This is a genomic window from Ruegeria sp. HKCCD4884 (assembly GCF_013110855.1).
Classification (GTDB): Bacteria; Pseudomonadota; Alphaproteobacteria; order Rhodobacterales; family Rhodobacteraceae; genus Ruegeria.
This window is the reverse complement of the sequence record NZ_WVRJ01000009.1, coordinates 113,218-209,522: the sequence shown is the minus strand read 5'-3', so window position 1 is coordinate 209,522 and position 96,305 is coordinate 113,218. Positions and strand designations below refer to the sequence as shown.

Sequence of the window (96,305 nt, the reverse complement as noted above, 5' to 3'; positions counted from 1 at the left end):
GATCACTTAAGCACCATACATCAAAGGTGAGCTTTAGACTCGGAGAAGCCGTAGCTGCGGAGCAGAAAGTAAGGGTTGGTCAAAGGGCTGCTTTGGGCTCGAAGCCGTCTTCCAAGCATTTTTGATTAACGTCAGCTTTCGGGTCGTTTGCAGCCGCTGACTCCCTGCGATTTGAGTGGCAAGGTTACGCATTTTGCGGATGGGTCACACCTTTCTGATTCAAGTCACATAATATCAATGATTTAGCCCTGGCATGTGTCACGCCTTTATTGGCGGCGGCCACAGATTTTAGAGATCCGATCCCTCACTTTGTTCAACAGAAGCGGACCGAACTTCCTCGTGCCGCAGTGAGCAATTGAGGTTGATATGCCCAAGTTGACACAAGATCAGCTGGCGGAGCGGTGGCACATGTCGCCGCGGACGCTGGAGCAGTGGCGCTGGCTCGGAAAGGGGCCCAGGTTTTTGAAGATCGGCGCGCGCGTTTTATACGATGAAGGCGTGATCGAAGCCTTTGAGGAGGCGCAGGTCTGCCAGAATACATGCGGACCGATTTCCGGGGAGGGTGTGTAATGGCAAAGTCCTTCCCCTCACACAAAGTCAAATCGCACCTTGTCTATACGGCCTGGGAGGTGGCGGACGTTTTGGGCTGTCATCGCCAAACCGTCATTCGCTGGATTGGGAACAACGGACTTGCGGCTGATACCAGCAGCAAGCCTTGGTTGATCGAAGGACATGTGCTCAAGGACTTCCTCGGACAAAGACAGCGCAAAGCGCGGTGCAAGCTGGCATTGCATCACTGCTACTGCCTCAGTTGCAGAGGTCCGCGTGAACCTGACGGCAAGATCGCTGATTATGTTCAGGAAACAGCTTCCAGCGGCCGCCTAACAGCCCTCTGTCCGACGTGCGGTGCGGTCATGAACAAGATCATTCGCCGTTCAGATCTGGAAGCCATTCAGGCCAAACTGGAGGTCACACTTCAACAAGCCTCCCCAAGATTAGTGTCCTGTACTGAACCCCATTCAAAAGTCACCTTGAAAGAGGAGCCCGAGACCCATGTCAAAACACACCTCGGATAACCTGCGTATCAAGCGCAAACACCTTGTCTGGCTAAAGGACGCAAAAGGGCTGTCGCAATCTTCGACCGACAAAGCTGCAGCGTCGATTGCCATCTATGACAGATGGCTCAAAGGCAAGGACTACAGGGCGTTTCATTCAGAAAGGGCGCGCGCGTTCAAACGCCATCTGCAAAGTTTGCGCAACGAACGCACGGGCGCCCCATTGTCGGCTGCCACGATAAACGGTGTGTTGCGCGATGTAATGAAGCTCTTTGACTGGATGGCGGACCAACCGGGGTACAAGTCAAAGATCTCACGCTCAGACATCGCCTATCTCACGCCGGACCGCAAATCGGAACAGGCCCGTCGTAGCACTCTTTGGAAGCCGCATCCGTCTCCCGAACAGGTGGACCACCTTTTGTCTTCGATGCCGGTGGAAACCGTAATCCAGCGCCGTGATCGCGCCCTGATTGCCTTCTTGTTCCTGACCGGATCGCGCGAAGGTGCGGCCATCACAGTGCAACTGCGACACGTCGACCTTGCGAACAGATGCGTGCAGTTTGACGGACGTTCCGTGGATACGAAGTTTGGAAAGTCCTTCACGGCCAGCTTTTTTCCCTTCGGTGATAACGTCGAACAAATTATGCGAGAATGGATCGGAGAGCTTCGTAAGGACCATCTCTTCTCAGACACAGATGCTTTATTTCCAAAAACGCGCGTTGCTGTTGGCCCGTCTCGGCGCTTTGAGACCATGGGGATCGCGCGTGAGCCGTGGGCAGGCCCGTCATCAGCGGCCGGAATCTTCAAGAAAGCCTTCATCAACGCTGGGCTGCCACCGTTTTCGCCGCACCGCGTGCGAGATACGATCGCAGAGCTGGCAAAACTTCACTGCAGGACACCAGAGGACTATAAAGCCTGGTCGCAGAACATGGGACACGACGACGTGATGACGACGTTCAGCTCCTATGGTTCTGTTTCACCTGGCCGTCAGGTCGAACTGATGGGGCGGTTTCGCCGCCGTGGACCGTTGCCAGACGAGGACGCGGTTATTGATGAATGATCAGCTCCGGTGACGCACCCGAACGACCACGCGCTCGGGAGCAAGCCGGTATCCATGCCAAGGGAGATTTTCAATCAGCTCTTGGGGCTTATCAACTGACAGGCCAGCGGACTCCAATCTCCCTGCAAGCGTTCTGCGAGCAGTCTGAATTCTCCGTCTAACGGCTTCGTCGGATTCAACGCCTAATTTTTCAACGAGTTCGCCAGATTTCACGCAGTGATGGTCCATGGGTTCGAGACCTTCACCAGCAGAACGGAGCCACTCTTCAGCCAAGACCACTAACAGGTCAGCTGTGGCATTTTTCTTAAGCTCAACATGTTCGCCGATCACAACCAAACGGGAGGCTTTGTCGATTTCTATGGACAGCGGAAGTTGCTGTTTCTCGTTTTTATCAACTGAGGCCGCAGGTACGAACGGCAAGGTCAAGGCGCTCTGCATCGCACCATATAGTCTTGGCAAACTCTGTTCAGGGAACTCACCGGGTGACTTGCTTTCAAGAGTTTGACGCATCACCGATGTGACCGCCTTTCCATGGCGGTTCAGCAAATCTGCGATCATCACCATGGCTGTGTCTGGCGGATTGTCGAGGTAATTGACCGCATCCAACACAACGGGGAAATTTCGGATCAGTGCATCTGGCGTGGCGTTTTCAAACAACACTGCATTGCGCACATAGGACAACGCCATCTCCCGGTCGATGCCGTTCGGTCGAGCGTCCGACATCAAGTCCACGCGATACGCATCTTCAGGGTCAAAACGTTCAAGCCCTATTGAGAGCATCGCAAAACGCCGATCGATACACTGCGAACAGCGACCGCAATGGAAGTATTGATTGGTTTGATTATGCACATCCGCGCAACTGCGCGTCTCGACAATTTGATCTGCCATCCCAAGTTGGGAGATGCGCTCCACGACTTCAGCTTTAGTGCGCGCGAAGTAGGGATTGTCGACGCGCATATCGTTCTCGAAAACAAGCCGCAGAAAACCGGTCAACAGGTTGAGTGCCTTAGGATGGGTCGTTCTCGTCGCTCGCGTTCCAATGACACTGCCAACCGGCGGCAGGTTGAGGCTCACAACGCCGTTTTCATGGAACGACAAGCGGTCCAGTCCGAAGGCCTTTGCAGTGATCGACCCAAGTACCGCGAACAAGAATGAGCGCGTGCGATGCGTTCTTTCCGCAGTCGATCGACCCTTCAACTGGGCGCTCATGGGAATGTGACGGCACTTTTCCGGTCCGTACCGTTTGCTCAACGCTGAGATCAGCCGTTTCTGGACCGGCGCTATTTTCGTGGACGAGGCATGACTGACCAAAGCAACCCGATGCTTCTGTTCCACGATTTCTTCCACAGCGCCCGCAAAGGAATCGAGCCCGCCGGAAAACATCAAGACACGGTGGGGCTTCCATGAACTATTTCGACCGAATTTGAAGAAGCGCGATCGCTCTGCATCCGGTTCGTCTTTGATCGAAAAAGAAAATTCAAAGCTATCGCCGGATAGAAACATCAACGTTTCTTCCAGAGCCTGTATTACGCTCTCACGTTGCCAGAAATCCAGATCGCGTACCGGCATGGTGGCTACGAACCGTCTGTGCCACTTCTCACCCATCTTCTGATCTGCCAAACCACCACGGCTGACTGCCGCGTCCGCGCAATAGACAAGCGCGGCAATCTCCAGCAAATCGAGCGCACGATCCTGCAATCCCTCGACCAATTGACGGTTCAATTGTCCAATCCGTAGCGTCATTGCGACTTCGCGGCCAGCAATGTCGAGACGCAGGACTTCATCACCGCCGCTTTTTGTCAGGGGCGGCAACCATCTGACTTCAACTTCAGGCAACGGCGCGACGGCGCCCAAATTCCGAGCGCATCTTTTTGAACGCGTAAGCTGTGAACTTGTCTATTGCATCGCGATCAAGCGCCTGCTTCTGCCAGACGGTTTTGCCATACCAGCCGCCCGCATATTCTTCGACGATTCTAGACACTTCAAATGTGTGCTGGGCCAGGGCTTGTTGAAATGCCACTCGCTGTGCATCGGTTGAAAAGCGTCGATCCTCGCCAGTGTGATTGGCGAGTTCCCGGCTCAGATAGTAGTCTAGAGAGCGGTATGTCAGCCGGGCAAAGAAATCCCGCGCGAGTCTCGCAAATGCATCACCCACGGCGAAACTCGCGAGTGCTTGGCGAATTTCTTGCGGTGTCGGTTCAAACAGCGATGGCAACCGGTCGTGCAGCTGAACGGAAAGGCTTTCCAAGAGCGCGGCCTTCGCCAATTCGCCTGCATCTGAGGAACCTCGGAGATCAAAACTGTTGCGATCAACAACGCGTTCCAATCCTGCAAGCAGTCCTGTCACAGAGTTAAGCTCTGATCTGTCGATTCCGAGATCGACCAAAGCGTCTTCGAAGCCAGGGGCCCTCGCAAGCAAAGGCAACCGCACCAGAAGATCACTTACAAATTGAAACCGAGGGTCACGACTCGCCCGTTTAAGATCTTTGTCGGATGCATCCGCTGCGGCCTCGGCGATCTGTTCGACCGGCGCATTGGTTGCGATCAGATCAACGACCTCGCGCCACTTCCTGGACCGAGGCAAAGTGCCAAGCCTGATGTGTCCCATCCGCTCCTCCCTTGCCTGAAGAGTCATTCAACCATCAGGCGAATGTAAAGGGAAAAATGGCGGCCTTCGCTTACCCTGCGCTTACCCGAAGCGAGTGTTAGGCATGAGATCGCCTCGTAAGTCTTTGAAAACAGTGGTGAGCCGTGCAGGATTCGAACCTGCGACCCACTGATTAAAAGTCAGTTGCTCTACCAACTGAGCTAACGGCCCACTCTTTTTGCTGGATCTCTTCGATCCGTGGCGCTCTTTAAGGCAATTCCCTGATCAGGTTCAAGCCCTTAATTTGCGCCTCGTTTCACCATCACATCTTGTGTTTCCGGCGACCCGATAGGCGGCCTAATTAGGCAGGTGTCGCTGGGGGGTCAACCCCTTTTTTCACGATTCTGCGCAACAGGGTGGATTCATGTTCGGACCAGGGTTATATCGCCGCTATGCAACAGAGACTCGATACCGGTTTGCCCTTCATGAAGATGCACGGGCTGGGAAATGACTTTGTCATCGTGGATGCGCGCGCCCGCGATTCCCGGATCAACCCGGCGCTTGCAAAGGGAATCGGCCACCGACAGTTCGGCGTGGGTTTCGACCAACTGGCCGTGATTGAAAACGGACAGGCAGACGCGCATCTGATCTTCTACAATTCCGATGGATCAACCTCGGCCGCATGTGGCAATGCCACACGCTGCATCGCGCGGTTTCTGATGGATGAGACCGGAAAGTCCGAATTATCCCTGACAACTGAACGCGGTGCCCTCTTTGCGAAAGATGTCGGCGATGGTCTGACCTCGGTAAACATGGGGCAGCCTCAACTGGACTGGCAGGACATACCGCTGGCAGAAGAGATGGACACGCTGGAGTTGCCAATCGAAGGCGCGCCTACGGCAACCGGTATGGGCAATCCGCATTGCACCTTCTTTGTCGACGACGCCGAGGCAATTCCACTGACCGAGTTTGGCGCGCGTTACGAACACCACCCACTCTACCCTGAGCGCACCAATGTCCAGGTCGCACAGGTGATCGGCCCGGACAATATACGTATGCGCGTCTGGGAGCGTGGTGTGGGGATCACATTGGCGTCTGGCTCATCCTCTTGTGCGACGGCGGTTGCAGCCGCACGGCGCGGTCTAACGGGGCGCAAAGTTCAGATCGAGCTGGATGGCGGCGCGATCTGGATCGACTGGCGCGAGGATGGAGTCTGGATGACCGGCCCCACAGCCCATGTCTTCTCGGGCACCCTCACCCCTGAGTTCTTGGGGTCTTTGGGATGAACCCGCCCAAATTCACCACTTTGGGCTGCCGCCTGAACGCCTATGAAACCGAGGCGATGAAAGAGCTGTCACAGCAGGCAGGTCTGACCGATGCTGTGGTGGTAAACACATGCGCGGTAACGGCTGAGGCGGTCCGCAAAGCCCGGCAAGAGATCCGCAAGCTGCGGCGCGAAAACCCCAACGCCCGTCTGATCGTCACGGGCTGCGCGGCGCAAACGGAACCCGAGACCTTTGCCCAAATGGAAGAGGTCGACGCAGTCATCGGCAACACCGAGAAGATGCAGCCAGACACCTGGAACGGCTTGGCCGCCGATTTCATCGGTGAGACCGAAGCCGTTCAGGTCGACGACATCATGTCCGTGACCGAGACGGCGGGCCACTTGATCGACGGCTTTGGCACACGCTCACGCGCCTATGTGCAGGTTCAAAACGGCTGTGATCACCGATGCACCTTTTGCATCATTCCCTATGGCCGTGGCAACTCGCGCAGCGTGCCCGCAGGTGTGGTCGTAGACCAGATCAAGCGGCTTGTGGACAAGGGCTATAACGAAGTGGTTCTGACAGGGGTCGATCTGACTTCGTGGGGGGCCGACCTGCCCGCACAGCCTCGGCTGGGCGATCTGGTGATGCGCATCCTCAAACTGGTGCCCGACCTGCCGCGCCTTCGGATCAGTTCGATCGATTCGATCGAAGTGGATGAGAACCTGATGCAGGCCATCGCGACCGAGCCGCGCCTGATGCCCCACCTGCACCTCTCGCTTCAACACGGGGACGACCTGATTCTGAAACGGATGAAACGCCGCCACTTGCGCGACGATGCGGTCCGATTTACCGAAGACGCCCGTAAGCTGCGTCCTGACATGACGTTTGGTGCCGATATTATCGCTGGGTTTCCGACGGAATCCGAAGAGCATTTCGAAAACTCGCTTAGGCTGGTCAAAGACTGCAATCTCACCTGGTTGCACGTCTTCCCATACTCCAAGCGTGACGGCACGCCCGCTGCGCGGATCCCACAGCAAGTCAATGGAACGGTGATCAAAAAACGCGCGGCGCGACTGCGCGCGGCCGGGGATGCTCAGGTCTCAAAGCACCTATCGGAACAGATCGGCAAAACCCATCACATCCTGATGGAGAACCCCCATATGGGCCGGACCGAGCAATTCACCGAAGTGTCCTTCGCCGCGCCTCAGCCCGAAGGTCAGATCGTGACGGCTGCGATCACCGGACAGACTGCAGACCAACTCACCGTCTGATCTGCCCTTCATCTGGCCAAAAATACCTCGGGGATGAATTGGCCAATGGCCAAGAAGGGGCTGGCCCCTTGCAAGCAACCTCGCAAATAAAAACCCCCGCAACCGGGTGGGCGCGGGGGTTTCGATTTCCAATTACGAAAAAGCATCAATCCTCAGGACGGAGCTTGCCTTTGTGCGGCGCCCACAGGCGCTTGTTCACCAGATACAGCAGGACTGACAGAACAGACAAGAAGATGACGCCAACGAAGCCTGCATTCTTGCGGTCCATCATCTTGGGCTCAGCCGCCCACATCAGGAACGCAGAAACATCTTCGGACATCGCTTCGACACTGGCGGGGTGACCATCGGCAAACTCGACCTGATCTTCTGCCAGCGGCGGGGCCATCGAAATCCAGCCACCCGGGAAGGCGGTGTTTTCGTACAGGATGGTGCCTGCCTCTTCCTTTTCCTTGCCGGTGTAGCCGTCCAGCAGCGAGGCGATGTATTCCGCGCCACCCATGCCTTTGACCAGCTGATTGATGCCCAACCCGTAAGGACCGTGGAAACCCGCGCGGGCTTTGGCCATCAGGCTCAGGTCAGGTGCGCCAACGGCTGTATTGGCCGGGAAGTGGTCGGTCGGGATCGCCGGGCGGAAGTCGTCCAATTCAGGGTCAAAAACCTCAAAATTGTCCGCCGCATAGGTGATGACCTGCTCTTCGTTGTAACCCAGCGCTTCCAGATCGCGCAGAGGAACATATTGCAGGCCGTGGCAGGCTGCGCAAACCTCGGTATAGATTTGCAGACCGCGTTGCAGCTGGTTTTGATCCCAGGTGCCAAACGGACCTTCGAACGAAAAGGCGAAATCTTCGATATGCTGATCGCCACCACCTGCCGCAAAAGATGCAGCAGGGGTCAGGGCCAGAGCAAACGCAGCGCCGATTGCAAGTTTCTTGAACATGGTATCCGGTCCCTCTTCTTACTCGGCCGGCGTGGCTTCGGCGTCAGCCTTGCCATAATGCGCGTTGAAGTCTTCTTCGATGGTCTCCGGTGGGGTCAGCGGTTTTTCGATGACACCCAGGATCGGCAGGATCACGAAGAAATAGGCGAACCAGTAGGCAGACGCGATCAGCGAGAAGGTTGCATAGGGCTCTTCCGCGGGCATCGCACCCAGCCACATCAGGGCAAAGAAGTCGATGATCAGCAGGTAGAACCACCATTTGAACATCGGACGGTATTTACCCGAACGCACACTCGATGTGTCCAGCCAGGGCGCCAGCGCCATGGCCAGGATCGCACCAAACATTGCAATCACACCGAAGAACTTGGCATCGATGATGCCGCCGGTGATGAAGCTTGCGAATTGTACAACCCAAACCTCGCCAGTGAAGGCCCGCAGGATCGCGTAGAAGGGCAGGAAGTACCATTCCGGAACGATGTGTGCAGGTGTGACCAGCGGGTTGGCTTCGATGTAGTTGTCCGGGTGGCCTAGGTAGTTCGGCATAAAGCCGACGATTGCCCAGAACACGACCAGGATCACGGCCAGCGCAAACAGGTCCTTGATCACGAAGTACGGCCAGAACGGCAGTGTATCTTTCTCGGCCTCGGCTTTTGAACCACGGCGTACTTCAACACCCGTGGGGTTGTTGTTGCCGGTGGTGTGGAAAGCCCAGATATGCACGATGACCAGCGCCGCGATGATGAACGGCAGCAGGTAGTGCAGCGAGAAGAAGCGGTTCAGCGTTGCGTTGTCCACAGCGGGTCCGCCCAACAGCCAGGTCTGGATCGCTTCACCCACAAACGGGATCGCACCAAACAGGCCGGTGATCACGGTCGCGCCCCAGAAGGACATCTGGCCCCAAGGCAGAACGTAGCCCATGAACGCGGTACCCATCATCATCAGGTAGATAAGCATACCGATGATCCACGTGATTTCACGCGGGGCTTTGTATGAGCCGTAATACAGGCCGCGGAACATGTGAATGTAGACCGCAACAAAGAACAGAGAAGCACCGTTCATGTGCAGATAACGGATGAAGTAACCGCCATTCACGTTACGCATGATGTGCTCGACGCTGGCAAAGGCCAGATCGACATGCGGCGTATAGTGCATCACCAGAATGATGCCGGTAACGATTTGCAGCGCCAAGCAGAACGCCAGGACGATGCCCCAGATCCACCACCAGTTCAGGTTCTTGGGGGTTGGGATCATCAGGGTGTCATACAGCAGGCCGACGATGGGAAGGCGGCTGTTCAGCCACTTTTCGCCGTCAGACTTCGGCTCGTAATGATCGTGGGGAATTCCGGACATAAACTGGGTCTCCCTTAGCCGAGTTTGATGGTTGTTGCGTCGACCCACTCTGCGGGCGGAACGGGCAGGTTTTCAGGCGCGGGACCTTTACGGATCCGGCCTGCCAGATCGTAGTGCGAGCCGTGGCATGGGCAGAACCAACCGCCAAAGTCGCCAGCATCACCCAACGGCACACATCCAAGGTGCGTACAAACGCCCATCTGAACGATCCAGGCACCCTCGGCTTCGCCTTCGGGCGACGGCATGACGCGGTTGGCGTCTGTTGCAGGTGCATCTGCGTTCAGGTTGAAGTTACGCGCTAGCGGATCAGGCAAGTTGCCAACGGCTTCTTCGTCCTGTTGCTGGGCTTCGGCAATCTCGGCACCGGTGCGGTGACGGATAAACACGGGTTTACCCAGCCATTTAACTGTCAGCTGTGTGCCCGGCTCAACCCCGCTCACATCCGTGCGGATCGACGAAAGCGCCTGCACGTCTGCGGACGGGTTCATTTGGTTGATCAGGGGCCATACGGCTGCACCCGTTGCAACGACACCTGCGCCGCCAGCGACGTAATACAGGAAATCTCTGCGGGTGCCTTCGTGGTCTTCTGCGTGGGACACGAGGTTATCTCCGATTGTCTGGCGCCCGCGGACGGGCAAAAAGCTCGCGCACCGCGTGAAAGCGGCGTCTTAAACGCGCTTACTATCGGGGAGAATAGTGTTCGTCCAGCGTTCATAAACGCGCAATACGCCGCATGTGCCGCTTCATTTGGGGAACGAGGCCGTTTTTTTGGTGAATCTCGCGCTCAACTTTGTTGGTCGGGTCGAATCAGGCCGTTTTGATTCGATAGCCAGCCGACACCACCGATGCCCCCGGGCAGGCGCGAAGCGTTCCAGCCATTTACCGCAGAATTGCGCCTTGAATGCTCACAATCCAACTGGCGGGAACGGGATTGTTTTCTACAAAATCATATTCCCCAAATAGATGATTTAAATTGCAAATTGTGCAGGTTTACCCCGTTGCACTTTTTGCGCGAATACAGGACAGCGGGCAAAACGCGCGAACTCCTGTCAGGAGACCCCCTATGTCAAAAACCCTGTTGACCACAGCTTTACTTACATTGGTGCTGTCCACTCAGACCCTTGCCGCAGGTGACCCCGAAAAGGGAAAGGCGATGTATAACCGCTGCTCGTCATGCCACGCGATCATCAAAGACGGAAAAGTTCTGGTCAAAGGCGGAATCACCGGGCCGAATCTCTATGGCGTCATCGGACGGGTTGCCGGATCCGAGAATGACTACCGTTATGGCAGCGAACGCCTGCCCATCGGTATGTTCACCGACGACATGATCCGCGCCGGTGAAGAAGGTCTGGTCTGGACCGAAGAAAACATCGCCGCCTATTCCAAAGACCCCATCGGGTTCATCAAGGATTATCTCGACGATGACACCGCCCGCCCGAACATGAGCGTCAAGCTCAAGAAAGGTGCGGAAGATATCGCTGCGTATCTGGCGACGTTCAGCCAGTAACGCAGACGCGGCTGCGGATGCTTTAGCCCTGAGGGCGGGTGGCCACCATGCTGGGCCGCTCGCCAAACTCCGCAAACCACTTGGCAAGCGCGTCATTGCCCTTGCGCCACCCCCGCGCATCGTGGCGCAGATCCAGATAGCCCAGCGCACAGCCGACGGCGACCTGCCCCATATCCAACGGGCCGGACAAATGCGCCATCCACCGTTGGTTCAGTACAGCACAAGCCCGTTCAATCTTGACCCACTGCGATTCAATCCAGGCATCCCACTTTTTGTCGTCGGGACGCAGGCGGTCTTCGTAAGTCATCAAAAGGGCTGCATCCAGAATGCCGTCAGCAAGCGCTTCGAGTGTCAGAACATCCCAGCGACCTGCGCCCTCGGGATATAACTTTCCACCAGCACGGGCATCCAGAAACGCACAGATTACCCGGCTGTCGAACAAGGTAGGCCCGTCCGGGCGCTCCAGCGCTGGAACTTTTGTCAACGGTGCTTTGCTAACCAGTGACTCAGCCGGTGAGATCGGCGTTCCGGCCACGGTCTCCAGCTCAACATCTTCAAGCTGATCTGTTTCATGCAGCAATACCATGACTTTGCGCACATAGGGCGAGGTCAGACTGTGGTAGAGTTTCATCGGCAGGCTCCCTGTTTGCGCCGACCTTACAGGAGGTCCACAAAAACGAAAGCCCACACTTCGCCGACGGCTAGGCGTTGCGCATCAACTCTTGCAGAACACTCAATTCGGACCCGATCCCCGACGACGCAATCTGTTCAGATGCCCGCAAGCGCACATCATCAGGCTTGTTTTGGCTCAACTTCCAAGTGCCCTGAACATCCTCGACCTGTATTCGGCACGGCACGATCATCCGCATCATTTTGGTCAGAGCCTCATCTGACATCTTTCCTGTGGCCCATGGAGGTTTAGGTTTCAGGCGCTCTTCATAGAAGGCCGATTGCCGGTTCAACAGATCCAACAGCTCATCCTGCGGGCGCAGCTCTAGCTGCCCGGTCAAATGCACGGCCACATAATTCCAGGTTGGAACCTGATCCTCCACCTCGTACCAGTCCGGCGAGATATACCCATCCGGCCCCTGCACCGCGATCTTCACCGCTTTCGGCGCATCCAAGGCGCGCACGATGGGATTTGAGCGGACAAGATGAAGTTCAGCCACCAGACCATCTTCGGACAGAAGAAACGGCACATGGCTCAACAGTGGGGCACCATCTGTCGACAAGGCCAAAACACCGAATCCTCGTTCACGGGCGAACTCAATATGGCGCGCGCGGTCTTCGGCGCGAAAGGCGGGGTTGGGGTGCATGGTGATCCTCCTGCCAAATCTCTTGCAGACCAGACCCAAGATATGCAAGGTCCGTCTTGTTCTCAGGGCGGGGCGGAATTCCCCACCGGCGGTATGCGGGCGACGACCCGTAAGCCCGCGAGCGGCCCAGACGTGTCCACGATCCGAAGAGCGGCAACCGGTTTTCGGACAAAGTGTGGAAGCGCCAAAGGGTGTCAAGCAGATCTGGTGAGAGGCCAGAGCCGACGGTTACAGTCCGGATGAAAGAGAACGTGCAACACGCCGGCAATCGGCGTGCTTGCTCGTGATCGCCTTGGGTGACGTGTCTGTTGCGAAAGGAGATCATAATGACACACACCCGCTATGCTTTTGTCAAAGCCAAATGGCACTCCGATATCGTCGACCGCGCGCTTGACGGCTTCCTCGAACTCATCCCCGCCGATCAGGTCGATGTCTTCGACGTTCCCGGCGCGTTCGAAATGCCTCTGTTGGCCCGCGACTTGGCCCAAACCGGCAAATACGCCGCCGTAGCGTGCGCCGCCTTTGTTGTGGATGGCGGCATCTACCGCCACGATTTCGTCGCGCAGGCCGTGGTTGATGGCCTGATGCGCGCCGGACTGGACACGGGCGTTCCTGTCCTGTCGGTCTCGCTGACACCACACCAGTATCAGGAAACCGACCACCACAACGCTATCTACCGCGACCATTTCGTTCAGAAAGGGCGCGAAGCGGCTCAGGCCGCACTGATGATCACGGATACCCGCGAGAAAGTCGCGCAGACCGCCTAAGCTTCATCTTTTCAAAAATACTCAAATGCGCCGCCCACCGGGCGGCGTTCACGGCATCTAAGACCAAATCCGCTTGAGGCCGGGGGCCTTGCCCGCTAATCACAACCCGCAAAGGAGCACGCCCCATGTCGATGAACAGCTTTGGACACCTCTTCCGCGTCACCACCTGGGGCGAAAGCCATGGTCCCGCATTAGGCGCGACGGTCGACGGCTGCCCTCCGGGCGTTCAAATCGACGAAGCCATGATCCAGCACTGGCTGGACAAGCGCAAACCGGGTCAGAACAAGTTCACCACCCAACGGCGCGAACCCGATCAGGTGAAAATCCTGTCCGGCGTGTTCGAAGGCCAGACTACCGGCACACCGGTGCAGTTGATGATCGAGAATACCGATCAGCGGTCAAAAGACTACGGCGATATCATGGACAAGTTCCGTCCCGGCCACGCCGATATCACCTATTGGCAGAAATACGGCATCCGCGACTATCGCGGTGGCGGGCGCAGCTCGGCGCGGGAAACCGCATCGCGTGTTGCTGCCGGAGGACTGGCGCGAGAGGCGATCAAACAGATCGCGCCGAATGTGCAGATCACAGGCTACATGACGCAAATTGGACCGCACAAAATCGACCGTGCGAATTTCGACTGGTCTCAGATTGAACAGAACCCGTTCTGGACACCCGATGCTCAAGCGGCCGAGGACTGGGCCGCGTATTTGGACGATCTGCGCAAGTCCGGTAACTCGGTCGGCGCTGTGGTCGAGGTCGTGGCACGCGGTGTTCCAGCAGGAATCGGAGCGCCCGTATACGGCAAGTTAGACACTGATCTGGCCGCTTCGATGATGTCCATCAACGCCGTCAAAGGAGTTGAGATCGGCGAAGGCATGGCGGCCGCTGAACTGACCGGCGAAGCCAACGCGGATGAGATCTTCATGGGACAGAACGGCCCGCAATACAGCTCGAATAACGCCGGTGGCATTCTGGGTGGTATCTCGACCGGGCAGGACATCGTGGTACGCTTTGCCGTGAAGCCTACGTCGTCGATCCTAACCACACGCAAGACGATCACCAAGTCAGGCGAAGAAACCGAGATCATCACCAAAGGCCGCCATGACCCCTGCGTCGGCATCCGCGCGGTTCCGGTGGGAGAGGCGATGATGGCCTGCGTGATCCTCGACCACCTGCTGCTGCATCGCGGTCAGATCGGAGAGAACCGTGGACGGATCGGCTGATCTGCGCACGCGCTTGCGTGCGGTGGTCGCGCATCGCATGGAAACGGATCCGGCTCACGATCTGGCCCATCTGGATCGGGTCTGGACCAATGCTCAGGCCATCGCAGATGATCAAACCGATATGTCCGTGCTGCTGGCCGCAAGTTATCTGCATGATTTGGTAAATCTGGCCAAGGATGATCCAGACCGGCATCTGGCATCTCGCAAATCCGCAGTGGAATCAGAGCCTATTCTGATGGATTTGGGGTATAACTCGAACCAGGTTCGAGCCATCCAGCACGCAATTGAAGCCCATAGTTTCTCGGCCAATATTGCTCCAAAAACGGCCGAGGCACGCATCCTGCGCGATGCGGATCGGCTTGATGCTTTGGGCGCCATAGGCATCGCACGCAACTTTTCCGTTTCAGGTGCTTTGGGGCGCACTTTGTATGACGCGGCAGATCCCTTTGCCCAAAACCGGCCTTTGGACGACCTGCATTTCTCGCTCGACCATTGGAAAGTCAAACTGCTGGGGCTGCCGGGCGACATGCTGACACAGACCGGCAGACAGATTGCGGAACAACGCACCGCGCGTATGATCCGTTTTCTTGAAGAATTCGCCGAGGAAATCGGCGATTCTCTTCCTCAATCCTGGGTGAACGACTAAACCCACCCGTTGATCTTTGTCCGCCAAAGGCGCAGGTTCGCGCCGATGACAAAACCCTTAACATCGCATCGACCTCTGCTGGCTGTGACGCTGAAACTGGGCGCGCTGTTCCTGTTCACGTCGATGTCCGCCTTGGTCAAAGCTTTATCGGATGAATTCCCACCGGGCCAATTGGTGTTCTTCCGGTCCCTGTTCGCGATTCCCGTCATCATCCTCTGGCTCATCGCGCGCGGTGAGTTGTCCAAGGGCTTTGTGGTCAAGAAACCCATGGGCCATTTCTGGCGCGGTGTTCTGGGCACCAGCGCCATGGGGCTTACCTTTACCGGCCTAAGCCTGCTGCCCCTGCCCGAGGTGACGGCAATAGGCTATGCCACACCGATCTTCACCCTGATTCTAGCCGCCGTGATGCTGGGCGAACGCATTCGTCTGATCCGTATCGGCGCGGTGGCGCTTGGTCTGCTGGGGGTCCTGATCATGATTTGGCCGCGCCTGGGCACCACTGAAATGGAGGTTGCAGCCACCATTGGTGCGCTGTGCGTTTTGGGCGCGACCGTCGCGCGCGCCTTTGTTCAGATCCATATCCGGCAGCTTGTCAAAGTCGATCACCCGGCTGCGATCGTCTTCTATTTCTCGATGACTGCGACGCTGCTATCGGCGCTGACCGTTTTCTGGGGATGGTCGATGCCAACGCTAAATCAGGCTCTAATACTGATCATGATGGGCCTGATCGGAGGGGTTGCGCAGATTTTGGTGACGTCCTCTTATCGCTTTGGTCAGGCTTCGATGCTGGCACCTTATGATTACGCGACCATGCTGTTTGCGATTGTGATTGGCTATGTCTGGTTCGACGAACTGCCAACGCTTGCAATCCTGATTGGGGCCGCTTTGGTCATCGCAGGCAATGTCGTTGTGATCTGGCGCGAACACCAGTTGGGGCTCGAGCGGGGCAAGGCCCGGTCGGTCACAGACCCCAAAGCGTGACTTTACCTTTTGTAATCTTCCCCTAGGTTGGGCCGGACAATCAAAGAGGTTCCCCCATGAGCGACGCGCAGGATCACAAGGAAAAGATGCAGCAGGTGCAGGCCAAGCACCGCAAGAAAGTGTCCGAGGCAGTGGACCCTGGCCGCGGTCTGGTTCTGATCAACACCGGTAAGGGCAAAGGCAAGTCATCCGCCGCTTTTGGCGTGGTCATCCGCGCCCTGGGCTGGGGCCAGAAAGTCGCCGTGGTGCAGTTCATCAAGGGCAAGTGGAAAACAGGCGAGCGCCGCTTCTTCGAAGAACGCGATCTGGTGACATGGCACACGATGGGCGAAGGTTTCACCTGGGACACGCAAGATCGCGAACGCGACATCGCTGCCGCTAACGCCGCCTTCGACAAGGCGCGCGCCCTAATGTCCAGCGGCGAATACGATCTGGTCGTTCTGGACGAGATCAACATCGCACTGCGGTACGAGTACCTCTCTGCAGATCAGGTCATCGACGGCCTGAACGCTCGTTCGGACAAGACCAGCGTGTTCCTGACGGGCCGCGACGCGCCCCAAGCCCTGCGTGACTATGCCGATCTTGTTACGGAAATGACCGAGGAAAAGCACCCGTTCCAAGCGGGGATCAAGGCGCAGCGCGGCGTGGATTTTTGACCCTTTTCTGACGTGGGCCTGTTGGCCTGCGTCACTCAGCCAAAACGGCTCAGAGTCATTTCAACAATCTCTCGAAGCGAGGCGCGTGGGGTAAGATCGTTAGGTTTTGATCTTACAGGTGGCATCGCTTCGGTTTGTTTGCGGCGCGGCTTTCGACAGTCGACATAGGCGCAATAGTCACTGTCGCAACAGGTGCATCCACATGCAGCCAACGCATCATGGCGTGCCATAATTTCATCTAGCGACTCGCTCATTTCGGCCTCGTTCTGTTTAGGCAGATTCGTTTCCGGAGCGGCGGCATGCTATCACCAAAGTCATGCTAAACCTGCAAACCGCCCCGAAACCATAAGCTTGATGGTACACCATCTGGCGTTGAGCATAATCTGACTATTTAAGTCGGGATTTTCAAGCCCTAAAACACCCCGAGGATTTCTCGGGGTGCACACACGCCCTTATAAGAAATCAGAGCGCGCGATTCTGCGGGTCCAACGTAACCGACCAGAGCTCGGTATCTGCCCGGTCCATCAGCCGAACCGTCATCTGTTCGGTCGATCCATCAATGTCCACCAGACCAAAGAACTGCAGCCCTTCGCTGGGCGGCAGGTTCACTCCCTGCCCTTCGGCAGGTGCTTTGACGTATTTGACCTCGGGTCCGAACGTGCCGTCCAGGGCGTTTGGACCAAATGTCCCAGCGTGCAGCGGACCCGAAACAAACTCCCAAAACGGCTCAAAATCCTGAAATTGCGCCTTATTAGGGTCATAGTAGTGAGCAGCGGTGTAATGAACATCCGCTGTGAACCAAACCGTGTTGGTGATGCCAGCCGTTTTGATGAAACGTAGCAGATCAGCAATCTCCAACTCGCGCCCCTTAGCTGGTCCGCTGTCGCCGTTCGAAATTGCCTCTGCTCCGGCCTGTTCCTTCCAGTTGTCCCAGACGATCAATCCGATTGGCATGTCCGAGGCAATCACTTTCCAAGTCGCTTGAGATCCTGCCAACTCTTGCTTGAGCCATGCCAGTTGTTCCGCGCCCAGAATGCGGGATTGATCCGTGATTTCATCCTCCATCGACGGGCCGTTCGGTCCACGATAGCTACGCAGGTCCAGGAAGAAGACGTCCAGCATCGGACCATAGGAAATCTTGCGATACACACGCCCGGGCTCTGCCGGCGTAATGCGCAACGGTGTCATCTCATGGAAAGCACGTCCGGCGCGTGACTGAAGAATATGCACTGACTTCTCGGTATACCGGTCATCGGAAATCAGGTCTTTCGCGTCGGACCAGTTGTTCACAACCTCATGGTCATCCCACTGGAAAAAGGTCGGACAAACGGCGTTCATGGCCCGCACATGCTCGTCCATCATGTTGTATTTCCACTGGGCGCGGAACTCGTCCAGTGTTTCGGCCACCTTGCGTTTCTCATCGATCAGGGTTGTGTTCTTCCAGATCAGCTGGCCGTCTTTCTCGACCTCATCCTGCATAGGACCGTCGGCATAGACGGTGTCACCAGAATGGATGAAGAAGTCCGGCTTGTGCTGCGCCATAGTCGCGTAGGTGCGCATACCTTCGTCATCAATACCCCATCCCTGACCGGCGGTGTCACCCGACCAGGCAAAGCGAATGTTGCGGCGCGAGGTCGGTGCAGTGCGGAATTGACCAATAATAGGCTCTGATATTGTGTTGATGTCACTCAGATCGGCGGCAACAAACCGGTAGAAAATATCCTGATCCGATGGCAGCCCCTCGACCAGGCGTTTGACAGCAAAATCGCTGTTGGGGATGGCATCCATCGCCGGGAGTGTGCGGGTATCTGCGAAGCTTTCTGTGGTCGATACTTCCATAATCACGCGAGAGGGGCGATCCGTGCGGGTCCAGATCATGCCCGAAGTCGTATCGACGTCACCGGACTGAACGCCGTGTGTGAACACAGGGCGCGATCCGGCGCGGCTGATTGCTGGCATGGCCAGTGAAGCGGCAAAGGCAGTGCTGCCCGCCAGAAACGAACGACGGTTTGGGCGTAGGATCTTGGTCATAGTGAGGCTCTCCTGTCTGGTGATCGATTCTCCGACCACGCGATTGGTGCGCCGATATGAGCCGCCAGTTTGTAAAACCCGCGGCTCAGTTTCTTGACAGTATCATGATGATACCATGACAGATGTGGATAACGTCGTCAGGCAGCGACGTCCTGCTCGGGCGCGCTGAGCGAGATGACAAGCACCACAGCCGCACCGTTCAACCAGTAAAACGCCGCATCCATACCCGTGAAACCAAAGATGCTGGGTGCAAACAGAAAGGTGACGCCAACCAGTAAGTCCACCGCCAGATGAAACCTGTAGGGCAGAACCCGCCAGATCCCCAGGTGGTGATCGGTCAGAACCGTCAGAACAAAGGCGGCCACCCCGGTTGCAACAGACAACCACAGGGCCAGCGGATTGGACTGACCCAGCCCCAGAAGGAACGGCAAGGTCATCAGGGCAACGGCGACCGGGTAATCCAGATACGCGTGGACAGAACGTGTAACAAAACGAAGGGACATAAGATTTTCCTTTCCTCAATCAGTGGTGAAAGGAAGCTAATCTGGTGATCCCGGACGCTGAATTCCTGATCGTTTCTGAAATCATGCAGATCGTTCAAGTTTCACGGAGTATCAGTGCATCGCCCTGTACGCAGCCGGTGACAGACCAACCTGCTTTTTGAATACGCGCGAGAACGCGGCTTCCGAGGCGTATCCGACTTCTGCCGCGGCATCAGCCACGTTCCAGCGTGCCTCCGTCAGACCATGGCAGGCGATCTGCATCCGCCAGTCTGTGAGGTATTGCATCGGCGTCGTTCCCATTTTCTCGGCAAAAAGCTGAGCAAAGGCAGTGCGTGACATACCGGACTCTCGCGCCAAAGATGCGACGCTCCAATCCTCAGCCGGGGCTTGATGGAACGCGGTCAACGCCCGCGAGATGCGCAGATCGGCAAACCCGGCCAAAGCTGAATCCTGCGGACTCTGACGTTCCAGATAGACCCGAATTGCCTGCGCGAACAGCACCTCGGACAATTTCATCGCGATCAGGTCGCCGCCAATTTTCGCGCCCGAGACCTCGGAACCGATCATTCGCAGGGTCGATTCCATCCAGGCCCCGGACTCCTCTCCGTAGTTTTCGATCAGGATGTAGGGCGGCAGACGGTCGATCAGCATATGCCCAGTGCCCTGCCGTCCGGCTGGACCCGTGAAGGAAAAGTGACCGCAGATCAACTGCGTATCGCGTTCGTCGTCAGGACCGCCGTAAACCAGCACACCATCGCCTGTGTAGCCTGCCACCTCGAGCACCTGTTCCAAAGGCAACGCGTCCAATGGCTTGACCTCGGCACAGAGCAACGCGTGCGGCGCACCGTGGGGAATCAGGATCAAGTCACCCTGCCGCAGCCTAAGTGTCTCGCCAGTCGTCGAGACATGCACTTTAAGCTCACCGCGCTGCACGAAATGAAACCGCGCCACGTTTTCGTAGCCCGGCACCTGAATGCCGAAGGGCGGTGTGAACGATGTGCGGAAGTAAAACGTGCCACGCAGGGACAGACGCGTGAGAATATCGCTGAGAAGATCTAACATGCGCGAAAGATACGCAACATGTGCAGATCGTCCAGCCTACAGGACGATTTGCACGAAGTTGTGCACGTTCTGCACAGAAAACCCCCGCCGAAGCGGGGGTTTAAAAGCTTACGAGCGAACCAGCTTTTCGTAATCTTCCGCAATCTCGCGGGTCAGGTCGCCCACTTCGAATGTATATTCGCCGATCTGCCCCACAGGCGTCACCTCGGCTGCGGTACCGGTCAGCCAGCATTGTTCGAAATCAGCCATCTCTTCTGGCTTGATGCGGCGTTCATGCACGGTGATGCCCTTGTCTTTCAGCATCTGAATGACTGTCTGACGCGTGATACCGTTCAAAAAGCAATCGGCCAGGGGTGTGTGAACCTCTCCATCCTTGACGAAAAACACGTTCGCACCGGTTGCTTCGGCCACATACCCGCGCCAGTCCATGAACAAGGCATCCGAGCAACCTTTGGCTTCGGCTTTGTGCTTCGAGATGGTGCAGATCATGTAAAGACCTGCGGCCTTGGCGTGAACCGGGATGGTTTCAGGGCTGGGGCGTTTCCATTCGGCAATGTCCAGCTTTGCGCCCTGCATCTTTGCATCGCCGTAGTAAGCACCCCAAGGCCAAACCGCGACAGCCATGCGCACCGGGTTCTTGGCCGACGCAACTCCCATATCTTCGCCCGAGCCGCGCCAGACCAGGGCACGTACATAGGCGTCTTGCAGACCGCTGGCTTTCAGCGCTTCTTCCTTCGCAGCTTCGATTTCATCGACCGAATAGGGCATCGGCATATCCAGCGCTTCGGCTGAAGCGATCAGACGCTCGGAATGTTCGCGGCTTTTGAAGATCTTGCCGTTATAGGCGCGCTCGCCTTCGAATACGGACGACGCATAGTGCATAGCGTGGGTCAGAATATGGACATTGGCCTCACGCCAGGGCACCAGCTTGCCATCCAACCAAATGGTGCCATCACGATCATCATACCCCGCCATGCGAAACCTCCTGAACCGGGTTGAATTTGCGATTGTTGCGCCGCTTAGGTCCGATGCGGACATAATGTTGCGCAAAAACTGCGATTCGATACCGCTCTACCCTTGGAATGTCAATAAGGCTGACATAAACTCGGCCCAGAGTAACGAATGAGGCGTACCATGTCCGACATCCGCCCTGCCCCGCGTTACGGGGGCGAGAGCCTGTTGTTTTTGACCGATGAGCAATTGAGGCAGGGGATTGAGGCCATGTTCTTCGCCTATCGCGGATTTACCGCAGATCCTGACCGCATCCTAACCGAAATGGCCTATGGCCGCGCTCATCACAGGGCGATCCATTTCATCAACCGCGCGCCGGGCACGACGGTCAACAACTTGTTAGCGATCCTTGGAGTCACAAAGCAGTCTCTAAACAGGGTTTTGCGGACCTTAATCGATGATGGGCTGGTGGAAAGCCGCGTTGGCACAGTGGACAAACGTGAACGCCACCTATTTCTGACAGAGAAGGGACAGGCGCTGGAAACCACTCTGTCCGATGCGCAGCGTGCCAGGATGCGCGCTGCTTACAAGGATGCCGGTCCCGAAGCCGTGGCCGGATTTCGCAAAGTGCTTGAAGCAATGATGGATGCTGATATGCGTCATGCCTATACGAAACTTCGGGATACGACCTCATGAGCGATATGGACGCCCATCTGCTGATTGTTGACGACGACGAGCGCATTCGCGATCTGCTGAAGAAATTCCTGATGCGAAACGGGTTTTTGGTCACGGCGGCTCGGGATGCGGCCCATGCGCGGCGGGTCCTGTCCGGTCTGGATTTCGACATGATCATCTTGGACGTGATGATGCCCGGAGAAGATGGTGTCAGCCTGACAAAATCGCTGCGAGAGACACATAGCACCCCCATCCTGCTTCTGACTGCCAAAGGGGAAACCGAACACCGGATTGCGGGGCTTGAGGCCGGGGCGGATGACTATCTGGCGAAGCCGTTCGAGCCAAAGGAACTGCTGCTGCGGATCAACGCCATTCTGCGCCGGATGCCAGAAACACCTGCCGAGGAAACGGCGGCAAAGATCCTCAACCTTGGCCCGATCCGATATGACATCGAGCGGGGCGAGATGTGGCAGGGTGAAGAGCCGGTACGTCTGACTGCAACGGAAAGCCAGTTGATGAAGATCTTCTCGGCCCAGCCCGGCGAGCCGATCAGCCGTGCGAAGCTGGTCGAGGATTTGGGGCGCGACAAGGGTCAGGCGCAGGAACGCGCGGTGGACGTACAGATCACGCGCTTGCGGCGCAAGATCGAGCAGGATCCGAAACAGCCCAGGTATCTGCAAACCGTCCGCGGTGCGGGCTATATGCTGGCACCGGATTAAGCCTGCCGCTGCGCGGCGGTTTTGTGCCTTCGGCGAAGGTATTTTTAGCCAGATGAACAGGGGACCCCGATGACAACTGCCCTTTTGACCCATGCCGATTGTCTGGGCCATGTGACACCTGACGGTCACCCCGAACGGGTGGCGCGGCTGGAACACATCCTGCACGCCTTGGAAGGGTTGGACCTTAAGCGGGTAACAGCGCCATTGGCGGCAGATGACGATCTGCTGCGGGTGCATCCGGAAGGTTACATTCGCGATATTCGATCCACGCGCCCGTCTGAGGGGTTTGCGCAGATTGACGGGGATACGTTCATGTCGCCGGGCTCGGTGGACGCCGCCTATCGTGCTGCGGGTGCTGTTGTCCGGGCCGTTGATCTGGTGCTGAGCGGAGATGTGTCGAACGCGTTCTGCGCCATTCGCCCGCCGGGCCACCATGCTGAAACAGACACTGCAATGGGGTTTTGCCTCTTCGGCAATGCAGCGCTGGCCGCGAAACATGCGCTGGACCACCACGGGCTGAACCGTGTCGCCGTTGTCGATTTCGATGTCCATCACGGCAATGGAACACAGGACCTGCTGTGGGATGAAGCGCGCGCGTTGGTGATCACCAGCCAGCAGATGCCCCTTTGGCCCGGATCGGGTCGCCCGGATGAGACGGGGGTTCACGACACGGTTCTGAATATTCCACTGGCTCCGGGCAGCGGTGGGGCCGAGATGCGCGCCGCGTACGAGTCCCAGGCGTTTCCGCGCTTGCGAGCGTTCAACCCCGATCTGATTATCATTTCCGCAGGGTTTGACGCCCATCAGGACGACCCGCTGGCCAATCTGAACTGGTCCACCGGCGACTTCGCGTGGATCACAGCCGAGCTGTGCAAGATCGCTGACGAGGTTTGTGACGGTCGTATCGTCTCGACTCTGGAAGGCGGGTATGATCTGAACGCATTGGCCGCGGCCACACGCGCCCATGTGGAAGAATTGATGAAGGCAGCACGATGACCGATACCCCAGTTGAGCAGATGACATTCGAGCAGGCCATGAAAGAGCTTGAGGCCGTTGTGGGCCAGCTTGAACGCGGCGATGTGGCGTTGGATCAGTCGATCGCGCTGTATGAACGCGGTGCGGCCCTGAAGAAACGGTGCGAGGACGAGTTGAAGCGGGCTGAAGAGAAAGTGGCCGCCATCACTCTGGATGCCACGGGGCAGCCCACCGGGACCACGCCTGTCGACGGTCAGTAAATGTTTCGCGAAAGACTGGCGCAGGATGCAGCGCGCATTCAGGCTCACTTTGACCTGATTCTGGGCGCGCTGGACGATATCGACGTCACGCGGGCCATGGCCTATGCAACGCAAGGCGGAAAACGGTTGCGCGGTTTTTTGGTGCAGGAAAGCGCGCGCTTGCATGATGTGGATGTGGGCAGTTCGATCTGGCCCGCAACGGGGATCGAAGCGCTACACGCTTATTCTTTGGTCCATGATGACCTGCCCTGCATGGATGATGATGATCTGCGTCGGGGGAGGCCCACTGTTCACGTGAAATGGAACGAAGGAACCGGGGTGTTGGCCGGCGATGCGTTGCAGACCCTGGCGTTTGAGCTGTGCACTCGACCCGAAGTCGGCGATGCGCAAATTCGTGCAGAATTGGCTCTGACTCTGGCCCAAGCCAGCGGGGCGCAAGGCATGGTTCTGGGTCAGGCGCTGGATATCGCAGCCGAAACAGCGGCTACACCTTTGACACTGGAACAAATCACCCATCTGCAGGCAGGCAAGACAGGTGCGTTGATCGAATGGTCCGCCTGCGCAGGAGCGCGGTTGGCACAAGCCGATCCGACCCCTCTGCGTGATTATGCCCAAGCTCTTGGACTTGCCTTTCAGATTGCTGACGACATCTTGGATGTTGAAGGTGATGTCGAAAAGGCCGGAAAACGGCTGCAAAAGGACGCCGATGCAGGCAAAGCGACCTTTGTTTCGCTTTTGGGTCTTGAGGCGGCCAAATCCCGCGCGACAGAGCTGGTTGAAACGGCCTGTGCTGCGTTGGATGGGTACGGTGCGTCAGCAGAAACCTTGAAGGACGCCGCCCGCTTCGTTATTGCCCGGGACAGCTAAGCCAGGAACGCGCCATATGTCTGACCGACCCAATACGCCCTTGCTGGACCTTGTGAACCGCCCTGCGGATCTCAAGCAGTTTTCGGACGCGCAGTTGCATCAGCTGGCGCACGAATTGCGGGCCGAGACAATCTCGGCCGTGTCCGTGACGGGCGGGCACCTTGGGGCTGGTCTGGGCGTGGTCGAACTGACGACGGCGCTGCACGCAGTGTTCGATACGCCGCGCGACAAGATCATTTGGGACGTGGGCCATCAGTGCTATCCCCACAAAATCCTGACCGAGCGGCGCGATCGTATCCGCACTTTGCGGATGAAGGATGGGTTGAGTGGTTTTACGAAACGCAGCGAAAGCCCTTATGACCCGTTCGGCGCAGCACATTCCAGCACTTCGATCAGTGCAGCACTTGGTTTTGCCGTGGCGCGCGATCTGGGTGGCGTCACACCCGAAGGGCTGGGCGATGCGATTGCTGTGATCGGCGATGGCTCAATGTCTGCAGGCATGGCATTTGAAGCGATGAACAACGCAGGCCATCTGGGCAAGCGACTGATCGTCATTCTGAACGACAACGAGATGAGCATTGCGCCACCTGTGGGCGCCTTGTCCAATTATCTGTCCCGTATCTATGCGGAAGAGCCGTTCCATGACCTGAAAGCCGCTGCAAAAGGCGCGGTTTCGCTGCTGCCCGAGCCCTTCCGCGAAGGCGCCAAACGTGCCAAGGAAATGCTGAAAGGCATGGCCGTCGGCGGTACGCTGTTCGAAGAGCTTGGTTTTTCTTACCTAGGCCCCATCGACGGACATGATCTGGATCAGTTGCTGCCTGTGCTGCGGACCGTCAAGGCGCGGGCGACCGGTCCGATCCTGATCCATGTTCTGACCAAGAAAGGCAAAGGATACGCCCCGGCCGAGCAAGCCCGTGACAGGGGTCACGCAACGGCCAAATTTGATGTGGTGACGGGTGAGCAGAAAAAGGCACCCTCCAACGCGCCCTCTTACACGTCCGTCTTTGGCAAAACCTTGGTGGATGAAGCTGCGCGAGACGACAAGATCGTTGCCGTGACCGCCGCCATGCCAGACGGTACCGGTCTGAACCTGTTTGCCGAACGCTACCCGTCGCGCTGTTTCGATGTTGCGATTGCCGAGCAGCATGGCGTGACATTCTCGGCTGCACTGGCCGCCGGAGGGATGAAACCATTCTGCGCCATGTATTCGACCTTTCTTCAGCGCGGTTATGATCAGGTGGTGCACGATGTTGCGATTCAGCGTCTGCCCGTCCGCTTCGCCATTGACCGCGCAGGTCTGGTGGGTGCCGACGGAGCCACCCATGCCGGATCGTTCGATATTGCGTATTTGTCCAACCTACCGGGTATGGTCGTCATGGCAGCTGCCGACGAAGCCGAGCTGATGCATATGGTGGCCACCGCTGTTGCGCACAACGATGGGCCGATTGCGTTCCGCTACCCGCGTGGTGAAGGCGTTGGCGTCGACCTTCCAGAGCGCGGTGAAGTGCTTGAGATCGGCAAAGGCCGCGTGATCCAGAAAGGCGCGCGCGTGGCACTGCTTTCGTTCGGTACCCGATTGTCTGAGGTGCAGAAAGCCGCCGAATCCCTTGCGGGCAAGGGCATCACCCCAACCATCGCCGACGCCCGCTTTGCCAAACCTCTGGACCGCGACCTGATCCTGGATCTGGCCGCCAACCACGAGGCTCTGATCACCATCGAAGAAGGCGCGATTGGCGGCTTTGGCAGCCATGTCGCACAGCTTTTGGCGGAGGAAGGCGTTTTTGATCAAGGGCTGAAATACCGCTCGATGGTCTTGCCCGATACGTTCATCGATCAGGCCAGCCCAGCGGACATGTATGCCGTGGCCGGCATGAACGCCGAACAGATCGAAGCCAAGGTTCTGGACGTTTTGGGCGTTGCATCAATCGGGGAAAAGCGCGCTTGAGCTGCGCGCATTGGTCTGGTGACTTCCTCCGGCACAAGTGGGATGCGTGCTATGAGGATTGTGCCGATTGAAGTGTTCTTAGTGGAAGGAGTATCGGCGCTCCCGGTTCGTCGGTCGAAATTGTTTCACTGCAAATAAACAAACCTTAGCCGCTCCGTTGAACATAGGCGCTGAAAAAGCAGCTTAAACCTCTTCGTTGTCAGCAAAAAAATATGTCTGCCCCCGTTCAACTATCGGAGACGCCTTACCGTTAGATCACACCTCGTCGGGCGGCACGGCCCGCTGGTACAGATGCCACGTGGTGTGGCCAAGGATCGGCAGAGTAAAGATCAGGCCCAAAAATGCGGGAACCAGCGATATCAGCATGGTAAACGAGATGATTGCTGCCCACGTGAGCATGACCACAGGGCTTTCCCTGACAACGCGGACAGAGGTGAGCATCGCAGAAACGAAATTGGTTTCCCGGTCCAGCAACATCGGCATGGCGACAACGGTCACCGTGAACAGGGCTGCTGACAGAAACGCGCCGACGCAGGTGCCAATGGCCAAGAAGGTCCAACCTTGCGGCGTGAATAACACAGTATTCAAAAACCCGTCGAAATCGGAAAAGGATGCATTCTGAAGGATGATCGCCAACCAAAGCCGCACCTGATAAACCCACACCCAAAAAATGAACAAGGTCACAAAGGCCATCCAGCCCATTTCGCGCTTGCGTTGATCTGCCATGACCGTGAGGATTTCGGACCACCCGAAACTTTCCCCATTTTGCAAGCGGCGCGACATTTCATAAAGTCCGGCAGCGGCGAACGGCGCGACCAGCGGAAATCCTACAATTGCAGGAATGATCATCCAGATCTTGCCCAGCCAAACCAAGGCCCAAACCAACAGAAGCCCGAAAACCGCATAGAACAGGCCGAAAAAGCCGCTCATGACGGGGCGCGCCAGAAAATCGGAAAACCCGGCTTTTAGCGCGGCGGTGATGTCATCCGCTGTCACTTTGTTGACCGTGGGCATGGATTGCTGCGGTGTCAGGTCGTCTGGTGGTGTGGAACCTGCGGTCTTGGATGTCATGACACATTCCTCCCAAAGCATAGCGCCGCGCTGATCCGTTGACCGACAAACCCAGCGGTGAACAGATACCAATCCTCCTAAGACAAGCATGCCTTACACAAGGTATTGGGGCAAGGTCGGGATACGGTCGACACCCGCGTGCAGGCCGCCTGCGGACATAGGGAAATGGACCTTTTCACAAAGAACCTTAGGTCGACGTCTTTGCAACCGACGCTCCGCAAATTCGAAAGCGAATACGAAATCGATACGGGGTCTTTTGAGAAACACGAGAAGAGTGGTGCCTCAAGAGGGACTCGAACCCCCGACCTTGTCCTTACGAAGGACCTGCTCTACCAGCTGAGCTATTGAGGCAGTCTTTTGCAGCCGGAACTGGTTCTGTCCAGGTGCGATGGGTCATTTAAACCGTCACTCTGATGCCTGCAAGTCCAGATACACCCGCTTTTATCGTACCGCACCAAAGTGCTGATGGGAGGCAAGAGGAGGCCACCCATATGGTGGAAACTGCGTTCTGTGAATTTTTTGTAACGTCAGTCGGTTCAAATTGACTCACTGTTTTTATTTCAATATTTCATGAAATATGATAGAAAAGATTACCGATCAACTGGCTATTCTTGGCCACCCGCAGCGTATCACCGTGTTTCGCATGTTAATGCGACGGTTTCCTGACAGCGTGCCTGCTGGGGAACTGGCGTCTGAACTGGGGATCAAGCCCAGCACCATGTCAAATTATCTGAACGCGCTGCAACGATCGGGCCTTGTGACGCAAGAGCGCCTCGGAACATCCCTGCGCTATTCGATAGATATGGCTAACGTGCAGAAAATGTTTGATTTTCTGATTGTGGACTGCTGCCGTGGCCGACCTGATCTTTGTATGCCTTCAACCAAGGGAAGTGAGACGATGACTGACCGGAAGTTCAACGTGCTGTTCATTTGCGTGGGCAATTCCGCCCGCTCGATCTTTGCCGAATCTCTGTTGCGGGAAATTGGTGGTGACCGGTTCAATGTCTTTTCCGCCGGAACACAGCCTTTTTCCCAGTTGAACCCGTTTGCGGTTCAGGTCCTGCAAGACAAGGGCCACGATACGTCGGTTCTGCGGTCAAAAAATGTGTCCGAGTTTTCAGGGCCGGACGCGCCTGATCTGGATTTTGTTTTCACGGTCTGCAACCAGGCCGCAAACGAGGAATGCCCTGCTTGGGAAGGTCAACCGATCAGCGGTCACTGGGGCATGGTCGATCCTGTCAAGGCCGACGGCACAGACGCCGAAAAAAGCTTGGCTTTTCAAAACGCTTACGGCGCGCTGAAGCGCCGGATTCAAGCCTTTACATCGCTGCCGGTCGAAAGCCTCGATCGGATCGCATTGCAATCCGCTGTCGACGACATCGGGCGAACATCCTTTGAGGACATGAAATGACAACCTACGCACTAAACGGCCTTGGCCGGATGGGAAAGCTTGCGCTGAAGCCTTTGCTGGAACGGGGCGCAAAAATCGCGTGGATCAACGATGCTGTTGGTGATCCCGAAATGCATGCGCATCTGTTGGAATTCGACACCGTGCATGGGCGTTGGGATGCGGAATTCAGCCATGATGCCGATAGCATCACTGTGAACGGAACGCGTCTGCCGTTTATCGGCACCACAGACTTGGCTGCCCTGCCTTTGGATGGCGTCGATGTGGTGATCGATTGCACAGGCGTGTTCAAAACCGAGGCGAAGCTATCCCCTTACTTCGACGCTGGCGTGAAGAAAGTGGTGGTTTCCGCCCCGGTCAAGGACGGCCCGACGGCGAATATTGTCGTGGGTGTGAACGACGACACCTATGATCCTGCCGCCCATAAGATCGTGACCGCCGCATCCTGCACAACCAACTGCCTGGCACCGGTCGTCAAAGTCATTCACGAAAACCTTGGCATCCGCCATGGGTCGATGACGACGATCCACGATGTAACCAACACGCAAACCATCGTAGACCGGCCTGCCAAAGATCTGCGCCGCGCAAGGTCTGCCCTGAATTCACTGATCCCGACCACCACCGGCTCGGCCACAGCGATCACGCTGATCTATCCCGAGCTCAAAGGGCGTCTGAACGGTCATGCGGTGCGGGTGCCTTTGCTGAACGCATCGCTGACCGACTGCGTATTCGAAGTCGAGCGGGAAACGACGGCCGAAGAAGTCAACGCCTTCTTCAAAGCAGCCGCCGAAGGTGAGTTGAAGGGTATTCTGGGTCACGAGACGCGCCCGTTGGTTTCGACCGACTACACCAATGATGAACGATCATCGATTGTGGATGCGCCCTCGACAATGGTGGTGAACGGGACGCAGGTGAAGATCTACGCCTGGTATGACAACGAAATGGGCTATGCACATCGCCTGGTGGATGTGGCCTTGATGGTTGGGGCATCACTGTGACCCAACGGCCCGAAGGCATGTCGGCCTATATCGCGGTCACGGCGGCCTATTGGGCCTTTATGCTGACCGACGGGGCGCTCAGGATGTTGGTGCTGTTGCACTTTCATACCTTGGGCTTCTCGCCGGTACAGTTGGCTTACCTGTTTGTTCTTTATGAGATCGCTGGGATTGTGACCAACCTGTCCGCAGGCTGGATTGCCGCTCGGTTCGGATTGACCTCAACCCTTTACGCCGGGCTGGGCCTGCAAGTGGTGGCGCTGCTCGCCATGACGCAGCTTGATCCGAACTGGACCGTCGCCGCTTCGGTCTCCTTCGTGATGGTGGTGCAAGGGGCAAGCGGGGTGGCCAAGGATCTGGCCAAAATGTCCTCGAAATCCTCGGTGAAACTACTGGCACCGGCTGAGGGTGGAGGCTTGTTTCGTTGGGTGGCCGTTCTTACCGGGTCAAAGAACGCGGTAAAGGGCCTGGGATTTCTGCTGGGCGCGGCGATGTTGGCGACGCTTGGATTCATGACCGCAATCATTGTGATGGCGGCGATCTTGGCGCTGATCCTGTTGGCGGTCTTCCTTTTCATGCCACCGGGTCTGCCCAAAGGGCGCAAGGGCGCGAAATTCTCAGAAGTGTTTTCGAAATCCGCCAACGTCAACTGGCTGTCCGCCGCCCGCGTCTTTCTGTTTGGCGCGCGGGATGTCTGGTTTGTGGTTGGAATTCCGATCTATTTCTACGCTGTCCTGTCTGACGGCACAGAAGACGGCAATCGGGCCGCGTTTTTCATGATCGGCACTTTCATGGCCCTGTGGATCATTCTGTATGGCACCGTGCAGGCCAACGCGCCAAGGATATTGCGCGCCGCTGACCGCAGCGAAGGCGATCTGATAGGTGCCGCACGCAGTTGGGCCATTGCGCTCTTTTTTGTTCCTGCAGCTCTAACCTTGGCAGTTTTGTTGTCAGATGGGCCTGAGGTCTGGTTAACCGCGACGCTTGTGATCGGCCTTCTGGTTTTTGGTGCGATCTTCGCGGTCAACTCGTCACTGCATTCCTATCTGATTCTGGCTTTCACCAGATCCGAGCGTGTGACGATGGATGTGGGGTTTTACTATATGGCCAATGCTACAGGCCGTCTGGTCGGCACCGTTTTGTCCGGTCTGACCTACCAGATCGGGGGGTTGGTCTTGGTGCTGGGCACGGCTGCCGTGATGGTTGCCCTGGCCGCGCTGACCTCGGGCAAGCTCACGGATCAGACGTCCGAAGCTCTGTCCTGAGCCTTCTGCTGCCACAGACCTGACATTACTTGGACCGGCACGGCAGTCGAAGCCATCAGCGCAGCGGTGGCGCTGAGGACGGTATCTTCCGAAATCTATCTGGTTCGGCGCAAGCCCGACGACATGAAAGTTAAAAGACACGGGCTACAATCGGTCCGTCTGCTTTTCGAAGAGATTCCGCTTTAACCGTTCAGCGCAGCCCGAAAGGCACGCGGGGTTTGTCCGGTGACTTGCTTGAAGCTGCGGGTGAAATGCGCCTGATCCGAAAACCCGCAAGCCAGCGCAATGTCCCCGAAGGGACGGCCGGGATCCTCGATCATCTTCATCGCCTGCTCGATCCGGAACGACATAACATACTGCATAGGCGTTGACCCAAGCGTTTCCTTAAAGACCCGGGCAAAATGCGACGTGCTCATTCCTGCCTCAGACGCCAGTTGGTCAACGGTGATCGTGCGATCCAGGCGCTTTTGCACATAAGCCAGAACGCGTTGATAGTGCTGGGATGTGAACCGCGACGACAGTTCAACATCTTCAGCGCGGCGTTTTCCGTATTTCTGCAAAAGTTTTACCAGAAACACCCGGCTCATGGCCTCGAACATAACCGCCGAGGACATGTCATCCGTCTCCAGCGCATCCCGCAACAGAACACCTGCAACGCAAAGGTCAGGGTCGGAAAATTGCGGAAGATCCCGAAACTGCTGCGGATCAAGAAGCATCCCAAGCTCAGATTGCGCAAAACGGTCCACCTTGGCCGGGTCCAGTGTGACAACTATGACATCCGACGGCCCGAACCACCGCCAGCCTGACCGCACGCCTGCGGGCGTAACAATGACCTCATCTTTGCAAAAGGTGAAATCCCGCAGCGTGCCATCACGCCAGTTCTGCACGCGGTGGGGGCTGTCCTGCAAGTTCAACAACACATGATGTTCCGCAAACACTTCTTCGGGCATCTGGTCCGGCTCTGCCTGAAAGTATCGCACAGACATCAGCGCCGCTGCTGAAGGACGATCCATAGCGTCACTGTTGAGCAGCGGTTCAGACGGGTAAATATCTGCGTATCTCAGCGGCACTTTTGTGTTCCCAAAGCAAGCTTGCGCAATTTACGCAGCTATCCGCCGTGCAGACAACGCATTTGATGCACCCACAAAGCCCGGAGGCGTCGCGTTCCGTCACGCGCCAATATCCGGAAGACTTGAAGAAAATGGCGACCCCGGCAGGATTCGAACCTGCAACCTGCCCCTTAGGAGGGGGCTGCTCTATCCAGTTGAGCCACGGGGCCGTGTGTGGCCTTCTGTAACCGGGATTTTCCGGGTTGTCATCGGCTTTGCACAATTGTTGTACACGCAGACCTGTTCACGCTACCATCGGGCAAAACAACAACACAGGTGCCTCCCGTGAACAGTGAATCCAAACGCCCGCTTACCCTTCGCGATGTGTCCGAGGCTTCTGGAGTATCCGAGATGACGGTAAGCCGGGTGCTTCGGAACCGGGGGGACGTGTCAGACGCCACCCGCACCCGCGTTCTGGCCGCCGCAAAAGAGCTTGGCTATGTGCCCAACAAGATCGCGGGTGCTCTGGCGTCCAGCCGGGTCAATCTGGTCGCGGTCATTATCCCGTCGCTGTCGAACATGGTTTTTCCTGAGGTTCTGACAGGTATCAATCAGGTGCTGGAAGACACCGAATTGCAGCCTGTTGTGGGCGTGACCGACTACCTGCCCGAAAAAGAAGAAAAGGTGCTGTACGAGATGCTCTCGTGGCGGCCTTCCGGCGTGATCATTGCAGGGCTGGAACATACTGAAGCCGCACGCGCCATGCTGGATTCAGCGGGCATTCCTGTTGTCGAGATCATGGATACCGACGGCAAGCCAGTGGATGCGATGGTCGGCATCTCCCACCGTCGCGCCGGGCGCGAGATGGCGCAGGCGATCCTCAAGGCCGGGTATCAGCATATCGGCTTCATGGGCACCAAGATGCCTCTGGATCACCGCGCCCGGAAGCGATTCGAAGGCTTCACCGAGGTATTGGGGAAGCACGGGATCGAAATCGAAGACCGCGAGTTTTATTCCGGCGGGTCGGCCCTTGCGAAGGGGCGCGAGATGACACAGGCGATGCTGGAACGTTCTCCCGATCTGGATTTTCTGTATTACTCCAATGACATGATCGGTGCGGGTGGCTTGTTGTACCTGCTGGAGCAAGGCATCGACATCCCAGGACAGATCGGTTTGGCCGGATTTAACAATGTCGAGTTGTTGCAGGGATTGCCGCGTAAGCTTGCAACGATGGATGCCTGCCGGCTTGAGATTGGTCGTCACGCCGCCCAAATCATCGCCGAACGCCTGAAAGACCCCGATTCTGAGATTGAAACACGCGCGACACTGACCCCCAAGATCAGCTTTGGCGACACCCTCAAACGGCGATGACGGCACCCCTCAAACGGCTCGATAACCGAACGGCTCGGGCCGTTTTCATGGATCGCCACGCACTGGCAGAACAGCCATCGGGAGAGGCCAAGGGCGGTGCGCTTCTGGATCTGATCCAGCGGCTAGGCTTTGTGCAGCTTGACAGTATCAATACGGTTGCGCGCGCCCATGATCTGATCCTTTTCTCGCGCAGACCCAGCTATCGTGGTGCGCACCTGAAAAGGCTCTATGAAAGGGAAAAAGAGCTGTTCGAACACTGGACGCATGATGCGGCCGTGATCCCGATGGAGTTCTACCCCCACTGGCATCTACGTTTTCAGCGCGACGCAGATTTGCTGAAGGCACGGTGGAAGAACTGGCGACGGGATGGGTTCGAACAGCAGTTTGAAAAGGTGTTAAAGCACATCCGTGACCATGGGCCGGTGTCTTCCTCGGACGTGGGCAAGGACGAAAAGAAAGGCTCGGGCGGTTGGTGGGATTGGCATCCGTCAAAAACCGCCTTGGAGTTTTTGTGGCGGTCTGGCGCGCTTACAGTTGTTGGCCGCGAGGGGTTTCAGAAACGCTATGACCTGACAGAGCGGGTTATTGAAACCCAGCTTTGTCCGGGAAACATGCATTGCGATGCAGAAGCAACTGTGGATTGGCTGTGCAACGCGGCACTTGACCGGCTTGGATTTGCGACATCAGGCGAGTTGGCTGCATTCTGGGACACGGTCAGCGCAGCAGAAGCCAAAAGCTGGTGCGCAAGGGCGCTGACCAAAGGCGATATAGAAGAGATCGAGATCACCTGCGCTGATGGGCGGCACCGTAAGGTCTTTGCCCGCCCAAACCTGACGGACCAGAGTTTGGACCTGCCCCAGCCAACCGGGCGCATCCGCGTGCTCAGCCCGTTTGACCCAATGCTGCGTGACCGCAATCGCGCAGAACGGTTGTTTGGCTTTCACTATCGGATCGAGGTCTTCGTGCCGGAACCCAAGCGCAGCTATGGTTACTACGTGTTTCCACTGCTGGAAGGTAACCGTTTAGTTGGCCGGATTGACATGAAAGCGCATCGCGATTGCGACATGTTGCACGTCAAAGCCCTATGGCCCGAGCGCGGATTACGCTGGTCCGACGCCCGTACCCGACGCCTGAACGCCGAACTGGACCGGGTACGCCGGTTGGCGGGTGTGACGCATGTCGAGTTTGCCAACAACTGGCTAAAAGACCCTAAATAGGGTCTATTCTGCATCCGTCAGGGTCAATTCGATCGGCGCGAGCCCGTCGATCTCACCGTTCAGTACATCCCCTGCCACAACCGGTCCAACACCGGCCGGCGTGCCCGTCAAGATCAGATCGCCGGGGCGCAGGTGATAAAAGCCAGACAGATGGCAGATGATTTCATCAATCTTCCAAATCAGTTCCTCAAGTGTCGCATCCTGACGTATCTCAGCATTCACACGAAGCCGGATGTGCTTGTCCGCGTCCGGAGACCAATCTTCGGCCAGTGTTAGAGGAGCAAATACAGCGCCGTTTTCGACATCTTTGCCCAGATCCCAGGGGCGCTGCTTGTTCCGCTCTCGTATCTGCAGGTCACGCCGGGTCATATCGAGGGCGCAGCCATAAGCGTATACAGCGTTCCAAGCTTGCGAACTGTTCGCGCGGAACACCGGTTTCCCGATGGCCAACGCCAGTTCCATTTCGTGGTGATAATTCTCGGTGCCCGCGGGGTACGCCACCTTTGCCCCGGACAAAACTGCGTTTGCGGTTGACTTGGTGAAGTAAAACGGCGCTTCGCGATCGACCTCGTTTCCCATTTCAGCCGCGTGGGCAGCATAATTTCGACCAACGCAGAATATGCGCCCAACGGGATACGCGGCCGTTTTGCCAATAACAGGAATTTTGACCGGGTCAGGAAGAGAAAAAAGGCTGTTTGACATGGTGCTCTCTGACAATTGCGTTGTTTCATCTTACGAGCGTCGGGCCGGTCAACAATACAGAAAAACACGCCGGAACTCGCCAAGGCTATTGCGATGTTTCAGCGCGAAGTCGCTCAATTCAGGTGGCCAACACAATGCCCGTTTCCAAGCCAGTTCACTTCCGCCTTTATGGCATCGTCTGGGGAAGAACACATACGACTTGGCTCAGGCATAAGTTGAACTATCTCCTAACTTGAAAGTTGTGAAGCCGACCTAACGAACGCCCGAAGTCCAAACTTGCTTCTATGGCGAACCGACCTGCCTGGGCACCATTTCGGAACCACTTATCAGTCGGCATTTGGCAACACTTATTTCGGAGAGCAAAGGCATACACCCACCCCTTGGGAAAAATGCCTTGATTAGAGCCTTTCTTGGCTCGGCACACACTCCGAAGCGCAGGCCGGACCGTCAGGCTACACGTGACGCAACCGGCCTCGGGCCAGGCACATAATATCCAGTCCGAGTCTGGCCGCCCCGTCGGAGAACCCCCCCTACATTCTCCGGCGGGGTCCCTGACAAAGTTCCTTAGAGTAGACCTTGGTCAGGGGTCGAGATCCTTCAAGTCGTTCAGAAGGTCGAGCAAAAGCTCATGCTTTTCAGCCCCAAGCTGAGATCGAATGCGTTCCGCCTGTGCGATACTTACAGAGAGATTGGCGCGAATGACCTGAACGCCGCTTGCGCTGATTTTAACAATCTGTCGACGGCGATCTGCGGGATGGGACCGCCTTGAGATCAATCCGCGCTGCTCAAGTTTCTGCAAAATCCGCGTGAGGCTGGGCAACAAAAGGCAAGCGCGGTCAGCCAGATGCGTTGGTTCCTGCGGACCCTCTTCGTTTAAGACACGCAACACACGCCATTGCTGTTCGGTGACACCAGCGTCAGCCAGCATGGCACGGATGGGTCCCATAACCTTTTCCCGCGCCCGCAAAAGCGCAATGGGCAAAGATCGCGACGTCAGAGGCAGATCTTCGGTCATGTTAAAATTATCGCCGAATTTCAGCTTTTTCGCAAGCAAACCGCACGTTCCCGTGAATACGCCGAACCCAGTCACGACAACAAACGGACCTGTCAAAATCAACAACGCCCCTGACAGTTTCACATTCTCGCTGGACAATTCGAAACCATCAGAGAAGATGCACAAGGGGCCCAACCGGAGTCCTTTGAAAACCTTGGATATGTGACAAAGAGAGACCCAATGGCTGCCCCCGAAAACGCGTTTAAAAAGGCTCTAAATCAGGGAAAACCCCAGATCGGATGCTGGATGAGTTTTGCCGAACCTGTCACAGCTGAGATCATGGGGACCGCAGGCTTCGATTGGTTGGTGATTGACGGAGAGCACGCTCCAAATGACATCCGCTCGATACGGGATCAGCTGATGGCATTGGCGGCCAGCCCGTCACATCCAGTGGTCCGCATTCCAATCGGCGAGACGTGGTTGATCAAGATGGTTCTGGATGCCGGGGCGCAGACCGTTTTGGTGCCGATCGTCGAAAGCGCCGAACAGGCCCGTGAACTGGTTCGTGCGTGTCGCTATCCTCCAACCGGTATACGCGGCGTAGGCGCGATGGCGTCACGCGCGACGATGTACGGATCTGTTTCGGACTATATCCAGACGGCAGACCAAGAGATCTGTTTGTTGCTGCAGGTTGAAACCCGCGCCGGATTGGCCGCATTGGATGACATTCTGCAAGTTGACGGCGTGGATGGTGTGTTCATCGGCCCCGCCGACCTGTCCACCGACATGGGGTATCAGGGCAACAGCGCTGCGCCCGAGATGCGCAAAGTCATCAGTGATGCTTTGGCGCAGATCAAGGCCGCCGGCAAAGCACCGGGCATCCTTGCAACCAATGACGAAGCACGGCAAGCCTATAAAGATATGGGGGCACAGTTCCTGGCCGTTGGCATTGACGTGATGCTGCTGGCGCAGGCGGCCCGTTCACTGTCGGAGCAGTGGAAGGAAAAGTGAGCTGTCAGGCACGCATGGCTGCAGCGGCCCGAGCGTACCCACCGGACGCGCCATCAACAAAATGCATGTGGTCGTCGCGCGTGGCCGAGGGCACAATGCATGTCATCATCGCTTCGTCTTGTGCGTGCAGCCCATACTTGATCTTGCCACGCGCCCGCGCCTCTTCCAGCATCTGTTCGATACGCTTCAGCGTGGACGGGTCGCAATCCAGCGTCATTTTCAAACCGTCGTCAAACTTGCGAAAGTCCGCATTGCTACTGACCATGTGCTTGTAGTGGTCCGGCTCGAACTGGCCCATGCGTTTTCCCGATTTAAACAAGATCGCAATAAGCAAATTCTGAAACAGCAAAACGATTTTTTGCAGCATAATATTTCGTCCGTTGCGCGACACATGGGCATCAATCTCTAAGCCTGGCGGCGGCCATTTCATGGGCGGGCCGTTCTCGGGCACAGGATGACCCGCGCGCTCCAGTTGCTCCGACATGGACAGCACAGATTGGGCAAGATCGGCAAAGTCACGTTCTGTGGCCGACGCCGTGGGCTCCACAACCAGCGAGACGATCTGACCATGCCGTGCCATACTGTTGGACCACCTGCAGGACAGGCCAGTCAAATCCGGCTGTACCCCCGGCTCGGCACGCTCAACCATATTGCGGCCTGCTTTCATCTCAGCCTCGGCCCAGGCCAGACCGCCACCTGAAAACATTGCGTAATCTACACCGGTTGATGGCGCATAGCGGGCAACACGCAAGTCTCGGTCGGCGGCTCGGATATCTGCCACCGATACCAATGCTGCGCGCAGCGGCATGGAAAACTCTTCCTCCGCCCAGCGTCGCAACGCGGCCAAAGCATTGCGTGCCGCGTCGACCTGACTGGGTGGCACGGCGAAACCAGCGCCGTCACCACCAAAGACATAAGGAAACAGCTTGCCGCCCATGGCGTTGATCATCGCTGAAATCACGGCGGCCCCGACCGTGTTAACCGTTTTGTACCGGCCCCGCGCGATTTCACCGGTTGAATCGACGATATCTGCAACACCCAATACCCAATCGTCCGGTACAGCCGAAAACCGTGCCGGATCCGCAACTAAGGTAAAATCCCGCAATAGGGGAAGGTTTTCATAAAACTCAGAATGGAGGTCTTTCATGGTCCCCCTCAAATCAATGTTGAGCAAAAACTAGGTGGACGTTGGTCCAAGTCCCGTACCTGAAACATACTACACACGCTTGTGCGTTGCGTCATGGCATGCCAAGCCTTTGCCTAAAGTGCGCAAAAAGGGGCAGGTTATGCAGGCAGGTTTGGTGGTTTTATGCCTGGGCTATGTGCTCAGCCAATTTTTCCGCGCGTTTCTGGCTGTTCTCAGCCTCGATCTGGAACGGGACATCGGCGCAACGCCTGAAGATCTGGCATTTGCCTCGGGCCTTTGGTTTCTGATTTTTGCCGCGATGCAAATCCCGGTCGGCTGGGCGCTGGATCGGGTTGGCCCACGGCTGACCGCAGCGGCACTGCTGTTGATTGGTGGCGCAGGAGGTGCCGGAGTTTTTGCGGCTGCTTCATCGCCACTGCACATCAGCATTGCCATGGGGCTGATCGGAGTTGGGTGCTCTCCTGTTCTTATGGCCTCATATTTCATCTTCGCACGTGAATACCCTCCTGCTCGGTTTGCCACTCTGGCTGCTGTGATGCTGGGGGTGGGGTCGGTCGGTAATCTTGTAGCATCATACCCGACGGCCCTTGCTGTAGAGTGGATGGGGTGGCGTGCCACAATGGTGGGTCTGGCCGGTATGTCCGCTGCTATTGCGGTTGGTATTTGGCTGACCGTACACGACCCAGAGAAGGCGGAAACGGATCACAAGGGGTCTTTGCTGGACCTGTTGAAAGAACCCACGCTTTGGCTGATCCTGCCGCTGATGTTGGTCGCATACGCACCCTCTGCCGCTTTGCGTGGTCTTTGGGCCGGGCCATATCTGAACGATGTCTTCGGTTTAAGCACAACGCAAATCGGCACCGCGACCCTGATCATGGGGGCCGCAATGATTGCTGGTACATTTGTCTACGGGCCGTTGGATCGCGTATTTGGCACTCGAAAATGGGTAATTTTTGCAGGCAATGCGCTGGGGGCAGTGGCGCTGACCTTGCTGTGCCTGTGGATTGACAACGCAATCTGGCTGTCTGTGCTGCTGCTGGCCGTCATCGGCTTTGCCGGGGCCAGCTTTCCGGTCATCATGGCCCATGGGCGGGCTTTCGTTCCGCCGCATCTGGTCGGCCGCGGCGTAACTCTTCTGAACTTGTTCGGGATCGGCGGTGTGGGCGTCGCCCAGTTCGTCACCGGCCGGATTCATGCAGCCACCGTTCAGACTGGGTCAACTGCGCCTTACACCGCGATATTCGGGTTTTTTGCCATATCGCTTGCCATTGGTTGCGTGATCTATCTATTCAGCCGGGATAGTGTCGACTGAAGCAGCCATCAGGAGAGCCCGGTGAAAGACCCCGTCGTCATAGCCCCAAATCTGAAACGCAGGCTTTCGGGCGTGACCGCAACCATCGCAAGGCTGGTTCCGCTGCAGGCACACTCCATCAAAATCGCCGCCACGGGCCCGGGCCTGCCCGCCGACATCCCGCATATCCCGCTGGGTCGCCTGCCCTTTCTGTCACGCCGTCCAACACGCGTTTGGCACGCCCGCCGCAACACCGAGATGCTTCTGGGCCTGATCCTGCGGAACGTATTCCGCCTGAAACTCAAACTGCTGTTCACCAGCGCATCCCAACGCCCCCACACGGGATATACCAAATGGCTGATCGGCAAGATGGACGCGATTGTAGCGACATCGCAAAAAACCGCCGGGTATCTTGAACGCGACGCACAGGTTGTCATGCATGGCATCAACCTTGAGGACTTTACGCCCCCACAGGACAAGGCCGCCGTTCGGACGAAACTGGGGCTGCCGGACGGGCTGCTGTTGGGATGCTACGGCCGCATCCGGCACCAAAAAGGTACAGATGCCTTTGTCGACGCGATGATCGATCTGTGTGGGCGGTTCGACGACGTGTCGGGCATCGTTATGGGCCGGGCCACCGAAAAGCACACCGCATTTCTAGCCGAGCTGAAAGACAAGGTTGCAAAAGCGGGCTTGTCTGATCGCATCCTGTTCATGCCTGAGGTCACGGTAGATCAGATTGCCGAATGGTATCAGGTTCTGGACCTGTTCATCGCGCCGCAGCGGTGGGAGGGGTTCGGGCTTACCCCCCTTGAAGCCATGGCCTGCGGCGTACCGGTTGTGGCCACCGATGTTGGCGCGTTTTCCGAGATCGTGACCGACCCCTCGCTGGGCCGGGTCGTAGCCCCCGACGACATTCCAGCGCTGGCCGATGCAGCGGCGGAGATGCTGGAAAACCGTGATTCCCTGTCGAAGGCCAGTCAGGCCGCCCGCGCCCATATCGAACAGAATTTCGATATTCACGGTGAAGCAGAGACGTTGGTTGCGCTCTACCAGCGACTTCTGAACGCCTGATGCGCTTCAATTCGACGTCAAACGTTCGATTCCACACCAAAAGCCCTTTTTTCTTCGCCGCAACGCAGCTATGAACGCGCGTCCTTAACTTTGGAGACATGAAATGGGCTATCGCGTCGTTGTCGCCGGCGCCACGGGTAACGTGGGCCGCGAAATGCTGAACATCCTGGCGGAACGCCAGTTCCCGGTCGATGAACTTGCCGCTCTGGCAAGCCGTCGTTCCTTGGGCACAGAGGTGAGCTTTGGCGACAAGACACTGACGACCCAGGACATCGACACGTTCGACTTCACCGGCTGGGACATGGCGCTGTTCGCCATCGGCTCGGACGCGACCAAGGCCTATGCCCCCAAGGCTGCGGCTGCGGGCTGCGTGGTGATCGATAACTCGTCGCTTTATCGCTATGACCCGGACATTCCGCTGATCGTACCGGAATGTAACCCCGAGGCGATCCACGACTATAAAAACAAGAACATCATTGCCAACCCCAACTGCTCGACCGCGCAGATGGTTGTCGCGCTGAAACCGCTGCATGACCGCGCCAAAATCAAGCGCGTGGTTGTCTCGACCTATCAGTCGGTGTCGGGCGCCGGTAAAGAAGGCATGGATGAGCTTTGGGATCAGACCAAAGCCATCTACAACCCAACCACCGAGGTTGAGCCGAAGAAGTTCCAGAAGCAGATCGCGTTCAACGTCATCCCCCAAATCGACGTCTTCATGGAAGACGGCTCGACCAAGGAAGAGTGGAAGATGGTGGTCGAGACCAAGAAGATCGTCGATCCCTCGATCAAAGTCACAGCCACCTGTGTCCGCGTTCCGGTCTTTGTCGGCCATTCCGAGGCCGTAAATATCGAGTTCGAAGAATTCCTGGACGAAGACGAAGCCCGCGACATCCTGCGCGAGGCACCGGGCATCATGGTGATCGACAAGCGCGAGGCCGGTGGCTACGTCTCGCCCATCGAATGCGCGGGCGACTTCGCCACATTCATTAGCCGTATCCGTCAGGATTCGACCGTGGAAAACGGCATCAACCTGTGGTGTGTCTCGGACAACCTGCGTAAGGGTGCCGCCCTGAACGCTGTCCAGATCGCTGAACTGCTGGGCCGTGAGGTTCTGAAAAAGGGTTGACGGTTCAATCCTGTCAAAGACCAAAAAAAACCCGCTGTTTGATCAGCGGGTTTTTGTTTCTGTAAGCCCAGATTGCAAACCGAAACTGGCTTTAGCTGCGCCTACGTTTTTTGTGGCAAGCTATTTAGGCCACTAGGCGGACATTCACCGGACTTGCGGTTCATAGTGCGACGGATGGCAGCGATGCGGACCAAACGGCCGTGGACAGCAAAGCAGCGAATGACCGCATTGATGCCGCGCACCACTTTTTTGATGCGCGGCTTGCGATATCACTCGCTTCGAACAATGTCCGAGTAAGCGCCATTCAGGTTGAGCGTGATTGTAACTGGATCATCGTCCCTATTGCGCCAGAACCAGCCGTGATCACCGGCGAAGGGGGTTTCAAAACTGCCCTCGCCTTCCGTTTGACCACGCCCTTTCTCGTAGGTCACGTTTTGGTCGCCCGCATGTGCATGGAGATCGAAGTTGATCCGACCACCATCTGCCACCCACGCGTAGAAAAGTGTCGCCCCCTCTTCCATGGTTGCCTTGATCTCGGTGAACTCACCCGGTTCAAGCGTGAATGTGATTGTGTCCCGCCACGCTTCTTGAGCGTGCGCTGTTCCAACAAACAGACCAAAGATGTCGCCTAGCAGGCTGGACGACTGGTCAGGCCCATGAAGCTGTTGGTCTTGTTCGGCTTCATCCGCCAGTTCCTGCTTGATTTCACCCATCTCAGTCAGGCCAAGCACGCGGCCTGCACCCGTTGGATCGATCCCGTATTCCGCAGGCAGCACAACAGCGACCAGTATTGCCACGGCGCTAACAGCCGCGATGATGGTGGACCGAAGGAGTTGGGCTGAGCTTGGCAACTCTTCGAGGCTCGGTTTTTTTGCATTAAACATCTGTGCTGTTCCTTATGCGGCCACGAAGTAGCCAGTGAGTTGGTACCCCATCAGCACAAAGCCGATGGTCATCATGACGACATTGACGGTGTAGGCTTGTTCGAAGAACTTGGCGCTCTTTCGCCAGTACCCCATGACGATGAGGATGGCTGCGAGTGCCAGCAGTTGACCGATCTCAACGCCAACATTGAACGCTAGAAGGTTGGGCAGAAGCCCGTCAGGTGCGATCTGATAGTCCAATATCTTCGTGGCCAAGCCAGTGCCGTGAAACAGGCCAAAGATGAAAGTCGCCGCCTTGGTATTAGGCTGGAAACCGAACCACCGCTGATAGGCCCCGAGGTTGTCGAGCGCCTTGTAGACTACCGACAGCCCGATGATGGCATCGACAATGTATGAACTGATGCCCCAGCCAAACCAGACGCCTGCAAGCATCGTGATGGAATGCCCCACGGCAAAGAGGCTCACGTAGACTGCAACGTCTTTCGACCGATGGAGGAAGAAGACGACGCCGAGGAGGAACAGGATATGGTCGTAGCCCGTCACCATGTGTTTGGCCCCGAGATACATGAAGGGGATGATGTGCACGCCCCAGATTTCTTGGATGTAGCCAGCATCGCCGGGCGTAACATCATGCGCCAATGCTGCGCTTGTCGATAGCAACAACATGGATAGGACGAAGAACGCGAGACGCTTAGAACTGCGCCTAACGCCTTCAATGAAGGTTCTCATGGATTAACTCCGCATAGTAGTTGGATTGATCAGTGGTGCGCGAGAGCCGCGCAGAGCCGATCAAGCGCGCGGAGGTCGGTCTATTCGGAACTGACGGGTGGGGCCGTTGGCGGAAGCCAGCCGTCGCCAGGCCTCGCCTAGGTGCAATTCAGGTGCGATGCCGGGGCCGCTGGTAAGAAACGCCTGATTGTGGTCATGATCCGCCACATCGTGGCTATGGCCGTGCATCGCCCAGAATAGGTCTTCTTCGAAGCCATGTGAATGGCCATGATCTTCAACCATTTCCAGATGGTCTTGGATCGTCTCAAATATCACCGGTGCATGAGAGAATGATGGCGTTACAGACCAAACGACCAACGCGAGACAGAGGGCAGCCAAGCCAACTCTCTGAATGTGCTCGTAAGCCTGTTTCATCACATCTGTCTGCCCGGTGATCGCAGCCTTTATGCGGCCGCCATGATTTTGTTAACTTCTACCGTAGTGTGCGCCACGTGGTCAATTCCGGACAACAGACCATCGTATAGATTGGGCTGCCTTGGGCCTGCTACGGCACCCGAAGCGATAACTCCGCATAGCTGCCTTTCGTTCCTCTTGCAGCATCGGTCACGATCGGCTCCAAACGGACCTCGCCCCTCAATACAGTTCCACATCCAACCTCCCATTCCTCTCACTCAGCACCTACTGACTCATCAACCATACTCGTCGGCTCTTCTAACGAAACGTTTTCAAAGACCGGCCCCGAACGCGGCAGGTTCCCCCAACCAGTTGACAAAAACAGGCGCGCTTGCCACCTAAATACAGAACCTTGACTGCGGCAGAAGTAACCCAACACCCCACAGGCAGTGTCCCGCGCAAGGTGGCTGAGGCAAGCATGCAGGTTTCGACCAAACGCAGAATTGGCAGAACTCTGACCGTCGGATGCGCGTGTATTCTGATGGCGCTTGTCGTTGTTGGCTTTACCGGACAGATTTTTGCGGTGGGGGACTCGGTTGCCCTGTTGCGTCCGCAGGCGGGGGTTTTACTTTTGCCTTGTGCCGTGTTGCTGCTCTACTTGCGCGCAAGATACATGGCTCTGACAACCTTGGCTGTTGCTGTGATGGCTCTCGGCTCCATTGCCGCCAGCTATGCTGCACCCTCTGCGGAATGCAATGGAACCTGCCTGACGCTGTACCAAAAGAATCTGATGAGCAGGGCTTGGCCTCGCTATCCTTTGGCGGACGATATCATCGCCTCCAACGCCCAGATCGTGACATTGCAGGAAGTATCCAGTCACAACCAAAAATACATGAACAACCTCTTCGAACACTATCCATCCAAGGCCGTATGCAGCTTTCGCCCCGAGCAGAGCGTTGCCATCCTGACGACACTGCCTATCGTCGAAAACTCAGAGTTTTGCCTTAAGGGCAGTGGATTGGTCGGCGTACAGGTCGAGGCACCCGATGAGACTGCGGTTTGGATCGTTTCGGTGCACCTGAAATGGCCGTTTCCATACGATCAGGCACAACAAAGCCAGGTTATCGCGGATCGCATCGCGGATCTGGACGGACCTGTCCTGATCGCGGGGGATTTCAATATGGTGCCTTGGGGGGCCAGCGTCCAAAGGATTGCGGCGGCGGCAGACAATCAAAGTTTCGGAACTGCGCTGAACACGCATAACCTCGGCAGTTGGAAGGTGCCGTTACCGATAGACAACCTGCTGTTTCCCAAAGGCACAACCGGAACTGTCGAACTGCGCCCGTTCATGGGATCGGATCATCTTGGGAAACTTGCCCGATTTCGCATTGAATAGTGTCTAAACACCGCTGTTCAGGGCAAGTTTAATGCGCGTGATCAACTGTTGTTTTCGACCAGCGTTTTCAAATTGGTCAAGCCGCGCTGGTAGTCGCCGCCCACCCAATTATCCATCATCAACCCCATCCATCTGGACATCGGATTAAGACCCAAATTAGATTCAAAGCCCCAGGTCACCAATGTCGCCCCTCCATCCGGTTCCAACAGGAAGAACGCCGAGGCTGTCCCCATCGGACCGAAATCCAGTTCCGTTAGGACCTGCTGATTCTCAGTACTTTCGACGATCACCTGCGAACCAGTACCAACCTGTGGATGGTCCGAGGCCCAGTTCAGAGTGTTTCCGACCCCACTGTCGGGTCCGGAATAGGTGAGTTGGGTGTCAGGATCACGGTGCAGCCAAGGAGACCATTGTTCCGTCTCTTGCATGGAATTCACGTAGGGAAAAATCGCCTCGGCTGGCGCATCGATGGTGATGCTGCGGGACACTTCGGCCTTGCCGGGCAACAGATACGACACCGCGATCAGCGCAACAACAAGCAGGCCCAATCCCGCCAGAATGCGTAAAAAAACTTTCATCTCAATCTCCGAAACTGGAAACGCATGCACATATCATACAGGATTGCGGCTCTGAATCAGAACCGTAATGCGTTTCGTTTCTTCGATGTCAGATTGGTGTCAGACCGAGACAAACTTCTTTTGATGGGGATCAAAGCATTCCAGACCACCCGCGCCGATATCAGTCCACAAACCATGCAGGCTCAGCGCGCCCTCTTCGACCGCCGAAGAGATAAACGGGAAGGTCATCAGGTTTTCCAAAGATGCCACAACCGCCTGGCGTTCGAATTGCCTGGCTTGATCGACCGGGTCTTCGATGTCCGCGACCAGCCCGTATTTTGGTTTTAGGATGTCCATCCAACGGCCAACAAAGCTTTCTTTGGCTTCCAGTTGCGGCGCTTCGCCCTTGCACATGTCGATGCATCCCTGAACGCCGCCACATTGCGAATGGCCCAACACGATCAGATGCGCGACCTTCAGCGCGGTAACGGCGTATTCAATCGCGGCACTGGTGCCGTGGTGATCGCCATCAGGCGCGTAGGGTGGAACCAGATTGGCGATATTTCGGTGAATAAAGAAATCACCCTGGTCGGCCCCGAACATCGAGGTCACATGAACCCGGCTGTCACAGCAGGAAATCACCATCGCGCGGGGGCGTTGCCCCTCTTCTGCCAACCGCTTGTACCAAACCTGGTTCTCGGAATAAGTTGTGGCTTTCCACCCGTGATACCGCTTGACCAGATAGGTCGGCAAAGGCTTGGCAAAGTCCATTATGATGTCCCAGTTCTTCTCGCTTTAGGACGCTCTAAACCGAATTCAAGGAAAATTCGACCCATTATCCGATTTCCCCGCAAGGTTTTGCAAAGGAATTTACCTCCAATATCAGTCCCACGCCGTGGGGGCGTTAGAACTAGGGTGAATGTGGTGGATAAGATTACAACGCTTGAACACAAAGAATCCGTCCGGCTGGACCCGGATCAACTCAACGGACTGTACCGCCAATTGGGGGACAAGAACGCGCTGGACGTGCTGTGCCGCACGGTTGAAGAACTGGCTGCACGCCTTTCAAACTGCGAACGGCACTGGCGGCATCGCGATTGGGCCGATCTTCGCAAATGTGCCAAATCGTTGGTCGCAATCTCTGAGCAAGTCGGGATGACGGCGCTGGCGCGTGTAGCCGCTGATGTGGCCCAAACCGTCGATGCCGGTGATGCCGTAGCAGCGGGTGCAACGTTGGCGCGACTGATCCGCGTCGGTGAACGCTCTTTGACGGCTGTGTGGGATCAACAGGATCTTTCCGTCTGACAGGGGTTGCAGGCGGATCAGGCGCGGCTAGTCTGGGCTTAGAAATCAACTGCTGAGACACATATGACTCTGTCCTTTGCCGCATCCTCCGACACCTCGATACCGCTTCATGTAATCGCCCAACCGGACCTTGAAGCGTGGCTGCACGAACAGACGCAGCACATGCAATCCTGGGTCGCAGTAAACGGGTTTTCAGCGGCGCTGGGTCAGACTTTGCTGGTGCCCGATGCAACTGGCACGGCAGAGGTCGCGCTTGCCGGATACGGAACCGATGAAAAGCGCGCGCGCAAACGGTTCCCACTGGCCGCTGCTGCCCTGTCCCTGCCGGAAGGCGTCTATCATATCGCGTCTGGCCTCCCTTCGGATCGGTTAGAGATTGAGTGTTTTGGCTGGCTGATGTCTAGCTATGCCTTTGATCGCTATGCCTCACAATCCGGCGGATCAGCGGCGTTGGTCGCACCGGATGGGGTGGATGCGGCGCGCATCGAAGCAATGGCGCAGGCCGAGGCTTTTACGCGCGATCTGGTCAATACACCGGCGTCAGATATGGGACCCGAGCAGTTGCAACAGGCGGCAGAGGCATTGGCCGGAGAATTTGGCGCTGCGTGCAACGTTACCCTGGGTGACGCGCTGTTGGATCAGAACTTCCCGATGATCCACACGGTCGGGCGCGCCGCGGAACAGGCCCCACGGCTGATCGAACTGAATTGGGGCAGCAGCGGCCCCAAACTGACGCTTGTGGGCAAGGGCGTGTGTTTTGACACAGGGGGGCTGAACCTGAAACCGGGCGCTTCGATGGGCCTGATGAAAAAAGACATGGGCGGGGCTGCCAATGTACTTGGTTTGGCGCGCATGATCATGGCGCTGAATCTGCCGGTGCAGCTACGTGTACTGATCCCGGCTGTCGAGAACGCGGTTGCGGGCAACGCCTTCCGGCCAGGTGACATCCTGACCTCACGCAAGGGCCTGACGGTTGAGATCAACAACACCGACGCCGAAGGGCGTTTGGTTCTGGCCGATGCCCTGACGTTCGCGGATGAGGGTGAGCCCGATCTGGTGATCTCGATGGCCACGCTGACCGGCGCGGCGCGCGTCGCCGTGGGCCCCGACTTGGCCCCGTTCTATACGGATGACGAGACCTGTGCGTTGGCTCTGTTCAACGCTGCAGTTGTTTCGGCCGATCCGGTCTGGCGTATGCCGTTTCACACACCTTACGAGGCGATGATCGAACCCGGCATCGCCGATCTGGACAATGCGCCTTCGGGCGGGTTCGCAGGTTCGATCACCGCTGCGCTTTTTCTACGCAGGTTCGTGGGATCGCGCCGCTATATCCATTTCGACATCTACGCGTGGCAGCCCAGCAAGGAACCCGGGCGCAGCAAAGGTGGTCTGGGTCAAGGGCCGCGCGCGATTCTGAACGCTTTGCCCGAGATGTTGGGCATATGACTCGCCTGCGCATATCCAAGCCCGTGGTTGATCTTTTGCGCGACCCTGAAGGGCCTCGCGACAGGCAGGTGCTTTTCGGTGATACGGTTCAGGTCGCAGATGAAAAGGACGGCTGGAGCAGGGTCATCGCCGACAAAGACGGGTACACTGGCTGGCTGCAAACAGATCAATTGACCCATGATATTCCCGCCACCCATTGGATTAAAGCCCCGGCGGCTCATTCCTATGAAAGCGCAGACTTCAAAAGCCGCGATCTGGTATCGCTCAGCTTCGGAAGCAAGATCCATGTTTTGACGGAAACAGATCGGTATCTGGAAATCGAGTTGGGCTTTGTTCCGAAGGTACACACCGCACCAATCTCTGAGACCTCGCAGGACCCCGTCGCAGTGGCCGAGTTGTTCCTTGGGACGCCCTATTTGTGGGGCGGAAACAGCCGATTTGGGATCGATTGTTCCGGGCTTGTCCAAGCAGCGCTGCTGGCCTGCGGCGTGCCGTGTCCCGGCGACAGCGGCGATCAGGAAACTGCTTTGGGCACAACACTCGCTGATGGGTCAGCAGCGCAAAGGGGCGATTTGTTGTTCTGGAAAGGTCATGTGGCCTGGGTATCCGGAGACAATATGATTTTGCACGCCAACGCCAGCCATATGGCGGTAGTGTTTGAACCTATGGATCAGGCTATTGAGCGTATTCAGGCGCAGGGTGATGGTCCGGTCACGGCCCACAAAAGGCTCTAATCGGGCTTAACTGCGCGGATCAGCTTACGCTCCAACACCCGAAGAACCGCACGCAAATCGTGGCCGCGCTTCAGGATGCGACCGTCCATGCCGACCACAGAATACATCCCCTGTCGGGACCTTAGCCGCGGGTGTTTTTCTACACGATAGATCGGGTGTTCAGCAGTGCGCCGGAAGATCGAGAACACTGCCATGTCGCGCAAGTTCGAGATACCGTAGTCCCGCCATTCTCCGGCGGCGACCATCCGGCCGTAAACGGACAGGATTTGGGACATCTCATGCCGGTCAAAGGCGACGGGCATCTGCGCTGCACTTGCCGAGAACCGGCTGGGAGGCTGCATATTCATACCTCCAGCCTTGCCGGAAATCGCGTTTGAATCAAGCCTGATGCGTTACGACCCCAGAATTCAGACAGAAGTGTTACCGCCGACCAACCTGACGGCAAATCAGGATCACCGGCAACAAACCAACGGCCAGAATGACCAGTGATGGCACGGCCGCGCCCTCCAACCGCTCATCCGAAGCCAACCTGTAGGCTTGCACGGCCAAGGTATCAAAGTTGAACGGCCGCATGATCAGCGTGGCGGGCAATTCCTTCATCACGTCCACAAAAACGATCAACAGCGCCGTCAGAAGGGAAGGCGTCAGAATAGGCAAATGAACACGCCGCAAGGTCCCCAGCGGTGACTGACCCAGTGACCGCGCAGCAGCGTCCATATTGGCGTGCACCGTGCTTTGACCCCCCTCATAGGCGCTGAGCGCGGCTGCTAGGAACCGCACCATATAGGCAGCGACAAGCAACCAGATCGAACCTGTGACCAGCAATCCGGTGGATACATCGAATGTCTCGCGCATCCAGGCATCCAGCGCATTGTCGAACCCGGCGAACGGTACGATCAGACCCACCGCAATCACGCCCCCAGGCACGGCATATCCCAACCGCGCCAGATAAGCCGTCGCAGAGGATGCCCGCCCGGGCCTTAGACGTTGGAAGAACCCGATGCTGATCGCCGCAAAGACAGTGATGACCGCTGCCGTCCCGGCCAGAGTCAGCGAGTTCTGGATGAATCCGATATAGCGCCGCGACAGCAGGTTTTGTTCCGATTCCAGCCCCATCTCGACCAGAATGATCACAGGCAGCAAGAACCCGAACAGAACCGGTATCGCACACAGCAGAAAGGCCCCAAAGGCGCGCAGGCCCGTCAGATCGGCTGCCGGTTGCGCAACATGTTGTTTTCCTGCCTGATAATACTTCGCCTTTCCGCGTTGGGTGCGTTCAGCCACAGCCATGATCAAGGCAAAGACCAGAAGGCACAGCGCCAATTGCGCCGCCGCCGCGCGGTCCGCCATGGAAAACCAACTGGTGTAGATACCGGTCGCAAAGGTCTGCACGCCGAAATACGAAACGGTGCCAAAATCCGCGATGGTCTCCATCACCGCCAACAGAACGCCGCCCGCAATCGCCGGCCGTGCCATTGGCAACGAAACGCGCCGAAACGCCAGCCACGGGTTGTTCCCCAGCGCCCGGGCCGCCAAAAACGCCGTTGCGCTTTGCTGCAGAAACGCGGCACGCGCCAGCAGATAGACATAGGGGTACAGCACAAGGATCAGCATCACCGCTGCCCCTTCGGTCGAGCGTATTTCCGGGAACCAGTAGTCGCGCGGACCCCAGCCCGTTACATCCCGCAATGTGCTTTGTACGATCCCCGGATGGTCCAGAATGAACGTGTAGGCATAAGCCAGAACATAGGCCGGGAAAGCCAGTGGTAGAACCAGGGCAATCTCAAGAAACCGCACACCCGGAAATCGGGTCATCGTCACCAGCCAGGCCGCGCCGGTGCCGATGCAGAACGTACCTGTTGCGACAAGCACCACAAGGATCAGGGTGGTCACCGTATAACTCGGCAGAACGGTTTGCATCAGGTGCGAGATCGTATCGGTCCCACCCGTCACCGCTGCCAGCACCACCGCAACCATGGGCAGCAGGCAAGCCGCCGCCACGAGGTAAGCGATCCCAGCCAGCAGGCGGGTTCCGCGTACGCCACGATTGCGCGATCCGTTTTGTGAGTATTCGATCTGGGCCATCATCCCGGCTTGTGACTGGCAAAGGCGAAGGGTTCGCCTTTAATCGACCAAAAAGCTCGGAAACACCAGTGCACCCGGCAACAAATCTGCGGCATTTAACGCCGCAGACGTGTTTTTTGCAGCTATTCGTAGACCCGTTGATCCTCGATGACCAAACCGTCTTTGGGAAGTGAGCCGGGGGCTACAACCTCGATCGCGCCTTTCAGCTTCAGCACTTCGGCCACCGACTTGGCATAGGCCGGGTTATCCCCGCCTGCGCTTTCGATTTGTACGGTCATCGTGTCCATCTCGCCTTGACGCATCGCGATGACGCGGGCTTTGACAATCTCGTCATGTTTGTCGACCAGTGCCGCCACCTGTTCCGGGCGCACGAACATACCCTTGATCTTGGTGGTCTGGTCCGCGCGGCCCATCCAGCCCTTGATCCTCGTGTTGGTGCGGCCGCAAGGCGAAACACCCGGCATAACGGCAGATAGGTCGCCAGTCGCAAAACGGATGAGTGGGTAATCAGGGTTCAAAGAGGTCACAACAACCTCACCCACTTCACCCGGGGCGACCGGAATACCAGTTCCGGGGGTGACAATCTCTACGATCACATGTTCGTCGATGATCATCCCATCCATTGCTGCGCTTTCGTAGGCGATGTTACCAAGATCCGCCGTCGCATAACATTGCAGGCACGTAATCCCGCGATCAGCATATTCCTGACGCAATGACGGAAACAGCGCCCCGCCGCCAACAGCGGCTTTCGAGAAGTTCAGCGAAACGCCCATCTCATCGGCTTTGTCCAGAATGACTTTCAGATAGTCCGGCGTTCCTGCATAGGCCGTACAACCGACATCCCGCGCCGCTGTCACCTGCAATTCCGTCTGTCCGGTGCCCGCAGGCAAAACGGCTGCGCCAACCGCACGTGCACCGTTTTCAAAGATCATGCCCGCCGGAGTCAGGTGATAGCCAAAACAGTTCTGCACAATATCACCGGCGCCTACACCCGCAGCATTCAGGAACCGCCCCATACGCCACCAGTCGTGATCCGTGCTGCCCGGTTCATAAATTGGGCCCGGCGACTGAAATACATGATGAAAATGCCGTGCCGGTTTCACCGTGAACCCTCCAAACGGGGGACGTTCGGCTTGCGCGCGGGTCAGGTCCGACTTTCGCAACACCGGTAAAAGCGGCAAATCTTCGGTCGAAACCACTTTATTAGTGTCTGAATCCGTCAGATGCGCCGCGAACCCGGGCGCGGATGACACGCGCTTGATCTGTTCGACAAGCGCTTCCGCCTGATCAGAGGCGCGTTGGTCTGCCGAACGAGTTTCGAGTGAATCGAAATAGGTCATCGCAATATCCTCCATCCGCTCACAGCCACCTCTTGCGGCGGCGGTAAGACCGCACGTCACGGAAGCTTTTGCGGCCTTCATCTGACATGCCGAGGTAGAATTCCTTAACATCCGGGTTCTCGCGCAGCTCGGCAGCAGGGCCATCCATCACCACGCGTCCGGATTCCAAAATGTATCCGTAATGCGCAAACCGCAGAGCCACGTTTGTGTTCTGCTCGGCCAGCAAGAAGGACACGCCCTCTTTCTCATTGAGGTCTTTCACAATGCCAAAAATCTCTTCGACCAGCTGCGGCGCAAGACCCATCGAGGGCTCGTCCAGCAAGATCGTTTCAGGTCGCGACATCAAGGCCCGACCCATGGCAACCATTTGCTGTTCACCGCCCGAGGTATAGCCCGCTTGTGACTTGCGGCGTTCTTTCAGACGCGGGAAATAATTATAGACCAGTTCCAGATCCTGCTGGATCGCTGCCGATCCATCTTTGCGGGTATAGGCCCCCGTCAGCAGGTTTTCTTCAACAGTCAGGTGTTCAAAACAGTGGCGACCTTCCATCACCTGGATGACGCCCTTTTCCACCAGATCAGCCGGGTCGCTTTCATGCACGCTTTGACCGCGATACTTGATCGAGCCTTTGGTGACCTCACCCCGTTCCGAATGCAGCAGGTTTGACACAGCCTTGAGGGTTGTCGTCTTGCCAGCGCCATTGCCTCCCAGCAATGCCGTGATACCGCCTTTGGGCACAGTCAGGCTGACGCCCTTCAGCACGAGGATTACGTGGTTGTAGATCACCTCGATATTGTTGACCTCAAGCAGGGTTTCCGCCTGCACGTCAGTGGTATTTGCCGCATCCAGCATCAGCGCGTGTCCTCATGCCTTGTTCTGTAGGAGCGGCAGAAAAACCGCCGCTCCGAACGGGTTACGAGGCCCAGACAAGACCTGGGCCTCGGGATTTGCTTACTCGCAGCGCTGCGAGATGTTGTTTTCGGCCGCATAGGCTGCCGAGTCTTCCTCGATCAGCGCGTTGATGACCTCGACGTCAGTTGGCTTGAAGTCCTGAACAGGGTTCCATGTTCCAGCGGCTGCATCCCACTGGACAACACCGACAAGGCCCGGACCACCGTGATTGTCACATGAGACCGCGAATTCAGGTCCAAACCCGGCCATGCCCAGCGCTTCCATCTTGGCGTTGGTGATTTCAAGCGCTTCCATGCCATCGCGCATCATCGACGCGTCGATATCTGCGGTGCCGTGCATCTCTTGCGCGGTTTTCACCGCTTCAGCGGCAAGCATCGCTGCATAAAGACCACGGTTGTATTGCACCGTGCCCAGCTGATCACCCGCACCTGCGGCCTTGCCAGAATCGACAACATATTTCTGCAGATCGTCATAAACTGGGTAATCGTCACCCAGCCCGGTGAAGGTCAGCGCCTTGTAACCGGTGGCCTTTTCACCTGCGGGTTGCACGTCGAATTCAGCGCCGGACCACCATACACCGATGAAGTTTTCCATCGGGAAGCGGATATTGGCAGCTTCCTGAACCGCAACCTGGTTCATGACACCCCAGCCCCACATGATGACAAAGTCAGGCTTTTCACGGCGAATTTGCAGCCACTGCGACTTCTGCTCCTGACCGGGGTGATCGACCGGCAGCAAAGTCAGGTCATAGCCATGCTTCTCGGCCAGTGTCTCGAGCGTGCGGATCGGCTCTTTGCCGTAAGCCGAGTTGTGATAGACCAGCGCAATCTTCTTGCCGCTCAGATCTCCGCCGTTTGATTCCAGAAGATAGTTGATCGCGCCTGACGCGCCATTCCAGTAGTTGGCAGGATAGTTGAACACGTGGCTGAACACTTTACCGTTCGCTGCCGAGGTTCGGCCATATCCCATCGTGTGCAGCGGAATGCCGTCTGCGGTCACCTTGGGAATCAGCTGATAGGTAATGCCGGTCGACAACGGCTGATAAACCAGCGCGCCTTCGCCTTTGGTCGATTCATAGCATTCCACACCTTTTTCGGTGTTATACCCGGTTTCGCATTCCAGCACGCGGGCCGGAACGCCACCGATGCCGCCATCGCGCTCGTTCAGCAGGGTGAAATAGTCGGCGTAGCCGTCAGCAAACGGGATACCACCTGCAGCATAAGGGCCAGTCCGGTAGCTGAGCGACGGGAACACAAGGTCGGCCATGACCGGACCTGCGGCCATCACGGCGCCCAGCGCCAGGGTTGCCAGTTTCTTGTTCATCGGGTGTCTCCTCCCTTGATTGATCCGATGTTGTGTTTCAGGCTTTCCGCCTGTCTTTTCCTTGGGCCAGTCCCTTAGTGCGGGAATGGCCAGAGTCTGAGTTTCTCTTTCGCAACGCGCCACAATTGGGCCAGCCCGTGTGGTTCGAGGATCAGGAACATGATGATCAGTGCACCCACAATCACGAGGTTCAGGTGCGCCACGATATCTGTCGGCCAGCCAAGCAGGTCGACACCAAGCAGCTTTAGAACCACAGGTAGCAAAACCAAGAAGGCCGCCCCGGCGAATGACCCAAAGATCGAGCCTAACCCGCCAATAATCACCATGAAGAGCACCAGGAATGATTTCTGGATACCAAAGACCTCGCCCACTTCGACTGCACCCAGGTAAACCGAAAAGAACAGCGCGCCCGAGATGCCGACAAAGAACGAACTGACGGCAAATGCAGTGAGCTTGGCCTTGAGCGGGTTCACTCCAATGATTTCGGCTGCGATGTCCATGTCGCGGATCGCCATCCAGGTCCGACCTGTTGTTCCACGGGTCAGGTTACGCGCAATAATGGCGCTGATCGTCAGGAAAATCAGGCAGAACAGGTATGTGGCCCAGGCCGGCGCATTCGGACCGGTGATGATGATGCCGAACACGTCTCGCTCGGGCGCGTTGATCTGACCCGAAGCCGAGTAGTTGTAGAACCACGGCACCCGGTTGAAGAGCCACACCAGAAAGAACTGTGCCGCCAACGTGGCCACGGCCAGATAAAACCCTTTGATCCGCAGTGAGGGCAGGCCAAACAAGACGCCCACAATGGCTGTGATGCCCCCAGCGAGGATCACGTGGATGAACATGCTGACATCGGGGAAAGCGGTCATCAGCTTGTAGCAGGCATAGGCCCCGACCGCCATGAAACCGCCCGTACCCAGGCTGACTTGTCCGCAATAGCCCACCAAAATGTTCAACCCGATCGCGGCAATCGCATAGATCAGGAACGGCAGCAGCAGCGCGTTCGCCCAATAGTCGTTGATGATAAAGGGAATAATCCCAAAAGCCACCGCCAGGACGACGTAATACCGGTACCGGTCGAACTTGATCGGGAAGGTCTGGCTGTCATCAATGTACGAGGTTTTGAAATCCCCGGCCTCACGATAGAACATGTCTTACTTTCCCCATTCTTCCTGCGCCCGGTTCCGGGTCGCGGCGTCCAGTTGGTTGGATCCTTTGGCATATCCGCTCGCCTCTGAGGCGCGCACCAGTTTCAAGTAGGCCAGGACCCCCATGATCAGGCCCGCAAAGGCCAGAATCGCAGCGATGGTCAGCTGGCCTTCGGTCAGATCATCCGAAGTCAGGGCGATATACCCGAAGGCCCAGAACCCGGCCCATGCGATCACGTTGATGATGGCGATCAGCTTGGTCATGCATTACACCCTTTCAATGATCTTCTCGCCGAACAGACCTTGCGGTCGAAACACCAGAAAGATCAGCGCAAGAACGTAAGCAAACCAGTTCTCGGTCGCGCCGCCCAAGGCGGGGCCAAGCGCGAATTCAAAGAGTTTCTCGCCCACACCGATGATCAGCCCGCCCACAATGGCGCCGGGGATCGAAGTAAACCCACCCAGCATCAGCACCGGCAGCGCCTTGAGCGCGATCAAAGACAGCGAGAACTGAACGCCCGATTTGGTGCCCCACATGATCCCTGCGACCAGAGCGACGAAGCCTGCCACCGACCAGACCATGATCCAGATGAAGTTCAGCGAAATCCCGACCGACAGCGCCGCCTGATGGTCATCCGCCACCGCGCGCATCGCGCGGCCTTGCTTTGTGTACTGGCTAAACGCGACCAGTGCTGCCACCAACAGTGCTGCGATGACCGTCGCAACGATGTCCAGATTGTCAATAAAGAAGCCGTAATCGAAGATGTTAAAGGTCGTCTCGTCGATCCACAGGTTGATGCCCTGCGGCAGGCCCACATCCAGAGTCTTGATTTCGGACCCCCACATCAGGTCGGCCACGCCCTCAAGGAAATAGGCCAGACCGATGGTCGCCATGAACAGGATGATCGGCTCTTGTCCGACCAGATGGCGCATTACAAAACGTTGTACCGCCCAGGCCAGCAGAACCATCACCGCCATTGTAAGAATAATCGCCACCAAAGCGGGTACGTTCCATCCAAAGTAGTGGATATGAGTGCCGAATATAGCGTTGATCAGATGCGCAAAGGGCACCTGACCTTTCATGATCCCAACCAGCGTCATCGCTGCGAACAAGGCCATAACCCCCTGCGCATAGTTGAAAATCCCCGAAGCCTTGTAGATCAGCACAAAGCCCAGCGCGACCAGAGCATAGAGCACCCCGGCCATGAGACCGTTGAGGATGACCTCCATCGCAAATACGAGTTGTTCAGGCATCTGCGCCTCCCCAAATTTCTGTCTGGATATCAATCATGACTGACCCCCAGATAGGCGTCGATGACCTCTTGATTGTTGCGCACCTCATCAGGTGTGCCGTCCCCGATCTTCTTGCCGTAATCCATCACAACCACCCGGTCGCTCAGGTCCATCACCACGCCCATGTCATGTTCGATCAGAGCAATCGTGGTTCCGAACTCATCATTCACGTCGAGGATAAAGCGGCTCATGTCCTCTTTCTCTTCAACGTTCATGCCTGCCATGGGTTCATCCAGCAGCAGCAGCTTGGGTTCCGCCGCCAGCGCTCGCGCCAATTCGACGCGCTTTTTCAAACCATAAGGCAGGCGGGACACCGGCGTTTTGCGGATGTGCTGAATCTCAAGGAAATCGATAATCTTCTCGACCGCCTCACGGTTCTCCGTCTCTTCCGCCTCGGCCTTGCCTTTCCACCACGCCTGCTGAAACATGTTGGTTTTCATAAAGCTCAGCCGCCCGGTCATGACGTTGTCCAGAACGCTCATGCCTTCGAACAGAGCAATGTTCTGGAACGTCCGTGCGATGCCTTGTTGCGCAACCTCATAAGGCCGCATTGGCGGGCGTTTTGATCCGTGGAACCAAACCTCTCCCTCTTGCGGCACATAAAAGCCCGAGATCACGTTCAGCATCGAGGACTTACCCGCCCCGTTCGGGCCGATGATCGCTCGGATCTCGCCCTCGCGAATGTCGAACGAGATATCCTTGATCGCCACCACACCGCCAAAGCGCAGGGTGATGTTCTTCATCTCCATCACCACACCGCCAATCTGGCGGCCGTCTTCGGTGACATATCCTTCGGAATTATCCAGCATCAGTTACTCCCTGACACGAAAACGAGACGACGGGCGACAGGTCGAGCGGCGCTCATTCCGCCGCAACCTTGTGCTGCGCGACCGGCACAATCGGTGCGTCTACGATCTCCAGAGTTGCAGAAATCGAGCCCTTGCGGCCATCCTCATAGGTCACTTCGGTGGTGGTCGAAACGCTCTTGGACCCGTCATATAGCGCGGCAATGATGTCGTGGAACTTGTCCTCGACAAAGCCGCGACGCACTTTGCGGGTCCGGGTCATCTCGCCATCATCAGCATCCAGTTCCTTGTGCAGAACCACAAAGCGATGCACCTGGCAGCCCGACAGCATTTCATCTGCCGCGACCGACTTGTTGACCTCTTCCACGTGGCTTCGAATCGTCTCTAACACGCGGGGATGACCTGCCAGTTCCTGATATGACGCGTAGGCCACGTTGTTACGTTCTGCCCAGTTTCCGACCGCCGTGAGATCGATATTGATGAAGGCCACGCAGCGATCCTTGCCGTTTCCGAACAGCACGACCTCAAGGATATCGGGATAGAACTTCAGCTTGTTCTCGACATACTTCGGCGCAAACATCGACCCATCGGCCATTTTGCCCACGTCCTTGGCCCGGTCGATGATCCGCAAGTGACCCGAGGTCTCTTCAATGAACCCCGCATCCCCGGTGGCCACCCACCCCTCGGCATCTTTGGTCGAGGCCGTCGAATCGGGATTGTTGTAATACTCAACAAACACACCGGGCGAGCGGTAGTGAATCTCACCCTTGTCGTCGATCTTCAGCTCCACATCCGGTGCGGGAACCCCAACTGTGTCGGCGCGCACTTCACCATCGGGCTGCACGGTGATGAAGACGGTTGCCTCGGTCTGACCGTAAAGCTGTTTCAGGTTGATGCCCAAAGAGCGGTAGAAATCAAAGATTTCCGGCCCAATCGCCTCACCCGCGGTATAGCCGACGCGAAAACGGCCATAGCCCAACGTATCCTTGAGCGGGCCGTAGACCAGCATATTGCCCAACGCGTATTTCAGCTTATCGCCAAAGCCCACCGGTTTGCCGTCCAGCAGCAATCCTCCGACCTTCTTGGCGTGCGCCATGAAGTGGTGGAACATGCGCTGCTTCAGCTTGCCCGCATCCTCCATCCGGATCATCACATTGGTCAGCTGCGTTTCGAACACGCGCGGCGGTGCGAAGAAATAGGTCGGCCCGATCTCGCGCAGGTCCGTCATCATCGTGTCGGCGCTTTCGGGGCAGTTCACGCAGAAACCGCACCAATAAGCCTGACCAATCGAGAAAATGAAATCTCCGACCCAGGCCATCGGCAGGTAAGAGAGAATATCTTCATTCCGGGTCAAATGGTCGAATTCGGCTGAATTCTTGGCGCTCTCGATAACATTCCGGTTCGACAGCACCACACCCTTGGGTTTGCCCGTGGTGCCCGAGGTATATAGCATCACGCAGGTATCGTCGTAAGTGATCGCAGCGATGCGCTTGTCCAGTTCCGCATCAAATCGTGCATGACCGGCACTGCCCTCGGCCATGATGTCCTCAAGCGCGTTCATCTGGGAGTGGTCATACTTCCGCATCCCGCGCTTGTCGGTATAGAGGATGTGTTTGACCTGATGCAGGTTTTCCTGAATTTCGATGACCTTGTCGACCTGCTCCTGATCGCCGCAGACCACGTATTTCGCACCGCAATGTTCCAGCACATAGGCCATCTCTTCGGCGACCGAGTCCTGATACAGGGGCACCGGAACTGCGCCGACCATCTGCGCAGCCACCATCGACCAGTAATGCGCGGGACGGTTGCGGCCTATGACGGCGATATGGTCGCCTTTCTCAACGCCCAATTCCAGAAACCCAAGCGCAATCGCGCGGATTTCCTTGGCGGCTTCCGCCCAGGTCCAGCATTGCCAGATCCCGAATTCTTTTTCCCGATAGGCCGGGGCATCCCCGAACTGGGTCACGTTGCGGTGTAACAGCGCCGGAAGGGAGCTTAACCCCTCAGCGCCCGACTGCATCTGAGCCAATCTTTTTCTCCTCCCCATCCGGCCCCTCCTCCGAGCCGGAAACGACAGATCAGGAACACGCCCCGAATGCCGATGTCCCGATAAGGGACGCAGGAAAGATCAACGTCAAGTTTTGCCTGATGTTTTCTCAATTCTTACGAATTGTAACAGGGTTGGATGGACGGTGTTTCGAGCTGTACAAGCTGTGCAACCTGCCAGAATTCATTGGCGGCTGGCGGTTTTTGGCAGGAAAATCAGGTTTGATCTCTTGATCTGCAGGACGGATTTTCTCCTATCATGTGATCAGCAATGACCAAATTTGAAGGGATCGACTTGTGCATTTTTTCAAACTTTTCTCTGATCACAAAGGCGAAAGCCATTGGGAAGATGTGCCCGTGATTCTGAACGAACGCAGCTTTGCCCCACCGGCCCGAGAGATCGAGATTTCGGAACCAGAGCCCGCCCGACAAGTTCTATTTCTCAGGCTGAGGGCGGGGTGGAACGAGCCAATTCATCCTACACCTGTCAAACAAAGACTCATCTGCTTGAAAGGCGCGGTGAAAGTTACCGCAAGCGATGGTGAAGCTCGGGAAATCAGGCCAGGTGACGTGTGGCACATGGAAGACAAACACGGGAAAGGCCATCACACAGAGGTGATCAGCCGAGGCGATTTCGAAGCGGTGATTATACAATATGAATGATCCTGGCCCGCGCGATCGTTGCGATCAGGACAGATCATAAAATAAACTAAGTTAGGTCTAAGTCGGATACGCTTCTTAGGTACAAAAACGCTGCTCGAACCTACAACCAATCCCGCAATATCGGGATCAATGGCACATCCGCCGCAGGCATCGGGTAGTTCCGCAGATCGTTCGCGCGCACCCATTTCAGCGCCTGCCCTTCTTTCGACTGCGGTATCCCCTCCCATTTGCGGCACGCAAACAGAGGCATCAGCAAGTGGAAATCATCATAGCTGTGGCTGGCAAAGGTCAGAGGCGCGAGACACGAGGCCCAGGTGTCGATGCCCAGTTCCTCATGCAATTCGCGGATCAGCGCAGCTTCGGGGGTTTCGCCGGGTTCGATTTTTCCGCCGGGGAATTCCCACAGACCGGCCATGGATTTGCCCTCGGGACGTTGGGCCAGCAGGACGCGGCCCTCAATGTCGATCAGGGCAACGGCAGACACTAACACTGTCTTCATGAACGATAATCCGCGTTGATCTCGATGTAGCCATGGGTCAGGTCGCAGGTCCAAACGGTGGATGCGCCCTCGCCCAGACCCAGATCGACCGCGATCACAAGGTCCTGACCCTTCATATATTCGGCCGCATCCTCCTCACGGTAGTCAGGGCTGACCCAACCTTTTTCCGCCACAAGAATGTCGCCGAACGAGATGCTCAGCAGGTCACGATCCGCCGCCGCGCCAGATTTGCCAATGGCCATGACGATACGACCCCAGTTTGGGTCCTCGCCCGCGATGGCGGTTTTGACCAGCGGAGAGTTGGCGATGGCCAGCCCGTGGGTTTTGGCGTCGGTGTCCAAGGCGGCTCCGGTCACACGAATTTCTACGAATTTCGTGGCCCCTTCCCCATCACGCACGACCTGTTGCGCGAGGTCCAGCATCACGGTTTCCAAAGCCTCGGCAAAGGCGGAATTGCCAGTGGCGTCCACGCCAGATGCCCCGGTGGCGCACAGCAACAGGCTGTCCGAGGTTGAGGTATCGCTGTCTACGGTAATGCAGTTGAAGGTCCGGTCAGTCTGCGCGCTCAGCATGGACTGCAGCGCCGATTGCTCGACTTGCGCGTCGGTGAAGATATAGACCAGCATCGTCGCCATATCGGGCGCGATCATGCCGGATCCCTTCGCAATCCCCGCAATAGAGACTGTTTTCCCATCAATCTCGACCTGAGCAGCCGCCCCTTTCGGGAAGGTGTCGGTGGTCATGATGGCCCGTGCCGCATCCTCGATGGCATGGCGGCTCAGGCCGGACTTCAAAGTCTCAAGCTGCGATACGATACGGTCATGCGGCAGCTGTTCGCCGATCACACCGGTGGACGAGGTAAAGACACGTTCCACCGAAACGCCAGTGGCCTTGGACACGGCTTGTGTCACCTCGGCCACCGAGGTTTGACCATAGTGACCTGTAAAGGCATTGGCATTGCCCGAGTTCACCAGGATCGCCGCAGGCCCTTCGCTGGACCCACCGATCTTGTCCTGACAATCCAGCACCGGCGCAGCCCGTGTGGCCGAGCGGGTAAAGACCCCGGCCACCGAAGTGCCCGGGTCCAGAACCGCCAGCATGACGTCGGTACGGCCCTGATAACGCACGCCGGCCTCGACAGTTGCGAAACGCACACCGTCAATCGCGGGCAAATCGGGGAAAGACGCTGGGGCCAGCGGCGAAACCTTGGTGATCTTGGCCACGGGTCTTTACTCCTGAATCAGATCCAGTTGGCGCATGATCTCGGGGCCTGCGCCTTCCAATGCGGGACGCTCGATCTGGGCCTGCTGCGTCAGTTCATCAATGCGGGCCTGAATGACTTCTTGCTGGATCGTCTGAACAAGCTCTTCGCGCACAACGTCCAATTCAGGCGCTTCGGTCTTGCGCTTGTCGTTCAGCTTGACCAGATGCCAGCCAAATTGGGTCTGAACCGGGTCCGAGATCTGCCCTTTTTCCAACGCGATCACGGCACCTTCGAATTCGGGTACCATCTGGCCTTTGCCGAACCAGCCAAGCGCACCTCCGTTTGGGCCGGACGGGCCGGTCGAGTTCTCGCGTGCAAGCTCGGCAAAGTCGGCACCATCATCCAACTGCGCCTTCAGCTCTTTTGCTTTTTCCTCGGTCTCGACCAGAATATGGCTGGCGTCAAATTCATCTTCGCCCGCGAAATCTTTGAACTGCGCATCATAGGCCGCCTGAATGGCCTCATCCGTGACGGCAGCTTCCGTCAACGCAGTGACAGTCTGTACTGCACGCAACGAGCGTTTTTCATTTTCCAACCGCAGGGCGTTTTCGGTGGTCAGATCTTCCTGCTGCTGGCCCAGCAGTTGCTGTTGAATCATCTGCTCCAGCACAAAGTCGAACAGAACATCATCTTCAGCCTGCAGGTACTGCTGAGGCAGCGCAGCAACGGTCGCAATCAAGTGACCAAGTGTGATTTCGTCGCCATTCACACGTGCCAAAACTGTGGACGCGTCGGGCTTGGTTTCGGCGGCCAGCGGCAGCGCCATCATGGCAGTCAGAGCCAGCGATGGCAGAAAAGTGAGGCCTTTGGGCATTGAATCATCCTATTTCCTTGCCGCGACAGGGCGCAGCGTTGACACTCTGGAACCTGCCGCTTACATCGCTTTGAAGCCTTGGACAGGGCCGCCTTTCACCCCCCCGTATCTATGGGTTGCGCGCAAGGTGGGCAAGCCTGTCGAAACCAAGACAAGAACAGATCCGCTGGAGTGAACATGCTGGGACTCGGAACGCTCGCCAAAAAGGTGTTCGGAACACCGAACGACCGCAAGATCAAGGCGACCCGCCCCCTGATCGAAAAGATCAACGCATTGGAGCCAGAGTTTGAAAAACTGTCGGATCAGGGCCTGATCGACAAGACCGAGGAACTGCGCAAGCGCGCTCTGGATGGCGAAAGCCTGGATGATCTGCTGCCCGAAGCCTTTGCAAACGTGCGCGAAGGGGCCAAGCGTGCTTTGGGTCTGCGCGGCTTTGACGTGCAGTTGATGGGCGGCATCTTCCTGCATCAGGGCAACATCTCGGAAATGAAGACGGGTGAAGGTAAGACACTGGTCGCGACTTTCCCTGCCTATCTGAACGCGCTGACCGGCAAGGGTGTGCATGTTGTCACAGTGAACGAATACCTGGCCAAGCGCGACTCGGAATGGATGGGCAAAGTATTTGCCTCTGTGGGCATGACCACGGGCGTGATCTGGTCGGGTCAGCCCGATCCAGAAAAGATGGCCGCTTATAAGTGCGACATCACCTACGCCACCAATAACGAGCTGGGTTTCGATTATCTGCGCGACAACATGAAGGCAGATCTGGAACAGGTTTATCAGAAACACCACAACTTCGCGATTGTGGACGAGGTCGACTCGATTCTGATCGACGAGGCGCGGACACCGCTGATCATCTCGGGACCCGCACAGGACCGCTCGGATCTGTACACCGCGATTGACGCGCTGATCCCAACGCTCGGCGACGATCACTTCACGCTGGATGAAAAGTCGCGCAATGTGACGTTCACCGATGAGGGCAACGAGTTTCTGGAAGCTCAGCTGCTTGAGACTGGGCTGATACCAGAAGGCCATTCCTTGTATGACCCGGAAAGCACGACAGTCGTGCACCACGTCAATCAGGGCCTTCGCGCACACAAGTTGTTCCAACGCGACAAAGACTACATCGTGCGTGACGGCAACGTTGTTCTGATCGACGAGTTCACTGGCCGCATGATGCCGGGCCGCCGCTTGTCTGAAGGCCTGCACCAGGCGATTGAGGCCAAGGAAGGTGTGCAGATCCAACCTGAAAACGTGACGCTGGCCAGCGTGACCTTCCAGAACTATTTCCGCCTGTATGACAAGCTGGGCGGTATGACCGGGACCGCGTTGACCGAGGCTGAGGAATTTCAGGAAATCTACGGTCTGGGCGTGGTCGAGGTTCCAACCAACAAGCCAATTGCCCGGATCGACGAGGACGATCAGGTCTATCGCACCGCAATGGAAAAATACGGTGCAATGATCGGCGAAACAAAAAAGGCTCAGGAAAAAGGCCAGCCTGTTTTGCTGGGCACTACGTCCATTGAGAAATCTGAACTGCTGAGCCAAATGCTGACCAAAGAAGGCATCGAGCACAATGTTCTGAACGCCCGTCAGCACGAGCAAGAGGCGCAAATCGTTGCGGATGCAGGCCGTTTGGGTGCCGTAACAATTGCCACAAACATGGCCGGTCGTGGTACCGACATTCAACTCGGCGGCAATGTCGAAATGAAAGTGCTGAAGGCACTGGCCGAAAACCCCGAAGCGGATCCATCTGAACTGCGGGCCGCAGAAGAAGCGCGCCACGCTGAGGAAAAAGAAAAGGTTCTGGCGGCGGGCGGCCTGTACGTCATGGCGTCTGAACGCCACGAAAGCCGCCGCATCGACAACCAGCTGCGAGGTCGTTCCGGCCGTCAGGGTGATCCGGGCCGCACTGTGTTCTACCTGAGCCTTGAAGACGATTTGATGCGTATCTTTGGCTCGGAACGTCTGGACAAGGTTCTGACGACGCTAGGCATGAAAGAAGGCGAGGCAATCATCCACCCTTGGGTGAACAAGTCGTTGGAACGCGCGCAATCCAAGGTCGAAGGCCGCAACTTTGACATGCGGAAAAACGTTCTCAAGTTCGACGACGTGATGAACGATCAGCGTAAGGTGATCTTTAGCCAACGCCGCGAAATCATGTCAGCCAATGACTTGTCCGAGATCGTCTCGGATATGCGTGAACAGGTGATCGACGATCTGATCGACGAATATATGCCGCCAAAGTCCTATGCGGACCAGTGGGATACAGACGGGCTGCATGAAGCAATCAAAGACAAGCTGACCGTCGACGCGCCGGTTCAGGACTGGGCCGCTGAGGAAGGCGTGGACGACGAACAGGTGCGCGAGCGTCTCATCAAGACCGCAGATGAGATGATGGCGCAAAAAGCCGTCGCCTTTGGTCCGGAAAACATGCGCAACATCGAAAAACAGGTATTGCTGCAAACCATCGACAGCAAATGGCGCGAGCACTTGTTGACGCTGGAACATTTGCGTTCGGTTGTCGGTTTTCGCGGTTACGCCCAGCGCGATCCGCTGAACGAATACAAAAACGAAAGCTTCCAGTTGTTCGAAGGGATGCTGGACAGCTTGCGCGAAACCGTCACGCAGCAATTGTCGCGCGTGCGCCCCCTGACTGAGGAAGAGCAGAAAGAGATGCTTGCCCAGATGGCGGCACAGCAGGCACAGGCGCAACAGGCGGTGGACAAAGCCGCTGGTCAGGCAGAAGCCAAAGCCGAAGCTGCGGCATCTGGCGATGCGTTGCCCGGGTTTGATGAGACTGACCCGTCAACCTGGGGGAACCCGTCGCGGAACGATCCCTGCCCCTGCGGGTCCGGCAAAAAGTTCAAACACTGCCACGGTCGATTGACCTAACGTTAACGCCCTCTGTTCACAATGAGTCCGCCTCGCGGCCACAAATTGGCCGCGATTCGTAGCGAGAGTGCAAGCTGCTCCTTCAACTGGGGAGGGTGTCTTGTTTGTAGTTCGCAACTACGTGACCATGTGCGGAACGGTGGCATGTGCTTTGGGCATCGGCTACCTGATGCAAAACGGACCTTCTGCGCAGCGTAACGCCGCGCAGGCGGGTATTGATGTCGCATCGGCATCAGAACAGTCTTCGGTTTTGTCCGGGCTGGAGGATATTGTTTTGACCTCGGCCACACCGTCTGACGCAATTCCCGGCAATGCACCTCCTGTACCTCGTGGGGTTCCCTCTGCGGTCAGACCGACAGATTGCAACATCAGCGCCCGCGCCACCGCTGTTCCAGGCGCGATGGCCCGCCTGACACTTAAAGCGCCTTGTAACGCGGAAGAACGGGTTGAGGTCCATCATAGCGGCCTGACAGTTAGTCAGATGACTGACACGTCCGGTGCGCTGCAAATGACGATCCCGGCCTTGTCGGAATATGCGATTTTTCTGATTTCATTCGAAGACGAAAGCGGCACTGTCGCCACCACTCACGTTTCTGACATTGCCAAGTACAATCGCGTTGCCCTGCAATGGCAGGGTGAGACCGAATTGCAGATCCATGCTCTGGAGTTCGGCGCCAGCTATGGCGGCGATGGCCACGTGTGGGATGATGCTTCGGCACAAGGAACAGGCGACATTGTGCGACTTGGTCAACAAGGACTGAGCAAAACGCAGAATATCGAAGTTTATTCCTTCCCGTCCGGCGCTTCAGATCAGTCTGGCACAATCGATCTGACGGTCGAAGCCGAAGTGACCGAGGCAAATTGCGGGCATACTCTGAACGTGCAAGCGTTAGAACTTTTTTCAGACCGCCGCCTACGATCCCGCGACATGTCGCTGGACCTGCCCGATTGTTCACACGCAGGTGAGTTTCTGGTGTTGAATAATCTGCTCTCAGACCTGACAATCGCGGCAAAGTAATCCGCAGGCAGGTTTGACTCTCTTATGACATTATTCCGTGTAGCGGCAGCTGCGCTGATTTCATTTGCCACTGGCGCTTTGGCGCAGGACATCACGCTAACGTCGCATGACGGCAAAGTCGAAGTGACCGGCAATCTGCTGGGTTTTGACGGCGAGTTTTATCGCGTTGAGACTCAGTTTGGCCCGCTGACAGTAGATGGCTCTGGCGTCACCTGCGACGGCCCCGCCTGTCCAAACCTGACGGATTTTGTTGCTGAGCTGTGGTTTTCCGGCTCATCCGTTATGGCTGAAACGGTTCTTCCCGCACTCATTATAGGGTTCGCACGGCAAGAGAACCTGACAGCAACCCCAGCCCGCGTAGATTCGGACAGTTTTGTCTATGAGCTCAGGCAGGCTGACCGCTCAGCACCACTTGCACGGTTTTATTTTGACGTTGGAACAACGGCGCGTGGGTTCAGGGATCTGGTTGCGGATCAGACAGATATTGTGATGGCCCAGCGGGAGGTGCGCGAGTCAGAACGAGAGGAAGCCGAAGCCGCAGGTCTGGGCGATCTGAAGCGGGCGCGGCGCTCGCGCGTCATTGCGTTGGACGCTATGGTCCCGGTGGTCGCTGCCGACAGCATGATGCAGCAAATCTCGATGGCGGATTTGGCCCGCGTTCTATCCGGGGATGTGACCAATTGGATGGATTTGGGCGGTCCGGACGCACCGATTGCCCTGCATGTCCCGGAAATGGGATCCGGGCTTGCACAAGCTGTTGAAGACCAGGTCTTGAAAACCGTGGACGCGGAGTTGTCGCCGACAGCGATCCCGCACAGCCGAATCCGCGATCTGACAGATGCTGTGGCCAAAGACCCCTTTTCAATTGGGATAGCCAGCAAAGCCACAGCTGATGGCACGCGCCCCCTGCCGTTGACCGGAGGCTGCGGTCATCCGCTTGCCGCCACCCGACAATCAATCAAGACCGAGGATTATCCGCTGACCCTGCCGATGTTCCTCTACCTGCCGGATCGACGCCTGCCACGGATCGCGCGGCAGTTTCTGGCATATACCCAAGGCCCCGGCGCACAGATGGCGATACGGGGCGCTGGTTATGTGGATCAATCGCCTGAAACTCTGCCAATTGGCGTGCAGGGCGACCGGCTTGCCAACGCTATTGTCACCGGCGGCGCTGAGGTCGAGCTGGAAGAATTGCAGCGTATGATCGACACGCTGCGTCCGCTGTCGCGCCTTTCCTTGTCCGTTCGGTTTGAACCCGGATCATCGCGGCCCGATGCGCAATCTCGTTCAAACATCCAACACTTGGCGCAAATGCTTGAAACCGGAACGCTGAAGGCGCGCAAGCTGGTGTTTGCGGGCTTCAGCGACGGTGACGGCGGGGCCGCCACCAATGCCCGCATCGCCTTGCGGCGCGCGCAAACCGTGCGCAACGCTGTGCTGGCGGCTGTGGAATCGTCACTGCCCGAAGGTATCGAGGTTTCAGCCGAAGGCTTTGGTGAAGCAATGCCAATGGCCTGCGATGACACGGAATGGGGCCGCAAAGTTAACCGTCGAGTCGAAATCTGGGTGCAGTAGGTGTCACAAGTACCCTTCTGACCGAAAGCTCAATTCGGTCGATTTCCCGATGATCAGGTGATCGTGCAAGGTTAGGCCCAACGCCGAGCACGCATCCTGAATACGGTTGGTCATATCTTTATCCGACTGCGAAGGCGTCGGGTCACCAGACGGATGGTTATGAACCAAAATCAAGGCCGAGGCATTCAGCTCCAGCGCGCGTTTGGCAACCTCGCGTGGATAGACCGGCACGTGATCAACGGTGCCTTTGGCCTGTTCTTCATCCGCGATCAGAACGTTTTTTCGATCCAGATAAAACACCCGGAACTGCTCGGTCTCACGGTGGGCCATGGTGGTGTGACAATAGTCCAGCAGCGCATCCCAACCCGAGATCACATGCCGCTGCATCACCCGCGCACGCGCCATCCTGTGGGCACAAGCCTCAAAGATTTTCAGATCAGTGATCACCGTATCGCCCACGCCTTTGATCTGCCGCAGTCGTTCCTCGGGCGCGGTCAACACGCGGTTGAAATCGCCAAACGCATCCATCAACGCACGCGCCAGCGGCTTTACGTCTTGTCGCGGGATGGATCGGAACAGCACCAGTTCCAACAACTCGTAATCCGGCATTGCCGCTGACCCGCCTGCCATAAACCGTTCGCGCAGCCGCTTGCGATGGTCTTTGATGTAGGAGGGTATCCGACCAGAGGGCAGCGGCTGCGCCGGCGCTTCGTCCGTGTCAAACAGCATAGGGGCTTCGGCAAAGGCGTTCTGTGTCATAGCTTCACCCTGACGCAGAATCGGTTTCTGATTGGTTAACGCGCCTCGCCTGCCATGCGCGCGGTGGCGCGGCGGACGATCATATGCAGAAGGATCGAGAACACACCCAGCGTCAGCATTGCCGCAAACATCAGGTCGGTCTTGGCGCGGCCATTGGCCAGCAGCATCAGATAGCCCAAACCTTGCGACGAGCCGACCCATTCGCCAATCACCGCCCCGATCGGAGCATAAACCGCCGCCAGACGCATGCCCGAAGCCAGCGAAGGCAGCGCCGCCGGAATACGGATGTGCCACAGCACCGACCGTTTGCTGGCCTGCATCGTGCGCGCCAGATCCAGATAACCCGGTGGCGTGCGCATCAACCCATCAAAGAAAGACGAGGTGATCGGGAAATAGATGATCAGCACCGCCATCGCGACTTTGGACCACAGACCATAGCCAAGCCACAGGGTCAGCAACGGTGCCAGTGCAAAAACCGGCAGCGCCTGAGTGAACACCAGCATGGGCTGCACCAAAACCCGCGCGGCGCGCGAATTCGCCAATTGAAGCGCTGTGATGACGCCCAGTACCGTCCCGACGGCCAGACCTATGACAACTTCTACTGCGGTGATCCACGCGTGCTCGGCGATCAACCACCTGTTCTGCCACCAGGTTTCGGCCACCACAGCGGGGCCGGGCAGGATGAATTTTGGCAACCCGGTGAGGGTCACTATCCCTTGCCAGATGATCAATGCAAACAGTGTAGCTGCGAGGGCCGACAGGTACTTCATACCGCGTCCTCCCGCAGAAGTCGCAGCAAAGCACCCTGAGTTTCCAGCGTTTCCAGATCATCCACGCTGCGTGGGGCCGGAGCGTGAGGTGGGTCGCAAGGGGTCAGGCCGTGTTCGGTCATGACAACAATGGACTGCCCCAAGCGCGCAGCTTCACCGGGGTCATGCGTGACTAAAAGGACAGTTCGCCCTGCCAGAGCCTCGGCCGCCAAATCCTGCATATCGGCGCGGGTCCGGGCGTCCAGCGCTGAAAAGGGCTCATCCAGCAGAACGATGGGCCGGTCTTCCATCAGCGTACGGGCCAGCGCGACGCGCTGTCTTTGCCCCCCCGACAGCTCGGTCGGTTTCTTGGTCATGTGATCCTGCAGACGCATCCGTTTGATCAGGCGGTCACGCCGATCCAGATCAGGCTTTTCGCCCCGCAGTCGAGCACCAAGTGAAACGTTCTGCGCCACAGTCGCCCAAGGCAGCAGTAGGTCGTCCTGCGCCATGTAAGCTACCCGATCCGAGACCGGCAAACCGTCGCTTGCTGTGAACTGGCCCGAGAACTCGGCCCCGGTTTCCAACCCGGCAATCAACCGCAAAACGGTCGTTTTTCCCACGCCCGATCCGCCCAGCAAACAGGTCCATGCCCCTGCCCCAAGGGTCAGGGTCAACGGAGCGAACAAGGTTGCGCCGTCGATTTTGGCAGACCCGTTTATGGTCAGATCAGGCGCAGGGGTCACGGGGTCAGTCCCATTTGCCAGAAATTCACTTCCAATTCCGTCGCCGTTCGGAAGGTTTGGCACAAACGATCCCAGCGGGGCGAAGATTCAAAATCCGCCCCAAGTCGCCTTGTTAGAGCCGAATCCAGCAACTCACCTACCGCTTGGCACGCGCCTTGATACTCTTCCCCGGCATAGGTGTTGATCCAGTCGCGATAGGTATCGGACGTCGCCTCTTCTGCCAGCCGTGCACCGATCTCGCCATAACCCATAACGCAGGGGGCCAACGCTACCAGCAGGTCCAGCAGATCGCCGCTGTATCCGGCCTCAAGTACAAACCGCGTGTAGGCCAGGTTTTCAGCGCGTTCAGGGGTGGCGAACAATTCATCCTGTGAGATTCCAGCAGCCTCACAGATACCGATGTGCAGTTGCATTTCTTCCGCGACCAAAGCGTTCACGGTGCCAACCGCTGTCAGCATTTCGGAATGCGTTTCCGATTTCACTACTGCCAATGCCCAGGCGCGCGAGAAATGGATAAGGAACACGTAATCCTGGCGCAGATAGTGAAGAAACGCCTCATGCGGCAGCGTGCCGTCTTTCATTCCTTCGACAAAGGCGTGGCGGGTATAGTCCCGCCACGGCCCCTGCGCCGCATCACGCATCAGCGTGAAGGCTTTGCCATACCCGTTCATTGCGCGGTCACGTCGATGGTCAGATCACTGACCGGAAGGATACTGTCGATCATGCCGCTTTCATTCAGGAACGCCTCGAACCGGGCATAGCGACCGGCATCAAAGCCTGCGGGGCGCAGTGCAAAACGTGGCAGCGTGTCGACCCAGGCGCGGGCGTTCAGCTCATCTTGCAGTTCAGGTGACGTGCTTGCGAAGATCTCCCAGCTTTTTTCCGGGTTGTTGACGATATACTGGGTCGCCTTTTCGGTCGCGGCCAAGAAGCGGGCGATCTTGTCTTTGTCCATCGTATCGGGGTTGGCGACATAAATCAGCTCGTCGTAGGATGGCACGCCTTCTTCCTCGATGTAAAAACAAGTGCCCGGACGACCTTCGATATCCATCTGATTCAGTTCAAAGTTGCGGTACGCGCCGATCACCGCATCGACCTGGCCAGTCATCAGCGACGGCGAGAGTGAGAAGTTGACGTTGATCAGCTCCACATCGTCCAGAGCAACGTCATATTTGCCCAGAACGGTGCCAAGGATGGCCTCTTCGACACCTGCGACAGAGAAACCGATCTTCTTGCCCTTGAGGTCGGCGGGCGATTTGATCGGGCCGTCTTCCAGCACCAAAAGGCAGTTCAAGGGTGTTGCAACCAGTGTGCCAACGCGTTTCAGGGGCAGGCCCTCGTGGATTTGCAGATGCAGCTGGGGCTGATACGACACGGCCAGTTCCGCCTGACCAGCAGCTACCAGACGCGGCGGGGCGGACGGGTCCGCAGGTGGGACGATTTCAACCTCAAGCCCCTGCTCGGCGAAATAGCCGTTTTCCTGCGCCACAATAATAGGGCCGTGGTCAGGGTTGATAAACCAATCCAGCAGAACGGTCATCTTGTCTTCGGCCCAAGCTGGCGCGGCGGCCAGAAGGGCAATGGCTGTCATCAGCTTTTTCATGTCTCGCGTTTCCTTTTCACTCACGAGGTTGAGGCCGCGACAAGGACGATCTCGCCCGGCCAATCTGGTTGTAACTGTTCGGCGGCGCGCCAAGACCGCAGGCCCGTGGCGCAGCAAAGTGCAAGCCTTTTGCCTTTGTTAGGGTCTAACTTGTGAAGTTCATTCGGCAAAAAGCGAGCGGCGTTTGGATGGGCTGGAATCGGCGCTTCTTCGATGCCGCGCAGCTCCACGATCTGGTCGGTATCCGTCAGTTGATTGGCAGACAGGAACCGAAAACGCGTGGTCGGCTCGGGTGCATCGTCAAACCGGAACCCGGTACTGCGCAGGGTGCACGCGTCGTACTGTACCATCTGCCCCAAAGGTGATGGCTTCAGCCCAAGGATCAGGTTCAGCACCATCTGTGCCTGCATCGCCCCGATCACGCCAACCACAGGACCCAGAACGCCCGCTGTCGCGCAACTGGCCCCACTGTCCGGCGCATCCGGGAACACAGCGCGCAGGGATGGCGCACCGCCACAGAACCCGCCGACATAGCCGGAAAGCCCCAGAACCGATGCGCTGATCAACGGTTTGCCTTGCTCCAGGCACGTGTCCGACAGGATATAGCTGGCCGCGTAACTGTCAGCGCAATCCAAAACGGCATCGGCTTGCGCGACCAGAGAGGCCGCATTTTCACTGGTAAGCGCGTGATTGAAGGCAACAACTTCAACCTCGGAATTCAACGCGCGGCACCGGTCGGCGGCCCGCTCTGCCTTGGGCTGTCCGCAATCGGCCTCAGCAAACAAGGTTTGCCGATGCAGATTCGACAGGTCCACGTTGTCACCATCTACAATCGTGATCTGCCCCAAACCAGCCCCGGCCAAAAGCGGAAGGACCGGCGCGGCCAACCCGCCCGCGCCAACCACGAGAACATGAGCCGAAGTCAGGCGACCCTGCCCTTCTTCGCCCACTTCTGGCAAAAGCGTCTGACGGGCATAGCGGCTCATCGCGTGGCCTCGATCCACGCGCGCACCCGCGCTTCGGGGTCAGCATTCAGAGTAATGTCCGTCACGGCCGAGACAATATCGGCCCCGGCCTCTATAACACCTGCCGCGCGCTCAACACTCATACCACCGATGCCCACCAAGGGAATGTCGCCAACGCGAGCCTTCCATTCGGTCACGCGGGGCAGGCCCTGTTGATGCCATTTCATCTTTTTCAGGATGGTTGGATAGACGGGCCCTAACGCCACATAGTCGGGATCCATGGCCAACACGCGCTCAAGCTCATCATCGTCATGGGTAGAAACACCCAGCTTTAGACCCGCTTTTCGGATGGCTTTCAGATCTGCATCATCCAGATCCTCTTGCCCCAGGTGAATCCAGTCGCATCCCAGATCGATGGCATGTTGCCAATAATCATTGATCACCAGAACTGCCCCATGATCGCGGCACAAATCGCGCGAGGCCGCTATCTGGTCGCGCACCTCATCATCCGGCTGATCCTTTACGCGCAATTGCACCAGTTTGACACCCAACGGCAACATCCGGCGCAGCCAATCCGAGTGATCGAAAATCGGATAGAAACGGTCCAGCGTCATGACAGGAATGCCTTTCCAACAACAGGAGTAGAAGGTTCAGCCATATCGCGCGCCTCGATCGGGTCCGCCTGATGGGCCAACTGCCCGGCCAGTGTCGCCTGCGCCATCGCTTTGGCCATGAGAACCGGATCCCCGGCGCGGGCCACGGCCGTGTTCAACAGCACGGCGTCATAGCCCAACTCCATTGCGTGGGCCGCATGGCTGGGCAGGCCGATACCGGCATCGACCACCAGTGGAACGTCCGGGAACTCGGCCCGCATCGCGCGCAAGGCGTATTCGTTGTTCAGACCACGCCCAGACCCAATCGGCGCGCCCCAAGGCATCAGCACCTCGCACCCAGCTTCCAGTAAACGTTCGCCCACGATTAGATCATCGGTGGTATAGGGAAACACCTGAAATCCGTCTTCGGTCAGGATGCGGGCGGCTTCGACCAATTGGAACACATCCGGTTGCAGACTGTCGGTGTGTCCAATCAGTTCCAGCTTGATCCACGAGGTCTCAAACACCTCGCGGGCCATATGGGCCGTGGTCACGGCCTCTTTCACCGTGTGGCAACCGGCGGTGTTGGGCAGGATCAGGACGCCCAGTTCCCGGATCATCTGCCAAAAGGTCTGCCCGGCACCGGATTCACGGCGCAAGGATACGGTTGCAACACCCGCACCACTGTTGCGGAAAGCCTGCTCCAAAATGGCCGGGCTGGGATACTGGGCCGTGCCGAGCATCAAAGGGTTGGGCAGTTCGGTTCCGTAGAAGGTCTTCATGCTCACCCTCCCTGCATCGGTGCAACAACTTCGACCCGGTCGCCATCGGCCAATTCGTGCGCAATGCGTAGACTGGACGGCACGAAATCCTCGTTCACTGCAGTGGCAACGCGGCCAGTGAAGCCGCATTCGTCCAGCAGCTCGGCCAGGGTTTCGGCGCGTACGACCCGCGCCTCTCCGTTAAGCACGATCTTCATCGACCATCTCCGAATGTGTGTTGTCCAACGCCAGATCCGCCACACCCTGCGCCAGAGCCGGGGCGAGCAGATAGCCGTGCCGATAGAGCCCGTTGGCATAGATTGTCCTGCCCAAGCGGCGGATGCGGGGCAAATTATCGGGAAAGGCGGGGCGCAGGTCGACGCCGATTTCCAGCACCTCAGCCTCACCAAAGGCCGGGTTCAGGGCATAAGCCGCGCTGAGCAGTTCCAGCATGGACCGGGCCGTGATGCGGCTGCTGTCTTCGCTTTCGATCATGGTCGCACCCAGCATGTAGATGCCATCGCCCCTCGGCACGATGTAAAGCGGCATTCGAGGGTGCAAAAGGCGCACAGGACGGTTCAGCGTAACGTCGGGGCAGCGTACGACCAGCATCTCACCCTTCACGCCTCGAAGATCATGAAGATATTCGCGCGCGTGCAGTCCGCGGCAGTCGATTGCGTTCTCAAGCTGCGCGGGGGCCAGTTTACGATGGAATTCCACCCCTTGCTCTTGCAGACCTCGGTGCAAATCCAGTAACGCCTGACGCGGATCAAGGTGGGCTTCCCGGTCAAAGAACAGGCCCTTCCCAAACCCGTGCAAATCAGGCTCTAATTCGGCGACTTTCGCTCGGTCAGCATCCACATACGCCTCAGTCCGGCGCGCAAATCTGCGTAGGTCTGGCAGGTCTCTTGCACTTGCAACGACCAAGGTACCGCACCGCTGTACCTGTGTGCGACCAGCCCACCAGTCGATGGCCTGCTGACCCAGTCTCAGCACCGGTTCTTCCGCGTTTTCATATTCACACCAGGGGGCCAGCATGCCCCCGGCCCACCACGAACACCCGTGCGGGCCCGGCGGGCCGCCGGGATCAAACACCTGCACCTTCGCGCCGCGCGACACCAGTTCGCTGGCGACGGCCAGACCGGCAACCCCGGCTCCTATGACAGACCAGACGGTCACTTGGGCCAGACCTGATGGAAATGATGCACCGGACCATGCCCGGAACCCACGTTCAGCTCATCTGCGCGTCCAATCGCGCCTTGCAGGTATTCATGCGCCTGAGCAGCGGCCTCCTTCAAAGGCAGACCCTTTGCCAAACCAGCGGCAATCGAGGATGACAAGGTGCATCCGGTCCCATGCGTGTTTTTGGTGTTCAGGCGCGGGGCCAGAAACTCTGCCACGATACCTGTCGGGTCGATCAGCAAATCATGACACACCTCGCCCGCACCATGACCGCCTTTCATGACCACAGCGCGCGCACCCAAAGCGCAAAGAGCCTGACCCTGAGCGGCCATCTCCTCGGGCGTTTCGGCCTCTTGTGCATCCAACAGGCAAGCGGCTTCGGGCAGATTTGGTGTCAAAACCGCCGCCATCGGCAACAGCATATCGCGCAAGGTTTGAATTGCCTCTTGCGCCAGCAAGGCGTCACCGGACTTGGCGATCATCACCGGGTCCAGAACAATGGGGCCTCGAAAGTCAGCCAGCCCCTTGGCAACGGTTTGAATGATCTCGGGTGTAGCCAGCATACCGATCTTTACGGCTTTGACGTCCAGATCGCCCAGCACCGCGTGAATTTGCGCCTCGATCACGTCCAGAGGGATACCATGCACTGCTGTGACAGCCTGGGTGTTCTGTGCGGTGACGGCAGTAATCACGCTGGCCCCAAAAACACCAAGTGCTGACATGGCCTTCAGATCGGCCTGTATCCCGGCACCGCCGCCGCTGTCGGATCCCGCAATGGTCAGGGCAATTGCAGCCATGTCGTCGCTCCATCATCTTTGGGCAACGATGTAGGAAAACTGTCTGCGTTCATAAGACCGTTCCCTACGCCGGAATTGCCCGGATCAGGTTCGATGGGTTAGCGCAGCCGCGCCTCTCAGCCCTGCGATCAGGGCACCCCAACGGTTGGCGCAGACAATCTCAGCCACCGACGCCAAACGCAAGAGCCAATTGGGCGTAATCGGCCTGCAAACTGGATATATCGCTGACCCGTTTTGTCACACGCATAGCAAGGCGGCAGGCGCACAATGAAAGAGGCGCGGCACCCGGGACCGGGAAACCGCGCCTTTTATCGGTCTAAAGGCAATCAGACGCGCGTTGACGTCTGATGCAAATCGATCAGCTTTTACCTTTCCAGGGCACCAGAACACGTTCGGCCCAGCGCATCAGCATGTCGATACCGAAGCCGATGACGCCAATCAGGATGATGCCCATGATCACGATGTCGGTGTTCTGAAATTTCGAGGCAACCATGATCATCATGCCAGCCCCTTTTTCAGCAGCGACCAGTTCTGCAGCAACAACCGTGCCCCAGCAGACCCCCATCGCAACCCGCGCACCGGTGAAGATCTCGGGCAGCGAATTGGGGATGATCACGTAGCGCATCACCTGCCACTTCGACGCCCCAAGGGAATAGGCCGCGTGTACCTTCGAGATGTTCACGCCGGACACACCAGAACGGGCCGCAATCGCCATGATCCACAGCGCCGCCAGGAACAGCAGGATGATCTTGCCACCCTCACCGATCCCTGCCCAGATGATCACCAGCGGGATCAAAGCCAATGGCGGAACCGGGCGCATGAACTCGACGATCGGGTCGAACCATCCACGGAACCAGTTGGACAGGCCCATGGCATATCCCAGCGGAATACCCACAAGCGATCCCAGAAGGAAGCCCACGATCACGCGGAACAGCGAATAGCCCAGATGCTCCCAAAGGGTGAAGTTCCGGAAGCCTTCGCTGGCAATCTCGCCCAGCCGTTCGAAAACGTTTTCCGGTGCGGGCAGCCAGATCGGTTCCATCTGCCAGCCTTTGTCCGGGTCAATATTGAGTGTGCCACGCTGCGACATGACCACACGGCCGAAATCGGTGTTCACGACGCCACCCGGTTCAATCGGCTGACCATTCACAGCAACGATCTTGGCCCCCTCGTCGCGGCCGACCTCATCATTTCGGTCAAGACGGGCCAGTTTGCTGCGATAAGCCTGAACCACTACGGCATCGTCTTTGGCAAATCCGTCGCCGGGTGCGACCTCGGGTTCGTCCACCGGTGCGTCCGCAGGGTGCACAATTACCGTCACCGTGGCGTCATCGGTCTGACCATCTGCCGTTTCCACCGTGTAGGTGAACGTACCTTCTCCGACATACGGCCCCGGCGCGTGCAAGAACGACGGCAACAAGGCCGACCCGGTGAATGCGCCCCATAGCACGAAGATGGCGATGATTGAGATGATTGACGCCTTACGATCCGAGACAACGGCGCTTTCATCGCCAAAGGTGACCGTCTTTAGAGATGTGAAATCATGGCGGTCTGTGCCTGCAGTCACCAGTTTGACCACAAAGAAAGCGCCGATGAATATCGCGATATAGATCAGAATGGGGATCATTGCGCTGCCTCCGTCCGACCCATGATTTCTTCTTCCATGTCCCAGATCATGCCCAGAATCTCTTCGCGGTTGGTGGCGAAGTCAGGGTGTTTCTTGACCTCACGCAGATCCTGGTCGACGCCCATATCTGCGAAGGGAAGGCGATATTCCTTGTGAATGCGCCCCGGTCTAGGTGCCATCACCAACAGACGCTCACCCAGCAGCAGCGCCTCTTCGACAGAGTGGGTGATCAGGATGATAGTCTTGCCGGTCTCTTTCCAAAGTTTCAAAACCAGCGATTGCATTTTTTCACGGGTCAGCGCGTCCAGCGCACCCAGCGGTTCGTCCATCAGGATGACATCGGGGTCATTGGCCAGACATCGCGCCAGCGCCACACGCTGCTGCATCCCGCCAGACAATTCATAGATCGCCTTTTCCTTGAAGTCCTGAAGGCCCACGACCTCAAGCAGATGATCGACTTCGGCCGCGTATTGCGCTTCCTTCTGGCCCTTCATCCGGGGACCAAAACTTACATTGTCACGCACGCTCATCCATTCGAACAAAGCGCCTTTTTGAAACACCATGCCACGCTCGGCATCAGGGCCAGTGACCGTGTGGCCATTCATCACAATCTGCCCTTCGGTCGGGGCCAGAAAACCCGCAACGATGTTCAGCAGTGTGGTCTTGCCGCAGCCCGAGGGGCCCAGCACGCTCATCAACTCGCCTTCGTTCAGATGCAACGTGACATCTTTCAACGCCTGCACTGCCGTTCCATTGGGCAGGTCGAAGCGCATAGAGATGTTTTCGATGGATAAACCTGTCATATCCGTCTCTCTTTGATACAGGCGCCCTCACGCGCGGGCGGCGCGCCCAATTGCCGGGTCAGCACCGGCGGGCGCATCGAAATGCGCCACGCCGGACTCTGTTACTTGCCGTCGGCAATCGTCATCGGTTCAGTGTTGACCGAGTTGGCATAGCTGTCCAGCGCACCGTCGATGCTGCCGGCTTCGACAAACACGTCGGCCACACCCTTCATAAAGGTCTGCACATTGCCGCCCAGCCATTTCTCGGACAGCTGATCATCCATGCTGGGGAAGCCCATTGTCCCAATAGCGGCGCGTGCGCCATCAAGGTCCATGCCGGATTCCTTGGCAATAACCTCAAGCATCGCATCACCGCCGGCACCCGAGTTCCAGCGCTCGTTTGCATCTGCAGTTACCTGCAGGAACTGTGCGACCAGTTCCGGATTTTCCGAGATAAAGCTTTCCGGGGACGAGGTTACGTCGAACACAAGAATGCCCAGTTCTTCTTTCTCGGCACCAGTCAACAGAACGTTCCCGTGTTCTTTCATACGGGACAGACCGCCGCCATATCCGCAGGCGAAATCAACCGCGCCCTGGCTCAGGGCTGCCGCACCTTCAGGCGGGGCCATGTCGACAACTTCAAGGCTGGCCAAGTCGATTCCGAAATGATCCATCTGGCGCAGGAAGCCATAATGCGCAGCTGTACCCAGCGGAACAGCGACCTTTTTGCCCGCCAGTTCGCTGGCGTTTTCCTTGTCGATCTCCAGCGCTTCCGACACGACACAGTTGTCATTCTCGGAATACGTCACGGCGACATCAACCACCTGAATCGCCTGGCCGGCGGATGCGGCAACAACGAAAGGCGGAATGCCCTGGCTGACCGCAATCTGTACGTCGCCCGAAGCCATCGCCGCGCTCATCGCGGTGCCGGTTTCAAAACTCACCCAGTTGACCTTGAGGCCAAGCGCTTCGTCATAGGTTCCGTTGGCTTTGGCTTCCAGCATGGGCAGGGGCCATTCCAGGAAGTATGCGACTGTGATTTCTTCCAGATCCTGCGCAAGCACCGCATGGCTTGTCAGTGCAAGCACACTGGTCGCTGCGAGAGTAGCGAGTGTCTTCTTCATAGTATCCTCCGGTTGGGTCACTTTTTGTTTTCAGCGCGAACCGCCGTTTTATCTTTTGAGGGAGCGTTGGTTGCGTCTTGCGACACGGTGCCGAGTCTTTTGTACACCGCTTACCTTGAAGCCCTTCGCTCTATCGTGGTGCAGAACAGTTGTTCTGGAATAAAACACTAGAGAGTGCGCGTTCTTTCCGTCAACTGTTTATTGTTCAACTATACATAAACAAGCGCTCAAAAGCTTGAAATGAACAAAAACTCGTCGTAGTTCTGCAATGTAGTAGATGTGAGATCAGGTATGGCAAGACCCACAGACAGTTCCATCGTCGCAAAATGCGCAAGGATCATGGATGTTCTAACCCATGCGAAACGGCCGATGGTGTTTTCAGACATTGTCGCACAGACGGGCTTCGTCAAAAGTTCGTGCCATCGCGTTCTTGCCGTTCTGCAAAGCGAAGGTCTGGTCGAGTATGAGAAAACCGGCAGAACCTACAAACCCGGGCCACGGTTTCAGGCATGGGCGCGTGCAGGGTTCCGCCACCCCGATCTTCAGCAAGTTGTCGCTGAACCCGTTGATCGCCTCAGCGAAGTGACCGGTATGAACATTGCGCTGTCCGTTCTGGATGGCGATACCATTCTGTACCTGCGAACGTCCAACCATGTCGCGATTCGATATGCTGCGCGAACAGGTGACCACGCGCCGCTACACTGCACCGCCGCAGGCAAGGTTTTCCTGGCGTTTATGACCGAGAAACAGCGCGATTCCGTTCTGGGGTCATCAGGGTTGGAAAAGTTCACCGAGTTCACCAGAACCCTCCTGCCCGAGCTTGAAGCGGATCTTGATGTCGTTCGAAGCCAGGGTTACGCGATGGTCGTCAAAGAAGAATTCCTGCAGGTCATGGGCATGTCCGTCCCGATCTGGAATGAACAGGGTAAAGTAGCCGCCTGCTTGTCAATGTGGACTTTGACGGCAGACAACACACCTGACGAATTGCGCGCAAATCTCAACTTGCTGAAACAAACCGCCGCCGGGATCTGCGACCAGATCGGGGGTGAGGCACCGGAAAACTTCGGCTTGACGACCTGAGTTTTACTATCGAATAATGGAATGAATGTTCCGTAATGCGAGAGTAAAATGCTTGCAACGCCGCCCGCCGTGGCGACACGGCCAAATTCTCTTTGGGCTACCACGGCTCCAAAGAAGCCCGATAGCCCGCAATTGTCCGGCGATCTGCGGGCGGATGTGGTCATCATCGGCGCAGGCTTCACTGGTCTGCGCGCAGCGCTGGCCCTTGCCGAAGCAGGAACGTCTGTTGTTGTGCTTGATGCCGGTGACGTCGGCTGGGGTGCTTCGGGTCGCACGGGCGGGCAGGTTAATCCAATGCTGCCCTTCAACTCGCCCAAAGACTTACAGCGTATGCTTGGACAGACATATTTTGAACGCCTGACCGAAGCGTCGCTGAATTCTGCAGACGAATTGTTTACCCTGATCGACACCTATCAAATCCCGTGCCAGGCCCGGCAAAAAGGGTGGTTGCGCGTGCTGCATAATGACCGGGCATTGCGCAAGGCCGAGGCAGATGTGAAAGCCTGGAATGATTTTGGCGCAGGAATGGAGATTTTGCGCGGGGATGATCTGCGAATCACTTCAGGCACTGCTGCCTATTCAAGCGGTGTCGTGACCCCACGCGGCGGCGCGGTACAGCCAATGATGCTGGCACGCGGCGTGGCAGGTGCGGCCCAACAACGTGGCGTTTCAATTTTCGGAAACAGCGCTGTCACCTCGATGAACAAGGTAGGCGGCAAGTGGCAACTGCGCACGGATCACGGGTCGGTCACGTCCGACACTGTGATTGTTGCAACCAACGGCTATACCGGCCCGCTGGTGCGGAAACTACCCAACAGCATCTTGCCCCTAACCCCGATTCAGATCGCAACAGACCCGTTGCCGGAAGACGTCATCGCTTCGATCCTGCCGCAGGGACACACGATCTCAGACAGCCGACGTATCATCATGTACGCACGGCGAGAGCCGGACAATCGGTTGGTCTACGGTGGGTTGGGGCGCGTGGATGGCGCAGGCAACTTGGGCGGTTTCGATTGGCTTCAACGAGACGCCGAACGCGTTTTCCCTCAGTTGAAAGGTGCCAATTGGTCCCATCGCTGGGGAGGGCGCATTGCGGTAACAGACGACCACTTGCCCCACCTGCATGAACCTCAGCCGGGTCTTTTAATCGGGTTAGGATACAACGGACGTGGCGTTGCCATGTCACATGTGATGGGCCGTGTTCTGGCCGAGCGCGCCCTGGGCGCTGACCCTGAGGCTCTGACCTTTGCAACAACCCCTGTGCGAACCATGTCCTATCGCCCGTTCAAGGTTGCAGGTCTGGGAACAGCGATCTGGTCGATGCGTTTGATGGATTGGCTGGAAACCAGATAGCGTCAAACGACACCGTGTCGTGTTGGTTTTCACAACCGCCAAAACGAAAAAGAGGCGGCAATCGCCGCCTCAGTCTCAGCCTTTCATTCCGTCCCAGAAGGATTTGACGGAAGAGAAAAAGCTTTTGGATTCCGGGTGGTTGTCCTCACCCAGATCCTCAAACTCGCGCAGCAGCTCTTTCTGGCGGCTGGTCAGGTTGACCGGAGTTTCCACCGCCAGTTCGATGAACATGTCACCAACGCCACCACCACGCAGCGCGGGCATACCTTTGCCACGCAGACGCATTTGGCGACCTGACTGACTGCCTGCCGGAATCTGGACACGTCCCCGTCCGCCATCAATGGTGGGCACTTCGATCGAACCACCCAGCGCCGCCTTGGCCATGCTGACCGGAACCCGGCAATAGAGGTTTACGCTGTCGCGTTCGAACAGCTTGTGGTCAGAGACCTCGACAAAGATATAGAGATCGCCCGGAGGACCACCGCGCATCCCAGCTTCGCCCTCGCCAGCCAGCCGAATCCGTGTTCCGGTTTCGACACCGGCCGGAATATTGACGGACAAGGCACGGTCTTTTTCGACACGGCCGGAACCCTGGCAGGATTTACATGGGTTCTTGATGATCTGACCCAGCCCAGAACATGTCGGGCAGGTGCGCTCGACTGTAAAGAAGCCCTGTTGCGCCCGCACCTTACCCATGCCCGAACAGGTGGGGCAGGTTGTGGGTTCAACGCCACCTTCAGCGCCGGTTCCGTCACAGGACGAACAAGCCACAGCGGTGGGGACGTTAATGGTTTTCTGCAGGCCCGAGAACGCCTCTTCCAGCGTCACGCGCAGATTGTAGCGCAGGTCTGAACCGCGTGCGGCACGACGCCCACCGCCACCTCCGCGTTGGCCGCCCATGAAATCGCCGAACAGATCATCGAAAACGTCCGAGAATGCGCTGGAAAAGTCGCCCTGACCAAAGCCGCCGCCGGGACGCCCGCCGCCGCCCATGCCGTTTTCAAAAGCGGCATGGCCAAAGCGGTCATAGGCAGCCTTGCGCTCGGCGTCCTTCAACACGTCATAGGCTTCGTTCGCTTCCTTGAACTGCGCCTCGGCATCCGGGTTGTCTTTGTTGCGGTCGGGATGCAACTCTTTGGCCTTCTTGCGAAAACCCTTTTTGATCTCGTCCGCCGATGCACCCTTGGCTACGCCGAGCACATCGTAATAGTCGCGTTTTGACATCAGCGTTTCCTTCTGCCTCAACGTAATCGGGCCGGCCCGGCGAGCGGACCGGCCCAGATTGGCCCGGTTACCCGTTACTTACGCTTGTCGTCGTCCAGATCTTCGAACTCAGCGTCGACAATGTCATCGTCACCTGGTGCGGCATCTGCGGCGGCAGGCTCATCTTCACCCTCTTCGGCTTGCGCCTTGTAGATGGCTTCGCCCAGCTTCATGGCCGCTTCGGTGACGTTCTGGATGCCCGACTTGATCTTGTCGGCATTCTCGGTTTCCAACTCGTCCTTCAGTGCGGCAATCGCCAGCTCGATGGCTTCGATGGTGGTCGGGTCGACCTTGTCGGAATGCTCTTCCATCGACTTCTCGGTCGAGTGGATGAGGCTTTCCGCCTGGTTCTTTGCGTCGACCAGCTCGCGGCGTTCCTTGTCGGCTTCCGCGTTCTCTTCGGCGTCCTTGACCATCTTTTCGATATCCTCGTCGGACAGACCGCCCGAAGCCTGGATAGTGATCTTCTGCTCTTTGCCGGTGCCTTTGTCCTTGGCCGAAACCGAGACAATGCCGTTGGCGTCGATGTCAAACGTCACCTCGATCTGAGGCATACCGCGTGGTGCCGGTGGGATGTCTTCGAGGTTGAACTGACCCAGGATCTTGTTGTCCGCAGCCATTTCACGCTCACCTTGGAACACGCGGATGGTCACGGCATTCTGGTTGTCCTCGGCGGTCGAGAAGACCTGAGACTTCTTGGTCGGGATCGTAGTGTTGCGGTCGATCAGACGGGTGAACACGCCACCCAGCGTCTCGATGCCCAGCGACAGCGGGGTCACGTCCAGCAGAACAACGTCTTTGACGTCGCCTTGCAGAACACCGGCCTGAATGGCGGCGCCCATGGCAACCACTTCGTCCGGGTTCACACCCTTGTGCGGCTCTTTACCGAAGAACTTGGTGACCTCTTCGATCACTTTCGGCATCCGGGTCATACCACCGACCAGAACAACTTCGTCAACGTCAGCAGCCGACAGGCCGGCGTCTTTCAGAGCAGCGGCGCAAGGCTTCATCGACTTCTTGATCAGGTCCGCAACCAGCGATTCCAACTTGGCACGGGTCAGTTTCATGACCATGTGCAGCGGCTGACCGTTCGAACCCATCGAGATGAACGGCTGGTTGATTTCGGTCTGCGAGGTCGAGGACAGTTCGATCTTAGCTTTTTCAGCAGCTTCTTTCAGACGCTGCAGGGCCATCTTGTCTTGGGACAGATCGACGCCGTGTTCCTTTTTGAACTCATCCGCCAGGTAGTTGACGATGCGCATGTCAAAGTCTTCACCACCCAGGAAGGTGTCACCGTTGGTCGATTTGACCTCGAACAGGCCGTCATCGATTTCCAGGATGGTCACGTCGAAGGTACCACCACCAAGGTCATACACCGCGATGGTTTGGGTTTCTTCCTTGTCCAGACCATAGGCCAGAGCAGCCGCTGTCGGTTCGTTGATGATCCGCAGCACTTCCAGACCGGCGATTTTACCGGCGTCTTTGGTGGCCTGACGCTGTGCATCGTTGAAGTAGGCCGGTACGGTGATGACCGCTTGCGTGATTTCCTCACCCAGATAGCTCTCGGCGGTTTCCTTCATCTTGCCCAGAGTGAAGGCCGAGATCTGGCTTGGAGAGTATTTTTCGCCGCGGGCTTCGACCCACGCGTCGCCGTTGCCGCCATCAACAATGGCATACGGCACCATTTTCTTGTCTTTTTCGACTTCTGCATCATCCACACGACGACCGATCAGACGCTTGACGCCAAAGATCGTGTTGTCGGGGTTGGTGACCGCCTGACGTTTTGCAGGCTGACCGACCAGTCGCTCATCTTCGGTGAAGGCGACGATCGAGGGCGTGGTCCGCGCCCCTTCAGCGTTTTCGATGACCTTCGGCTGCGAGCCGTCCATGATGGCCACACACGAGTTGGTGGTACCGAGGTCAATCCCGATTACTTTTCCCATTTTTGCAATCCCTTTCTCTTCAAGGCGATGTCCCGAGAACCGGACCCGTTACGGCATCCTGTCCCCGATCTGATGTGCGCGACAGCACTACCATCGCGCGTCCCGGCGTATATAAGGGCCAGACCAAGGGCCTGCAAGCACCGTAAAAGGCAGGTTTTCGGGAATCTGTGGCCTTTTTTGGCAAGGATTTGGAAAGGATTGGGGTTTCCGGAATGGCGCGGCTGGTTTTGCGTGGGTTCGATATCAGAAAAGGCTATCTGGATCCTGCCGCTCAGACGCAGGTCATTGCCGATTTGCGACCGATTCTGAAAGCTGCGCCCTTGTTTCGCCCCGTTACGCCTTCGGGCAAAGAAATGTCGGTGCGTATGACATCGGCCGGGGATTTGGGTTGGGTGACAGACAAGGCAGGCTATCGCTATCAGGATCAGCATCCCAAGGGCGGAGTTTGGCCCGGCATTCCCGACAGTATTTTGGGTATCTGGTATGACTTGGTTAGTACGGAACGTGAACCGGATTGCTGTTTGGTCAATTACTATGGCGAAGGCGCAAAGATGGGCCTACATCAGGACAAGGACGAGGCTGATTTTTCCTGGCCCGTTTTGTCGGTTTCTTTGGGCGATGACGCCCTGTTTCGCATTGGCAATACGACCCGCGGCGGCAAGACCGAGTCGATCTGGCTCAGCTCGGGGGATGTGGTCGTTATGGGTGGGCCCGCACGGTTGGCATATCACGGGGTGGACCGGATCAGGTTCGGATCGTCGCGCTTATTGCCCAAGGGCGGGCGGATCAATCTTACATTGCGGGTGGCGCGTTAACGGCGGGCATTCCAGCTTTGCGAAACGTGCTGGCGCGTAAAAAACTCACCCATCAATCCGATCATCAATAAAGCGATCCCAACCCAGACCGCGTATTCCCAACTGGTATTACGGGGGAAGTAGTTGCGGAAAATGAAGCCGCGACATTGATCGATGATGTGGAAAAGCGGATTCCACGCAAACATCATCAACAACCAACCACCCATAGTGTTTGCGACAAACATCTTTCCCGAGAAAATCATGTTCATCCGCCGATAAATATTCGTCAGCATGGAAACAGTTTTCGGGAACCAGGGCTTGATGGCCATGAACACAAGTCCGATCGCGCACCCCGTAAACCAAGCCAGCAGCACCATACCAAAGGCGCCACCCGGGTTCTCAATCTCTAACGGAGCGACCGCGACACTGTATATGAACAGAAGGACGAACATCGCCATCACCTGCTTGTACAGCGTGCTGAAAGCGGCCGACAAGATCAGAACCATTACGTTCATTGGTGAATGCAGCGTCATTGGGTTGTTGGCAGCACCAACCCCCGAGATTGCCCCAATCGACTGTATGTGGATCATAAATGGAAAGACGCCGGACAAGATATACAGCAGGAATTCACCCCTGATCTTGGCAATGCCTCCCCGGCCCATCAAAGTTATGAGCAAGTAGAACACCATGCACATCACAACCAGCTGCACGATGTTCATCAGAATTGCGATCACCGCATTCGGATGTTGCGAGCGTACGTTCCTAACGACTGCATGGAACACCAGTTCAGCAGTTGTAAACGCGCCGCCCAGCAGCGATTGATTACGCTTGAAGTAATACACTCGAAGGTCTTTCCTGCCTCGCCGCCCTCAATCTGGCACGAATATCTTGCCGTTCCGTAACCGCCGCATCATAAGTCGGTCATGAGTTTGGATCAACAAACCACAGGAACGGAGCATTTTTGTGACTTACGACGCGCTTATCCCGGTCATCCGACGTCTGGCCCTAGAAGCAGGTGACAAGATCATGGAGATCTATGAGGCGGATGATTTTGATGTCAAAGTCAAATCAGACTCCAGCCCGGTGACCGAAGCGGATGAGGCTGCAGACGCATTGATCTCTGCCGGTTTGCGCGCAGCTTTCCCGGGCATCCTGCTGGTTACTGAAGAGCAGGCCGCGTCACACTCGGAAAAAGGCGATACTTTCCTGATTGTGGATCCGCTGGATGGCACCAAGGAATTCATCAACCGCCGTGGTGATTTTACCGTCAACATTGCGCTGGTTGAAAATGGCACGCCAACGCGTGGCGTGGTGTATGCGCCAGCACGGGGTCGTATGTTCTATACGCAAGCTGACGGCCGGTCGGTCGAGGAAACAGGCGCGTTTGACAAAGACACACCCGGTGTGCTGACTGAAATATCAGTCTCTAAACCGGACAATTCTGCACTTTTTGTAGTGGCTTCGAAATCCCACAGGGATCAGGCGACCGAGGAATACATCAACAAATACCAGACCAAGGACAGCAAAAGCGCCGGGTCGTCTCTCAAGTTCTGCCTGGTGGCGACAGGTGAGGCGGATGTCTACCCGCGCGTTGGGCGCACAATGGAATGGGACACCGCAGCGGGCCACGCGGTTTTGGCTGGCGCCGGTGGCCGGGTTGTGCGTTTTGACGACCATTCGCCGCTGCTCTATGGCAAAGAAGGATATGCCAACCCGTTTTTTATCGCCTACGCTCCGGGTGTTGAACTGAAGGAAGCCTGATGTCTGTTCTGATTGCCATCCCAGCCCGATACGCTTCGACCCGCTATCCGGGCAAACCATTGGTGCCGCTATCTGGCGCCACAGGTACGGCTATGACATTGATCGAACGGTCCTGGCGCGCGGCCAAGTCTGTGTCGGGCGTTGATCGGTTGGTCGTTGCAACGGACGACGACCGTATCCGCGAGGTCTCGGAGGGGTTTGGAGCCGAAGTGGTCATGACCTCTGAGAATTGTCAGAATGGCACCGAACGTTGTGCCGAAGCGCATGAAATTCTGGGCGGTGGGCATGAAATCGTGGTCAACCTGCAAGGAGATGCACCTCTGACGCCGCACTGGTTTGTCGAAGACCTGATCGCAGGTTTGCGCGCCGCACCAGATGCCGGTGTTGCGACACCCGTTCTGCGCTGCGACGGCGACGCGTTGAACAGTCTGCTGAACGACCGTAAGCATGACCGTGTTGGTGGGACAACGGCCGTATTCGGGCGCGATCACAGCGCGATGTATTTCTCGAAAGAGGTCGTACCGTTTACATCGCAGACCTATGCGGGCGACGAACCGACCCCAGTGTTTCATCACGTGGGCGTATATGCTTATCGGCCCGATGCGCTTGCGGCATATCCAGGCTGGCCCACTGGCCCGCTGGAACAACTGGAAGGGCTGGAGCAACTCAGGTTCATGGAGAACGGCCGCAAGGTCCTATGTGTCGAGGTCGAAGCCAAGGGCCGCCAGTTCTGGGAGCTGAACAACCCGCAGGACGTGCCCAAGATCGAAGAGATGATGGCGGCGATGGGGCTGGAGTAACCGATTTTCCCCATGACATCCGGCGGCCCCCACATCTTTTATACAAGCAATTTGGTTCCAAAGGACGCAAAATGACAACTATCCTCGTAACTGGCGGCGCCGGGTATATCGGCTCGCACGCGTGCAAAGCGCTGGCGAAGGCAGGCTACGTCCCGGTGACCTACGACAATCTGGTCACAGGGTGGCAGGATGCGGTGAAATATGGACCGTTCGAGCAAGGCGATCTGCTGGACCGGGACCGTCTGGATCAGGTGTTTGCCAAACACAAACCAGCCGCGGTAATGCACTTTGCGGCCCTCAGCCAAGTGGGTGACGCAATGCGCCAGCCCGGGCTGTATTGGTCAAACAACGTCACGGGTTCGTTGACCTTGATCGAAGCTGCGGTTGCAGCCGGGTGCCTGGATTTCGTGTTCTCATCCACATGCGCCACCTATGGCGAGCATGACAACGTGGTTCTGGATGAATCCACTGCGCAGTATCCACTGAATGCCTATGGAGCATCAAAACGTGCAATCGAGGATATCCTGAAAGATTTCGAAGCTGCGCACGGCCTGCGCCATGTCATCTTTCGCTATTTCAATGTCGCCGGGGCAGACCCGGAAGGAGAGGTGGGCGAGTTTCACCGACCCGAGACCCACCTGATCCCCCTGATGCTGGATGCAATTGACGGAAAGCGTGAGGGCCTGACCGTCTTTGGCACCGATTACGACACCCCCGACGGCACATGTATCCGCGACTATGTACATGTCTGCGATCTGGTCGACGCGCATGTGCTGGGATTGGACTGGCTGGAACAAGGCAAGGAAAGCCGTGTCTTCAACCTGGGCACCGGATCGGGATTTTCCGTGCTTGAGGTGATCGAGCAATCCAAATCTGTCACAAATCGCGCCGTGCCTTATTCAACCGGGCCGCGTCGGGCGGGCGATTGCACCAAGCTGGTCTCGGGCTCTGTGCGGGCCGAAACCGAACTGGGATGGACGCCAAAACGTTCAACGTTAGAGACGATGATAGCGGACGCCTGGCGCTGGCATCAGAACGGCCATTACGAAAAATGAGCCGTCCGTGACCTCCGACTCTCTGCAGAACCTGCCCCGGATCAGTTGGCGGCAAAAGTATCTGCTGCGTTGGAAACGTCGTCGGCTGCTGTGGCGGTCCTTGCGCAGTCGGCACCAATTGACGTGCCTGAAAGATCAGACCCGCGAAATCCACGCGGGCGATGTGCTGGCCTTTATCACCTTGCGCAACGAGATTACCCGCCTGCCCTGGTTCTTTCGTCACTATCGTCAATTGGGTGTGCGTCATTTTCTGATCGTCGACAACGGCAGCGATGACGGTTCAACTGAGCTTCTGCTGGATCAACCAGATGTATCTGTCTGGCAAACCTACTCCAGTTATCGGGGATCTCGGTTTGGACTGGATTGGCTGACCTGGCTTCAGATGCGATATGGGCACAATCACTGGTGTCTGATGGTCGATGCGGATGAGCTGTTGGTTTATTCCCAGTGCGATACCCGGCCCCTGCAGGATTTGACGGCCTGGTTGGACCAACAAGGCCGGGTGGGTTTTGGCGCGTTGATGCTGGACCTCTATCCCAAAGGTCCGTTGGGCCGTGACACCTATGATCCAGATACCGACCCAACAAATCTGCTGTGTTGGTTCAATGCCGGCCCCTATCGCGCCCAAAGGCAAAGCCCGATGGGCAATCTTTGGGTTCAGGGTGGGGTTCGGGAACGGATGTTTTTCAGCACGACCCGGCAACGGTCACCGACACTGAACAAACTCCCCCTGATGCGCTGGTCGCGACGCTATGCGTATGTGAACTCATGCCATTCCGCCCTGCCGCGCCACCTGAACAACGCGTATGACGGGCCGGGCGGTTCGGCGCCTTCTGGGGTGTTGCTGCACACGAAATTCCTGCCCGAGGTTGTTGAAAAGTCCAGATCCGAAAAGCAACGACGCCAGCACTTTCATGATCCGAACCAATTCGGCGCGTATTATGACGGCATCCTTAATCAACCGGACATGTGGACACCACAATCGGTGCAATACACTGGCTGGGCACAGTTGCAAGAATTGGGGCTGATGTCAGACCAAGGCTGGGTCCGGCAATGAAAACGCATCAGTCAACGACACGTTTACCTTTACCTGGGTCTAAATTGTTGCCTCAGAAGATGCAAAAGTGGCATAAACCGGTAATGCCTTGTCGTGCCACCAGTAAAGACGAGGTCGGGGAAAGCTCGCGTTATAAAAAGGGTTGGGCAGTCACGTGAGCCTGTTTGAGTCCTACAAAATGAGATTGCGGCGCAAGCGTCGTATTTTGCGTTGCCTCAGGCGACGCCGTGAACTGAAACCCGCCAGCGTCAACACATCAGCAATTCGGCGCGACGACATCCTGTTGATGAGCGTTATCCGCAACGAAAAAATCCGCCTGCCCTTTTTTCTGGAATATTACCGCAAGCTTGGCATCGACCACTTTCTGTTCGTCGACAACAACAGCGATGACGGAAGCTTTGAGTTCCTGAAGGAACAGGCCGACGTGTCGGTTTGGCGGACAACAACCAGTTACAAACGCGCGGGATATGGTCTGGACTGGTCAAACTATATCCTGCGCAAATACGCCCATGGCCATTGGGTTTTGACCGTCGATCCCGACGAGTTCTTCATCTATCCGTATTGCGATACCCGCCCGATCCGCGCCTTGACGGATTGGCTGGATGGCAGCGCCGTGCGCAGTTTTGGAACCATGTTGATCGACATGTACCCTGAAGGTCCTGTCGATGCCGAACCCTACCGAGAAGGTCAGGACCCGTTCGAAATCGCGCGTTGGTTCGATCCCGGGAACTACATGATCACCAAAAACCCGGATTACAAAAACCTTTGGATTCAAGGTGGCCCCAGGGCGCGCGTGTTCTTCCGCGAAAACCCATCCAAGGCTCCGGCGTTGAACAAGATTCCCTTGGTCAAATGGGATCGGCGGTATGTCTATGTCAGCTCGACTCATTCACTTTTGCCCCGTGGCCTAAACCAGGTTTATGACGAATGGGGCGGAGAAAAAGCCAGCGGGTCCCTGCTTCATGCCAAACTGATCAACACCCTAGGCGACAAAGCACGCGAGGAACTGGAGCGTGGTCAGCATTATCGCGGTTCGGGTGAATACAAAGCCTACGCCGCGCAGCTAGAGGAAAAACCCGTTTTCTGGTGCGAATGGTCCGAGGCTTACATAAACTGGAGACAACTTGAGATTCTGGGCCTGATGTCCAAGGGGAACTGGGCATGAGCGGTCTGGGCATCGTCATGTTGGTCCATACTTCGCTGGACCGAGCCGAACAGGTGGCGCGTCACTGGACGGCCGCAGGATGCCCTGTCGTGATCCATGTGGACCGCAAAGTAGCCGACGGTGTCTATACGCGCTTCAAAGCGTCCTGCTCGAACGATCCCAAGATTGTGTTTTCTGAACGCCACAAATGCGATTGGGGGGGATGGGGTATCGTCGCCGCTTCACAAAGCGCATCCGAGGTGATGCTGGACCAATTCCCAGACGTACGGCATGTGTTTCTGTCATCAGGAGCCTGCCTGCCGTTGCGGCCCGTTCAGGAACTGATAGATTATCTAGCCGACCGACCCCGCGTTGATTTTATCGAGAGCGCGACAACATCCGATGTCAGCTGGACGATTGGAGGGCTGGACCATGAGCGATTTACCCTGCGGTTCCCGTTTTCCTGGCGCAATCAACGCAAGCTTTTTGACGCTTACGTCAGGCTGCAACGTGCAGTGGGGTATCGCAGGCGCATTCCCGACGGTTTGGTGCCACATATGGGCAGCCAGTGGTGGTGCCTTACCCGCCAAACGCTGTCGGCTATTCTTCAGGACCCCAAACGCAAGCAGTATGACCTGTATTTCCGTCATGTTTGGATCCCGGATGAAAGCTATTTTCAAACCCTGGCCCGGCAGTATTCCACACATATTGAAAGCCGGTCCTTAACCCTGTCCAAGTTCGACTATCAGGGCCGCCCGCATATTTTCTACGACGATCACCTGCAATTGTTGCGACGCTCGGATTGCTTTGTCGCCCGCAAAATCTGGCCTCAGGCAGAGCGGTTGTATCAGGCGTTTCTGACGGACCAAACCAGCGCTATGAAACCGGCGGAACCGAACCCCGGCAAGATTGATCGCATCTTCTCGAAAGCCGTTGAAAGACGGACGCGCGGGCGCGACGGGCTGTATATGCAAAGCCGCTTTCCGCGACATGGCAGCGAAAATGGCCTGACATCTTCGCCCTATTCCATGTTTCAGGGCTTTTCTGAATTGTTTGAGGATTTCGAAACCTGGCTAGCAACGGCCACAGGCACAAAGGTCCATGGCCATCTGTTTGGACCCGACCGGGCCGAATTTGCACAGGGCGAAACCATAACAAACGGGGCCCTAAGCGATTGCGCATCGTTGCGCGACTATAACCCCACAGCTTTCCTGTCTAGTTTGATCTGGAACACGCGGGGTGAACGGCAGTGTTTTCAGTTCAGCCCTCGGGACACACAGGAAATCAACTGGCTTCTCGCACGTGACAAGAATGCTCAGATTTCGATTATCACTGGGGCATGGGCAATTCCGCTGTTTCGGTCGAACCTGAACTTTTCGGAAATCCGGTGCGAAGCCGCGCGGTTGCAGCAGATTGAAACCAAACAGCTTGAGGTTATGACCTCGGTCTGGACCAAAGCCCGTATGCGCAGCTGGACTTTGGCCGACTTCATTGAATCGCCGATGGATCCGTTGCAGACGATCCTGGACGAGATCGGTGCAAATCAGGCCAGCCACCTGACAGAAGTGCCCACCATGGTTGACTTGTCCGGGTTCGGAAAGTTCCTGCAAAACCTCAAGAACCAGGGCATGCATCCTTATCTAATGGGAGATTTCCCATCTGACGATGTGTTTGGTCGGCAAACAAAACCTTTCCGCAAACCCTATCTGGTGCAGTGACCGTCTATGGCAGCCAACTATGATTACTTCGTCGTACTGGCGGCCATGCGCACAGGATCGAATTTGCTGGAGGCAAACCTGAACGCGCTGGACGGCGTGACCTGCCATGGTGAGGCGTTTAACCCACATTTTGCCGGTAATCTGAAATCTGAAACTCTGCTGGGCCTGTCGTTGGAAGACCGTGACGCGGATCCGGCAAAGTTGCTCAAGGCCATTCGCTCGGCCCCCGGTGACATCAACGGGTTCCGATATTTCCAGGAACATGACCCACGCATCCTGAAACCGGTCCTGAATGACCCTCGCTGCGCCAAGATCATTCTGACACGCAACCCTCTGGACAGTTACCTTTCGCTGAAAATCGCGCGGGCAACCCAGCAATGGTTGCTTAAAAACGTCAAACGGCGCGTCGAGGCCGAGATTGCTTTTGATACGCAAGAATTCGCGGACTATCTGGATCAGATCCAAAGCCACCAGCACATGCTGCGGCGACATTTGCAAAAGACGGGTCAGAATGCGTTTTTCATCACCTATAATGATCTGACCGAGTTGGACGTTCTAAACGGTCTGGCGGCATGGCTGGGGGTTAAAGCGCGTTTAACCCGGCTGGATGACACGCTGAAACCGCAAAACCCGGCCCCTGCGGTTTCAAAAGTCACCAACCCCGAAGAAATGACCCAAGCTTTGAGGGATGTCGACCGCTTTGGATTGCATGAGACCAAGGGCTTTGAGCCGCAACGCGGGGCCGCCGTACCGCAATACATCGCAGCGTCAAAATCAGCCCTGATGTATTTGCCCATTCGTAATGGATTAGAGCCTGTTATTGCCCAATGGTTGGCCGATTTGGATGGCAACGCGGACGACGATTTGATCACCGATCGAAACAGAAAACAAATCCGAATCTGGCTGAAGGATCATCCCGGTCATCGAAAATTCACCGTCCTGCGTCACCCGCTGGCACGGGCGCATACGGCATTTTGCCAACACATTCTGAGCACAGGACCGGGCAGTTATAAAATGGTGCGAAACTATCTTCGTAACCGGCTCAAGATGCCAATCCCCGGACAGGTGCGGGACACGAATTATTCGGTCGAGCAGCACCGCGATGCATTTGCGGCTTTTCTGGGCTTCTTGCGCCTCAACCTGAACGGTCAGACACCAATCCGCGTTGATGGGACGTGGTGCAGCCA

96 protein-coding genes, 3 tRNA genes and 2 riboswitches (1 of these 101 running past the window's edge) are annotated in these 96,305 nt (G+C 57.1%); of the genes, 44 read left to right on the top strand and 55 right to left on the bottom strand.

Going from position 1 to position 96,305, the window contains the following annotated elements:
- The first annotated feature begins 366 nt into the window (after window positions 1–366).
- The 3 genes from GS636_RS14930 to GS636_RS14920 are packed head-to-tail and all read left to right on the top strand — an operon-like array spanning window position 367 to window position 2,115.
- Complete coding sequence (locus GS636_RS14930; RefSeq protein ID WP_058272705.1) at window positions 367–570, top strand: helix-turn-helix domain-containing protein; 204 nt, start codon at window positions 367–369, stop codon at window positions 568–570.
- Window positions 570–1,076 (top strand): helix-turn-helix domain-containing protein, encoded by a 507-nt coding sequence (locus GS636_RS14925; protein ID WP_171670246.1) that lies wholly within the window; start codon window positions 570–572, stop codon window positions 1,074–1,076. Before GS636_RS14930 ends, GS636_RS14925 begins: the two co-directional genes overlap by 1 nt.
- Window positions 1,054–2,115, top strand: a complete 1,062-nt coding sequence (locus GS636_RS14920) for a site-specific integrase (RefSeq protein ID WP_171670243.1) — start codon at window positions 1,054–1,056, stop codon at window positions 2,113–2,115. The genes GS636_RS14925 and GS636_RS14920 overlap by 23 nt, the downstream gene beginning before the upstream one ends.
- Here the strand turns inward: GS636_RS14920 and GS636_RS14915 are convergent, their stop codons facing one another.
- The 3 genes from GS636_RS14915 to GS636_RS14905 form a co-directional block, all read right to left on the bottom strand.
- Window positions 2,116–3,969: a 7-cyano-7-deazaguanine synthase gene (locus GS636_RS14915; protein WP_253762811.1), complete on the bottom strand. Its 1,854-nt coding sequence runs from the start codon at window positions 3,967–3,969 to the stop codon at window positions 2,116–2,118.
- Window positions 3,944–4,723, bottom strand: coding sequence for a hypothetical protein (locus tag GS636_RS14910; protein ID WP_170644466.1), 780 nt, complete (start codon window positions 4,721–4,723; stop codon window positions 3,944–3,946). Before GS636_RS14910 ends, GS636_RS14915 begins: the two co-directional genes overlap by 26 nt.
- Window positions 4,724–4,857: 134 nt before the next feature.
- Window positions 4,858–4,933, bottom strand: a tRNA-Lys gene (locus GS636_RS14905).
- Window positions 4,934–5,154: 221 nt separating this feature from the next.
- Between GS636_RS14905 and dapF the strand changes: the two genes are divergently transcribed.
- A complete protein-coding gene (gene dapF, locus GS636_RS14900) occupies window positions 5,155–5,988 on the top strand; it encodes a diaminopimelate epimerase (protein ID WP_171670241.1) in 834 nt (277 codons plus the stop codon).
- On the top strand, window positions 5,985–7,241 hold the full coding sequence (gene mtaB / locus GS636_RS14895; RefSeq protein ID WP_171670238.1) for a tRNA (N(6)-L-threonylcarbamoyladenosine(37)-C(2))-methylthiotransferase MtaB: 1,257 nt from the start codon (window positions 5,985–5,987) through the stop codon (window positions 7,239–7,241). Before dapF ends, mtaB begins: the two co-directional genes overlap by 4 nt.
- Before the next feature lie 145 nt (window positions 7,242–7,386).
- Here mtaB and GS636_RS14890 read toward each other — a convergent pair whose 3' ends face one another.
- Genes GS636_RS14890 through petA form a run of 3 tightly spaced genes read right to left on the bottom strand, consistent with a single transcriptional unit; the run spans window position 7,387 to window position 10,127 of the window.
- A complete protein-coding gene (locus GS636_RS14890) occupies window positions 7,387–8,178 on the bottom strand; it encodes a cytochrome c1 (protein WP_171093042.1) in 792 nt (263 codons plus the stop codon).
- Window positions 8,179–8,196: 18 nt separating this feature from the next.
- Window positions 8,197–9,528, bottom strand: coding sequence for a cytochrome b (gene petB / locus GS636_RS14885; RefSeq protein ID WP_171093028.1), 1,332 nt, complete (start codon window positions 9,526–9,528; stop codon window positions 8,197–8,199).
- A 14-nt stretch (window positions 9,529–9,542) separates the two neighbouring features.
- Window positions 9,543–10,127 (bottom strand): ubiquinol-cytochrome c reductase iron-sulfur subunit, encoded by a 585-nt coding sequence (gene petA / locus GS636_RS14880; RefSeq protein ID WP_171093027.1) that lies wholly within the window; start codon window positions 10,125–10,127, stop codon window positions 9,543–9,545.
- A gap of 464 nt (window positions 10,128–10,591) precedes the next feature.
- Between petA and GS636_RS14875 the strand changes: the two genes are divergently transcribed.
- Window positions 10,592–11,035 (top strand): cytochrome c family protein, encoded by a 444-nt coding sequence (locus GS636_RS14875; protein ID WP_171093025.1) that lies wholly within the window; start codon window positions 10,592–10,594, stop codon window positions 11,033–11,035.
- Between the two features lie 22 nt (window positions 11,036–11,057).
- Here GS636_RS14875 and GS636_RS14870 read toward each other — a convergent pair whose 3' ends face one another.
- Both GS636_RS14870 and GS636_RS14865 read right to left on the bottom strand, forming a co-directional pair.
- On the bottom strand, window positions 11,058–11,666 hold the full coding sequence (locus GS636_RS14870) for a glutathione S-transferase (protein WP_171670236.1): 609 nt from the start codon (window positions 11,664–11,666) through the stop codon (window positions 11,058–11,060).
- A gap of 70 nt (window positions 11,667–11,736) precedes the next feature.
- Complete coding sequence (locus tag GS636_RS14865) at window positions 11,737–12,351, bottom strand: FMN-binding negative transcriptional regulator (protein WP_171670234.1); 615 nt, start codon at window positions 12,349–12,351, stop codon at window positions 11,737–11,739.
- Between the two features lie 54 nt (window positions 12,352–12,405).
- Window positions 12,406–12,606, top strand: a riboswitch (FMN riboswitch).
- Between the two features lie 71 nt (window positions 12,607–12,677).
- Between GS636_RS14865 and GS636_RS14860 the strand changes: the two genes are divergently transcribed.
- The 5 genes from GS636_RS14860 (at window position 12,678) to cobO (ending at window position 16,627) form a co-directional block, all read left to right on the top strand.
- A complete protein-coding gene (locus GS636_RS14860) occupies window positions 12,678–13,118 on the top strand; it encodes a 6,7-dimethyl-8-ribityllumazine synthase (protein WP_171670231.1) in 441 nt (146 codons plus the stop codon).
- A gap of 125 nt (window positions 13,119–13,243) precedes the next feature.
- On the top strand, window positions 13,244–14,344 hold the full coding sequence (gene aroC, locus GS636_RS14855; protein ID WP_171670228.1) for a chorismate synthase: 1,101 nt from the start codon (window positions 13,244–13,246) through the stop codon (window positions 14,342–14,344).
- The gene (locus GS636_RS14850) at window positions 14,328–14,990 is read left to right on the top strand and encodes an HD domain-containing protein (protein ID WP_371808732.1); all 663 of its coding nucleotides are present in this window, start codon (window positions 14,328–14,330) and stop codon (window positions 14,988–14,990) included. Before aroC ends, GS636_RS14850 begins: the two co-directional genes overlap by 17 nt.
- A gap of 45 nt (window positions 14,991–15,035) precedes the next feature.
- Window positions 15,036–15,971, top strand: a complete 936-nt coding sequence (locus GS636_RS14845; RefSeq protein ID WP_171670226.1) for a DMT family transporter — start codon at window positions 15,036–15,038, stop codon at window positions 15,969–15,971.
- Between the two features lie 56 nt (window positions 15,972–16,027).
- A complete protein-coding gene (cobO, locus tag GS636_RS14840) occupies window positions 16,028–16,627 on the top strand; it encodes a cob(I)yrinic acid a,c-diamide adenosyltransferase (protein ID WP_171670224.1) in 600 nt (199 codons plus the stop codon).
- A 35-nt stretch (window positions 16,628–16,662) separates the two neighbouring features.
- Here cobO and GS636_RS14835 read toward each other — a convergent pair whose 3' ends face one another.
- From GS636_RS14835 to GS636_RS14815, 5 genes are all read right to left on the bottom strand, one after another.
- Window positions 16,663–16,881 (bottom strand): hypothetical protein, encoded by a 219-nt coding sequence (locus GS636_RS14835; RefSeq protein WP_171670221.1) that lies wholly within the window; start codon window positions 16,879–16,881, stop codon window positions 16,663–16,665.
- A 208-nt stretch (window positions 16,882–17,089) separates the two neighbouring features.
- Window positions 17,090–18,658, bottom strand: a complete 1,569-nt coding sequence (locus GS636_RS14830; RefSeq protein ID WP_171670219.1) for an alkaline phosphatase — start codon at window positions 18,656–18,658, stop codon at window positions 17,090–17,092.
- Between the two features lie 137 nt (window positions 18,659–18,795).
- Window positions 18,796–19,161 carry a hypothetical protein gene (locus tag GS636_RS14825; protein WP_171184510.1) on the bottom strand — a complete coding sequence of 122 codons (366 nt, stop codon included), beginning with the start codon at window positions 19,159–19,161 and terminating at the stop codon, window positions 18,796–18,798.
- A 111-nt stretch (window positions 19,162–19,272) separates the two neighbouring features.
- Window positions 19,273–20,223, bottom strand: a complete 951-nt coding sequence (locus GS636_RS14820; RefSeq protein WP_171184512.1) for an AraC family transcriptional regulator — start codon at window positions 20,221–20,223, stop codon at window positions 19,273–19,275.
- Between the two features lie 108 nt (window positions 20,224–20,331).
- A complete protein-coding gene (locus GS636_RS14815) occupies window positions 20,332–21,198 on the bottom strand; it encodes a branched-chain amino acid aminotransferase (protein WP_171670216.1) in 867 nt (288 codons plus the stop codon).
- Between the two features lie 159 nt (window positions 21,199–21,357).
- Here GS636_RS14815 and GS636_RS14810 point away from each other — a divergent pair, with 159 nt between their 5' ends.
- The 6 genes from GS636_RS14810 to dxs all read left to right on the top strand — a co-directional run bounded on the left by GS636_RS14810 (window position 21,358) and on the right by dxs (window position 26,615).
- Complete coding sequence (locus GS636_RS14810; protein ID WP_171670213.1) at window positions 21,358–21,870, top strand: MarR family winged helix-turn-helix transcriptional regulator; 513 nt, start codon at window positions 21,358–21,360, stop codon at window positions 21,868–21,870.
- The gene (locus GS636_RS14805) at window positions 21,867–22,568 is read left to right on the top strand and encodes a response regulator (protein WP_171184518.1); all 702 of its coding nucleotides are present in this window, start codon (window positions 21,867–21,869) and stop codon (window positions 22,566–22,568) included. Before GS636_RS14810 ends, GS636_RS14805 begins: the two co-directional genes overlap by 4 nt.
- A gap of 69 nt (window positions 22,569–22,637) precedes the next feature.
- The gene (locus GS636_RS14800; RefSeq protein WP_171670210.1) at window positions 22,638–23,564 is read left to right on the top strand and encodes a histone deacetylase family protein; all 927 of its coding nucleotides are present in this window, start codon (window positions 22,638–22,640) and stop codon (window positions 23,562–23,564) included.
- On the top strand, window positions 23,561–23,803 hold the full coding sequence (locus GS636_RS14795; RefSeq protein ID WP_171092993.1) for an exodeoxyribonuclease VII small subunit: 243 nt from the start codon (window positions 23,561–23,563) through the stop codon (window positions 23,801–23,803). The genes GS636_RS14800 and GS636_RS14795 overlap by 4 nt, the downstream gene beginning before the upstream one ends.
- Window positions 23,804–24,670, top strand: coding sequence for a polyprenyl synthetase family protein (locus GS636_RS14790; RefSeq protein ID WP_171670207.1), 867 nt, complete (start codon window positions 23,804–23,806; stop codon window positions 24,668–24,670).
- Between the two features lie 16 nt (window positions 24,671–24,686).
- A complete protein-coding gene (gene dxs / locus GS636_RS14785) occupies window positions 24,687–26,615 on the top strand; it encodes a 1-deoxy-D-xylulose-5-phosphate synthase (RefSeq protein WP_171670204.1) in 1,929 nt (642 codons plus the stop codon).
- 255 nt (window positions 26,616–26,870) lie between these two features.
- Here the strand turns inward: dxs and GS636_RS14780 are convergent, their stop codons facing one another.
- Window positions 26,871–27,686, bottom strand: coding sequence for a DUF2189 domain-containing protein (locus GS636_RS14780; RefSeq protein ID WP_171092987.1), 816 nt, complete (start codon window positions 27,684–27,686; stop codon window positions 26,871–26,873).
- Between the two features lie 275 nt (window positions 27,687–27,961).
- Window positions 27,962–28,037: transfer RNA gene (locus GS636_RS14775), tRNA-Thr, on the bottom strand.
- 226 nt (window positions 28,038–28,263) lie between these two features.
- Between GS636_RS14775 and GS636_RS14770 the strand changes: the two genes are divergently transcribed.
- From GS636_RS14770 to arsJ, 3 genes are read left to right on the top strand one after another with little or no spacing between them, the layout of a single operon-like run.
- Window positions 28,264–29,097 carry a helix-turn-helix domain-containing protein gene (locus tag GS636_RS14770; RefSeq protein WP_171092985.1) on the top strand — a complete coding sequence of 278 codons (834 nt, stop codon included), beginning with the start codon at window positions 28,264–28,266 and terminating at the stop codon, window positions 29,095–29,097.
- Entirely contained in the window at window positions 29,094–30,092 is a 999-nt protein-coding gene (locus tag GS636_RS14765; RefSeq protein ID WP_171092983.1) for an ArsJ-associated glyceraldehyde-3-phosphate dehydrogenase, read from the top strand. Before GS636_RS14770 ends, GS636_RS14765 begins: the two co-directional genes overlap by 4 nt.
- On the top strand, window positions 30,089–31,354 hold the full coding sequence (arsJ, locus tag GS636_RS14760; protein ID WP_171670202.1) for an organoarsenical effux MFS transporter ArsJ: 1,266 nt from the start codon (window positions 30,089–30,091) through the stop codon (window positions 31,352–31,354). Before GS636_RS14765 ends, arsJ begins: the two co-directional genes overlap by 4 nt.
- Window positions 31,355–31,536: 182 nt before the next feature.
- Here arsJ and GS636_RS14755 read toward each other — a convergent pair whose 3' ends face one another.
- Together GS636_RS14755 and GS636_RS14750 are read right to left on the bottom strand one after the other, a co-directional pair.
- Window positions 31,537–32,367: an AraC family transcriptional regulator gene (locus GS636_RS14755; RefSeq protein WP_216602911.1), complete on the bottom strand. Its 831-nt coding sequence runs from the start codon at window positions 32,365–32,367 to the stop codon at window positions 31,537–31,539.
- A 189-nt stretch (window positions 32,368–32,556) separates the two neighbouring features.
- Window positions 32,557–32,633: transfer RNA gene (locus GS636_RS14750), tRNA-Arg, on the bottom strand.
- Window positions 32,634–32,748: 115 nt separating this feature from the next.
- Between GS636_RS14750 and GS636_RS14745 the strand changes: the two genes are divergently transcribed.
- Window positions 32,749–33,774 (top strand): LacI family DNA-binding transcriptional regulator, encoded by a 1,026-nt coding sequence (locus GS636_RS14745; RefSeq protein ID WP_171092978.1) that lies wholly within the window; start codon window positions 32,749–32,751, stop codon window positions 33,772–33,774.
- A 47-nt stretch (window positions 33,775–33,821) separates the two neighbouring features.
- Window positions 33,822–34,991 (top strand): winged helix-turn-helix domain-containing protein, encoded by a 1,170-nt coding sequence (locus GS636_RS14740; protein ID WP_253762810.1) that lies wholly within the window; start codon window positions 33,822–33,824, stop codon window positions 34,989–34,991.
- A gap of 3 nt (window positions 34,992–34,994) precedes the next feature.
- Here the strand turns inward: GS636_RS14740 and GS636_RS14735 are convergent, their stop codons facing one another.
- Both GS636_RS14735 and hpaR read right to left on the bottom strand, forming a co-directional pair.
- The gene (locus tag GS636_RS14735; RefSeq protein ID WP_171670194.1) at window positions 34,995–35,693 is read right to left on the bottom strand and encodes a fumarylacetoacetate hydrolase family protein; all 699 of its coding nucleotides are present in this window, start codon (window positions 35,691–35,693) and stop codon (window positions 34,995–34,997) included.
- A 580-nt stretch (window positions 35,694–36,273) separates the two neighbouring features.
- Entirely contained in the window at window positions 36,274–36,873 is a 600-nt protein-coding gene (hpaR, locus tag GS636_RS14730) for a homoprotocatechuate degradation operon regulator HpaR (RefSeq protein ID WP_371808731.1), read from the bottom strand.
- 54 nt (window positions 36,874–36,927) lie between these two features.
- Here hpaR and GS636_RS14725 point away from each other — a divergent pair, with 54 nt between their 5' ends.
- Window positions 36,928–37,698: an HpcH/HpaI aldolase/citrate lyase family protein gene (locus GS636_RS14725; protein ID WP_171670192.1), complete on the top strand. Its 771-nt coding sequence runs from the start codon at window positions 36,928–36,930 to the stop codon at window positions 37,696–37,698.
- A gap of 4 nt (window positions 37,699–37,702) precedes the next feature.
- On the opposite strand, the gene GS636_RS14720 is transcribed toward GS636_RS14725, so the two are convergent.
- The gene (locus GS636_RS14720; RefSeq protein WP_171670190.1) at window positions 37,703–38,845 is read right to left on the bottom strand and encodes a DUF3095 domain-containing protein; all 1,143 of its coding nucleotides are present in this window, start codon (window positions 38,843–38,845) and stop codon (window positions 37,703–37,705) included.
- A 139-nt stretch (window positions 38,846–38,984) separates the two neighbouring features.
- Here GS636_RS14720 and GS636_RS14715 point away from each other — a divergent pair, with 139 nt between their 5' ends.
- The 3 genes from GS636_RS14715 (at window position 38,985) to GS636_RS14705 (ending at window position 42,336) form a co-directional block, all read left to right on the top strand.
- The gene (locus GS636_RS14715) at window positions 38,985–40,157 is read left to right on the top strand and encodes an MFS transporter (RefSeq protein WP_171670187.1); all 1,173 of its coding nucleotides are present in this window, start codon (window positions 38,985–38,987) and stop codon (window positions 40,155–40,157) included.
- 21 nt (window positions 40,158–40,178) lie between these two features.
- A complete protein-coding gene (locus GS636_RS14710) occupies window positions 40,179–41,210 on the top strand; it encodes a glycosyltransferase family 4 protein (protein WP_171670185.1) in 1,032 nt (343 codons plus the stop codon).
- A gap of 103 nt (window positions 41,211–41,313) precedes the next feature.
- On the top strand, window positions 41,314–42,336 hold the full coding sequence (locus GS636_RS14705; RefSeq protein ID WP_171670182.1) for an aspartate-semialdehyde dehydrogenase: 1,023 nt from the start codon (window positions 41,314–41,316) through the stop codon (window positions 42,334–42,336).
- A 269-nt stretch (window positions 42,337–42,605) separates the two neighbouring features.
- On the opposite strand, the gene GS636_RS14700 is transcribed toward GS636_RS14705, so the two are convergent.
- The 3 genes from GS636_RS14700 to GS636_RS14690 form a co-directional block, all read right to left on the bottom strand.
- On the bottom strand, window positions 42,606–43,220 hold the full coding sequence (locus GS636_RS14700; protein ID WP_171184554.1) for a transmembrane anchor protein: 615 nt from the start codon (window positions 43,218–43,220) through the stop codon (window positions 42,606–42,608).
- 12 nt (window positions 43,221–43,232) lie between these two features.
- Complete coding sequence (locus GS636_RS14695; protein ID WP_253746717.1) at window positions 43,233–43,886, bottom strand: HupE/UreJ family protein; 654 nt, start codon at window positions 43,884–43,886, stop codon at window positions 43,233–43,235.
- Between the two features lie 123 nt (window positions 43,887–44,009).
- Window positions 44,010–44,363 carry a hypothetical protein gene (locus GS636_RS14690; RefSeq protein ID WP_171670179.1) on the bottom strand — a complete coding sequence of 118 codons (354 nt, stop codon included), beginning with the start codon at window positions 44,361–44,363 and terminating at the stop codon, window positions 44,010–44,012.
- Window positions 44,364–44,820: 457 nt separating this feature from the next.
- Here GS636_RS14690 and GS636_RS14685 point away from each other — a divergent pair, with 457 nt between their 5' ends.
- The gene (locus GS636_RS14685; protein WP_171184560.1) at window positions 44,821–45,738 is read left to right on the top strand and encodes an endonuclease/exonuclease/phosphatase family protein; all 918 of its coding nucleotides are present in this window, start codon (window positions 44,821–44,823) and stop codon (window positions 45,736–45,738) included.
- Between the two features lie 41 nt (window positions 45,739–45,779).
- On the opposite strand, the gene GS636_RS14680 is transcribed toward GS636_RS14685, so the two are convergent.
- Together GS636_RS14680 and GS636_RS14675 are read right to left on the bottom strand one after the other, a co-directional pair.
- Entirely contained in the window at window positions 45,780–46,316 is a 537-nt protein-coding gene (locus GS636_RS14680; RefSeq protein ID WP_171184561.1) for an SRPBCC family protein, read from the bottom strand.
- Window positions 46,317–46,415: 99 nt separating this feature from the next.
- Window positions 46,416–47,066 (bottom strand): carbonic anhydrase, encoded by a 651-nt coding sequence (locus GS636_RS14675; protein WP_171092950.1) that lies wholly within the window; start codon window positions 47,064–47,066, stop codon window positions 46,416–46,418.
- A 144-nt stretch (window positions 47,067–47,210) separates the two neighbouring features.
- Between GS636_RS14675 and GS636_RS14670 the strand changes: the two genes are divergently transcribed.
- The 3 genes from GS636_RS14670 (at window position 47,211) to GS636_RS14660 (ending at window position 49,780) form a co-directional block, all read left to right on the top strand.
- The gene (locus tag GS636_RS14670) at window positions 47,211–47,600 is read left to right on the top strand and encodes a hypothetical protein (RefSeq protein ID WP_171670177.1); all 390 of its coding nucleotides are present in this window, start codon (window positions 47,211–47,213) and stop codon (window positions 47,598–47,600) included.
- Between the two features lie 63 nt (window positions 47,601–47,663).
- Entirely contained in the window at window positions 47,664–49,046 is a 1,383-nt protein-coding gene (locus tag GS636_RS14665; protein ID WP_171670174.1) for a M17 family metallopeptidase, read from the top strand.
- The gene (locus GS636_RS14660; RefSeq protein ID WP_171670172.1) at window positions 49,043–49,780 is read left to right on the top strand and encodes a C40 family peptidase; all 738 of its coding nucleotides are present in this window, start codon (window positions 49,043–49,045) and stop codon (window positions 49,778–49,780) included. Before GS636_RS14665 ends, GS636_RS14660 begins: the two co-directional genes overlap by 4 nt.
- On the opposite strand, the gene GS636_RS14655 is transcribed toward GS636_RS14660, so the two are convergent.
- The 10 genes from GS636_RS14655 to GS636_RS14610 all read right to left on the bottom strand — a co-directional run bounded on the left by GS636_RS14655 (window position 49,777) and on the right by GS636_RS14610 (window position 60,708).
- On the bottom strand, window positions 49,777–50,127 hold the full coding sequence (locus tag GS636_RS14655; RefSeq protein ID WP_171092942.1) for a DUF2794 domain-containing protein: 351 nt from the start codon (window positions 50,125–50,127) through the stop codon (window positions 49,777–49,779). The genes GS636_RS14660 and GS636_RS14655 overlap by 4 nt on opposite strands.
- Window positions 50,128–50,200: 73 nt before the next feature.
- Window positions 50,201–51,865: an iron ABC transporter permease gene (locus GS636_RS14650; protein ID WP_171670170.1), complete on the bottom strand. Its 1,665-nt coding sequence runs from the start codon at window positions 51,863–51,865 to the stop codon at window positions 50,201–50,203.
- 122 nt (window positions 51,866–51,987) lie between these two features.
- The gene (locus tag GS636_RS14645; protein ID WP_171670168.1) at window positions 51,988–53,205 is read right to left on the bottom strand and encodes a phenylacetate--CoA ligase family protein; all 1,218 of its coding nucleotides are present in this window, start codon (window positions 53,203–53,205) and stop codon (window positions 51,988–51,990) included.
- Between the two features lie 19 nt (window positions 53,206–53,224).
- On the bottom strand, window positions 53,225–54,058 hold the full coding sequence (locus GS636_RS14640) for an ABC transporter ATP-binding protein (protein WP_171092937.1): 834 nt from the start codon (window positions 54,056–54,058) through the stop codon (window positions 53,225–53,227).
- Between the two features lie 99 nt (window positions 54,059–54,157).
- Window positions 54,158–55,441 (bottom strand): ABC transporter substrate-binding protein, encoded by a 1,284-nt coding sequence (locus tag GS636_RS14635; RefSeq protein ID WP_171092935.1) that lies wholly within the window; start codon window positions 55,439–55,441, stop codon window positions 54,158–54,160.
- Between the two features lie 74 nt (window positions 55,442–55,515).
- Window positions 55,516–56,592: a branched-chain amino acid ABC transporter permease gene (locus GS636_RS14630; protein ID WP_171670165.1), complete on the bottom strand. Its 1,077-nt coding sequence runs from the start codon at window positions 56,590–56,592 to the stop codon at window positions 55,516–55,518.
- 3 nt (window positions 56,593–56,595) lie between these two features.
- On the bottom strand, window positions 56,596–56,853 hold the full coding sequence (locus GS636_RS14625; protein ID WP_171670162.1) for a hypothetical protein: 258 nt from the start codon (window positions 56,851–56,853) through the stop codon (window positions 56,596–56,598).
- Between the two features lie 3 nt (window positions 56,854–56,856).
- The gene (locus tag GS636_RS14620; RefSeq protein WP_171092928.1) at window positions 56,857–57,843 is read right to left on the bottom strand and encodes a branched-chain amino acid ABC transporter permease; all 987 of its coding nucleotides are present in this window, start codon (window positions 57,841–57,843) and stop codon (window positions 56,857–56,859) included.
- Between the two features lie 29 nt (window positions 57,844–57,872).
- Window positions 57,873–58,691 (bottom strand): ABC transporter ATP-binding protein, encoded by an 819-nt coding sequence (locus GS636_RS14615; protein ID WP_171092927.1) that lies wholly within the window; start codon window positions 58,689–58,691, stop codon window positions 57,873–57,875.
- A gap of 52 nt (window positions 58,692–58,743) precedes the next feature.
- Window positions 58,744–60,708, bottom strand: coding sequence for an AMP-binding protein (locus GS636_RS14610; RefSeq protein ID WP_171670260.1), 1,965 nt, complete (start codon window positions 60,706–60,708; stop codon window positions 58,744–58,746).
- A gap of 323 nt (window positions 60,709–61,031) precedes the next feature.
- Between GS636_RS14610 and GS636_RS14605 the strand changes: the two genes are divergently transcribed.
- Window positions 61,032–61,397: a cupin gene (locus tag GS636_RS14605; protein ID WP_171092925.1), complete on the top strand. Its 366-nt coding sequence runs from the start codon at window positions 61,032–61,034 to the stop codon at window positions 61,395–61,397.
- A gap of 100 nt (window positions 61,398–61,497) precedes the next feature.
- On the opposite strand, the gene mutT is transcribed toward GS636_RS14605, so the two are convergent.
- Genes mutT through GS636_RS14590 form a run of 3 tightly spaced genes read right to left on the bottom strand, consistent with a single transcriptional unit; the run spans window position 61,498 to window position 63,974 of the window.
- A complete protein-coding gene (gene mutT / locus GS636_RS14600; RefSeq protein ID WP_170334201.1) occupies window positions 61,498–61,896 on the bottom strand; it encodes an 8-oxo-dGTP diphosphatase MutT in 399 nt (132 codons plus the stop codon).
- A complete protein-coding gene (gene argJ / locus GS636_RS14595) occupies window positions 61,893–63,119 on the bottom strand; it encodes a bifunctional glutamate N-acetyltransferase/amino-acid acetyltransferase ArgJ (RefSeq protein ID WP_171670160.1) in 1,227 nt (408 codons plus the stop codon). Before argJ ends, mutT begins: the two co-directional genes overlap by 4 nt.
- 6 nt (window positions 63,120–63,125) lie before the next feature.
- Complete coding sequence (locus GS636_RS14590) at window positions 63,126–63,974, bottom strand: peptidylprolyl isomerase (protein WP_171670157.1); 849 nt, start codon at window positions 63,972–63,974, stop codon at window positions 63,126–63,128.
- Between the two features lie 177 nt (window positions 63,975–64,151).
- Here GS636_RS14590 and secA point away from each other — a divergent pair, with 177 nt between their 5' ends.
- The 3 genes from secA (at window position 64,152) to GS636_RS14575 (ending at window position 69,462) form a co-directional block, all read left to right on the top strand.
- Window positions 64,152–66,869, top strand: coding sequence for a preprotein translocase subunit SecA (gene secA, locus GS636_RS14585; RefSeq protein WP_171670154.1), 2,718 nt, complete (start codon window positions 64,152–64,154; stop codon window positions 66,867–66,869).
- A gap of 100 nt (window positions 66,870–66,969) precedes the next feature.
- Entirely contained in the window at window positions 66,970–67,887 is a 918-nt protein-coding gene (locus tag GS636_RS14580) for a hypothetical protein (protein ID WP_171670151.1), read from the top strand.
- A 24-nt stretch (window positions 67,888–67,911) separates the two neighbouring features.
- Complete coding sequence (locus GS636_RS14575) at window positions 67,912–69,462, top strand: phosphate ABC transporter substrate-binding/OmpA family protein (protein ID WP_171670149.1); 1,551 nt, start codon at window positions 67,912–67,914, stop codon at window positions 69,460–69,462.
- 3 nt (window positions 69,463–69,465) lie between these two features.
- On the opposite strand, the gene radC is transcribed toward GS636_RS14575, so the two are convergent.
- The 14 genes from radC to GS636_RS14505 form a co-directional block, all read right to left on the bottom strand.
- Window positions 69,466–70,221 carry a DNA repair protein RadC gene (radC, locus tag GS636_RS14570; protein WP_171670146.1) on the bottom strand — a complete coding sequence of 252 codons (756 nt, stop codon included), beginning with the start codon at window positions 70,219–70,221 and terminating at the stop codon, window positions 69,466–69,468.
- 35 nt (window positions 70,222–70,256) lie between these two features.
- Window positions 70,257–70,991, bottom strand: a complete 735-nt coding sequence (locus tag GS636_RS14565; RefSeq protein ID WP_171670143.1) for an ABC transporter permease — start codon at window positions 70,989–70,991, stop codon at window positions 70,257–70,259.
- Window positions 70,988–71,716, bottom strand: a complete 729-nt coding sequence (locus tag GS636_RS14560; protein WP_171670140.1) for an ATP-binding cassette domain-containing protein — start codon at window positions 71,714–71,716, stop codon at window positions 70,988–70,990. The genes GS636_RS14565 and GS636_RS14560 overlap by 4 nt, the downstream gene beginning before the upstream one ends.
- Window positions 71,713–72,387, bottom strand: a complete 675-nt coding sequence (gene tenA, locus GS636_RS14555) for a thiaminase II (RefSeq protein ID WP_253762808.1) — start codon at window positions 72,385–72,387, stop codon at window positions 71,713–71,715. The genes GS636_RS14560 and tenA overlap by 4 nt, the downstream gene beginning before the upstream one ends.
- Complete coding sequence (locus tag GS636_RS14550; protein WP_171670138.1) at window positions 72,384–73,319, bottom strand: ABC transporter substrate-binding protein; 936 nt, start codon at window positions 73,317–73,319, stop codon at window positions 72,384–72,386. Before GS636_RS14550 ends, tenA begins: the two co-directional genes overlap by 4 nt.
- A 20-nt stretch (window positions 73,320–73,339) precedes the next feature.
- Complete coding sequence (locus tag GS636_RS14545; RefSeq protein ID WP_171670135.1) at window positions 73,340–74,305, bottom strand: HesA/MoeB/ThiF family protein; 966 nt, start codon at window positions 74,303–74,305, stop codon at window positions 73,340–73,342.
- On the bottom strand, window positions 74,302–74,898 hold the full coding sequence (locus GS636_RS14540; protein ID WP_171670132.1) for a thiamine phosphate synthase: 597 nt from the start codon (window positions 74,896–74,898) through the stop codon (window positions 74,302–74,304). The genes GS636_RS14545 and GS636_RS14540 overlap by 4 nt, the downstream gene beginning before the upstream one ends.
- Window positions 74,895–75,659, bottom strand: coding sequence for a thiazole synthase (locus GS636_RS14535; protein WP_171670130.1), 765 nt, complete (start codon window positions 75,657–75,659; stop codon window positions 74,895–74,897). Before GS636_RS14535 ends, GS636_RS14540 begins: the two co-directional genes overlap by 4 nt.
- A 2-nt stretch (window positions 75,660–75,661) precedes the next feature.
- The gene (gene thiS, locus GS636_RS14530; RefSeq protein WP_171670128.1) at window positions 75,662–75,856 is read right to left on the bottom strand and encodes a sulfur carrier protein ThiS; all 195 of its coding nucleotides are present in this window, start codon (window positions 75,854–75,856) and stop codon (window positions 75,662–75,664) included.
- Window positions 75,840–76,817, bottom strand: coding sequence for an FAD-dependent oxidoreductase (locus GS636_RS14525; protein WP_171670125.1), 978 nt, complete (start codon window positions 76,815–76,817; stop codon window positions 75,840–75,842). Before GS636_RS14525 ends, thiS begins: the two co-directional genes overlap by 17 nt.
- Window positions 76,814–77,617, bottom strand: a complete 804-nt coding sequence (thiD, locus tag GS636_RS14520; protein ID WP_171670123.1) for a bifunctional hydroxymethylpyrimidine kinase/phosphomethylpyrimidine kinase — start codon at window positions 77,615–77,617, stop codon at window positions 76,814–76,816. Before thiD ends, GS636_RS14525 begins: the two co-directional genes overlap by 4 nt.
- A gap of 44 nt (window positions 77,618–77,661) precedes the next feature.
- Window positions 77,662–77,768: riboswitch (TPP riboswitch) on the bottom strand.
- Between the two features lie 207 nt (window positions 77,769–77,975).
- Window positions 77,976–79,244: an ABC transporter permease subunit gene (locus GS636_RS14515; RefSeq protein WP_171648197.1), complete on the bottom strand. Its 1,269-nt coding sequence runs from the start codon at window positions 79,242–79,244 to the stop codon at window positions 77,976–77,978.
- Window positions 79,241–80,047, bottom strand: coding sequence for a taurine ABC transporter ATP-binding protein (locus GS636_RS14510; protein WP_171092888.1), 807 nt, complete (start codon window positions 80,045–80,047; stop codon window positions 79,241–79,243). Before GS636_RS14510 ends, GS636_RS14515 begins: the two co-directional genes overlap by 4 nt.
- Window positions 80,048–80,148: 101 nt before the next feature.
- The gene (locus GS636_RS14505; protein WP_171184608.1) at window positions 80,149–81,150 is read right to left on the bottom strand and encodes an ABC transporter substrate-binding protein; all 1,002 of its coding nucleotides are present in this window, start codon (window positions 81,148–81,150) and stop codon (window positions 80,149–80,151) included.
- Window positions 81,151–81,441: 291 nt separating this feature from the next.
- Here GS636_RS14505 and GS636_RS14500 point away from each other — a divergent pair, with 291 nt between their 5' ends.
- Both GS636_RS14500 and GS636_RS14495 read left to right on the top strand, forming a co-directional pair.
- On the top strand, window positions 81,442–82,230 hold the full coding sequence (locus GS636_RS14500) for an IclR family transcriptional regulator (protein WP_171670120.1): 789 nt from the start codon (window positions 81,442–81,444) through the stop codon (window positions 82,228–82,230).
- Between the two features lie 48 nt (window positions 82,231–82,278).
- A complete protein-coding gene (locus GS636_RS14495) occupies window positions 82,279–83,583 on the top strand; it encodes an FAD-binding oxidoreductase (protein ID WP_171670118.1) in 1,305 nt (434 codons plus the stop codon).
- Window positions 83,584–83,658: 75 nt separating this feature from the next.
- Here the strand turns inward: GS636_RS14495 and dnaJ are convergent, their stop codons facing one another.
- Window positions 83,659–84,807, bottom strand: a complete 1,149-nt coding sequence (gene dnaJ / locus GS636_RS14490) for a molecular chaperone DnaJ (RefSeq protein WP_171092880.1) — start codon at window positions 84,805–84,807, stop codon at window positions 83,659–83,661.
- A gap of 74 nt (window positions 84,808–84,881) precedes the next feature.
- Window positions 84,882–86,789 carry a molecular chaperone DnaK gene (dnaK, locus tag GS636_RS14485; RefSeq protein ID WP_171670115.1) on the bottom strand — a complete coding sequence of 636 codons (1,908 nt, stop codon included), beginning with the start codon at window positions 86,787–86,789 and terminating at the stop codon, window positions 84,882–84,884.
- Window positions 86,790–87,001: 212 nt separating this feature from the next.
- On the opposite strand from dnaK, the gene GS636_RS14480 reads away from it, so the two are divergent.
- Window positions 87,002–87,604: an alpha-ketoglutarate-dependent dioxygenase AlkB gene (locus GS636_RS14480; protein ID WP_171670112.1), complete on the top strand. Its 603-nt coding sequence runs from the start codon at window positions 87,002–87,004 to the stop codon at window positions 87,602–87,604.
- Here GS636_RS14480 and GS636_RS14475 read toward each other — a convergent pair.
- Window positions 87,601–88,425 carry an ABC transporter permease gene (locus tag GS636_RS14475; RefSeq protein WP_171092875.1) on the bottom strand — a complete coding sequence of 275 codons (825 nt, stop codon included), beginning with the start codon at window positions 88,423–88,425 and terminating at the stop codon, window positions 87,601–87,603. The genes GS636_RS14480 and GS636_RS14475 overlap by 4 nt on opposite strands.
- Window positions 88,426–88,546: 121 nt before the next feature.
- Here GS636_RS14475 and cysQ point away from each other — a divergent pair, with 121 nt between their 5' ends.
- The 7 genes from cysQ to GS636_RS14440 all read left to right on the top strand — a co-directional run.
- Window positions 88,547–89,344, top strand: a complete 798-nt coding sequence (cysQ, locus tag GS636_RS14470) for a 3'(2'),5'-bisphosphate nucleotidase CysQ (protein ID WP_171670110.1) — start codon at window positions 88,547–88,549, stop codon at window positions 89,342–89,344.
- The gene (locus tag GS636_RS14465; protein WP_171670108.1) at window positions 89,344–90,144 is read left to right on the top strand and encodes a manno-octulosonate cytidylyltransferase; all 801 of its coding nucleotides are present in this window, start codon (window positions 89,344–89,346) and stop codon (window positions 90,142–90,144) included. The genes cysQ and GS636_RS14465 overlap by 1 nt, the downstream gene beginning before the upstream one ends.
- A gap of 71 nt (window positions 90,145–90,215) precedes the next feature.
- Complete coding sequence (gene galE, locus GS636_RS14460) at window positions 90,216–91,199, top strand: UDP-glucose 4-epimerase GalE (protein ID WP_171670105.1); 984 nt, start codon at window positions 90,216–90,218, stop codon at window positions 91,197–91,199.
- A 7-nt stretch (window positions 91,200–91,206) separates the two neighbouring features.
- Window positions 91,207–92,256 carry a glycosyltransferase family 2 protein gene (locus GS636_RS14455; RefSeq protein WP_171670103.1) on the top strand — a complete coding sequence of 350 codons (1,050 nt, stop codon included), beginning with the start codon at window positions 91,207–91,209 and terminating at the stop codon, window positions 92,254–92,256.
- Window positions 92,257–92,434: 178 nt separating this feature from the next.
- Complete coding sequence (locus GS636_RS14450; RefSeq protein ID WP_171184799.1) at window positions 92,435–93,421, top strand: glycosyltransferase family 2 protein; 987 nt, start codon at window positions 92,435–92,437, stop codon at window positions 93,419–93,421.
- Window positions 93,418–95,118 (top strand): beta-1,6-N-acetylglucosaminyltransferase, encoded by a 1,701-nt coding sequence (locus GS636_RS14445; RefSeq protein ID WP_171670101.1) that lies wholly within the window; start codon window positions 93,418–93,420, stop codon window positions 95,116–95,118. The genes GS636_RS14450 and GS636_RS14445 overlap by 4 nt, the downstream gene beginning before the upstream one ends.
- A 6-nt stretch (window positions 95,119–95,124) precedes the next feature.
- On the top strand, window positions 95,125–96,305 hold the 5' portion of the coding sequence (locus tag GS636_RS14440; RefSeq protein ID WP_171670098.1) for a nodulation protein NodH. The gene runs 271 nt beyond the window's last position; the window shows 1,181 of its 1,452 coding nt (coding positions 1–1,181); it begins with the start codon at window positions 95,125–95,127; the stop codon falls past the right edge of the window.

What these genes read in the sequence shown, in the direction of transcription:
- GS636_RS14930 (WP_058272705.1), top strand. Translation starts at nt 367, where the DNA reads ATGCCCAAGTTGACACAAGATCAGCTGGCGGAGCGGTGGCACATGTCG.
- GS636_RS14925 (WP_171670246.1), top strand. Translation starts at nt 570, where the DNA reads ATGGCAAAGTCCTTCCCCTCACACAAAGTCAAATCGCACCTTGTCTAT.
- GS636_RS14920 (WP_171670243.1), top strand. Translation starts at nt 1,054, where the DNA reads ATGTCAAAACACACCTCGGATAACCTGCGTATCAAGCGCAAACACCTT.
- GS636_RS14910 (WP_170644466.1), bottom strand. Translation starts at nt 4,723, where the DNA reads ATGGGACACATCAGGCTTGGCACTTTGCCTCGGTCCAGGAAGTGGCGC.
- dapF (WP_171670241.1), top strand. Translation starts at nt 5,155, where the DNA reads ATGCAACAGAGACTCGATACCGGTTTGCCCTTCATGAAGATGCACGGG.
- mtaB (WP_171670238.1), top strand. Translation starts at nt 5,985, where the DNA reads ATGAACCCGCCCAAATTCACCACTTTGGGCTGCCGCCTGAACGCCTAT.
- GS636_RS14890 (WP_171093042.1), bottom strand. Translation starts at nt 8,178, where the DNA reads ATGTTCAAGAAACTTGCAATCGGCGCTGCGTTTGCTCTGGCCCTGACC.
- petB (WP_171093028.1), bottom strand. Translation starts at nt 9,528, where the DNA reads ATGTCCGGAATTCCCCACGATCATTACGAGCCGAAGTCTGACGGCGAA.
- GS636_RS14875 (WP_171093025.1), top strand. Translation starts at nt 10,592, where the DNA reads ATGTCAAAAACCCTGTTGACCACAGCTTTACTTACATTGGTGCTGTCC.
- GS636_RS14870 (WP_171670236.1), bottom strand. Translation starts at nt 11,666, where the DNA reads ATGAAACTCTACCACAGTCTGACCTCGCCCTATGTGCGCAAAGTCATG.
- GS636_RS14865 (WP_171670234.1), bottom strand. Translation starts at nt 12,351, where the DNA reads ATGCACCCCAACCCCGCCTTTCGCGCCGAAGACCGCGCGCGCCATATT.
- GS636_RS14860 (WP_171670231.1), top strand. Translation starts at nt 12,678, where the DNA reads ATGACACACACCCGCTATGCTTTTGTCAAAGCCAAATGGCACTCCGAT.
- aroC (WP_171670228.1), top strand. Translation starts at nt 13,244, where the DNA reads ATGTCGATGAACAGCTTTGGACACCTCTTCCGCGTCACCACCTGGGGC.
- GS636_RS14845 (WP_171670226.1), top strand. Translation starts at nt 15,036, where the DNA reads ATGACAAAACCCTTAACATCGCATCGACCTCTGCTGGCTGTGACGCTG.
- cobO (WP_171670224.1), top strand. Translation starts at nt 16,028, where the DNA reads ATGAGCGACGCGCAGGATCACAAGGAAAAGATGCAGCAGGTGCAGGCC.
- GS636_RS14835 (WP_171670221.1), bottom strand. Translation starts at nt 16,881, where the DNA reads ATGAGCGAGTCGCTAGATGAAATTATGGCACGCCATGATGCGTTGGCT.
- GS636_RS14830 (WP_171670219.1), bottom strand. Translation starts at nt 18,658, where the DNA reads ATGACCAAGATCCTACGCCCAAACCGTCGTTCGTTTCTGGCGGGCAGC.
- GS636_RS14825 (WP_171184510.1), bottom strand. Translation starts at nt 19,161, where the DNA reads ATGTCCCTTCGTTTTGTTACACGTTCTGTCCACGCGTATCTGGATTAC.
- GS636_RS14820 (WP_171184512.1), bottom strand. Translation starts at nt 20,223, where the DNA reads ATGTTAGATCTTCTCAGCGATATTCTCACGCGTCTGTCCCTGCGTGGC.
- GS636_RS14815 (WP_171670216.1), bottom strand. Translation starts at nt 21,198, where the DNA reads ATGGCGGGGTATGATGATCGTGATGGCACCATTTGGTTGGATGGCAAG.
- GS636_RS14810 (WP_171670213.1), top strand. Translation starts at nt 21,358, where the DNA reads ATGTCCGACATCCGCCCTGCCCCGCGTTACGGGGGCGAGAGCCTGTTG.
- GS636_RS14805 (WP_171184518.1), top strand. Translation starts at nt 21,867, where the DNA reads ATGAGCGATATGGACGCCCATCTGCTGATTGTTGACGACGACGAGCGC.
- GS636_RS14800 (WP_171670210.1), top strand. Translation starts at nt 22,638, where the DNA reads ATGACAACTGCCCTTTTGACCCATGCCGATTGTCTGGGCCATGTGACA.
- GS636_RS14795 (WP_171092993.1), top strand. Translation starts at nt 23,561, where the DNA reads ATGACCGATACCCCAGTTGAGCAGATGACATTCGAGCAGGCCATGAAA.
- GS636_RS14790 (WP_171670207.1), top strand. Translation starts at nt 23,804, where the DNA reads ATGTTTCGCGAAAGACTGGCGCAGGATGCAGCGCGCATTCAGGCTCAC.
- dxs (WP_171670204.1), top strand. Translation starts at nt 24,687, where the DNA reads ATGTCTGACCGACCCAATACGCCCTTGCTGGACCTTGTGAACCGCCCT.
- GS636_RS14780 (WP_171092987.1), bottom strand. Translation starts at nt 27,686, where the DNA reads ATGACATCCAAGACCGCAGGTTCCACACCACCAGACGACCTGACACCG.
- GS636_RS14770 (WP_171092985.1), top strand. Translation starts at nt 28,264, where the DNA reads ATGATAGAAAAGATTACCGATCAACTGGCTATTCTTGGCCACCCGCAG.
- GS636_RS14765 (WP_171092983.1), top strand. Translation starts at nt 29,094, where the DNA reads ATGACAACCTACGCACTAAACGGCCTTGGCCGGATGGGAAAGCTTGCG.
- GS636_RS14755 (WP_216602911.1), bottom strand. Translation starts at nt 32,367, where the DNA reads ATGGATCGTCCTTCAGCAGCGGCGCTGATGTCTGTGCGATACTTTCAG.
- GS636_RS14740 (WP_253762810.1), top strand. Translation starts at nt 33,822, where the DNA reads ATGGATCGCCACGCACTGGCAGAACAGCCATCGGGAGAGGCCAAGGGC.
- GS636_RS14735 (WP_171670194.1), bottom strand. Translation starts at nt 35,693, where the DNA reads ATGTCAAACAGCCTTTTTTCTCTTCCTGACCCGGTCAAAATTCCTGTT.
- GS636_RS14725 (WP_171670192.1), top strand. Translation starts at nt 36,928, where the DNA reads ATGGCTGCCCCCGAAAACGCGTTTAAAAAGGCTCTAAATCAGGGAAAA.
- GS636_RS14720 (WP_171670190.1), bottom strand. Translation starts at nt 38,845, where the DNA reads ATGAAAGACCTCCATTCTGAGTTTTATGAAAACCTTCCCCTATTGCGG.
- GS636_RS14715 (WP_171670187.1), top strand. Translation starts at nt 38,985, where the DNA reads ATGCAGGCAGGTTTGGTGGTTTTATGCCTGGGCTATGTGCTCAGCCAA.
- GS636_RS14705 (WP_171670182.1), top strand. Translation starts at nt 41,314, where the DNA reads ATGGGCTATCGCGTCGTTGTCGCCGGCGCCACGGGTAACGTGGGCCGC.
- GS636_RS14700 (WP_171184554.1), bottom strand. Translation starts at nt 43,220, where the DNA reads ATGTTTAATGCAAAAAAACCGAGCCTCGAAGAGTTGCCAAGCTCAGCC.
- GS636_RS14695 (WP_253746717.1), bottom strand. Translation starts at nt 43,886, where the DNA reads ATGTTGTTGCTATCGACAAGCGCAGCATTGGCGCATGATGTTACGCCC.
- GS636_RS14690 (WP_171670179.1), bottom strand. Translation starts at nt 44,363, where the DNA reads ATGAAACAGGCTTACGAGCACATTCAGAGAGTTGGCTTGGCTGCCCTC.
- GS636_RS14685 (WP_171184560.1), top strand. Translation starts at nt 44,821, where the DNA reads ATGCAGGTTTCGACCAAACGCAGAATTGGCAGAACTCTGACCGTCGGA.
- GS636_RS14680 (WP_171184561.1), bottom strand. Translation starts at nt 46,316, where the DNA reads ATGAAAGTTTTTTTACGCATTCTGGCGGGATTGGGCCTGCTTGTTGTT.
- GS636_RS14675 (WP_171092950.1), bottom strand. Translation starts at nt 47,066, where the DNA reads ATGGACTTTGCCAAGCCTTTGCCGACCTATCTGGTCAAGCGGTATCAC.
- GS636_RS14665 (WP_171670174.1), top strand. Translation starts at nt 47,664, where the DNA reads ATGACTCTGTCCTTTGCCGCATCCTCCGACACCTCGATACCGCTTCAT.
- GS636_RS14660 (WP_171670172.1), top strand. Translation starts at nt 49,043, where the DNA reads ATGACTCGCCTGCGCATATCCAAGCCCGTGGTTGATCTTTTGCGCGAC.
- GS636_RS14655 (WP_171092942.1), bottom strand. Translation starts at nt 50,127, where the DNA reads ATGAATATGCAGCCTCCCAGCCGGTTCTCGGCAAGTGCAGCGCAGATG.
- GS636_RS14650 (WP_171670170.1), bottom strand. Translation starts at nt 51,865, where the DNA reads ATGGCCCAGATCGAATACTCACAAAACGGATCGCGCAATCGTGGCGTA.
- GS636_RS14645 (WP_171670168.1), bottom strand. Translation starts at nt 53,205, where the DNA reads ATGACCTATTTCGATTCACTCGAAACTCGTTCGGCAGACCAACGCGCC.
- GS636_RS14640 (WP_171092937.1), bottom strand. Translation starts at nt 54,058, where the DNA reads ATGCTGGATGCGGCAAATACCACTGACGTGCAGGCGGAAACCCTGCTT.
- GS636_RS14635 (WP_171092935.1), bottom strand. Translation starts at nt 55,441, where the DNA reads ATGAACAAGAAACTGGCAACCCTGGCGCTGGGCGCCGTGATGGCCGCA.
- GS636_RS14630 (WP_171670165.1), bottom strand. Translation starts at nt 56,592, where the DNA reads ATGTTCTATCGTGAGGCCGGGGATTTCAAAACCTCGTACATTGATGAC.
- GS636_RS14625 (WP_171670162.1), bottom strand. Translation starts at nt 56,853, where the DNA reads ATGACCAAGCTGATCGCCATCATCAACGTGATCGCATGGGCCGGGTTC.
- GS636_RS14620 (WP_171092928.1), bottom strand. Translation starts at nt 57,843, where the DNA reads ATGCCTGAACAACTCGTATTTGCGATGGAGGTCATCCTCAACGGTCTC.
- GS636_RS14615 (WP_171092927.1), bottom strand. Translation starts at nt 58,691, where the DNA reads ATGCTGGATAATTCCGAAGGATATGTCACCGAAGACGGCCGCCAGATT.
- GS636_RS14610 (WP_171670260.1), bottom strand. Translation starts at nt 60,708, where the DNA reads ATGCAGTCGGGCGCTGAGGGGTTAAGCTCCCTTCCGGCGCTGTTACAC.
- mutT (WP_170334201.1), bottom strand. Translation starts at nt 61,896, where the DNA reads ATGAAGACAGTGTTAGTGTCTGCCGTTGCCCTGATCGACATTGAGGGC.
- GS636_RS14590 (WP_171670157.1), bottom strand. Translation starts at nt 63,974, where the DNA reads ATGCCCAAAGGCCTCACTTTTCTGCCATCGCTGGCTCTGACTGCCATG.
- secA (WP_171670154.1), top strand. Translation starts at nt 64,152, where the DNA reads ATGCTGGGACTCGGAACGCTCGCCAAAAAGGTGTTCGGAACACCGAAC.
- GS636_RS14575 (WP_171670149.1), top strand. Translation starts at nt 67,912, where the DNA reads ATGACATTATTCCGTGTAGCGGCAGCTGCGCTGATTTCATTTGCCACT.
- radC (WP_171670146.1), bottom strand. Translation starts at nt 70,221, where the DNA reads ATGACACAGAACGCCTTTGCCGAAGCCCCTATGCTGTTTGACACGGAC.
- GS636_RS14565 (WP_171670143.1), bottom strand. Translation starts at nt 70,991, where the DNA reads ATGAAGTACCTGTCGGCCCTCGCAGCTACACTGTTTGCATTGATCATC.
- tenA (WP_253762808.1), bottom strand. Translation starts at nt 72,387, where the DNA reads ATGAACGGGTATGGCAAAGCCTTCACGCTGATGCGTGATGCGGCGCAG.
- GS636_RS14550 (WP_171670138.1), bottom strand. Translation starts at nt 73,319, where the DNA reads ATGAAAAAGCTGATGACAGCCATTGCCCTTCTGGCCGCCGCGCCAGCT.
- GS636_RS14545 (WP_171670135.1), bottom strand. Translation starts at nt 74,305, where the DNA reads ATGAGCCGCTATGCCCGTCAGACGCTTTTGCCAGAAGTGGGCGAAGAA.
- GS636_RS14540 (WP_171670132.1), bottom strand. Translation starts at nt 74,898, where the DNA reads ATGACGCTGGACCGTTTCTATCCGATTTTCGATCACTCGGATTGGCTG.
- GS636_RS14535 (WP_171670130.1), bottom strand. Translation starts at nt 75,659, where the DNA reads ATGAAGACCTTCTACGGAACCGAACTGCCCAACCCTTTGATGCTCGGC.
- thiS (WP_171670128.1), bottom strand. Translation starts at nt 75,856, where the DNA reads ATGAAGATCGTGCTTAACGGAGAGGCGCGGGTCGTACGCGCCGAAACC.
- thiD (WP_171670123.1), bottom strand. Translation starts at nt 77,617, where the DNA reads ATGGCTGCAATTGCCCTGACCATTGCGGGATCCGACAGCGGCGGCGGT.
- GS636_RS14515 (WP_171648197.1), bottom strand. Translation starts at nt 79,244, where the DNA reads ATGATCCCCATTCTGATCTATATCGCGATATTCATCGGCGCTTTCTTT.
- GS636_RS14510 (WP_171092888.1), bottom strand. Translation starts at nt 80,047, where the DNA reads ATGACAGGTTTATCCATCGAAAACATCTCTATGCGCTTCGACCTGCCC.
- GS636_RS14505 (WP_171184608.1), bottom strand. Translation starts at nt 81,150, where the DNA reads ATGAAGAAGACACTCGCTACTCTCGCAGCGACCAGTGTGCTTGCACTG.
- GS636_RS14500 (WP_171670120.1), top strand. Translation starts at nt 81,442, where the DNA reads ATGGCAAGACCCACAGACAGTTCCATCGTCGCAAAATGCGCAAGGATC.
- GS636_RS14495 (WP_171670118.1), top strand. Translation starts at nt 82,279, where the DNA reads ATGCTTGCAACGCCGCCCGCCGTGGCGACACGGCCAAATTCTCTTTGG.
- dnaJ (WP_171092880.1), bottom strand. Translation starts at nt 84,807, where the DNA reads ATGTCAAAACGCGACTATTACGATGTGCTCGGCGTAGCCAAGGGTGCA.
- dnaK (WP_171670115.1), bottom strand. Translation starts at nt 86,789, where the DNA reads ATGGGAAAAGTAATCGGGATTGACCTCGGTACCACCAACTCGTGTGTG.
- GS636_RS14480 (WP_171670112.1), top strand. Translation starts at nt 87,002, where the DNA reads ATGGCGCGGCTGGTTTTGCGTGGGTTCGATATCAGAAAAGGCTATCTG.
- GS636_RS14465 (WP_171670108.1), top strand. Translation starts at nt 89,344, where the DNA reads ATGTCTGTTCTGATTGCCATCCCAGCCCGATACGCTTCGACCCGCTAT.
- galE (WP_171670105.1), top strand. Translation starts at nt 90,216, where the DNA reads ATGACAACTATCCTCGTAACTGGCGGCGCCGGGTATATCGGCTCGCAC.
- GS636_RS14450 (WP_171184799.1), top strand. Translation starts at nt 92,435, where the DNA reads ATGAGATTGCGGCGCAAGCGTCGTATTTTGCGTTGCCTCAGGCGACGC.
- GS636_RS14445 (WP_171670101.1), top strand. Translation starts at nt 93,418, where the DNA reads ATGAGCGGTCTGGGCATCGTCATGTTGGTCCATACTTCGCTGGACCGA.